Below are 115,343 nucleotides of genomic sequence, written 5' to 3'. Positions count from 1 at the left end.
TTAGCTACCGATACCACAAAGCGCAGGTTAGCGGTAGTAAGGCGCTCAAGCGCTGCCTGGTCGCCTTCGCGTATTTTTTGTGTTAGTGTTACTTCCTCCTGTGGTGTAACCATAGGTATTTTGGCGATATCCGCCAGGTATTGACTTAGTGACGCGTTCTCACGATTGGTGATAGACTCACTAATTTTAAGTTGCCTCATATATTAAATTTGTTTTTAAGTGATCGTTAAAATTCCGGAAGCCTCAATATGCGCGGTTAATAAAATGATTCCTGTTATAAGGAAATGTAGCGGATTGCTACGGCGTGCTGATGAATGTGATTTATGGAATTTTCAACACTGCAAAGATAAGCACTCATCAAAAAAATAGTGTTATCTGGATGTCAGGATATTAAATAAAAAAAAAGCTTACATAGTTCTATTGGTAACGCTCTTAAACTTTGTTTTAGCACATAACAATTATTACTACATCTTTGAAATTCATAATGAAAGCTGTGCTATTCATATAAAACAGCCTCTCCATTCTGGCCACATTTGCTTTATAAAACAACATCATTTAAAGCAAACCAAAATGGAAGCCACACAATTACAAGCACAACAAGCCATTGAAATGGCAACCAATAAGGCCCGGGCTATTGGCGTTAATGCCAACATTACCATACTCGATAAGGCCGGTTATCTCAAAGCATTCCAACGTATGGATGATGCCTTTTTAGGATCAATAGATGTAGCCATGGGCAAGGCAAAAACCGCTATGCTGTTCCGTATGAACTCTGAAGCGGTGGGCGAATTCCTTGATCCGGCAAACAAAGCCTATGGCTTACAAAACACCAGCGGAGGCCTGGTGGCCTTTAAAGGTGGAATGCCTGTTACTTCTAATAATGAGATCATTGCCTACATAGGCGTATCAGGCGGTAGCCCCGATCAGGATTTTGAGATAGCCGCCGCGGGCAGCAAATTATAATCCCACCTACTCAACTAATTAAATCATTCATACACATCAATAAAACTTAAACATCATGTCAACTACAAAAACAATTTTAATTACCGGAGCAGGCTCTGGTTTTGGTGAAGGCGCAGCATTTGGTTTGGGTCAGTTAGGCCATAAAATTATTGCCGGTGTACAAATATTGCCACAGGTAACCGAGATGCGCAAAAAGGTTGAAGCACTTGGTTTGCAAAACAACATTGAAGTGATTAAACTGGATATACTTGATAAGTACGACGTAAAGGTTGCCCTGAAGTACGATATCGATGTACTGTTCAGCAACGCCGGCATTGGTGAGAGCGGCCCGGTATTTGAAATTCCGCTTGATCTGGTTCGTAAAAATTACGAAACCAATGTTTTCGCTCCGCTTGAATTATCGCAACAATTCATCAGTAAATGGATAAAAGCAGGCAAAGCGGGTAAAATTGTTTTCACCTCATCAATGGGCGGTTTGTTCACCCCATCGGGCTATGGCATTTATGTATCAACTAAACACGCGCTTGAGGCCGTGGCCGAAGCCCTTGCCGATGAGTTAAAACCATACAACATCAAGATACAAACCGTTAACCCCGGCGCGTACCTTACCGGCTATAACGAAACCATGGCCGAAAATGCCTTCCGCTGGCTGGATGATGATGTGAACTTTACCAAACATGCCGACATGAAGGCCAATTTCGATTCGCTTTTAGGTACTCCCGAAGGCCGCCTTGATCCACAGGAAATGATAGATGCCATGATACAGATAGTACCATCAGACACCGGCAAGTTCCGCAACGTGGTGCCCAAATTTGTTGAGGATATGCTGAAAGATCATCAATTAAAAGCCTGGGAAAACACCATATAAGTATTACCACTTACCAACTAAAAAAGCCGGATAATTTCGGCTTTTTTTATATAAATTTATCGCTGCTAAACACTACATCTACATAAGCTAATGGATTGAAAATCTAATTTTTAGCGACTGATCATTACACTCTTTTTCAATATTGCTTAATATATTGCTTTTACTATAACGTGTATTGTTACCTATGAAAACCACATTAGACAGCAAAATAATTGACACGCTACGCGATCTGCCGGATATGATACCCGTGTTTCGCGAGTATTATGAGGATTGGACCATACGGGTTTTTAACCGGCAGCAGCACGAATGCCGAAACTACTTATCCCCTAACCGGCGGGAATTTTATAAGATATTGCTGATCACTAAAGGTACCGGCGTTTTTACCATGGGGCTCAATACTTATTATATTGAGGAGCCCACCCTATTGTACATTCATCCTAATGATATTATTTCATGGAAAAACCTGTCGACAGAATCGGGCGGGTATTATGTGATGTTCAAAAAATCGTTCGTTAATCATCACCTTCAGTTAAAAGCCGTGATAGATAAATTTTGTTTGTTTGCCGATAAACCTAAAAGTGTGATCAGGCTTACCGAAAGCGAGATACCCCGCATTGATCAATACTTTGAAAAAATGCATGATGAGGAAGTTGCCGGTAGCGATTACAAAGAGGACGCCATGCAGGCATTGCTTCAACTAATGATGGTTGAGAGCATGAAAGTGGCACGTTTCCCTAAACCGGATGAGGTAACGGACGATTACTCGCACATTCATCATTTTTTTGACTTGCTGGAAAAGGAAACATCGGGTATTAATTACAGCACGCCTATCCGCATAAAAACTGCTAAGGAGTTTGCCGATAGCTTGCATATGCACCCCAACTATTTAAATGCGCTGCTGAAAAAACATACCGGACAAAATGCCAGTACCCACATCCGCAACCGGATACTTGACGAAGCCAAGGCCCTGCTATTACAAACGGATTGGAGCCTAAATGACATTAGCTACAGTATTGGTTTTGCCGAACAGCCAAGCTTTAACCTGTTCTTTAAAAAAAATACCGGGGTAACCCCTGCCGTTTTCAGGAGGAATCCCTGATGGTTAAAGGGCAAAAATATTAATCCCCTCATTTATTAAAGCGAGGGGATTTTTGTTGTTTGATAACCATGTGCAATTATAACTGCATAATTAATTGCGATGCATCTTTGAAATTCATAATTAACCCTTTGTTATTACTATAAAGCCGCCCTGTTATTCTTCGGAAATTTGGTGTATCAAAAAACAAATAAGAAAATGAAAACTCCAAAAACATGGTTCATTACCGGAGCCTCAAGAGGTTTCGGATTAGATATCACCAAGGCCGTATTAGCATCAGGTGATCAGGTAGTGGCAACAGTACGCAGCAAGGCAAACGAGCTGGCTGCTCAATTTAACAACAACCCGGGTTTGTTTGTAGTAACTATGGATGTTACCAACCAGCAACAGGTTAACCAGGCCGTTCAGGCAAGCATTGCCCATTTCGGCAGCGTTGATGTATTGGTTAATAATGCAGGCTATGGTTTACTTGCAGGCATTGAAGAAGCTACCGACGAAGAAGTTAAACAGAACTACGAAGTTAACGTATTCGGAACACTTAACGTGATCAGGTCGGTGCTGCCGCAAATGCGTAAACAACGTTCAGGCCACGTTATCAATATTTCATCAGTTGGCGGCCTGGGTGCCTACATTGGCTGGGGATTATATGGTTCAACCAAATTCGCTATTGAAGGTATAACCGAAGGCCTGGCGATGGAGCTTGCCCCGCTGGGTATACATGCCACCGTGGTTGCTCCGGGCTTTTTCCGCACTAACTTTTTGGATGAAACCTCACTCATTAGCAGCAAACAAATTATTACCGATTATGCCGGTACTGTAGGCGCCATGCGCGATTTTGCCGCCAAAGCGAATAATCAGCAACCCGGCGACCCTAAAAAGCTGGCCGCTGCCTTTGTGAAACTGGCCGCGTCAGAAAACCCGCCAATACATTTACCTCTGGGTAATGATACCCTGAAACGCTTTCGCGATAAAACAGCCGCCTTTGAACAGGATATAACCAACTGGTACGATACCATAACCGGTACCGACCATGATGATGTAGCTGCCAAAGCTTTGGCGCTATAATATTTCTGAAAAAACAAGTAGCAGAATTATTGAGGCCGGTATCTTTTGTGATACCGGCTTTTCTCGGTTAGGTATATATTCTGTAAAGCCTGCAAAATATCGATGATCCATCTTTGAAATTAGTAAACGAACTTTTGCTTTTGATAAACCCGGAAAGCGTTACTTACAGAGATTTGTGAAATAAAAAAACAATAAAATATAACATCATGAAACTTATTATGCCTGTTGTTAACAGTATCGCTACAGCGGTTCTCATAAGTATTTATAGACGCAGGACATCATAGTATTTTTGTTTCACAAATATGGTTTTGTTAAACTTTAGATGCTGTTATATTGAAAACGCAGCCCATTAATGGGTTTGTGCCGACTGCAATGTAACCGACCCCAACAATCCGGACGGTAATATAGGGGTGTTTACGTTTAACATATCGAACCGGAAACTTTCGTGCGTTTTGGTTAGTCGCCTGGCCGGGGGCAAGCTCAGGTCGTGCACTACACGGTTAGCCCAAAGGTTGGTAACCGCTATTTCCAAAACATTGTTACCCGCTTTAATTGCATCGGTAGCATCAACACGCCAGGGCGCGCACCACAACACTCCAAGTTTTTTGCCGTTCAGCTTTACTTCTGCAACATTTTTCACATCGCCAAGGTCGATGAATAACCGTCCTCCTTTCCCCGGTCTTTTAATTGATGATATCATCTTCCCGCTTAATTTAAAGCTCTTGCTATACTTTGCCGTGCCCGAGTAATACTTTATGCCTTCTTCGCCGCTTTCTGTCCAGCTGATCAATGATGGGAACCGGGTATTCGCAGGCCCTCCCCATTGCGTATCAAACGCCACCTGCCATGAACCTGATAATGACATTACGTTATCCAATTGAGGGAATTATACTGTCCTCCATTCCTTTTACTAACCGGCACTGTCTTTCTAAAAACTATAAAGTACGATCCAAATACGTCGAACTCCAGCGGCAACCGTACTGAACTTTTATCGATATGATAAGCCTTGGCATCAAATGCTCTCCCTGTAACCGCATCCCATATTTCGGGCACACGGCCTGATGCACGAAAGGTAAATTCCCTTGCCTGTTTTTTGTTGGTACGATTGATCACAAAGTAGATTTCGGCATCAGTTGTTGAGCGGTGTATATAATCAAATTCATCCGCGTGGGCATCCTGACCGGTAAAAGCGAAATCAGCGCCTGTACCATCATTCATCAATACCTCGCGAGGTGTTTGCCCCCATATCAGCCTACCCTTTCCTATCTTACGCTCGGTGTGGGTTTTACCATCCAGATCGGCCCATAATTCCTGAACTATATTTTTAACTTCGGCATCCTGCTTAGGATAATTGTTTAACACACCCGCGTTTTCCGGCGGAGCACCTATTACCGTCGCGCCATTCAATAACAGCTCCTTCAGTTTCTTAATTACCGGTAATGACATAGCCTTTGATGCCTCATGCGATACCTTAAGCTGCTGATATGAACCCACTTCGCGTGCTATTTCAGGCACCGGCGATACGCAATTTTGCAAAACCAGCAATTTATAGCTCATCCCATCCGGCAAAGTAACGCGTCCGTTTTTAACGCTCAGCCTGTTCAGCAAAACATCGGGGTTAATGTAATCACAATCATACCCCGGGCCAAGTGTGGGGATATTGTATTTGGGCGGCGCGAGCAACGGCGGCCTTTCGCCAATATAAAAACATACATCGGCCACAAATTTACCCTGCTGCAACATAAACTGGCAGCGATTAAGGTAATTAAAGAATGCCGGCGACTGCTCCCACCAGGTTATGTTAGGCGAAAAATGTGTACCCGCGCAATACTCGTAACCCGGTTTACCATCGGCAGGTGGCTGGCTGGTGGCCGAATGCAGCATTAACCTGTTGATGCCTTCGCAAAAAGCATCATTGGCATAAGGTTTAAGATCTGACGGGCCGAGCGTCCAATGCGTAGCATCGCGCTCCTGCTCGGTAAATGCTTCCGCTTCGGCCTGTGGCTTGCCATATACGTGGGCTGCCGTAGCCGTTTGCTTAAGGTTGAGCCTCGACATACGGTTTTTGTTGTAGCCGCCAGGTGCATTACGATGGCCGTTCACCCAAAACTCCCCGGCCAAAATATCAGCCGAGCTAAAGTTCTTTAATACATCCTGCGGAGGTATATCATTCGGGCCGCCAGCCTCGGTGCCCATACGCATACCATTTTGGTGGCATAATTCGGCAAAATGGCCATAACAGTTCTCGGCAATACAATCCTGAATAGTACGGTCAAAATCCTCCTTAAAGCGTTTACTAAAGGCGGTATCCTGCATATTATAACCGGCCAATACAGGCAGATTCGGCATAGGATCGTACCCTCTGAATTTTTTGAACTGCTCCGCCATATCCTGCGTCCAGGTAAGTTTGCCGCACTCCCAACTGTCGCACCATAAATAATCAATATGTGCTCCGGCCTTTTTGGCTTCAGCAATAATTGTTTTACCCAGGTAGTTAAAATAATTATCGAGCGCCCGTTTACTCAGGTAATCGATCTCGTAACCTTCGCCCCCCTTAAATGTATCTCCTTCGGGATAAGCCTTCCATTTGCTCCATGGATGCCCTGTTAAGGTATAACCGCTACGTAATATCACCCATTTGCCTTTGGGTACATTCCACTCGAGTAGCCCGCCTGCCTGTAGTTTATCACCAATATTTATAAGAGATCCGGGTAATATCGAACTACTATCACCTGATAATTGAAAGGCCTGCACAGTAATATCATGATAATAGCCCTCCACCGTTTCGGGAACAGGCAACTTCGCAGAAAATTTCTGCCCACCCTGCACCTCTGTTTTAGCGAATACTATCTTTTTCATAGCGTCATCCTTAGTAACTGATGGCCCCATAAGTGTCCAGCCGCCGGCAAGATTAAAGCCAAATTCAATGTGCAACCGGTTAGCTTCCTTTACAGCAAAGCGGAATAGTGCGCGCCACTCATCACTCAAAAATTCTACTCCCAACAAAGCTTCCTTACCGGCATAGCCTCCATTACAAATAAGGTTAACACCACTAATGCCCTTGGCCTTAAACTCACGCAGGTCACGTGCTATACTTTCCTTGTCAACCCGGTTATATATCCAAAACCAGTATACTTTTGATTTTGCCTGATCGGGAGGAGAAATAAATGAACTCAATAATTTATCGGCACCGGCCTTAGTTACCGATTGCCCAAAAGCCGCATTACAAGCTATAATTAAAATGAAGCTATAAACTAATTTACAGGAGGTTTTTAACAGGCTCATCAGGTTAAATAATATGATCGGCTCAAAATAGCTAACTACCTATTTAAAACCATACCTAACTGTCCTTATCGCTCAATCTGATCAGCGAAATGGCATGTGCTATTTAACTAACATCACTTTAATAACAAACATTTAAGAGCAACGTCGCAAGCTGTTAACATATACTAAAGGGCACATTTTGGCCACCCCCCTTGCATCAATTTGCACCAAAATTCAGAATGCGCCTTAAAAACGATAAATTTGTCGCCTCTCCGGGGATTTTAAAATACATGATATGGCGTGGTTAGATAAATTGAAACTGAAAAAAGGTTTAGTACAATCTTTAAACGAAGCAGGTTTCGTAGCTCCTAAAGAAATTCAGCAAAAAACATTAACACGCATTAACGGCGGTCAGGATGTAATAGGAGTTGGCCCTGAAGGTTGCGGCAAAACCACTACCTACATATTAGCCACACTCAACAAGTTTAACTATACACCCGATGGCGTGCCGAAGGTTTTGATACTGGTACCTGATAAAGCGAAGGTAGATGAAGTGATCGCGAAAATTGATCAGCTCAATAAAAATAAGACACTCTCTATTGTGCCATTATTTGCTGCTCCGGGCACAGAAGCCCAAATGGATGCTTTGGCCGATGGTGCCGATATTGTGGTTGCAACACCCGACAGGGCACGTGCTATTTACCTTAAACTTGGCCTTGATGTAAACAAGATAGAATTGTTGGTTATTGATGATGCCGAACTGATTGTTAAGCAAGGTTTGCAATTACCCGTTGCCGAACTGGCTGGCAGCATCCCTAAATGCCAGCACCTTGTTTTTACCGAAGTATTGCACGAGCGTTTAAACAAAATGATAACGCCTTTTATGAAGCAACCGGCAATTATTGAGGTTGAAGAAATAGGAGAACCACAGTTTGATACGCATCCGCAGATATTGTATTTGTTGCCAAATTTTGGCACCAAGGTAAATCTGTTGAACCTGTTTATGCAGGATGAAGACCTGTTTACCAAAGTGGTAGTGTTTGTAAATACCCGCCCAACAGCCGAAAAACTTTATAAAACATTGCACGACAGGAAAAATACAGTTGCCTTGTTAAATTCATGGTTTTTCGAGATGGATGGGTTTACCTCGATAGATGATTTTAAAAGCTCCTCTACCCGTGTACTGATCGTAGTTAATGATGCCGAGCAAAAACCGGACTTGAATGATATACCATTCCTGATCCATTTTGAACTACCGGTTGAGAAAGAAACCTACATTGAGCGGATGATCAATGATGCGCCAGATGTTGAAAATGAAACTATGGCTATTACGTTCGCTACTGATCTTGAACTGAGCACCGTTAAAAAGATTGAGCAGGCTACCGGTCTAAAGATCCCGTTCGGCGAATTACCGGAAGACCTGATCATTGAAAAAGAACGCATATCTGCTGATGTTGCCGCGAAGAAAGCAGCCCAGGCAAAGGCTGATGATAATGCTCCCGGAGCCGCGTTTCATGAAAAGAAGACCAGCAATGCCAAAACCTATAATTACAAGGCTGGTTTAAAGGCTCAAATGAATAATAAGAAAAAACACTAATAACCGAAAGGCATCAATAGGCAATACTCTGTAGTGCAAAAATTGTTAGTTATTAAATGAGGTGGAAACATAAAGGTCTTCCACCTTTTTTCTTGCCCAATCAGTTTTGCGAAGAAACTTCAGGCTTGACTTAACACTTGGGTTATCATTAAAACAATTAATGCGAATGCGATAACCCAGCTCAGGCCATCCATAATAAGCTACCAACTCATTCAAAATGGTTTCTAAGGTTTTACCGTGAAGCGGATTGTTGGCTTGCTGCTGAATCATCTGCAAAAATAACATATTGAAGCTTACAGAAATTATAGAATCAAGATTAATATCTATCTTCTAAAGTTTCATACATTGAGCTCAGCTTGGTTATAAGCTACCCTTTTGCCTGCCCTTTCACATCATCATTCTGTATCTTCTTGCTTTCGGTTTGTTTAAATAGTTTGCCAAACTCCCAGCCCACGGTAAGCTTAATGGTTTGGTTATACTCCCGGTTGAGGCTGCTGCCGTAAAATGAGCTGCTGCGCACTACCTCGGTTTGCTGTACTGCTTTGGTGAACGGGTTTATGGTTGCCAATGTAAGCGTTATTTTTTGCGCGGTTATTTCCTTCTTGGCGGCAAAGGTGTAATAATAGTTACGTGTTTCGTAACCCTGTAAGGTAATGGTGCGAGTGTTGTATGTACCAAACGCCTGTAACGACAAATTTCGCGGCAACTTGTAGGTAGTGTTCACATTAAACTCCGAACCCCAGCCATTGCTGATGATCTGCAAGACAGTGCTCTTAAAATCGAGCTTGGTAACGTTGATATTGGTGTTAAAGCCCCATTTTTTGTTGATAGGTATTGATGCTGACATATTTAACCCGAACTGCCTGTTAGCCGCCAGGTTTTGCTTACTGGTTACTGATATGCCATCGGCACCCACCGTGGTTATATCCTCAATGGAATTATTGGTTTGCTTCCAAAAGATAGCCGGGTTGAATGATAACCCTGAATTGAGCGAAATACTGTATGATAGCTCTGCCTGGTGCGCCATCTCAGGGTCTAACTGCGGGTTGCCGGTAACTATATTTTTAGGATCGCTGGCATTGGCGTTAGGGTTCAGATCCCAGATGTAGGGACGTGTTAAACGCTTGGTATAACTCAAGCTCAGTGTTTGGGCGTCGCTCAGTTTTTTTGATACCGTGGCCGTAGGTACAATGTTGGTGAAGTTTTTAGAGAACGAATTGCCTCCGGATATAAAATCGCCCTTAAGAAAAGTACCCTCCACCCTTGCGCCGGTTTCGGCATACCAGTTGCCCGGGAAGTTGAATTTGAATATCATGTATCCGGCTACAACATCCTGCTTATAATCAAAAATATTGGTACGGTCGGCAATAGGTTCCAGCACATCCGGCTGCGATTCGCTGCTGCCCGCCACATTATAATTGTTGCTTACCTTACGGCTTATCACCTTGGCACCACCCTCAAAACTGTATTTATTACTGTTGCCAATGGGTTGCAGATAATCAGCCTGAAAGGTCCATTCACGGTTATTAGTGAGGCTGTTGTTCAGCTCGCGGTACAACAGGGCATTATCAGTTGATGTTTGGTTAGAGTTATAGCGCGAGTTATCTCTCGAGGGCGACATCTGTGCCAGCAAAGTAACCTCCTGCCCCGGCTTTTTAAACTTGTGGGTATAACCTATGTTGATATCGGCACCAAGATACTTGCCCTGACTATTGATAACCTGGTTATACATTTCGGCCACCTCACCATTGGGCAATGTAACCTTGCTGTTCAGCCTGCTGTTATCGGGCCAGTTACCAAACCACGATGTTACGCCGAAGCTTATCTGGTTCAGGCTATCTGCGGCATAATCAACCGTTACACTGGCCGAGCCATGTGGCGCAACGTTCTCCTCTACAATGTGCTGATCTAATACGGATGTAGTACTACCGCCATCCATATTCACACGCTGGTAATCATTTACCGATTTCATGCGCAAACGGTGCAGGTGAGCGTTGGCATTAATGTTCCATTTTTTATTGGCTACCGCTATACGTGGGTTTAAAACCTGCTCCCAGTTACTTACCGCCGCCTCAAGCGAACCGCTGAACTGTTTGTTACCTTTTTTAGTGATGATATTGATCACACCCGCCGCTCCCTCGGCATCGTACTTGGCCGATGGTGTGGTGATCACCTCTACCGACTGGATGACATCAGCAGGCATCATATTCAAGGCATCGGCAGGGCTGCGCGCCATTTGGCCGGAGTATTTGCCATCAACCAGTATTTTGATATTGCCACTGCCACGCATGCTTACATTACCGCGGGCATCAACACTTAAAACCGGGGCTTTGCGTAGCACATCGGCAGCGGTTCCTCCTTTGTTTGAGGGGTCGTTACCGGCATTATATATCAGCATACCGGGCCTTTGTACCAGCAGCTTTTTAGCAGCGAGTATTTGTACCTCGTCCAGATTTTTAACATCGGGCGATAGTTTAATATCCTTAATGTTCAGTATTTGTTGTTGCGTAAGCAGCACTGTAAGCTCCTGCTCGGCATAGCCTACAAATGAATATACTATACGTATTTTTCCTGCTTTTTTTACTGATAGCTTGTACGCACCACCCGCGTTGGTATAGCCCGATGCCAATGCGACACCGGCGTCATTAAATACACTTACGGTAATAAAATCGAGCGGTTTCCGCGTTACCGAATCAATAACCCGCCCCACAATGGCCGGCGCCTGCGCCGCTTGCTGGGCAAATGATGAATGAACTACAAAAAAAAACAGAACAGCAAAAAATACTTTGATAGATAGTTTGAACATAAGGTATATTATAGGATGGGATAAAATTGTTGATATTATCCGACAGATGCTAATTGCCTGCGATTTTTAACCTTTGGCGCAGATTTTTTTTTACGCCTTCCCCACCAGATCAGGAAACCGGTAATTGGTAAACTTGCCGATATTAAGCTGGCAATAAAATAAATTATCTTGGTGGTAATGCCACCTATTTCGCCTACATGCAGGCCATAGTTGGCCCGGTTTATCCAGTCGGCAAGCGCCAGATCGCGCATGCGGCCGTTGCCACCACCTGGTATAGGCTTAAGCGTAGCCTGATCGAGCGCTACATCGCGCCAGGTACCTTTGTACATATCGACGGTTAGGTATATTGGGTCTGATGCCTTTTCGGGAATGCCAACAATAATGCTTTTTTTATCATGCTCGCCAATTTGGGTGATGCCTATGCGCCAGGCCTTATCAACCTGCCTGTACTGGTTGGCCAACTCAACATTCACACTGTCTGATCGTACTTCAACCCTTTCATGCTCCACTCCACCGGTAAGTATGAATACCACATCGCCAAACCAACGAAAACTCATCATTAAACCGGTAAATGCCAACACTAAAGCTACTAACAAACTATAAAAGCCGAATACGTTGTGCAAATCGTAATTAACGCGTTTAAACTTAGCTTTCCACTTTACCTTAAAGCTTTGTTCAACAGCGCGTTTATTCCATTTTTTTGGCCACCATAAAACAAGCCCGCTTACCAGCAAGATGAAGAAAATAGCCGTTCCCCAGCCGGTTACCTGGTGCCCTATCTTTTCAGGCAACCACAGGTAATAGTGCCCCTCTTTAACAAAATCAAAAAATTCACTATCGCCTTTAATGGCAACTACTTTAGCTGTGTAAGGATTAACATAGATCTGCGAATCGGGCCTGACGGATATTGATACCGAATGATCTTCGCCATGGTACCATACCGTGCCCAGTTTTTTATCGGGTAAAGCCTTTTTAGCTGTCTGGTACAATACCGATGGCGGAAGCATTTCCCTCCCGGCTGCATCTACATGCAACCAGGGGGAAGTTAGGCTTCTCAGTTCAGGTTCAAATACCAATATACAGCCGGTTAAGCCTAATACGAACACCACTATGCCCGAAAACAGACCAAACCACAGGTGCACCCAGGCATTAATTTTTTTGAACATCATTTACTGATCGGGTGCTTTATTTCCATTTATCTAAACGCAGCAATATGTCATAACCGGCACCAAAGGTCGCGCCCTTGGTCAGCTTGTCCGTAGCCGGGTCATACTCCCAGATAGCGCCGTTTGAGTTTGCGCCGTTAACCAGTAAGTATGCTTTGCCATCCTCTACAATTACAGCTTGTACATATATCTGTCCCTTATCAGTAGGCAGATCAAATTTCTTAACCACAGCGCCGGTTTGCACATTGATCAGGGCGAAGTTGCTATCCCAGTTATAGTAAAAATCAGCATTCGAGCGATCAGCGGGAATACGACCGCGCACTATAGCCTGGCCATTGCCAATGTACCACATGGCCTGCACTGTGTTGCCGCCAGCTTTGGCCGAGTAATCAAAATTGTAAGTGTTATCTAACACCTCGGTACCGCTTTTTATACGGTAAATAAGCGAAGCGCCATCATAATCCCAGCCACCTTCGGGCACGGTAGCAAAGTACAGGTCGCCGTTCTCGTCAACAAACGAGTATGGGTTGTAGCGGGTTGGGCCGCCCGGCCATCTTGATTTACTATCTTCCAACAAGGTTGAAACGGTCATGGACGGATAGTTTACCGCGGCAACCAAAACTTTAGGGTACGATGGTGTTGGCCAGTTAGCATGCAGATAGCCGTAACCAATAAATATTTTACCTGAGCGATACTCAGCAAAGCCTACACCTATACGGGTATAAGCCGCATCGGTTGGGGCGGTGGTGTTGATCTCGCCACCGGTTGATGCTAATGTGGTAGCATTGATGATAGCGTAACGTATCTTGGTTTGATCGGTATTGGTACCAAAAACTACCAGCGTGTTATCATCAGCCCAAATGTGCGATGAAAAACCTGACATCTGTGTAAACGGCACCTCACGGTCGGTAACCAGCAAATCGTTAGCGATGTGGTATCGACCTAAACGACCGTTATCACCATTGTAATAGTAATAATACCCGTTGCGCTGTATAAAACCCTGATCCTGTGCTATGGCCGACATGTTTACGCCTTTGCCCTTCAAATCAATAGTACCCTCTTTAAGGCTCGATAAACCCGCTATGTAATAAGTGGTGTTAGGCCAGGCGCCAACCATCATCAGCGCGCCATACTTTATCTCGCCGGTATCGGTGTTGGTTGTTGGCGCATCATCACTTTTTTTGCAGGCAGTAAAGCTTATGGCCGTGGCTATAGCTAAAGCCAAACCAACGGTAAACGTTTTTTTGAATTTATTGAACATGATTATTTAATGTGTTTTATTAGTTGATTATTTAATGAAGTACCTAAGCTTTACCGCTACCGACCGGCCGGGCTTTTACAGTTTATAGTTATCGTAATTCAGGTTATCGGTAAGGTTGCGGCACTCTAACGATACATTGTAGCGGCCTTTATCGCGGGCGTAAGTTATAACCGCGTTATGTATGTATTGCGTAGGGATAATTAAATTGCCCTGAATATTACCCTGCGATTTCCAGTACAGGTAAAACTCATCTACGTATTGCGTATACCAGTTAAATTGCAGGGAGGCATCCTTATTTAAAAAGTTGTTTTTGCGGATGGTGACATCGGCATTAGCAAAAAACCGTGGCTGATTAGGGATCGGGTCCTGGTAAGTAACCTCGGGTGTGGTTGCACCGGCCGTAGTAAACCTGGTATTGTTGATGGAGTTTACATAGCTGCCGTTGAGTGTGAATGAAAGGAAATCTTTATAGTTGTACCTCATTTCGGCCTCAATACCATCAACCTTAACACTGCTTAAGTTGGCGTAGCGGTTATACCTCGCGTCAAAAAATATGTAATCGCTAACGTTTCTGTTAAAGTACGACCCTTCAACAAACACGCGGTGCTTATTTATGCCGATACCATAGTAGGCACCCACATTAATGTTGTTGGCATGCTCGGGTTTAAGATCAAGGTTAGGCGTGCTCCTGATGCCGCCATCGCCAAACATCTCCTCGGTTTCCTGTAATCGGTAAGTGTATTCATAGGATGCTTTTACACCTAAGTTCTCCAATATTTTGTAACGGGTTGTGGCACCATAGCCAAAGTAGCCCTTGTTATTATCAATATCCCTGTAAACCGGTCTGCCGTTAGCATCGTAGCTGGCCATTTGGCTTTGCTTGGTGTTAAGGCTATAGTACTTACCAAAAAAGGTATTCAGCCACCTACCATCCAACAGGTTTTGCTGATACGACAATCCTGCTATCTGCTTACCAAGCGTGCTTGGTATCGAATCGCGATCATATTTAAGTGTATTGTAGCTCTCATTCCTTACACGGTCAAAGGTATAGTTCAGGTTAAAGGAGTGGATCTCATTCAACTCGTAAGTTAAATTAGCACGTATGTATGTTCGCGGGCGCGAGATACTCAAGTTTGTTTTTTCGCCCCCCATTTCGGCCGCGCCACTTGGCGGAATGATATAGGTTCCATCCCACGAGTACTGGCGTACCAGGGTATCAATTGTGCGCGATTTATCTGACGAATGCGAACCGAATAAAGTTAAGTTAAGTCCTTTGGTTAAAAGGTTATCCTTACGATACCGTACCGAAGTATTAAAGGCATTCATTTCGCGTGTTACGCCGCCGTATACCTTGTCCTGAAATACGCCTGTTTGTATATCTTTATCGCCATCACTTAATGATGCGCTTACAAAAAACGCATCGGCCCAGCTTTTGTTAACCACACCTAATTCCAATTGACCCATGCGCGCGCTGTACTTATCGTGAAAACGCCTGCGGTCGCGTTTTACATAGCCACTATCGGCCCCGTTACCAATGGCATCATACACCTCCACCCCTTTCACCATGTAGTTATTGTTGGAGTAGTTGTAAAAACCGCTGGCCTTAAGTACCAGGCCCGATGAACCCAGCTTGTATTGCGCCGTTAACGCTGCGCGGTTAGTATTCCACGAACCGAGGCTGTAGCTGGCATCAAGGTAATTGGTAATATTTTGGTTGGTGGTAATGTTTACCGCGCCACCCAGGGCATCGGCACCAAGGCTAACCGGCACTACGCCTTTGTAAACTTCAATCTGCTCGGCAAGGTTAACCGGAATGTTATTAAGGGTCATGGCGCTGCCCATAACATCGGCAGGTATACCATCAATAAAATATTTGATTGACCGGCCCGATAAGCCCGTAACCGAAAAATTAAAGTTGGAGCCCATACCGCCATCCTCACGTATCCTGATACCGGCGGTGCGGTTAAGCACCTGGTTAATATCGGCCGTGGTATTGGCATACTGGCGGGCATCAATAGCGTTAACATTAAAGCCGCTCTCTTTAAGTTCGCGTACCTTAGTTTTTCCGCTTACCTGCACATCAGCCAGTTGGCGTTGGTTTGATTGTAGTTTAAAGTTAACGCTAAGCTTATCGCCGGCTTTAACGTTAACCTCACGCGTTTGGGTTACCATACCCATGTAGCTTACCTGTAACGAGTAGCTGCCCGGCTGCAAGGCCTTAATTTCATACCGGCCATTAACATCAGTAACAGCGCCTTTATTTAGCTGGATTATGGATACCGTAGCGCCTACAATAACATCAGTACTATCTTTAACCTGACCGCTTACTGAGCCGGTTTGCGCAAACGCCGAAAGGGAAATACAGGATAATGAAAAAAGGAGTAAAAGTTTACTTACAGACATCACTTTGATTAGGGTGTTTTTACTGTAAGTAGCGCAACAGGCGCGCAACCGAAGGTGCGAGAGCGAAAAAAATTAAAAAATTATTAGCAGTAGCTTATAACCTATCCATCCGCAATATATAATCGGTATGGCCGGTTAGTTGCAGGCCTTTTTTGGTTTCGCCGGTTTTTATATCATATATCCATATAAAATCGCCCTGTTTATCAGAGTTAATGGATATGTAGGCTTTATCACCTTCAACTATAACGCATTCGCGACGGGTGCCCTTATCAAGCGGCAGGTTGATTTTTGTGGCGGTTTGCTCAGCCAGATCGAGCACGTAGAATTCAAAATGCGCGGCGCTGTAATGGTCGTTAAGGTCATGGTAGAGATCCTTACGCTCACTACGTACGATAGCTTTGCCTTTACTCAGGTACCATAAGCCATAAGCATGGTTATTAATAACCGAGGCCGATAGGTTAAAAAAGTATTTTTTATCGGGAGCCAGCTCGCCCTTTTTTATCCTGAAAACACCGGTAGGCACATCGGGCCGGTTGCCGAGGGCTATGCCGGGGCAGGTCATGAAATAGAAATCGCCATGCTCATCATAAAACGTGTACGATTGTACGTTGTTCACCCCCGCCGGGTAGGTTGAGCGTGTATCTTTATCGGTATTTAATAAACCCGATGTTATGCTCACCAGGCTGGTGTACATGGTATCGCTGGTGGTATAGCTTGTAGTACCAACAGGCTTGTGATAGGTATAGCCTATAACCAAATTACTATCCAAAGGCTCGGCAAACCCTACAGACATATTGTTAAAGCCATTGCCCGGATGCGGAATATCCAGCTTTCCGGTGGAGATCACCTTCATACTATCGGTATTTATCAAAGAATAAACCACCTGTGTAAATGATGGAGCCTGCAAGCCTATAATCTGCAAAGTATCCTTACCCATCCACCTGAAGTTCTCTATCGAAAAATGGGGCATGGCAACCGAGTCTACTTTTTGGAATACTTTGCCGCTTACCTTGTATTTAATGAACTGATCGTTTTTAAAACCCATATGGTAATAAAAATTATCCTTTACGATTATATCGCGCGATACCTGGTGAATATCCAATGGTGTACCTTGCTTTTCAGGATCGATAGTGCCGCCGGTAAGGCTATCACACTGCACAATATATTCGGCATTGTTCTTCAGCCTTATGTAGAGGCTGTATTTATGCGGGGCGCTACCATCTGCCTTGTTGCTTTGCTGGCTACAAGCCTGTAAAAGCGTTAATATGGAGATAGTTATAATAAGGCAGACCTTACGGCTCAGAAACATACAGTGGTGAAATATCAGATATTAAATTCAGTGATTATTCGTTTTTGCAAAACAGGCGGCATATCCATCAGGTTACGTTCGTTTACAATGGTAACCTGGCCATCGCCATGCTGTTCATCTAACAGAATATAGGTTTCGCCCGATTTAAAGGTTTCCTTTTGCGGATACGTGCCGAATGAAAATTCAATATCGCGCTGTGGCTTAATGATCATACTGCCTGTAAAGTGGATCACCCCTTCGCGGTTATCAATACGTGCCGATGTACCCGGCCCAACCGAAAGCTGGTATTCATCATTATTAACATGCCTTACCTCAAGCGCTGTACTATTATCAACCTCAATTGAGGCCGCCATGCGATTATTTTTTTTATGCGATGATCTGCCTATCAGAAATACACACAGGGCAAGCACAATGCATGCCGCTCCCGCTTTAAGCCAGAGTGATATAACGGGCGTGTTGTTTTTTATATTCTCCGGAGGGAGTGTTTGTTCAATACCCACCCATATTGCCTGCTTATGCTGGTCGGCCTGCTCGTTGGCGGGCAGGTCGGGCACATCGTCGCTCTCATCATCAAGCAGCCACGCCTCTACAGCGGCAGCTTCCTCGGGAGTGCATTCATCACGATGATATTTTTCTATGAGTTGTTTATTAACTTTCATAAACCGACTGGCAACGCCTGTGCATTACAAACTTAATTAAAATATAAGTAGCATAATAAGGGCTTTACCGTAAGTGATGATGATTTTTTTATTACAAAAATGCCGAAAGGCTCATTTTTAGTACCCCAAGTGCCTTTGTAATATGATATTCAACCGCCCTTTCACTTATTAATAGCTGCTCGGCAATGTCGCGGTTGCTCAGGCCCTGCTCACGGCTTAGCTTGTAAACCCTTTTGCATTGGGGTGGCAGCGTATCAACCAAAGTATTTACCTGGCTTTTAAGTTCGTTGTAAAGCACTTGTTGTTCGGTACAGTTAACGGTGGTGTTAACTGTTTGCATTTTTATATCGAGATGTTTTTGCTGGTTTACCTTGTTACGTATGTACTCAAAGGTTTTTAGCTTGGCTGCGCGTACAAGGTATCTGCCGGCATCAGTTAACTGCAACTCATCACGTCGTTCCCATAACGATCTGAATATATCCTGAACCAACTCACGGGCGGCTTCGCTATCGCGCAAATTGTTATAACATATGGCGTAAACCTTGCTCCAATGCTCCTCATACAATTGCTCAAAAGTTTGCCTGTTTATGTTTAAGGCAATACTTTCAGCTTTAAGTATGTTGTTATGTGGCGGCAAAATATATGATTTGCCGGCAAATATAATTATTTAGATTAATTATAAATAAAGGAATTGCTTTATTAAAAGTTTATGCAAAAGGTAGCCCCACCACCCACTATACCTTTCAATGAAAAAGCCAAACCATGCCCGGTCAATATTTCACGTACAAGCGTTAGCCCAATACCCTGACCATCTTTTTTAGTGCTAAAAAACGGGGTAAACAATAAGGCACTTTCTTCATCGGTAATACCGTGCCCGTTATCGCTTATGGTTAATGATCTGTTTATTTGATCTAAGTTGATGTGAACTTGGCCGTTATTACCAATAGATTCAAAAGCGTTTTTAATGATATTGACGAATGCCTGCTCCAGCAATTGCTCATCAGCATGGATAAAAAACGGCATTCCGGGTTGATTGTACTCAATAATAATCTGTCTGTCTTTCGCGGGCAGTTCCATCAATGTAATTACATTATACAGCAGTTTACCAAGGTCTGTTTTATCCTTACGCGGTTCGGGCAGTTTCACCAGATCGGCAAAATTGCGCATAAAGGTGTTGAGGTTATAGTTGCGTGACATGGCCACATCAAGCGCTTCACGCAAGGTTGCGGTATCGGCATCTTGCCACAAGGTATCAGTACTTAATGCTGATTGCAGTATGGAATTTACAGGCCCGATGGTGTTGTTCACTTCATGCGCCATCATGCGGATCACCTTGCCATAGGCATTCTTCTCGGCGGCTATTATTTCGGCCGTCATTTCTTCCATCATCACAAAATGTCGGGGGAAGCCCCTGTCGATAAAATGCGAACGTTGCAGTTTAACGGTAACATGACCAATCAGTTTGAGGGTTTTGGTTTCGCCGGTTTTTAATGATGCTATCTGATTAAAAACATCGCCCTCCAGCTCGTTCACCTTGCGCTTAACAACCTGATTTTCATCCAACTGAAGCAGTTGTAACGCCTTGGGATTTACCTGTTGTATGTTATTATCAAAATCAAGAATAATGATACCTGTTGGCGAAGTATTGATGAGTTTCTCCAGAAAAAAATGTTGCTGCTCCTGAATGGTGCGTTCGGTGCGCAAACGGGCTATCATCTGGTTATACACACCTATCATTTGGTCAACCTCGTGCTTACCGGTGGATAAAAATTCCACGTTAAAATCCTGATCTTTAATAGCCTCTATGCCCGACATCAGGAACTTTAATGGCTGTATCAGCTGGCGGTATAAATTCCAGGCTATTAATACGGATACGATGACCAGTGCTTCGCACAAAATAAAATACAGCCTGTTATCCTTAAAAATATAAAAAGTAAGCAGCAGCGTAAGCACATGCAATATGCTTACAAACAGGATGTATTTAGTCCTCAGCCTCATCGTATGGTATATTGTATTTATCGAGCCGCCTGTATAGCGAGCTGCGTGTAAGCCCCAGCGACCGGGCTGCCTTACCCACCTTATTTTGGTGATACTCCATAGCCTTCCTGATCATTTGTACCTCCATCTGCTCCAAGGTAACATCGCCTACATCTGGCAAGCGGGTATTGCCTTTTTTAACAGGCGCGGCTTCAACCTGCGCCCTGATCACGTCAACATCCAGCTGATCACTTTTGCTTACTAAAACCGCCCGCTCAACAATATTTTTTAACTGGCGGATGTTGCCCGGCAATGGCAATTGTTGCAACCACTTTATAGCCGCGGGTGTAACTGTTAGCTGTGGCCGGTTATATATCTGTTTAAGATTGCTTACAAAAAAATCGACCAGCAGTGGTATATCTTCTGGCCGTTCGCGCAAGGCGGGTAAGTTTATTGTTATAAGATTGATTCGGTATAACAGATCCTCGCGAAAACTGCCGGAGCCTACCATATCGTGCAGGTTTTTATTGGTGGCACATACTACACGCACATCTACCGTTTTGGTACGGCTGCTGCCTAAAACCTCGTAAGTTCTATCCTGCAAAACACGCAACAGCTTTACCTGGCTACCTGCATCCAGATCGCCTATCTCATCTAAAAATATGGTACCCTTGTTGGCCAGCTCAAAACGACCGGTACGATCAAACCGGGCATCGGTAAATGCGCCCCTGATATGGCCAAACATTTCACTCTCAAACAGCGAAGTAGCTATGCCGCCCAGGTTCACTTTTATAAAGGGCTTATTACCGCGCGCGCTGTTTTGGTGTATTGCCTCGGCTATCAACTCCTTGCCTGTACCGCTTTCGCCCATAATAAGCACCGATGCATCAGTTGACGCGACGCGGCCTATGGTATCCAATATCTCGAGCATTTTTTCATCCTGCCCAATGATGTGCTTAAAATTGTAACGGTTATCCAGCTCCTTACGGGTATGGTTACGGCCGGGCTTACCGTTAAGCTCTAACAGGGTTTTAACTGATTGCAGTAGGTGGTCGTTATTCCAGGGTTTGTTTATAAAATCATTAGCACCTGTTTTCATTCCCCTTACGGCAAGCTCAATACTCCCCCACCCGGTTATTAATATTACAGGCAGCGATGGATCGATCTCCCTGATGCTCCGCAACAGTTCGATCCCTTCATCGCCGGAGGTATCAATAGAAAAATTAAGATCGAGTATAACCAGTTTGGGCCGCTCTTTTTTTACTATCAGCAAGCCTTCAGCCGGGGTAGCAGCCGCCTGCACATTGTACCGCTCGCTTTTTAAAAGCAGCAGTAACGATGTGCGCACGGCTATATCATCATCAATGATCAATATCATACGTATGGGCTAAGGTCGCAAATTATTCTTCGTGCAGGGCAACTGCCGGGTAAATATTGGCCGCCTGCCTGCCCGGATACAACGCGCAAACAAATACCAGTAAATAAATAAACACAACAGCCATAAGCAGGGCAATGACATATACCATGGCCGGCAGATCAAATACATTGAGCAACGGAAACTGCGCCGCGAAAAAGGAACCTATCAGCAAGGATAAGGTAGCCAATATAAGCGACTCGGCAACTAACTGGCCAGATACTGAATTGCCCGACGCGCCAATGGCACGGCGCAAACCTATCTCGCCACGGCGTTTGTTAATGTTATACCACAATACGCCAAACAAACCGAGGGCTACATTTATAATCAAAAACGCCGCTATTATTGATAGTATGATGAGCGGTACAAGGGTAAACTTATTAGTACTGCTAAGCTTATCGTCCAGATGTTCTATTTCAATATTTGAATTTTTGAGCGCGTTGGCCATGGTTTTGTACAATTTGCCCTCAAAGGCGGCATCGGCACCGGGTTTTACCTTTACCAGCATGTTGCCTACCCATTTACGGTACGATGTATCAATACGCTCGAACATACCGTATTTTGCAGGCTGGTAATCGCCAAAATTCTTCATATCATCAACAACACCTATCACCCGGCGACCATCCTTACTGTTGTTGCCATCAATATATTTACCTATAGCGCTGCCGCTGCCAAACACATCATCCTTTAGTTTTTTGTTGATGACGATAACTCGCTCCTTACCTGCTCCATCAGCTTTTCTGTACCAGCGCCCTTCAATTAAATTGCCGCCAAGGGTTTTCAAGTAATCATCATCAACCCGGTAATTATTCACCCCGAAGTATTGTTTACCCTTATAGGTGATGCCATTGTTCATCATCGATGTAGAGTACGGAAAATTAGCGCTTGTATAGCTGGCCTCAATCACACCGGGCAAAGCCTGTATATTTTGCTTAAGCGACGAGTAGAACATCTCAAGCGAATCGGCATTCTCAGTTTTCAGGGTATTGCTGTAATTGATCACCCACACATTTTCATACTTTATATTCATGGGGGCCATGTAGTTTTTATAAGCATACACCCCGAAGGAAAATACCCCAAAAATTACCATGAACGATATAAATATTTCGGAGAGCAATAAAAAGTTCTGTTTCTTTTTATTCCATATCAGTTTAAACAAATGCTTTATCATTTTATGTACAGATTAAGGTTGATCAATTATTACGATTTTAAAGCTGTTACCACATTGAGCCTCGACATACGCCATGCGGGATATACACCCGATAAGAAACCAAAGAACAGGCAGATCAGTAACGCGAAACCCAATACCGTAAAATTAATGGTGAGGTTAAGATTAGCTATCAGCTGCGCATTGTTAATGAGTTGTATGCTGATAAAAGAAAGTACAATACCTATAGTGCCACCAATAAATGTGAGGATGATGTTCTCGACAATAAACTGGTAAACCAGCGTTCGCGACGAAGCCCCGAATGCCTTGCGTACCCCGATCTCCGACGAGCGCTCCATGATACGGGTTATATTGATGTTAACCAGGTTAAGGGTTGGCAGCAACGTAACCAGTAAGGCAAAACAAGTTAGCGCGGTTAGCGCGTACACCATTCCCGATTTGTTTTCGTTACCCGAACGTACGTAGCTATCAATATACGGGTCGGCAAATACATTGAGGTGATCCCACTGCTTTATATCAGGTATGGGTATTTTTTTAGCCATCTGGTTAAACTCACGCTGCATTTTGGCAACATCATTAACTGTTGGGGCAAGCAGAATGGCGGTGTAAATACCCATGTAGCCGGTATCGTTAAAGTTGGCATTTGATACCGTGTAAGGCAAATAAATATCGCTGTAAAAATTATAGCTGGTTATGGGTACAGCTTTTATAACACCACTAATACGGTACTTTACATTATCGGCCTCAATATATTTACCAACCACAGGCGCATCATCATTACCAAAGTATTGCTTTTTAATATCCTCAGTTATAATGGTAACACGCTCGGCATTATCTATTTGCTGTTTGGTGAAAGGTTTGCCCTCTATAAAATCAAACTCCAATATATCCCAATAATCGGCATTGGTATATTTATAGTTGATGGCTATCTTTTTATCATTAATATAAGTATTGGTACCCTGCCAGTTAGATGATATAGCCAGCTTAACCGGCGTTTTAATACTGCCGATAAAGTGCTTTATAAAGTAATAGGATAAACCGCCACCATTCATGGCATCCTTGCCCCGCAGTTCAAGCTTGGTTACGTATAATGATCTGTCGCGCTTTTTATCCGGATAAGTATCATTAACTACCTTGTCAATAAAAGCGGTGGCGACCATTAAAATAGTAATGGTAAAGCTGATACCAAACAGACTTACAAAGGTGAAGAACTTGCGCCTCTTTAATACGGCTATGGCTATTTTAAAATAATTCTTTAGCATGATGTTCTTTTTTAAGGTGTGCGTTATTGAACCTGTGAACCATCAAATAACCTTACCAAACGGTGCGTTTTGCGGGCCATATTTTCATCGTGTGTAACCATTACAATGGTGGTACCATCATTTTGATTAAGGCCGGTAAGTATGTCCATTATCTCGTTACCCATCACACTATCCAGGTTACCGGTAGGCTCATCGGCCAAAATTATTTCGGGCCGCCCCACAATAGCACGGGCAATTGCCACACGCTGCCTTTGCCCACCCGATAGTTGAGTTGGAAAGTGTTTCATCCTGTTGCTTAGTCCTACCTTCTCAAGTGCCTCGGCAGCCAGCTCGCGGCGTTGCTTCGCTGTGGTATCGCGATATAACAGAGGCAGCTCCACGTTATCGATCACTTGCAGATCATTGATCAAATGATAGCTTTGAAATATAAAACCAAGCTTTTTATTGCGAAAACCTGCCAGCTGCTTATCATTCATGTTATGGGTTTGCTGGTTGCTTATGCTGATGTTGCCTTTTGACGGAACATCAAGCAAACCCATAATATTAAGCAGCGTACTTTTACCGCAGCCCGATGGCCCCATGATAGACAGGAACTCGCCTTTGGCCACATCAAGACTTATATTATTTAGCGCCAGTGTTTGGATGGTATCGGTACGATATACCTTTTCAATGTTTTGTAAAGAGATCATCATGATTGAATTTACTATTTAATAGGTTATTTTTTGTTTTTTCTCAAAGTCGTATAACGACAGGTAACGGAGCTGATAATATGCTCCCCAGAAATCGCGCAGGGCATTAACATAGTCGCGTTTGGCCTGGTCATTTTCCTGGAAAGCGATGCTCAGATCAGTAATACTCAAATTACCCAGTACGTATCGCTCACGCGCTATGTGATATTTTTCGCCTGCTATGCTATCGGCCTCGGCGGTAAGAGATATTTGCTCCTTAAGCATATTAAAAAGGGTTACCTGCGTAAGTATTTCCTGCCTGAATATCTGCTTATCCTGCTCAACGGCATACTCGGTGAATTGCTGGTTGGCCTGTGCCGTTTTCACCCGCGATTTTGACCTGCCCCAATCCAGTATAGGTATGGCAAATTGCAATTGCAGGAGTTGTTGGTTTTGCGGCGAACGGTATACCCCCGCAATACTGCGCGCGCTGTTTGAATAACCCAGATTAGCCGTTAACGTAGCAACCAAACCGCTTTGCCCTCTGGCTTTGGCAACATCCCGTTTAGCCTCGGCCAGCCGCCGTACAAAAGCAACAGCGTCTGACCGGTTTGCAAAAGCTTCGCTGAGTACACGCTCGGCATCAACCTCCATGCGGCTTATTACCTGCGGCATACTGAGCGCGAGCTGGGTATCGCCCTCTAAACCAATGTAGCTGCGCAGGGTAAGTGTAGCTATCTCAATATTACGCCTCGCCACCCCTACCGATTTACGGGCGTTCAGTAACTCCAGTTGTAACTGCAATAGTTCGTTCTTTGAGGTTTTGCCCAGTTCAAAACGGGTGTTGGCAATGCGCAATATCCGCTCGGTATTGGTCAGGTTGGTTTCGGCTACCCGGAGGCTCACCTGCGCTAATAGCAGATCGAAAAAATAACCTTCAACCGTAACTGCTATCTGCTCCTGCGCTTCAATAAAGGCCTGTGTACTTTCTTTATACTTCAGCGGCTCTATCCTTTTATCCCACTTCAGGCTGTTGTATTGAAACAAGGGCTGACTATAGCCGATGGCATACGGAACACCATTATACAACACGTTATTTCTGTCAAAATCCGAGAAACGTTGCAGCTCGGTAGTACCGTAAACCGTACCGCCGGTAGCGGTGATGCTCTGGCTAAAATCCATCGTTAGTGATGAATTATCGTTATGTATCTGCTGGAATAATATGGAGCCATCGGGCTGTAATACCTGCGTGGTAGTTTTACTGTAGCCGGGCAAATTACCGCTTAATGATAGCTGTGGCTGGTAGTTTGATTTATAACTGCGCCACTCCCAGTATTTGGTTTCCTTTTCGGATATGGCCTGCTTGGCGGCTATGGAATTCTTTTTAGCCAGATCAATAACTTCCGTCAGCGTAAGCCTGATGGTATCTGCCGGAGCATGGCAAAATGCCGGGGCAGTGATAAGCAGCAAAATAAAGGCAGGTAAGTATTTGATATTCATGGCGCTTAATCCTTTATCTGTATTTCCCTGGCATTTTTATACTCACTCATATCTGAGGTGATCACCACCTCGCCGGGTTTAAGGCCATCCACTATTTCTACATAATCAAAATTGCTCATGCCCAGGGTTACCGTGCGGCGTATGGCTTTGTCTTTGCTCAGCACAAAAACATCCTGTTTGCCAATACCTTTTAGGGCCGCGCCGTTGGGCAGACGCATAACATTACTGTGCGCGGCAGTAACCAGGTAGGTTTCAACCTTCATGTTGGGGCGCAATTGTTTGTTACGCTCATCAAGCTGTACATCAAAACTTACTATACCATTTTGTACCGATGGATAAACATTGGCCACATGCCCACGCATGGGTGCATCATTAACCCTGATGATGACCGGCATACCCGCACGCAACTGATCGAGGTAATTATCACTAATAGTGCCCGATACCTTAAAGCTACCCAGATCGGCAATGCGCACCAGCACATCGCCCTCGTGTACGGCAGCGCCAATATTTTTATTGATGTAGGTTATTACTCCTTCGCGGGTAGCTGACACATCGGCTAACTTGAGTTTGCGTTGCAGTTCGGTCAAATCATTTTGCTGAATAGCGGCTGCAATTTCAGCCTCTTTTACCTCAACCTGCATGGTTTGCTGCTTGCTCCTGATCTCGTTTTCCAGCTGCTTTTTTTCAAGCAGGGCTACTTTCAGGTCGAGCTCCGCCTGTTCTATATCCTCGCGGGTGCCGCCACCGGCCTTGAACAGGCGCTTAGCATTTTCAACAGCATCCTGCAAACTACTGATGCGCAGTTGCTTTATGGAATTGCTTGATTGTATATCGAAAAAGCTTTTATTAAGATCAAGCTTGAGTTTTTTGATCTCATTACGTTTTGTTTCGAGCTGAAACTGAAGTTTGATAAACTCATTTTCGGTAGCCGATTTATCGAGCACTAAAATAGCCTGCCCTGCTTTTACCTTTTTGCCCGCATCCATCAGGGCGGTTTTTATGGCCGCATTAACCGGGCTGGTTATCACTTCTTCAAACTCGGGCAATACCTCGCCATTGGCGCTGATGGTATTCTCGATGTTGCCTAAACCAACAACACCGGTTGTGAACTCGGCACGGTGCATGGTAGAGCTGAAAATACTGCGCACCCACCATACGCTTAAAACCAGCAGCGCAATGGCTGCTGATAGTATTATGATCCTGCTTTTCTTCTTTTTTTGAATGACGCTCGCGTCAATAACGGTATCCATATTATTGTGATATGATCTGACCGTTTGTTTGCAAGCAACATACCAAACTTAAAAATCTGATTTACATATAATTACATATTTAAGAAAAGCGAAAAATATCCGATATCGGACAAAATGTGCGGTTGGGGACAAAATTTACAAATGAAATATACCGGACATTCAATGCCGGGCATCAATCTTCATCAAAAAACAAACCGCTCAACACGGGGTTGGTTCCACGCACCATGTTGATCCGGAATTTTGCCGACCGGTTATAAGCAAATGTCAGGTAAGCACCTCCTGTGGCATCCTTAACCACCTTTACCGGGGCGATCAGATCAGACGTAGATGCATCAAACATTTCTACAGCGATCTGCCGTTGGTTATGATCCCAATCCAAAACATATAACGATACTTTGTAGGCATGCTCCTCTTTAAGCGCGATGGTTGTTGTAAAAGTATAACCTATCTGGTCACCATCCGCGGCGTACAAGCAGGCGGCGGTTCTTGGAAAAGTATTCCCCTTATCAGGCGCAAGCGCGCGCTTATCATCAGTACCGGCCTGCCAAACTACGTTGCGGGGCTGTTTATCGGCGCCGAATTTGTAATAAGAAATCGACGACACATAGGATGGCAATACCGCTCTGTCGCGTCCGTTACCTTCGTAGTTACACAGCACATAACCGTCCTTACCATACACCCCACCCCAATTACCACCGGTTTTGTTATCTATACCCAAAAACTTAGCTGCGTAGCGGGTTGGCTGCTCGGTATATTTAGGAGTGGTACCACTATATACCACACGTATTTTATAATGGCCGGGCTTAACACCGTTAAGTAGAATATGTTCAGCACTCTCGTTAGCGCCGTTTATACCTGCTAATAAGTGATACTTACCATCCCAAACCACTTTGCCATTTATTGTGATGTGTTTGATGTTCTTTTCCACCTTGGGTATGCCTATACGCCCTGTTGTACCGTTAGGCACCGTTACATTGCAAATACCTGTTTTGGTATTAAAATCAGCACTGATAACACCATGCAAGGTTGGTGTTTTGCCGGAAACAGCTGTAAGTGTACGACCTAAATGTGGCAGGATATCGAAAGTAGTAAATCCGGGCGAAGTAGGTTTGATGCCTAAAACTTCTTCACTCAACCATTTGGTTACTCCTGCACCCCAGGGATGGCATAGACTGGTAAAACCGCATTGATTGGCAGGCACAGTACCGTTTATGCCAACCACCTCGTTCCATGACGGGCGGTAATCCTCAAAAAAAGTAGTGCCGCCATAGGTTATCTGCCCTCCCCAAAGATCACGTATTGAACTCAACGCGTCATCATACTTTTGCATGCCGGCAAAGGCCTTGATCACAAAATACTGGTTAAATGGCGAGTATGATATTCGGTTAACCTTATCTGTAAAACTCTTTTTGTAAAGTGCATCCCGTTCATTCTGATTCAGTAAGCCTGTGTTCACAGCATCCGCACCGGCATGTAATCCAAAATCGCCGTACCATTTGTCACCCTGCCTTTCCGCTTGTATTTTCTCCCGGGCATAACCCTGATATTTTTGCTGCAAATGCTTTTCGCCCAAGGCAGCCATAACCTCTGAGAACTCCTGCCAGGCCCTGATCGATAACATTTTATAGGCATTTTGCGATTCATCAACATCCGGATGCTCAAAGCCCGCGCCCAGGCGTTCATCCCAGCCATAAAACAATAAATTGGGTTTTGTGCCGTAAACGCGGTACGCATCATCCAACTTGTCGGTAGTATTGGCAATATAGTCGCGTAATACAGAGGCATCACCCGTGTAGCGATAATAATCAACCAAACTTAGCACCCAATACAAGGCGTAACTACGTATACCATTGCTCTGGGTTGAGGTGTGAGCCAGATTCATTTTCACAAAATCATAATTACCAAAAGCCACCATTGATGCTGCCTGCGCCGGGTGTGCATCGCCAGTCCACGAAAAGCGGTCGCCACGGTTCATTAGTATAGCACCTAAGTAATCCTTAAGCAGATTAAGCTTTACTGTATAGGCACCGGTGTACCAGATACGCGTGAGCATGGTATCGCTACAGGCAAAACTGCCCTGGTAATTGGTTGGCCTTACCTGGCAAACCAGGCGCACTTTGGTAATGTGCCATGTTTTAGAGAATGACCGTATCTGTATCCAGCCATACCGTACGCCTTCATACAATTCAGGGTTAAGTTCCAGCCGGTAAGTGTTGCCGTATTTTTTAGGAACCATTGTTTTGGTAGGGTAACTGGCCGCGTAGGTTGGCGGCTGATCATATTCACTGATGGTCATTTCTACCGTGCCGCTCAAATCCGGACTATCAAATTCCAGCCAGCCAGCATTGGTTTGCCCAAAATCAAAACGGATATAGCCCTCGCCATTAATAACTATTGGTTTACCTTGCTTAAAGCCTTTGATATTAATAGCACGAGGATCAAACACTACAACATTGCGAGGCTGTAAAGTATAACACTCCAAACCATCACTAATTTTTGGATCGGCCCAGCTATAGCCAAATATCGGGTCGGGCGAGAATGGATTTTTTATGCCGGTTTTTACCGCCGTAATTGGTGGGTATGGGTCTATCTGCGCGGTAGCATGAACCGCCAAAAACATCAGCAATAGGAATATAGCTCTTGTGCTCATAAAATGGAGATAGTAGTAGGTGCTTTGATGGATGCCTTTAGCGACAAAATACCTTCGTTATTCGCTGTTAGCACCTGCTGACTTTTGTTGATGGTTACCTGATGTTTTGAATTTGCTTTCAGCCCCGGCAAGGTTAGCAGATAATTACCCGGAGTATTTATTGAGCATGATTTACGTTCGTCATCCCAATTGATAATGTTCAAAGCTATTTTCTTAGCGCGATCAGTACTAACCTCCAAAGAAACTGCATCCCGGTTATGGTGGTAATACTTCAAAACATCACCCGATCTGGCCGCGCCAAATGCCGCTGAACTTTTGATAGAAAAATCACGGGTATTTAATGCATAACTGCCAACACTTAAACTCACTTTATAATCCGTATCGCGCAGTTTGTAGGTAAACTCTGTACCGTTTAAACCTGTACTCATATTGGGTTCAAGCCCCATCCGGTTCCACTTAGGCCTGATGCCGTATATATCGCGGTACAAACCGGTAATGGTGGTGCATATACCAGCTAAAATATCATCCCCCTGCCCCAGCTGTGTTGTGCGGCTATAGCGTTGCGATGACAGGCCATCCTTTTTGTATTGCGCCAGCAGGTTATGGATATATTTGAGGGCTATACTTTTATCGTAAGTTACATAAGCCCGTACGCCCAAATATCCCCATGTCGGAAAAATATCGCCGTTCTCATATTTAGGGAAAGGCCAGTTACCCGGCGATACTTCGGCCTGTTTAAAGGAATCGAAACATAACGGCCAGTGAAACAATTTTTCAGCCACCGTGCGTTGTTCTATCTGCTCAAGTACCTGGGCAACGCGCGCCTTATCATCGCATAAGCCAAAGGCAATGGCAGCAAAATTAACAGGGGTAACTAAATTATCGCCATGTACCGAGCCATCATTATCGCGCCAGTAAACGTATTGCTTTTTTTCAGGCGACCAGAATCCACCCTCAGCAATAGGCTTATTAAAGGCCGACTTTAAGCGCGCGGCAACAGTAGTATAGTAATCAGCCTTATCGGTATTGCCCAATACCTTTTCGCAATTTGCCCATAAATTTAAGGCCTCATATAGCTGCGCGTTCACAAACGCGTTCTCATAACTTGCCCAAACAATATCCAGCCAGTCGCTGGCTTTTTTTTCGGCAATGTTGTTATTCATCATCTCGAAAATGCCGTTATTATTCGCGTCGCGTTTTATCAGCCAATCCAGCGCTTTTTCACAACTTTTTTGGTGCGAGCGTAACCAGGTAATATCTCCGTTCAGATCAAACTGTTCGGCGGCGTTGATCACGTAACCCGTTTGCGAATCAATAGTATAACCCCACATGGCCTCATAATAACCGGTTTGTGGGTTGTAGGTGCCCTTGATCTCGTCGCCCGGAGCATTGTGCCAGCGTGACAGAACCCTGCCATCCGGCAACATGGCCTGGTCACGTTCCTGATCTAATGTTGATGAAAAGTTACGGGTATAGTCAGGATCATTGAGTGCCATCCCTATCTGAGCAAAGAATGGCTCATGCAGGCATTTCCAGTTGGTTGTCCAACCGTTGGCACCAATGATATTATTATCAACCACACCATACCGGCCGGTGGTGTTCATCAATTCGCGCACGGCAATGGCATCTATCCCCGGTAATTTTCCTCTTGAGTATTGATCAGCATAATCTACGTATCGCAGTTCCAATTCCATCGTTGTAGCTCCTTTTTTTACATCGAAAGGCGCGAATACGTCGGCATGGCCATTAACAAATCGACTTAAGTTATAACGCTGCTTTAACACACTATCGGTTACTATTTGGGTAAAAGTAAACTCGTGGTTTTGACCGTGCGAGTATTTGGAGGCTAACTGCTGCTGCCCTTTTACTATCGGCCTGATGGCTAAACCATCGCCCGATGTTTCATTCCAAAAAGTTACACCACCGGTATGTACACCATAGGTATCGCCAACCGCGGCCAGATACTTGCACCACACCATGCCGCCGTTATCAAATATCCCAGCCTTCCAAACTGAGAGGTCAGCAAAATTCCAAACCGGCATCGCGGCTTCCTGTAATGTAGCTTCATGATCATATTGACAGGTGATTATCCAGGATATCTTATTGCCTTTGAGGGTGAATTGCCATTGCTCGCCAACTTTTAACACTTGATCGCCAAAGGTAATCCCGCTGATGGTAACGGTTTGATCGGTGGTTTTAACCTGTAATTTATTCTGCGGATCAGCTGAAGCAAAGCTATTTGCATCAGTGCGTACAGCGCTGAATACACCTGAATTGGCTAAGGTGTTTTTGCCCTTTACATTCAGTTGTGTGATGCGACAGCCGTGAGCATAATCAATCAATAAAGACAAGCTTTTATCAGGCGTGCTGATAATGATGGTTTTAGCTGCCGCGTTATGATGAATACCTCCACAGGCATAGCCAGCCTGCCAACCTGATAGCGATAAAACAAGAATCAGAAACTTAAAAACTTTTTTCATTCTCCCCCTTATACCTCTTTATATATCAATGGATTTTGTGCCTCGTTGTTCAACAGATCCCCTATCTGAAGCGTATCCAGATAGGATTGTGGCAGCACATTAGCTATACCGTTATAAACGTTGCCATCGGGCATGTAAGCGCAGGTCATGGCGCGGCGCAAACCGGCGGTCATGTTGGCGTGGGCACCATGTATGGTTAACCCATTATGGAATGAGCAACTGCCGGCCTTCATTGGCGCGGCCACTGTTCGAGATGTTTGAAACTGCGGATAAAAGGTAAATATGGCATCCATATTTTTACCGATACCCGGGTTTTCAAAACCCGTACCCAAGTGTGAACCAGGTATAAAGAATAAGCAGCCATTCTCCAACGTGGCATCATCAAGCGCTACCCAAATGGATAGCGCCCTCTTATCCGTGAACGACCAAAATGGTGTATCTAAATGCCAGGAGGTTGGATTGGCCCAGGGTTTCTTAAATAAAGCCTGATCGTGCCATATCCTAATGCCATCTACCCCGGCAAGCTTTGCTGCCATCTCCCCGATTCGCGCATCAAACATCAGTTCCTTTACCTTTTCATTAGTTTGCCATAGGTTGATTGATTGCTCAAATACCTTGTTGTGATACTCGGCATCTTTATTAATACCATCATCATCACCAAGTTTAACAGATTTTCCGGGCATTTTTTGTCCCTTACGCTCGGCTAAGGCTTCCTGCACCACTGCTTTCCAATGCGCTAATTCTTCGGCACTCAAAAAATCTTCGATAATGATATAGCCCTGCTCCTGATAAAAATCAACCTGGGCTTGTGTAATGTTGCTATTCATAAAAGTTCACAATTGGTATAGCAAACATAAATAACACCGTAAATTTTTGCTTTACCAAAACAGATTAATTTTTGTCCTTTTTGATAAAACAGAATAATAACACCGATCATTCTAAAAATATCAAACAATCTATTTTAAGTATGATTTATTAAAATCACTAAGCAATCTATACTTTTCAATAACTCGCCCGGTTTGTAATTTTCGATACTATCTGCCATATTTATAGCATGCATAAAAGCTTTTTTAAATACCTGACGGTTGGTGAATCTGAAAAAGACTGGGGATTGTATGTAACCTCAGTGGGCTACTCAAAAGTGGAGCCTAACGACCGCTACCCTAATCAGGAACATCCGCAAAGCCATAAACTAACCTGGGACCGTGGGCGGATATTGAATGATTATTATATTGTTTTTATATCGAAGGGGAAAGGTGTGTTTGGTTCGGCAAGTATGCAAGCGGTAAATATAGAGTTGGGCACCTGTTTTTTCCTACTCCCCGGTGCATGGCATCGTTATAAACCCGACCCTGCATCAGGCTGGGAAGAATACTGGATAGGCTTTAATGGTTATTATGCCGCCCAATTAATGCAAAAGAACTTTAGCAGCGATAACCTGTTGATAAAAACAGGCATGAATAATGATATGCTGGGCTTGTTTCACAATCTTATTGATGTTTCGGCCACAGCAACTATTGGTTACACCCAGCAAATGGCCGGCATAACGTTACAATTATTAGGGATGGTGCATACGCTATCTGTTTTTAAAGAGCCCGGTCATGACCCTGTAGGACAGCTGATATCCAAAGCCAAATTCATTTTGCAGGAATCATATGAAAACCAGGTAGACATGGAAGCTATTGCCCGGCAATTACCAATGGGTTATTCATCTTTCCGTAAGGCATTTAAAAATATCACCGGCGAATCGCCCAATCAATATCACCTCAACTTACGGATAAACCGGGCCAAGCAATTACTGATAAAAACCGCACTCAACATCAGCGAGATAGCAGATCAGACGGGTTTTGAATCTGTTTATTATTTCTCCAAGATATTTAAAAAGAAAACAGGCGTTGCCCCTAACGTATTCCGAAAACAACTATATGATAAAGCCTGAAAGTTACACGTTATCTATGCTGGATCTGATCAGATCTTTTATATAACAATTGAGTGTAAACTGATCAGCCACTGGTTGCCCCGTTGCGGGTAGCGTTGGCATATAAGGTGGTGGGCCAAATTCAGGGGTTATGGTAAGGTACTCATCGCCTGCCAGCTTTCTCGCCGCAATTATGCGCAGCCACCAATCCATAAATATATTTGTTGCATGCTTCCACTCCTCTGTGCGCGGATCGGGCACTTGCGGGCCTTGCGGATGCCCCACACGTGCATGAATATGGCTTGTACGGGCGATCAGTTCATTAACAATTGCCTCACAATTTTCCAGATAGCTTTCGGTTACACAAACCCAATGCGAAAGATCGGCTGTTACCCGCATCTCCGGTCGATGCACAAACAGTTCATGTGCATTATAAGGACTGTACCCCAACCTACCCCTATGCGTTTCATGTACAACCCTGATGTTATTTTTAATAGCGAATTCATGCGCTGTATCTATAACCTGCAACTGTTCATCAACAGTAAAGTAATCGCGCCCGGAGTGTGAGTTGATAAACAGCGGTTCACTCTCTAAACACAGGTTGAGGTAATATTCAAACGATCGGCAAAACGCATCAATATTATTGCCATTTGCCTGATGCTGATGCGCTACCAAAGGCATATCGTAAAGCCGCAGTAATCTATTGAACTCTTTTCTGGCGGTCTTATCTTCGGGCACCCAGGTATCTACCCCATCAAACCCTGCGGTTTTGATCTTTATTAAAAAATCCTCAAATGGTAAATGCTCATGCCCCCATTGCGGTGCTAATAGTAATATTCGCATAAAACAAATATAGCTTTCGGTTTTCGTGGCGATGCTTGAATTATGTACATAAATTAAAAAAGCCCTTCAAATAATAGCATTTGAAGGGCTTGGATATACATTATGACAGGCTCAAAGTTGAAGCCGACGTTATTTGATATTTGATCAATATCCCGGGTTTTGCTTTAGCTGCGGGTTCACGTTCAGGATGTCGCGCCCGATCGGGAATATGGCTGTATGGTCATCGGCATCGGGTTGCTTATCCCACCAGGTGCCGGTATTGAATACTCCCCAGCGAATCAGATCGGTACGGCGACGGTTCTCTCCTAAAAACTCCCTACCCCATTCGTCCAGCATTTCCTGATCGGTTAACTGGCCACCATCTGCCGTGTACAAACTTGTTGTTCCTGTCGGGAAGTTACGCTGCCTAACCTGGTTCAAGAATGAGGCCGCCCCTGCCTTATCACCTTTACGGTATAAACATTCGGCCAGAGAGTAATAAACTTCCGACAGACGCACTTCGGCATAAGCTGAGGTTATGCGGTTCGGGTCGGGTGTTGGATACATCGGGTACTTCACCATAAACACACCGGAGTTATGATCAGCATGGTTCATGTTTGATTCCTTATCAGCAATTCGCTGGCCGGGTTTAGCCGCCAGAAACATCCCTACCTGATCGCGGATATACAGCGCGTAAGGCCCCTTGTTACCCCGTACCGTATCAGCCACCGGCGATCCGTTAACCGTGCGTGTGAATGGCAGGTATCCATATAAGAACATACCTTCGCGCTTGCTATCCCCAAGATTTTTATACTTCTTTAATCGCACATCATCAGGGTATTTATGAAACTTAACAAAGGGTTTACCCAGTTGATGGGTGTACTCCACACTGTCAACATTACGGCCGGGTTGCAGCGCATAGCGTGGATTAGCCTGCCCAAAATCGCTAAAGCCGAAATATAAAGGTGCATCATAAGTTACACCCCACCAAAACATACCACCATCATACTGCCAGTGGGTACGTGCCAATGTACCAGGAAAGCCGTATATCACCTCTGAATTAAGTGAGGTGTTGGTATAATCAAAAGGCGCGTCCCAGCGGGTATCAAGTTGGTAATTGCCGTATTTGCCGCTGATAATATCGCGGCATACGGCTTCGCATTCGGTAAACTTATCAACCCCGGTATAAACTTTGGCGTTAAGATAAAGCCTCATCAGCAAAGCAGCCGCTCCGGCCTGCGTCCAGCGGCCAATGCCATTAGCGCCTAATTGTGCACGGGTTGGCAAGCCGGGGATGGATTCCAGTAACTCCTTTTCAATAAAGTCAAAAGTTTCCTGCGGAGTTGACTGCGGGTTGCCTTGTGTTGAACTCTTAACATCGGTAACTATTTGTATGTTGCGATAAAAGTCAAAAGCCCTGAGATTAAACCATGCCCGGAGCGTGCGTAACTCTGATTTAAAATCGGTTAGTTCCTCCGGTGTAACACTTAATTTAGCCGGATCGGTAATACTTTCCATATCCTGCAACGAGTTGGTAGACAGTACTACTCCCTGAAATAAATTAGTCCATACGCCACTGGTAAAACCATCCTGCGGTGTCCAGGTGTGGTAGTGCATGCGTTGATAATATCCGCCATCCTGCCAGTCGCCCTGGCGATTGTAGGTGCCTATCTCATCGGTACTGTTCTCCATCACGGCGTAGTAGTCATTCCCTTGAATGCTCCAGTACGCATGCTCAAACGGACGTAAAAAATCGCGGATAACATCATCCCTGCGGGTCAGAAAATTCTTCGCGTCCACACGGTCGTACACCGTTTCGTCCAATTTGGTACAACTCCCCGTAACAAGCGCTGTAAACAACGCCGTAGTTATATATATCTTATATCTTTTCATGTCGTTATTTTTCAAAATGTTGCCTGTAAACCCAGTATCAATTGTAAAGTAGCCGGATAGTAGTTCAATGAAGTATTCACCCCCGGTGTAAGTCCGTTGATCTGCACCAGGTCAGGGTCGCCACCTGTATAGCTTGTAAAGGTGTGCAGGTTACGCCCGGCGGCATATATCCTTACCGATTTGAGGTACTTGGTTTTCAGCGGTTGTGTATACCCCAGCGCCACGTTATCTATTTTTACGAATGAGCCCGACTCCAGAAAATAATCGGACGCTATGGATGTGGTTGAATTACTTGTTAGCTTGGAGTACTTGCTACCGCTATCAAATGCCGATTTAAGCAAATTAGCGTCAGACTGGCTTGAGGGCGTACCCAGGTAAAATGCCGGTGTATTGAATATTTTATATCCGAAAGCGCCGCGCAAAAACACATTCAGATCAAAGCGTTTATAACGCAGGCTATGGTTCATGGATGCAGTAACTTTTGGCAAACCGTTGCCTACGTATTGCTTATCATCATTATTAGCCTGGTTGGCGGGCACTATGCTGCCGTCTTTACGGTAAACTAACAAAGCGCCATCATCATTCACCCCTGCCGAGCGGAGGGTAAAGAACTCGCCAATGCTGTGCCCTTCTTCAATACGTTGAATATTTCCGGGAGAGCCGGGTGCGGGCAATCCGGCCACATCCTGAAAGGTTGCGCCCTGATAGAGGTTATTTGAGAATGAGATGAACTTATTGCGATTATAAGCGAATGCCAGACTCACGTTATAGTTCAGGCTTTGTCCTTTTACAACAGCGCCACTCAATGTAGCCTCGATACCGTAATTGCGCATGGTACCCACATTAGTAAACGTTTGCGATTGCGGGTTAGGCGGCAGCGGCACGTTGTAATAGCCCAACAGATCCTTATTAGTACGCACATAGTAATCGATTGATCCGCTCAACCTGCTGTTCAGTATCGAAAAATCAATACCGGCGTTAAAGTTGATGGCCTTTTCCCAACTCAGATCAGGGTTTATGTTTGATGCGGGGCCGTAAACCTGGTATTGCACTCCGTTGAAAGGAAAATATCCGGCACCGCCGTAAAGCAATAATGAAAGGTAATTACCAAAATCCTGGTTACCGGTTACGCCATAATCGGCACGTACTTTTAACTCATCCACCCATGGCAACGCATCCTTCAAAAAGCTTTCTTCAGATATTCTCCAGGCACCTGAAACGGATGGAAAATCGCCCCACTTGTTGTTTGATCCGAATTTGGATGAACCCTCATGGCGTAAGCTCGCGGTAAGGATGTAACGATTATTAAAATCATAATTAACCCGCCCGAAGAACGCTATCAATGTTGAACCGTTTTGTGTGGAGTTTACAGCCGACTGCCCCTGCCCCGATGCACCACCATTGAAAAGACCCGAACCAAGGTTATTCCAGAAATAGGTATCGAACGGAAAATCATAATTCTGGGCGTAAAACTGCTTATAATTATATAGCGAGTATGAGTAGCCACCCAATACCTTGATATGATGCTTTTGCAGATCGAGCGAATAATTACCCGTCCATTCCACATTCTTCTGATCATTTTCCTGCTGTTCCTGTGATGCGAAATTGGTTTGCGTTACCCTGTTGGCATGCACAATGGTTGACAGGTTTGATGGGCGGAAATTCATATTCCTGGCCGAGCGGCTGATCTGTGAAATAGTGATCATGGTGCTCAAATTTTTCAAAATATTAAACTTAAGCGAGCCGTTTATATCCATCTCCTTTATATCCGCGTCGGATTTGATGAGCTTGCCATTTTCAACCGGATTGTTGGAGAAGAAACCCGTATTAATGTAATTATATCTCCCCGCGGTATCAAATATCGGATAGGTAGGATTGAGCGTTAACGCGTTGTTAAAATTCCCCTGATCGGCATTGCTCACACTCATGTAGCGTGGAGCAATATTCAACGTTGCTACCAGTGTGTTATCTTCTGTGGCATGGTTCAGGCTTATCCTCGCGCCATATTCCTTTTTGCGGGCACGCAGGTCAATACCATCAGCATTACGGTAATCGGCAGATGCGAAGTAGTTGGTGCGGGCTGTACCTCCTGATAACTGCACCGTATGCTTTTGGCTAAAGGCCGGTGAATTGGTTACCTCATCCAGCCAATTGGTGCGGGCCCCGTAATCCTGCCCCTGGCCGTTACTTACCCGGTTTTGGATAAACTCCTCGGGCGAGAGATTTTCCAGGCGATTAGTTACGTAATCAAAGCTGGCATAGCCATCATAAAACATGCGCGATTGCGATGTACCCTTTTTAGTTGTGATGATGATAACACCATTACTACCCCGCGTACCATAGATAGCCGCGGCGGCACCTCCCTTCAATACATCAATACTCTCAATATCGTTTTGGTTGATGTTGTCGATATTACCACCCGGCACACCGTTGATCACGTACAGCGGACCAAGGCCAGCATTACGTGATGAGGCGCCCCGGAGCTGTATGTTAGGCGATGAATTGGGGTCGCCACCGGCAGTGTTGGTAATGGTTAAACCGGCCACCTTGCCTTGTAATGACATGAGCGGGTTATTGGCCGATACCGGCAACAGATCTTTACCCGAAACGTGTGTTATAGCGCTTGATACTTCTTTTTTATCCAGCGTGCCATAACCTACGCTTACCACTACAACCTCCTCCAGCGTACTGTTTGATTGTTGCAAACTGGCATTCACCGTTGTAGCACCGGCAATGTCAACCTTTTTAGCCTCATAGCCAATAAATGAAAAAGTAAGGCTCGTGGCCGTTTCGGCAACGCTGAGTTTGTAAACCCCGTTAACATCAGTGGTAGTGCCTGATGATGTACCCGTAACCGACACACTTACGCCCGGTAATGGAGCGCCTGTGGCCGCCTCGGTAACTTTGCCGCTGATCTGTCGGTTTTGCGCATAGGCAGACGATCCGGCGGCGAGAATCATAAAACAGACCCTCAGCAATCGTAAAAGTTTTTCTTGCATAATGGTTTAAAATTGGTTTTCAACTTGGTACAGCTATCGCGCCATTGAGGATGGCAGATGCTAACGGCACATTATGTAATTGATACCGCTAAGACAAAGTAACTGTGTGTGAACATCGCTTTTACGAACATTTTAACCCAACCGAAAAAATCCATCTTTTTAAACATACAACTTGCTTTAAATCAAAATATTGAGATTTTTATCAAGGTTAAAAATCCAGACTCAGACCGGCCTCAAAAGTTGTTATTCTCAACAAAATAGGATATTTTCAGCCTCGATAAACCTATGATTTACCAGTAAACCTCACGCCACAAACTTTAATAAAGAATGTGATCAGCCGGTGTTCTATTTCACCCGATGTTGTCGATGAACGGTTTGGGTATACTAACAAATTGATATGAAGAAGAATGTTTTATTAATGATCCTGTTTTGCGGGATGATTAACATGGCCTGCAAAGCAAACAGCATCAAGGCCGACAGTTTACTGACCTTGCTGAAAAAAGAACTGACCTTGAAACAACGTTATGATATGCAGGTTGAAAGCAAAATCATTTGTTTGAAAGAACGTTTAAGGCATCCCGATCATCAGAACCTGCCTGCCCAGTTTAAACTGAATTACCAAATATTTGAAATGTATAGGGCTTATAAGTTCGACTCGGCCTTTGTATATGTCAATAAAATGATCGGTATAGCTGAAAAAATGAACAACAGGCAGCAATTGATCAAAAGTAAGATATTGTTAGGCTGGACATTTTTAAATTGTGGTTTTTACAAAGAGGGGTTTAACGTGATGGATGAACTAAGACCCGATGAGCTCCCGATCGGCTTAAAATCAGATTATCTGATATTAAGATCACGGTTATATGAAGGCAATGCGGAATATAACAATGACAACCATTACTCCAGGCTTTACAGCCAACGGTCAAAAGAAGATCTTAATGATGCAGTAAAAATCGCTCCGGTTAGTGAGTTTGAAGGAACCATTAATAAAGCTTTCTTGCCGCCGGATATTCGCGACAAAAAACTGACTGTTGAATATTATTACAAATACATTATGGGGCATAAATTGGGGGCTCATGCCATAGCAATGGTGGCCACCCGGCTTAGTTTTGCCTTCACTGGTGAGGACAGGATATTCTTTTTGGCACTTGGCGCAATTCATGATATTCGTTCGGCTACGAAAGAAACCCTGGCGGTATTTTTGCTTGGCCAAGAACTATATAAAATTAACCGCACCGAGGAAGCTTATTTTTTTATGCAGGAGGCCGCTTCAAATGCGAAGTTTTACGGGGCACGTAGCCGTGAAGTACAGATCCAGTCACTTTTACCGATAGTTGCAACAAAGTTATTAGCCGAAAAACAACACGAAAAAGATAAGCTACTGATCGGCGTATTGATCGTGCTGATCATTGTGATCATACTGTTCTTTCTCTTGGTCATCTACCGTAAGCAACTGGCACAAATTAAAGCAAATGAGCATACTATATCATTCCAGAATACCGAGCTCAGAAATATGAATGAGAAATTATGGGAGTCGTCCCGAATAAAAGAGGAACTGATCGGGCTATTCCTGAAAACATGTTCCGCTTATATTGATACGCTCGACAGGGTTAAGCGAAAAACACTCCATAACATCAAAACAGGTAAATACAATGATATTAAACCTATACTTGATAGCTTACATATCGATAAAGAAAAGGAAAGTCTTTACGAAACGCTCGACAGTGGCTTTATAAAGATATTCCCCAACTTTATCAGCTCATTTAATAACCTACTTAGTAAAGAAGATCAGATATGGCCTAAACGCAGCGAAACGCTCAACCCAACCTTACGTATATTCGCACTGATGCGTTTGGGTATTAACGAATTACCAACCGTAGCCAAAATATTGGGCTATAGCGAAAGTACTGTTTACAGTTATAAAGTACGTGTAAAGGCTAAAGCATTAGTACAAGGCAATGATTTTGAGCAGAGCATTATGAATATTAGGATAACGGCTTAAGGCAAGTTAGCCAGGATTTAATGTTGCTGTTTTTTTATAACCTTAAAAACTCTTCCTTTCCTTTTGAAATAAACTTAAGTATATAGGTATCAATTTTTAATAGTAATAAAAAGCAAAAAAATACTGATTGGTTTTTATTTCCAACCACCTGATAACATGTCATTTAAGAAATAAAAAATAGCGATTTCTACTTCCCGATACAGAATTTACTAAATATATTATCCAACAGATCATCAGTAGTTACCGTTCCGGTTATTTCGCCTAAGTAGTGCAGGGCTTGTTTGATGTCCATGGCTAAAAAGTCGGAGGTGATATAGCCGTCGATGCCGTTGAGTACACGGTTTAGGGCTTCTTCGGTTTTTTGGAGGGCTTCGAGGTGGCGGATATTGGTTACCAGGGTTTCGCTGCCGGTTAGTTGTTCTTTAATGGCGGCATAGTATATTTTATCTTTCAGCTCGTCGATATGTTGTTTTTGTTGGGCTGATACTTGTATGGCTTCGGCTGGCAGGGCGTTGAATTGATCTTCCGTTAGCAGGTCTATTTTATTAGCTACCAACAACAGGTTCACCCCGGGGCGGTGCAGCTTTTCAATATCCGCGTCGAGTTCTTCGACCGTTATCTGCGCGGCATCGTACACGTAAATGATCAGGGCCGATTGGTTGATTTTTTCCATTGTCCGCTCCACTCCTATCTGCTCAATAGCGTCGGTAGCCTCGCGTATGCCGGCGGTATCTATCAGCCTGAAATTGATACCTTTTATATTAAGCACCTCCTCAATAGTATCGCGCGTGGTACCGGCAATATGGCTAACAATAGCACGTTCCTCATTCAACAAGGCATTCAACAGGGTTGATTTACCGGCATTGGGTCTACCTGCTATAACTGTGTTCACGCCCTGTTTAATGGCATTACCCAATTCAAAAGATTTGATCAATCCACCGATCACCCGCATGGTATCAACCACCAGTTGCTTTAGCTGATCGCGGTTGGCGAACTCTACATCTTCTTCCGAAAAATCGAGTTCCAACTCAACCAGCGAGGCAAACTGAACCAGTTGCTCACGCAGCGATGTTAACTGATTACTAAAGCCTCCCCGCAGTTGCTGTAAGGCCACTTGCTGCGATGCCTTTGAATTCGCGGCGATCAGGTCGGCCACGGCTTCGGCTTGTGACAGGTCGAGCTGACCGTTCAGGAAGGCTCTCAGAGTGAATTCTCCCGGCTTGGCGGCTCTGGCACCTTGTTTTATTAGTAAACGGATGATACTCTCCAAAATATAGGTTGAACCGTGACATGATATCTCCACCACGTTCTCCCGCGTATACGAACGTGGCGCCACGAATAACGACATCAGCACTTCATCCAGCAGCACCTCACCATCGGCAACATGGCCAAAATGTATGGTGTGCGATGCCTGTTTGGTCAGATCCTTACCCTTAAATACGCTGTTGGCAATAGTTATGGCTTGCGGACCTGAAAGGCGGATAACGCCGATGGCACCAACACCGTTTGGTGTGGCAAGTGCAACAATGGTATCTTCGTGTAGTATCATACTTTGCGGCAAAGGTCGGTATAAATCGTCAACTTTCAACAATGAAGCATCAGGCGCATGTCATCCCGAAAAAAACCTCATCTTTGCCCACAATATGGTTACCTCTTTCGAAGCTTTTTTAGATACCCTCTCCGTCCACCACGTAGGCAATCAGTCGCAGGATGAAATGTATTCCCTGTCTGATGAGCCGCTTGACCTGAAGGACGAGATGATACCGCGCCTGCTAATGCAGTACTTTTTAACCCCGTTTGAAAAAACTAACGAGGTGTACCACCTGATGCATCATAGCGACATCAACCTGAACGAGATATTCAGCTTCGCTACGCAGATTTTTGAGAATAACGAGCGCTTTCATGAGCTTTCGCAACTAATAGCTAAACATTTATACAGCGTATCAAATCACCCTAAAATAAAATCGGGCGAGGTATATGTGGGCTTTTTTAATAATGTACAGATAGAGGGCGAGTTGCTAGATGCCATCGGCATATTTAAATCAGAGAACAAGGAAACTTACCTGAAGGTTTATCCCGATAAGGGCGGCTACAAAATGGATTATGAGGAGAATGGCATTAACATTAACAAACTCGACAAAGGCTGCCTCATTTTTAATACCGCTAAAGAGGATGGATACAAAGTAGTTGTGATCGACAAAACTGGCAACAGCCAGGATGCTGCCGTGTACTGGAAGGACGATTTTCTGCAACTCAAAATACGTAACGACAACTTTAACCAAACCGCTAACACACTCAGCATCTACAAAAACTTTGTAACCCAAAAGCTTGACGATGAATTTGAGATGAGCAAGGCCGACAAAATAGACCTGCTGAACCGCAGCATGAAGTATTTTAAGGAAAAAGAAACCTTTGATATGGATGAGTTTACCGGCGAGGTGATCGGTAATGAGCAAGCCATCGAATCGTTCAAGAACTACAAGCAGCAATACGAGGAGGAGTTTGAAACCCCGATTGCCGATAGCTTTGAAATATCAACCAATGCCGTAAAAAAGCAAGCTCGTGTATACAAGAGCGTATTGAAACTCGATCGTAACTTTCACATTTATATTCATGGCGATAAAGAGTTGATTGAAAAGGGCTTTGATGATGATAAGGCGATGAATTACTATAAGGTTTATTTTAAGGAAGAACAGTAAAATATCATTATAAAGAATTTATAAACAAGCAAGGGTGACGTTATTGTCACCCTTGCTTGTTTATATAGGTAGATGCAGGTTATTCCTGTATAAACTTCAAAATATCGGCATTAATGGTAGCCGCCTCCGTAGTTGGCATACCATGCGGAAAGCCGGGGTACGATATCAGCTTACCATTTTTAAGCAGGGTTACCGCTACAACCGCTGTAGTTTCAAACGGCACAATCTGGTCATCTTCGCCGTGTAGTACCAATACAGGCACATCGGCGTTCTTTAAATCCTCGGTAAAATCAGTTTCTGAGAATGCCTTTACACAATCATAATGAGCTTTGATGCCGCCCATCATGCCCTGGCGCCACCAGTTATCGCGTACGCCTTGCGAAATTTTTGCACCCTCACGGTTATAACCAAAAAACGGCATGGTAAAATCCTGAAAATATTGCGGACGGTTTGTTGCCGTATTTTCACGTATCTCATCAAAAACCGACAATGGTATACCGTTGGGATTGTTATCATTCTTAACCATTATAGGTGTAACAGCGCTGATAAGTATAGCCTTAGCAACACGACCCTTACCGTGCTTAGCCACATACCTGATCACCTCGCCCCCACCTGTTGAGTGGCCGATATGAACAGCATCTTTAATATCAAGCGCCTCCATCAGTTGTTTTACATCCTCGGCATAGGTATCCATATTATTGCCCTCAGATGTTTGGGTTGAACGGCCGTGGCCACGGCGATCATGCGCGATGACACGGTAGCCTTTTTCTACAAAGAACATCATCTGCGCGTCCCAATCGTCGCCTGATAATGGCCAGCCATGGTGAAATACAAGTGGTTGCCCTGTACCCCAGTCTTTGTAATAAATTTCGGTTCCGTCTTTTACTGTGATTTTCATGATTGGTGTTTGGTAAGTTGTTAAGTTGAAAGATAATTTTACATATAAAGATAATGCTATTGCACAGATTTTAATTATACTTTAACACGTTGTTTTTCATAATCTATCTTGCCGTAATCGCCATTGTAATAATCGCGGTAGGCATTCGCTATATCCAGCTTTGAATTCATCACAAATGGACCTTCAGCTTCGATAGGCTCGTTATAATTCTCCCCGCCGAATAATAGAATATCACAGGCTTCGCCATTGGTGTTTGTCAGTTCAACGCTACCCTCTTTTCTGTCAAATTCGATAAACTCACCACCATTGAACTTTTCATCGTTTATTGAGGCTGGTAGCGTTGGTAAATAGGCCGCCACTTCCAGCTTATCGGCAAGTTCAATTTCAAATTGGGCGCCGGCTTCCAGGTGTATGTGATAAAGAAACTGCTCGGAATAATTCGGAATAACTGAGTTCAAATCTTCAAATCCACCCAGTATCACCTTGATCCATCCTTTGTTTTCAGATAATGTTTTAAATGGAACCGCGTTACCCTCTACCGATAAATATGCCGGGGCTTCGGCTTTAATATTTGAGGGCAGATTGATCCAGAATTGAAAGCCATGCACCAGTTCCGAATCGGTTTTTGAGTCACTGTTCAGTGTTTCATCATGAATAATACCATTACCGGCCTTCATCCATTGTACACCACCCGAATGTATCTTACCATAATTGCCCGCGCTATCAAAATGCTCGCCCTCGCCATTCAGTATATAGGTTAATGTGGCAATACCGCGGTGCGGGTGGGCGCCGGTTCCTTCTTTGTTGATCGTGGTTTGTTTGTTCGGCACTATGTGATCTAAAAAAACTATAGGCCCTACCGCGTCGGCATAGCGGTTAGGCAGTATGCGGTATATTACCATGTCGCCAATATCAGCCCTTTGTCCGCGGGTAGAAAAACTGCTTTTCTTTTTCATGTTATATTGTAATTGTGAATGGCTTAATGTCTTGTTGTTACGAAACCTGTTTAGGCGAGTTTTGCCTCACCAGTGGAATAACCCTACTGCCTATCAATTCAATAGACCGGGTAAGTTGTTCATGAGTAAGCCCTGCATTATCCATCTGGAATGTAAAACGGTCTACCCCGCCCAGGGCTTCGCTATGGCGAATAAGCTTTTCGGCAACAGTTTCAGGTCCGCCTACTACAAGCGCGCCCTTTGGTGCTATCTGCGCATCAAAGCCCCTGCGGGTTACCGGCGGCCAGCCGCGTTCTTTACCGGCTTTGGTCCATAGCTCGGCGTAACCCGAATAGTAAACTTCAACGGCAGAATGATCATCCTCCCACACAAAACCCGGCGAATGCAACCCAACCTTTAACTGATCAAGAGTAAAACCGGCTTCTAATCCTGATTTTCGGTACAGATCAACCAATGGAGCAAATTGTTCTGTTTCGCCGCCTATAACGGCCACCATTAAGGGTAAGCCCAGCATACCTGCCCGTACAAATGACTGCGGTGTACCGCCCACGCCTACCCATACTGGTAACTTTTGCTGTATAGGGCGAGGATAAACAGGCTGATCTTGCATAGCTGGCCTGAACTTACCCGACCAGGTAACAAATTCTTCATCCCGTATCTGGAGTAATAACTTCAATTTCTCCTTAAACAAGGCATCATAATCATTCAGGTTAAAACCAAACAACGGATAGGCCTCAATGGCCGAACCACGGCCAACCACTACTTCTGCACGCCCTTTTGAAATGATATCCAGCGTAGCGAAATTCTGAAAAACACGTACAGGATCTGAAGTGCTGAGTACCGTTACAGCACTCGTTAAACGAATATTTTTAGTACGTGCTGCCGCTGCCGCCAATATCACGGCCGGTACAGAATCCAGAAACTCCTTTTTATGATGTTCGCCTATGCCGAATATATCTAGTCCGGCCTTATCGGCGGTAACAATTCTGGCCAGTAGCTGCTCCATAGCGTTTTCGCTGCTCAGCTCCTTGCTTCCATACATTGCCGAGGCAAAACTATCTATACCTATTTCCATATTATGTCCCTTGTTTTTTAGTAGATAATTCAGTGGTGTTGTATCCGAAATAACTACATTGAATATTTAGTTTTTGTGTTGTTATTATGTGGTTTTTACAATGGGCTGATAGTCCCTTTCATCGGGTAAAAGCTACCATCAGGCAAGGTGGCATTGCTGTAGAGGATGCCGTTTTCATGATCTTCAACATGGGTAACTGTTGCTCCCGTGGCTTCTTTCCATGCAACCATGTATACTCGCGGGCGTACCTCGGCTATGGTGATCTGTACCTTTTCGGTATGCCCCGGTTCGCCCGGCCCACCGCCTTCTATAATCTTGAATATCAATGATTGCTCCGACTCAAAGTAAAGCTCAGCCTTGAACGCTCCCAAATCAGCCAGGAACTTGTTGCCAATTAAATTATTCATCATACCTCAGCGTTATAGTTAAATGATGTCATGGGGTTACCGCTGGCGGTTTTTGAGGTGGGTACTTCTTCCTGTACCACATCCCAGTGTTCCGCAATCTTTCCGTCCTCAAACCTGAAAATATCAACCACAATAAGCGGTGTTGGCCCCCAGCCTTGAACCCGGCTATGCGATATAACGAGGTTATTAATTTCTACAAAAATACCGGGAATCCATTGGAAGCCGGTATCAATACTGTTTTTCAGGATATCTCTCAAACCCTGATGCCCGTTGATCATTGATGGGTTATGCTGCACGTAATCTTTGTGCCAGTAACGTTCAATGGCGTTGTGGTCACGGTCAACAAAAAAGGCTTTCATTGCCTGTTCCACTATTTCTTTATTGGTCATTTGTTTATCTCGAATTAGGTTGAATGTTTATTTATTAATTGGTTTTATTGTGATTAATCAGCTTTCAAGAAAAACGTAAAGTGATTTGATCTTGCCATCTTCTAAGCGGGCAATATCCATCCCGGTAGATACCGGCGATTGCCCCTTTGGCCCTGCTCCCCAAATGGCCCGGCCTATATCGTGATTGATCAAAACCGGTTTAAGCAGGGTAAACTCAAAGCCCGGAGGCAGGCTTTGCTGCACAGCCGTAACGCTTTCGTTAATGGCATCATGCCCCGTTACCTGATCACCAAAATGATATAAGGTGGCATCCGTAGCATAAATTCTTTCAATAGTCTTTAACCTTGCTTCGGCATCCCTTTCGTTCCACACCTGGTGCAGGTTATCTTCAATTATCTGGATCAATTGCTGGTTCATGTTTTTAATAGTAGATGTGATTGTTGTGAACAGAAAAACATCAACACCCTAAATAAATCAGGATGTTGATGTGTAGAATTTATTATTGTGCAGGTACAGGTGTTGCCAGTAATTGTTGTTCCCAGGCATAAGCCACACCGGTAGCACCGGCATGCTCTATCATCAGGCTTGATAATTGGGTCGCGGTATCAAGACGTGCCCAATCGCGCTGCCACTCAGAGGTTACAGCTACCCAGTTAATTGGCGTAATGCCATGTTGTACCATACGGCGTACAGCCATATCATGCGCTTCGGCAGTTACCGATCCACTGGCATCAGTAATAACAAATACATCATAACCTTCGCCCGCTGCCTGAATTGCAGGCATGGCCACACATACCTCCGTCCACAAACCGGCTATTATCAGTTGTTTACGGCCGCTTGCGGCAACAATATCGGTAACGGCAGGATCTTGCCAGGTATTGATGAAGGTACGGTTTATCGGCTTCTGCTCCGGAAATACGTCCTGTATCTGTTTAATGATCAAGCCACCACGTTCTTCAACAACAGTGGTAAGTATGGTTGGTACATTAAATATCTTAGCCGCTTTTGAAATTCCGGTAACAGCATTAATGATCATGGTAGGTTCATGACTGTTCAGGTTAGAGAACTGGAAAGGCTGATGATCGATCAATACCAGGATACTGTCTTCGGGACGCAGCAGGGCTTCAAGACCTGTTTTTACATTGTTTTGCATAATGTTGAGTTTGTATGATGATTTAAAAAATTGAATGCGATTTTACCGGCCGGGTATTTGATAAAAGCAAAGTTGATGATCCGCCTAAAAGCGAAAGATGATATTTGTCGAAAAAAAAGGTAGATTTATATCTATATATTTGGTTTTGCCGACATTAGACGAAAGCCTTAAAACACCACAACAAAAAGGCTTTCAATTGATTAAACCATAACAGCTATAGTACTACTAAAGAAATGCGTGTATAGTTGTACATTTGTTTAAGCAAACAATTATTACTTAATACCATATTTTAATATTAAAACAGACAGGCGGTTTTTATATGCACGAGGCTTTTTTTGAGTATTTGAACAGATTTGATTGCCCCCCAATTACCGAGGAGGAAAAGGAACTTTTCAGGCAGGCCTTTGTCCCGGCTAAGCTTAGAAAGAGGCAATACCTGTTGCAGGCCGGTGATCAATCCAAATACTTCGCGTTAATTGTAAAAGGCGCCATGCGGCAATACTCGGTTGACGATAAGGGAAATGAACATATTGTAAGACTTGGTGTTGAAGGCTGGTGGATGGGCGATCGTGAAAGCTGGGTGATGGGCTCGCCGAGCCAATACCATATTGACGCCTGGGAAGATACCGATATGCTTTTGGTTACCCGTGCTAACATATTGGAACTGCTGAAAAAAACAAGAATTATAGGCGAAATGATGCGCCAGCTGGACGAGCGAAACTATATTGCCAATCAACGCAGGCTAACCTCAACCATAAGCGCTACAGCCGAGAAGAAATACCTGGATTTTGTGGAGTGCTATCCGGCATTGGTCGAAAGATTTCCGCAGCATATCATCGCTGCCTATCTTGGTATTACTAAGGATACTCTGAGCCGGGTAAAGCGCCAGCTGCTGCAAAAATAAAGAAGTATTCGGCGTACATACTTGATGGTGGTTGACTTATCTTTGCGCCAAATTCAATATTCCATACTGTGATCAATGTTAATAACATCTCCGTTTCGTTTGGCGGAACCACCTTGTTTAGTGATGTAACCTTCTCTATCAACGAGAATGATAAGATAGCCCTGATGGGCAAAAATGGCGCGGGTAAATCAACCATCCTCAAAATTATTGCCGGTGCTTCTAAGCCTACCACCGGTAATGTAACCGGCCCCAAGGATGTAGTGATAGCTTACCTCCCGCAGCATTTACTTACCAAGGATCATGTTACCGTTTTTGAAGAAACGATGAAAGCTTTTGACGAGGCCAGCTCAATGCAAAAAGAACTGGACGAGTTGAATGAACAGCTTACCATCCGTACCGATTACGAGAGCGATGATTACATGAAGCTGATTGAGCGGGTATCTGAATTGAGCGAAAAATTCTACTCGCAGGAGGAAGTTAATTACGATGCCGAGGTTGAAAAGGTATTGAAAGGACTTGGTTTTGAGCGCAAGGACTTTACCCGCCAAACTTCGGAGTTTTCGGGTGGCTGGCGTATGCGTATCGAACTGGCTAAAATACTCTTGAAAAAGCCTGACCTGATACTACTTGATGAGCCTACCAACCACATGGATATTGAGAGTATTCAATGGCTGGAAGATTTCCTGATCAATTCGGCTAAGGCGGTAATGGTTATCTCGCACGACCGTACCTTTGTTGATAACATCACCAATCGCACCATCGAAGTTACCATGGGGCGGATATATGATTATAAGGCCAAATACACCCACTACCTGCAACTACGTGCCGACCGCCGCATACACCAGCTAAAGGCTTACGAGGAGCAGCAACGTTTTATAGCCGATAACCAGGAGTTTATTGACCGTTTTAGGGGTACGTACTCTAAAACTTTACAGGTACAATCGCGTGTAAAGATGTTGGAGAAACTGGAGATCATCCAAATAGATGAGGTTGATACCTCGGCACTTCGTTTAAAATTCCCGCCATCGCCACGTTCCGGCCAGTACCCGGTAATGGTAGAAGATCTAACTAAAAAATATGGCGACCATGTAGTATTTGAAAAAGCGGCCATGGTGATAGAGCGTGGTGAAAAAGTAGCTTTTGTGGGTAAAAATGGTGAAGGTAAATCAACCATGATCAAAGCCATAATGGGCGAGATAGATTTTGAGGGATCATTAAAAGTGGGCCACAATGCCAAGATCGGCTACTTTGCACAAAATCAGGCATCGTTATTAGATGAAAACTTGACCGTGTTTGATACCATCGACCAGATACCTTTAAGCGATAACACCATCAAGATCAAAGATCTGTTGGGCGCATTCATGTTCAGCGGTGACGATACTACCAAAAAGGTAAAAGTATTATCAGGAGGCGAGAAAACACGTTTGGCCATGATAAAACTATTGCTTGAACCGGTAAACGTACTGATACTTGATGAGCCGACCAACCACCTCGACATGAGAACCAAGGACATTATTAAAGATGCCTTGAAAGACTTTGACGGAACGCTGATATTGGTATCGCACGACCGTGACTTTTTGGACGGACTGGTTAAAAAGGTATTCGAGTTTGGTAACAAACGCGTACGCGAACATTTTGAGGACATCAAAGGCTTTTTGGCCTATAAAAAGATGGATAGCTTAAAACAAATAGAGCAAAGCTAATCACCGGTTTCTCTGTAAAGAATTGATTGCCGTAAGTTAAACTTGTGTTTGGCTTACGGCTTTTTTATTAAAAGGGTTTTATTTACCAAATCACCTAATAGATGATCCCAAAAATCACAAAAGTGAGAAGTATGGGCAAATCGAGGTAACAATATGCGCTATGTTATTAATTAAAAAACAATTAATAATTAGCAAGAAAGTTTCTAGAAAAATCTAAAAGCCCAATTAATTTTATCAAAATCTACGTCGCTTTTACACTCTTTTTAAAGAAACATTTAAATTTCTGCCTGAACCGTCAGATAATACTGAACTTCACACTGTTATTTTGATAAAATCAACTCACCAAAACTCAATATTTTTTTCAAAAAATATCTACAATCCTCAATCCACAATCTAAAATTTCTTCACCTCAGCATCCCAAGAAAATCTAATCAATTTTTAATAGCTGTAGATAATTAATTTATGCAATCCGGCTCAAATTTATATTGAATTTGGGGCTGTGCTAATTTGCTATCTATTTAATGTTTTTGGAACAAATAATTACCAATAGAGCATTCTACTATTGTTTTAATTATAAATATGCAAAATTTGAGGAATTAAATTTAACCAATAAATTAAAACCTACCTCATGCTAAACTACCTAAAAGCCTATCTCGATTACAATGGTGCATATCCGGCTCGTATAAGGGCACGTCACAATCATTTTTGGAATACCCCTACTGCCGAAATTGTTAGAAATACTGTTTTGCAGGCTGATGATTCATTCTCAAACTGGATGGACGCCGCCGACTGGCAACGTAAACTGAGCAACAAGAGTAACGCTAAGGAATTTGCAGCGAAACTTGGTTGCAAAACAGCTAAAACTTACTGGAAAGGACGGAATATCGATTGTGTTGACTTTAGCATTTTGCCCGAAAACTATGTGATCAGGCCAACAGTGGGTCACTCCTCAAATATGGTTTTTATCATGAAAAAGGATTTCAATCTATTTGATAAAAAGCATTATACAGAACAGCAGATCAGGGAGTGTCTTAAAAAGGAAGTCGCACAAAACCCGCACCTGGAGTTTTTGTTCGAGGAATTCTTAAAGAACGAGAATGGTAAAAATGAAATACTTACTGATTATAAATTCTTTTGCTTTAATGGCGAGGTAGCATGTATTTGGGTGATTGACCGTTTAAGCCCGTCAGAAGGTTACAGCGCCTTTTACGATGAAAACTGGGTGCCCATGAAACGCGTGATCGAAAAATACCCACCGGCTCAATATCAAAATCAACCTCAGTGTTTTGCGGAGATGTTGCGCCAGGCAAAAGCCATGAGCCGCGTGTACCAAATATTTGTACGGATAGATTTTTACGCTACAAACGACGGCGCAGTATTTGGTGAATTCACCCCGACTCCATCTATGGGAGGCGGCACTACGCCATTTGGTCAAAAACTACTGATCTCTTATTGGGATAAATATTGTAAAGGAATGGTTTAGCAGTCATTCCTTTACTGCTATAGCGCAAATTGATTGGTGAACGGGCTAAGCCATGTAACATTTATTTTACACATTTATACAATTGTGATGCAATTGCCGTTTATGGTACAAAGTATTTGTTACACATGTTCAACCATAAAACCTGGAGTTTATTCCTAATTCTAATATTCGCCACTGCCTGTAAAAAAGGCTCCGCAGAAAACGATACAACTAACACCGTAGACCCCACCGAATTACCCGGCGACAAAACAACCTGGTGGCAACCAACAGCAGGTGTAAGCTTTGATTGGGAACTGGACGACATCAGCTCATCAAATACCTTTAGCGGCAACGTGGTTGATGTTGATGCCTTTACCACATCTGCCGAAACTGTTGCGGCGCTGCACGCACAGGGTAAAAAGGTGATCGCCTATCTTTCTGTTGGTACTTTTGAGGATGACAGGCCTGATGGTTCCTTGTTACCTAAAGAGGTGGTAGGCAAAAAATATGATGATTGGCCGCACGAAAAATGGCTGGATATACGCCAGATCGAGAAATTAAAACCCTGGCTTAATTCACGTTTTAACATGATCCTCAAAAAAGGCTTTGATGCTATTGAACCTGATAACCTGGATAGTTACTCCAACACAACCGGATTTAACATCAGCATTGAGGACACCAAAAGGTATATCGACTTTTTGATAACCCTGGCGCACAGCAACGGCTTGGGTATCGGCCAAAAGAACGTACCGGATATCACCGCGCAATATGCCTCAAAATTTGATTGGGCACTTACCGAGGATGCCTTTAAACAAGGCTGGCAAAACGATTTGAAATTATACATCGATCTCAAGAAGCCCGTGTTTTCGACTGAGTATAACGACGAAACATCCGAAAAAACATTTGATTCGCAGTACTGCCCTGCTGCCGCTGGTTTGGGCTATACCATCATCCTGAAAAAGCGTGATCTGGATGCATGGGTGCATAAATGCCAGTAAAAGAACTATCAACTAAATAGAAAAGGGTATCCAATAATTTGGATACCCTTTTCTATTTTTAGAGCTTGTTATTATTTCTTAGAACACGCCAATGTAGTGGTTACCGGTTTTGTTAACCAGTTTAGCGCCTTTGGTTAAGGCACCGGTACGGCTGTTCATGATGTAGATGTTACCATCTTTACCAACAGGAGTTACAGCTACAAAAACCTCGTCGCCATTAACTACAAAGCCCTGGTATTGGCCAAAGCTCAGGTCTGCATCCTCTGGTATGGCTACTTTGGTAGCTGTGCGCGCGTTAAGGTCAACACGGGCAATATAACCACCAGCGTCGGCAATACTGTAAGCTACGTAAGCTATGCCGTTACCTGCATATCTCCAGGCATCAACATAAGTACCGGTTACACCTAAAGCAGCGTCAAGGCTAAATACGTAGCTGTTATCGTACTCATTGTTTTGACCAATTTTCAGGATGTGTGAACCGTTTAGGCCATTTTGCGTAGCCTGGTAAATGTTGCCATCCTCAGCCAAAAACGCGTTAAAGCTGCGGTAACCGTTAGTATTACCCTGGCTAACAGTTGATGAAATGATCTTTGGATTTTTCAGTGAAGGGTAATCAACCACTAATGATTTTGAGCTGATCTTTACTGTACCTGAATTGTCTGACTGGCCGGTTGCAGGGTCGTATTTGCTGCGCGATACACCGATGATCAGCTTATCACCTGCACGGTTCAATACCGGGCCATCTAAACGACCGATGTAAAAGCCCTGAGCTTCTTCCTCTGCCGAAAGCGGAATTTGATATTGCTCGTAAGTTTTGATACCGGCTTGCTGTAAATTCAATGATAATATTGTTGAGGTACCTCTGGCATAAGCGTAGGCTCCGTTCGCGCCGGTAGTGATCTGTACGCCTGATACATTAACAGCGATACCGGTTTGGTCGTTATCAAACAACTTTAACCAACGTGGTGATGCTGTTGCATAGCTTGATATATTCACCTTATCGCCCAGCTCATTAAATTGACCGCCACCTGCTACCTGGTATTTTGAAAACTCGCCACCATTAGGGCCTGTGTAAGCAATGTTAAAAAGGGTGCTACCATCTATTGATGATTGCAGGCGGGCAGTACGTTGCGACCTAACCTGAAAACCATCATCATATACACTGATTGATTTATTAGGATCTTTAGCATCGTTAACGTTCACCGAGTATACCATGGTACCGCCGTTACCGTCGCCCGGGTTTGTACCCATTAACGCGCCCGAAACAGTGATCCATCTATCAGCATCGCCAAGGTCTTCGCCCGGGGTAACTTCATCATTATTTGATGAGCAACCTGCCATGCCCATGGTAGTTGCAACGGCTCCTGCCATCAGGAGTTTTAATAATTGTTTTTTCATATTCTTATTCACTTTTATTTTACAGATTATTTATGGAGTAATTCAATTTGAGGTAGAAGGCCCTTCCCGGTTTTTGGGCGGCAAAATTATCGTAAGCCTCTTTGTTAAATATGTTTTTGGCATCAAAGCTTACCACTATCCTTTGGCTTGGGAAACGGTAGCTCATACCCACATCCTGAATAAATTGCCTTGGGGTAACATTGAACTCATCGCGCCTTAGCTGCCAGATGGTTTCAAATGGATGCACGTAGCCAAAGTTGTAGTACACATTCATGATAGATTTTTTGCTGATCACATCATCAAACCTGTACTGTACATTACCATTGCCGGTAAAGAACGGCTCATTAGGTATCTGCCTGCCATCGTAGTTCGAGGCCGGATCTTGCAACAAGGCATTGAATTTTGACACGTTCAACACCACATTAAGCTTTTGAAAAACATAATTCACTTCGGCCTCAAAACCTATTGAACGCACGCCAGAAAGGTTTACGTTGTTAGAGGTTTCCATATTGGTAATGGCCCTGTCGCTTGACAGCATCACGATCTTATCCTTGGTATCCCTCAAAAAACCACCTGCCGATACGGATACTTTGTGTCCGTTTAAGTTATATGAACCCGCACGTACGCCCAGGTTAAAGTTGTTGCTGATCTCGGGGCGAATGGATGGGTTAGGCAACAGGTTATCGGCCTGGTTACCGAATATCTCCGACTCGCCGGGCATTCTCACCGCTTTCTCGGCTGAAGCTATCACTACAAAGTTGGGCTTAAGCGCGTAAGATGCTGCAAAACCATAGCCCGTAGTATTCCTGTTGTCGGTAGTTACCCGTTCAACACGTGTAGGCTGACCGTTAACTGTTTGCTGTATCGGGTCCATCCTGTCAATTTTTTGCTGATATAGTTTACCAAACAGGTTGGTTATTAAACGGCCGTCAAATAGCTGCGCTTCGTATGATAAGGCCGAAACATTTTTGGTCAGATCGCTGGTTGAAAAATAATTACGCTCAAGCACCGTGCGCAGCGCGTCAAAATCCTGCCTGTCAACCACGTAAAACATGTGGTTAAATACCACTTTATGATTTTCGGCTACATTATAGCTCAGGCTTGATCGCAGGGTGGCTATCTGCCTGTCAATAGTATTCATGGTTGGCGCACCTTGTTGTGCTCCACCAAGGGTGCGTAATGGCTCCCCACGTATACCTATAACCGGCTTGCCATCCCAGTTATAGCGATAGCTTACCGTATCCTCTATATATTGCTTCCTATCGCTGTAAACACCGTTAAATGTAAAGTTGAGGCCTGGTAAAAACAGGTCGTTCTTTTTATAATCCAGCCCGATAACATTAGCGTTCGATCTGGAAAACCTGCCCATGTACGGCCTGCTCATGTACTGGCCATGCTGCACCTCATCATAAGTGTGCGAGTAGTTATAGTTGATGATGAAATTATCAGCCCATTTAACATCGGTAAAACCAGCCTCTAAACGACCACCATATGAGCGATAGGCATCATTAAAACGTTTGCCGCGGGTTTCAACCATGGTGCCGTTAGGTTGTTCGTTACGTACAAACTGGCCCCATACCTCGTAATCATTATCGGTGTAGCTGTAAAAGCCTGATCCACGCACGGTGAAGCCCGTTGCAGGGTCGCGGTACATACCGGTAAGGTCAGCTTGCTGGGTGTTGAATGAGCCGTATGATGCCGAAGCGATCAGGTTACTGCGCATGCCGCCTTTCTTCAAGATGACGTTGATACCGCCGCCTAAAAAGTCGCCTGATAGGTGCGCCGGTAATACGCCTTTGTATATCTCGATACGCTCAATAAGCGCGGGCGGAATATTATTAAGGTTGAATGATGAGCCATAGGTTGATATTTCGATACCATCAATAAATATCCCGATGGCACGGCCCGACATACCGTTCAGGTTATAATTAGCATCAGAACCCAGACCACCACTTTGGCGCACCCTTACCCCTACCGTTCTGTTCAGCAGTTCGTTTACCTGTAAATTACGCAGCGAAGCCTCCTTGGTATCAACCACATTTACGGCAAAGCCCGATGTTTCTATCTTGCGCTTTTCGGTTTTGGCCTGAACTACTACCTGCGTAAGCTCTTTATCTTTCGGGGCTTTTACGTGGGCGTTGGCAACTGTCTTATCGCCGGTAACTTTAACCTTGATAACCTCGGGTAGTATGGTTATTGATGTAATGCTGATGGTATACTCGCCATGCTTAACTTGGTTAAACTGGTATTTGCCATCTTCATCAGTAACGGCCATTTTGTTGAGCTCTTTGATCACCACGGTAGCACCATCAACGGGCTTGTTGTTATGATCGGTAACCCGGCCGGATAATGTTGCGGTTTGCGCCAGCGCGAGGGTTGATATGCACGAAAAAATAATCAGGAGTAAATAGTGCTTCATTTATTGCGTTTCTTTTCTGAAACTTATTTGTAATAAGTCTAAATAATAATGGATTGCCGCAAAGATAGAAGCAGACAATGACGGCATCGGGAGAATAAGTAACGCTAAAGGGAGAAATTACAAGCCGTATTTCGTAAATACCGAATAGGCTATAAGGGGATAAAAAACAACGGCCGGCATGTTCATAAACACAGCCGACCGCTATAGCTATATATTGATTATCAATAAATTAATAACAATCCATCAATATCTGGCCGCGGCCCTGGTAATAGCTTACCTCATGGCCGTTGTAGTTATGGCAAATGGTTTCGAGCAGGGCGATCACATCTTTTTGCATAGATAGTGAGCCGCAAAGCATTAGTGTACCGCCTTGATGCAAGGTATCGAACACCAACCCGGCATCACGCTCAAGCAAATGTTTAACATATTGTTTTTCACCCTCGCGCGAGTAGGCTACATTCAGCTTACTCAGCTTTTTATCTGTTTTATTTTGGAGCAATTGCTGCTGATACAGATCGAAAGAAGTTGTGCGCGGGAAACCGCAATATAAATGGCAATCTATCTTTTTGCTATTGCTATCAATCATACCCAAAAATGGCGCTATACCCGTTCCGTTTGAGATGAGTATAACCCTTGATGCCTTATCGGGAAAGTAAAAGTGCGCGTTGCTTACAATTTTGGCCTTGATAACATCGCCCGAATTAAGCCCGTTCAAAAACCCCGAACCCAATCCATGCTCGTGCATGCGCACGCTCAGCTGCACATCCTTACCTATTTTACCGATGGAGTACAGGCGTTCGCGGTGATCATTTGCCGGGTAAATGGCCAGCAAATCGCCGGAACGGAACTTTACAGATCGCCGGGTTTTCATGCGCACCATAAAGGTTTCTTCGGGATGCACGATGTCGGTTTTTTCAAGTACCGAAAGTGTTTGCAATCGCCTGATATCCTGTTTAAATACATCAGGCGATATCTCAACCGGCACCTCAACCATTTGCGACCATAGCGCAGCCCACTGGCTAAACTCCGCAGGCGAACGATCATTCACCGTATGGATCTCCAATAAAGGTGTAGCCCAGGGCTGTGCCGACAAGGCATTATTGGCCTCGAACGCAAACCGGCAAAAATCAGGATAAGCCTTTGAGCCGAATCCCAGCACTGAGAACTTTATCGTATTTGGCTGCGGATGCTTGTCGAGAAGTTTGATAAATTTAGCTGCATTGGTAGGCGCATCACCTAAACCGTACGTAGCGGTCAATACAACAATATGCTCCGCCCTGGCGAAAACGTTATAATTGTTCAACTCGGTAATAAAACTCTTTTCGCCGCTTTTAATAAGCTGTTGGTGTATGGCCCTGGCAAAGGTAAATGTACTGCCCCCCTCCGAGCCTACTAGGATGATGAACTTACTCTCGCTGGCTTTGTATTTATTTTTTATGCGGCCGGTTCTGCGTTTCAGCGTGATCACAAAGCCCGAATAGATAAAGAACAAAATATTTGCCGAGGCAACAGCCAGCACCAATGCCCATATAAAGCTATCGCGACCGGTATGCAAACTCAAACTCAGGTTGGCTAACAACACCTTTTTAGGATATAGCACCTCGCTGATCACCTCGCCTGTTATCTGGTTAACTACTATCTCCCTGTCCTTAAGTTTCAGGGTAAAATAGTCCTCCACATCCTCAGAGAACGGGAATTCTATAGTTTGAACATCGGCAAGTTTGGTGGTTTTAAATACCGCGAAGTCTGTTAGTTTCTTAACCGGTTCTGATTTTAGCGCATCAAAATCGATGTTATGCTTGATCTTTACTTCGGCATCTTCATTATACTTATCAAGCGTTAGCCAGGTACCTGTTGCCGATATGATTATGATGGGTATGAGCAGCAATCGCCCTAATAACACGTGGTAATATTTGGCAAAGTCCTCTTTAACTATTTTATTAAAAAATCGCTTTAAACCCTTTTGCCGCTGTATAACCAGCACCATGCCCGATGTGGCTATCAGGAACAACAAAAAAGCCACCACGCCCATAACTATACGCCCGGTTTCGTGCAAAAATAGGGAGCGGTGCAGGGTGGTCACCCACTGGAAAAACTCGCTTGGCTTTTCAGGTTCGCCCAGTATTTGGCCGGTGCGGGCATTAACATATACGCCAGCATCGTTACCGGCGGTATCAATCCCCTTTACAATTACAAACTGGTTGGCATCTACAGTAACATCAATTATTTCCGTAAAATTCTTTTTTATTGCAGGCAGCGTTTGCGCTACGGTTATTTGGCTAAAATTATCGGTACGGTAAGGCTGTGTTTTTTGCGATAGAGGCTCAAAAGCAAGTATACAACCGGTAATGGCGGCCAGGGCTATAAATAAAAAAGAAGATACAGCCAATGCTAAGTGGCTGTATCTCCATACGGAAATAGTCATATTTTAATATTTCGAATAACGATATTAGTTAGCGCTCAGTCGCACGTATCTGATAAAGCCTGTGCCCTCGGTTTTGGCGGCAAGGCCTGCCGTGGTCAGGTCAACTTCCAGATCCTTCACATAGTACTCCTTGTCCTCAACAGCGGTTTCAAAACGCAGTTTATAACCGGCGTTTATCTTTGAGTCCTCAATTTCCAAAACCTTCACACTCCTGTCGCCTCCGGTTACTGATGCACCTGTGATTGCGCTGATGTTGGTTGGCTTACTTTTGTAGAACTTATGCCATTCCTTTAAATCGCGGTACCATTTTTTGTCGGAACCCATTACGTACAACGTTTTCTCGTAAGCGCCCTTGCTGTTCACTAATGATACTACGATGTAAGCGCCCTCGCCCATGTAATTGGTCATCTGTATAAGGCATTTATACTTTGTGCTTTTTTGAGCGAATGATGCTCGCGGCCCGGCAATGATCAACAACAGCACAAGGCATAATTTATATAAGTTATTCATGTTATTACTTCAAAAAATCAATTGATATTTTATTCTTTGATAAGGTTTCGTTCTCTGCCGCAAGGTCGTAGGCGGTTTCTTTCATATCGGTAGCTATATCCTTTTTGGCGCCACTGGCTACCAGCTGCTTAAGCAGTTCATCATCCTGCGCTGCCATGGCGGCTTTGTGCAGGGCGGTTAAACCATCCTTATTTTTGGCGTTGATATCTACCTTGAATGGCTCTATCCATTGCAGCAGCTTGGCGTTGTTTTTAGCCACAGCCAGGTGATACAGTGTGCTGCCATTTTTTTGCGGAGCAGCAAAGTTGAAGCCCTTGTCCTGCAATATTTTCACTTTAGGTTCAAAGGTTGATGGGCCACGCATTGAGCCGTAGGCTTGCAGCAGATAGTAAGCCAGGTTATCGCCATTGGCATCGGTAACGTTTATATCGGCACCTTTGCTTAGCAGCAAACTAACAGCCTCGGGCGAGTTACCGCGCACGGCCATAGCCAATGCCGATACCCCCTTTTTATTTACCTGGTTGATGTTTTTAACCAAACCGGTCAGCATGGTCAATACCTCAATATCGTTATTGGTGGCGGCAGCAAACATGAATGGTGTGTTACCCTCGTTATCGGCCTTGTTTACATCAACTCCTTTTGATATAAAATAGTTGATCAGCTCGGCTTGCTTTGGCCTGCGCACAACAGCATGCAGCGCGTTCTCGCCATTTTTACCGATGGCGTTAGGCTTTATCTTTAAGCTTTCCAGATACTTGAACACCTCGATACCGTTCGAGCCGCCCCTTGAACCTTGTGCCGCTATCAGCATGGCATTGTCGGTATACTTTACACCTTTCTTGATCAGGGCGTTCATCAGCTCAATGTTACCCCCACGGGCAGCATAGTTAAAAGCGGTGTTTCCCTGTGCATCGGTACTGTTGAGTGACAGGCCTTTGGCGGTAAAGTAATCGGTCAGTTTGAAATCCTTATCGTTAGCTATGGCTAATAAAAGCACGTTTGCACCATCGTCATTTAAACTTTTCTTTAAGTCGACTCCTTTGGCGATCAGGATATCATACACCTTGGTGTTTTGCTGACCGGCAGATGCCGCGAAGTTCAGGGCGGTGTAACCGTGGCTATCTTCCAGATCAACCTTTGCGCCTTTATCAACCAAATATTGTACTATTTCATCATTCCCTTTTGAAGCCGCCCAAAACAAGTAGGTACGGGCATCGTGCGTTAGCTTAGTAACCTCGTTACCAGGTTGAGATAAAAGGAATTTAATAGCCTCGTTTGATGCACCGGCATTAATAGCATAAACCAACGGGTCGAAATGGTTGGCGGTGAATTGCGCCGGGTCATTACCTTTTTCTATTTCGGCTTTTATTTTGGCTACATCGGGTTCGCCTTTCCAGAATGCGGGCTCGAGCAGGGTGTTTTTTTGCGCGCTGGCATTTAAGGCAGCAGCTACAAAAAGCATGGTAAACAGTTTTTTCATTTTATTTAACAGGGCATTAAATGTTGTGCAATGTGTAATGTAATGGTGGTATAAATGCCGGTATTTTGGCGTCTACTCCTTTTACGCTGCAATAATAGTTGTTTTTATTTAGACAGATTATAAATAATCTGTTATTTTTGTTCCAAAGATATAAGTCATCACCACCAACAACATGACGCAAAAGGGAGTATCAATAACGGCAGAGGGAGAAACTGCGCGCAAGCTACAGCATGCGCACCAGCAACACGTGCAGATATTATTCTGGCGAAAGGTGGGCAGTATAACCAGTCAGCTAATTGATATTTCGGGCAATGAGGAATGGGGCGGCGCCGTGGTGGAGAAGCCTGTAGCCAACCTGTTATTTTTTACCGCGCGCAACAGCAATGGCGTAAAATACCCCGACCTGAAAGGCTATCAGCATAACCTGATATTGTTTACCGATAACAGCATGTTTCGCCAATGGCAGGCCGAGGGACATAACGAAGTACTGTGTATACGCATCAGCATTAATTTTTTAAAGAGATACATACCGCCCAATACAGCTTTTGATGATCTGAACCAACAGATAGCGGATAACCTGCCCGGTATATTAAGCGCTACCCATTTGGCCCTTACGCCTAATATATCGGCAGTGATAAATGAGATACTGGCCTGCCGTAAGAAAGGCGTTTATCGTAACTTTTACTTGCAGGCTAAGGTGATCGAGCTGCTTGTACTACAGTTTGAGCAGTTTGAGCATCATGCAACTACAGCACACAAAGAGCTTGACGTACCCCTGTATGTTAAAAAGATGAACCTGGTGCGCGATATATTGCTGGACGACCTGAACACCGACCTATCCTTAAAAGAGCTGGCCAATAAAGTTGGCACCAACGAATTTGACCTGAAGAAGAACTTTAAAAAGGTTTTTGGCAACACCGTTTTTGGTTACCTGCACCAGTACAAAATGGAACGCTCAAAGCAACTACTGCTAAACGCCAACAACAAAATAGCCACCGTAGCCGAACTTATGGGCTACAAACACGCCACCCACTTTACCAACGCCTTCAAAAAATACTTTGGCTATTTGCCTAATAAACTGAAACTACTTTTGCTGCTACCGTGGTCGGAGTTGGAAGGTTTGTTTGGGTTGGTGTGATTAGGGTTGGATATCACAAGTGGCATGCTTGCAACAAGTTGAATAATAACGACTTTTTTTGGGAGAATTTAATAACGTGAATATTAACAGTAGTAGTATTATGCTTTTTATCTAACTAATTGGATGTTATTGTGCAACCACAGACAATACCCCATAAATTTGCCTTCCAACGACAACTTATCGATATTAGCCCCAAACAATCATCCATGACATTAACCGAATTCGAAACCTCCCTGAAAGCCGAGCAGCCCAACAATAGTATATCAATACAATTACAAAGCCTTTGGTACGATGGCAAAGGCGATTGGCATAAGGCGCATTCGCTGATAGATCATCTTACTGATCGTGAATCGGCATGGGTACACGCCTACCTGCACCGTAAGGAGGGTGATATTTGGAATGCTGATTATTGGTATAGCAAGGCCGGGAAAAACCACCCTGCTCTATCGCTGCAACAGGAATGGGAGCAGTTGGTGGCGTATTTTATTTGATAAAAAACACACAACCTTTTAATTCACAACAACATGCAAATCGGGTTCAAAAGCATGTAAAATCATCTCTCAAAAATTTTTAAATTTTTCTCACTATTAATTTATAAAATTCTATATTTGCCACCCCAAACCGATAGACGTTTCGGTTTAAAAAATGCGAAAGTAGCTCAGTTGGTAGAGCACGACCTTGCCAAGGTCGGGGTCGCGAGTTCGAATCTCGTCTTTCGCTCCAAAAACATAAAAATCCTTTCCCTCCATAGGCGAAAGGATTTTTTATTTTACACCTCTCTCCCACTTCAACTGCACAATCTTTTTATGGCGGATAGCAAAAATCTGCTTTCTATCCGTTAACATTGTATAAAATGCAAGAGTACTTTAGCGATTTTACTGATTGGCTTACCTCCTTTGGCGATGAATATGATGTTGACCCGTTAACGCTCGGCATCCTGTACCTCATCAGCAAGCCATCATTCATCGGCTGCCTGATATGGACGGCTAACCGGGCAAGGTTAAAGGCACCTGTGCTGGTACCTATCCTGTTTTCGGCTATGGCGTTCAGCATTCCATACGTATACATCATTATTGCCGGGCGTAACATACCCGTGTGGGTTTACATATTTATTGCCTGCATGTTTGTGTACGGGGCGTACACTATCCGTAAAAAACTCAGCGAAAGGGCATCTGCGGACAATACATCTACCACAAAAGAATAACACCTAAGCATCTGCAATTATGAAAAGATCGTTCATCGTATCAGTCTTATTAATATGTATCGGCTTTTCTGCAATGGCTGCCGATATTGTTATTCCGCTTGGAGGCAATGCCTGGGTACATGGCGGCAAGGCGAAGATAACCGATGAGGGTTTGGTAAACTGGACCAGCACAAGCACGATAACCACAATCTATTTCCGATCGAAAAAAGCCACCTCACTAAACCTGCTGCTCGAACTTAGCGTACCAAATGGTAACAGCGAAATATCATTAACCGTTAACAAACACAAAATTACTCGCAAAATACAGAGTGCTACTTTGCATGCTGTAGACATGGGGCAATTCACTGTAGACAGCAGCGGATATACCAAAACCGAGATACGTGGCATTAACAAAACGGGCAGCGTTTTCGCCAACATAAAAAGCCTGATCATTAAAGGCATCGCACTATCGGATGTAAACTATGTGGTTAACAACGAGGGTAACTTTTTCCATTGGGGACGCCGCGGGCCATCGGTTCACCTAAACTATTCTTTGCCTGATGAAATGAAAACGGGTGCCTCCTGGTTTTACAACGAGGTAAGTTCGCCAATAGGAATGGATAAAATTGGCAGCTACTTTATGGCCAATGGCTTTTCTGTTGGGTATTTTGGCATGCAGGTAAACTCGGCTACCGAGCGGCGCATACTGTTTTCGGTATGGAGCCCGGAGGAAACCGACGACCCGGCGAGCATTCCGGAGGAGAAACGCATCAAGCTAATCAAAAAAGGCACCGGTGTACATACCGGCGAGTTTGGCAATGAAGGCTCGGGCGGGCAAAGCTACCTGGTTTACCCCTGGAAGGCTGGTGCTACCTACTGTTTTTTACTACATGCCGAGCCTGATAGCTCAAGCAACTCCACCATTTTCACGGCATGGTTCAAGGCCAAAACCGATAAACTATGGCATTTGATAGCCGGCTTTAAGCGCCCGCAAACCAATACCCTGCTAAAAAGCCTGCACTCCTTTGCCGAAAACTTTGAACCCGATCACGGCGATGAAACCCGAAAAGCCGAATACGGCAACCAATGGATAGCAGATATCAACGGCCGCTGGACGGAGATAACCCAAGCCAGTTTTAGTGCCGATAATACCGCGCGCAAAGCATACCGGGTTGATTACTCGGGCGGTGTTGGGAACAATAAATTCTACCTGCGTAATTGTGGCTTTTTTAGTGATGTTACTCCCATAGGTCAGCTTTTTAAACGGACAGCGACTAAGGCCGCGCCTGATATTGGTCTGAAAAAACTGCCGTAAAAAAATATCGATTATTTGAATTTCACAAATAACGGATTGATTGTTATAAACGCCTGATGTGGTTTGAGCACCATCTTTGTGGTATAAAATATCATGACGATGGAAAGCACCAATAAAATAGCCCTGGTAACCGGCGGCAGCCGCGGGTTGGGCAAAGACATGGCTTTACGCCTGGCCGAAAACGGCATTAACGTTATACTTACCTACCATAGCAAAGAGAAAGAAGCGCAGGACGTTGTTCAGCAAATTGAACAAAGCGGATTGAAAGCGGCAGCGCTACAATTAAACACAGGCGATATTAAAAGCTTCGACGGTTTTATTAGTCAGCTTAAACAAACACTAAATACCGCGTTTAATGCTGATAACATTGATTTCCTGGTAAACAATGCAGGTATAGGCGGCTACTCGGCAATTACCGATGTTACAGAGGAGTTTTTTGATGAGCTGCTGAACATCCACTTTAAAGGTGTTTACTTTTTGACACAGAAGCTGTTAAGCACCCTGAACAATGGCGGCAGCATCATCAATATATCCAGCGGATTAACCCGGGTAACCGTACCTAACTCATCGGCATACGCATCTATGAAAGGTGCCATTGAGGTATTTACCCGCTATTTGGCTAAAGAGTTAGGCCCACGCGGTATCAGAGCCAATATTGTTGCCCCCGGTGCAATACTTACTGATTTTGGCGGGGCTCATTTACGTAATGATGAAAACCTGCAAAAATTCATCAGCAGTGTAACGGCTTTAGGTCGCCCGGGTGTGGCTGAGGACATTGGTGGTGTGGTGGCATTTTTATGTACCGAGGCATCGCGCTGGGTTAACGGTCAGCGTATTGAGGTGTCGGGCGGTATGGCATTGTAAAAGCAGCAAATGCCCCTGTACAATTATACAGGGGCGTTTTACGTATATTTGATATTAACAAACCACTATGGAGCTCTTTACCAGCCTCGAAGAATTTTACCGGCGCAACCTGGCGCAATTGCCAACGGACATTGCCAAGGACGTAGGGCACTTTAATGTTTTTGAAACCGAAAAGCTGTTTGATAAAAACAACGGTAACCGCATAATGCCTTACAGCCGCCGGGCTTATTATAAAATTAGCTGGCTCAACGGTAGAAGTCGCGCCGAGTTTGCAGACAAGGTGATCAATATTGAACGCAATGCCCTATTATTTGCCACACCGAAAATACCCTACCATTGGTTACCGCTGGATAGCGATCAGGCAGGTATGTTCTGCATATTTACGCTGGACTTTTTAGCGCCGGGTAAATCGGGTGTGATACTGGATGATCTGCCCCTGTTTCAGCCCGGGCAATTGCCTGTTTTTCAGCTTGGCGAGCAGGAGAACGAGGAGATACAATACATTTTCAGGAAGATGCTACGTGAGATAAACAGCGATTACAAGTTTAAGTACGATCTGCTGCGAAATATGGTGCTTGAGCTGATCCATTACGGGCAAAAGCTGCAACCCATGTCGGCATTGGGTACATCGCAAAATGCCGCGCAGCGCATTACCTCCATTTTTATTGAATTACTTGAAAGGCAGTTCCCCATTGAATCGCCTGATCAGCGACTGGCCTTACGTTCGGCTACAGATTATGCCGACCGCCTGGCACTTCATGTAAACCACCTCAACAAAGTATTAAAGGAAAGCACCGGCGATACTACTACCCAGCTCATCACCAAACGCATTATGCAGGAGGCCAAGATACTACTCAAACAAACCGACTGGACCATTGCTGACATTGCCTACTCTTTAGGCTTTGATGATTTGGGCAATTTCTCCAACTACTTTAAAAAACAATCGGGATATACGCCACTGGAGTTCAGGGTCTAAATTCTCGCCGCTTCATTCTTTGTCAACTGGCTCTCCATTCCTTTTCTATCTGTTTGCAACCAGTATTCCACTATTTTACCATCAGCAACACGGTAAACAGCACTGGTATATTCAATAAGTGGCAACCCTGTTGCTTTATATCCGTCAATATCATTGGTATGAATACCGTTTTGTATCCAACGGGCATACACTTTATCGCCATCAGCAAGCAGTTCGGTAACCTCCAGCTCAAACCTGCCAAATAAGTCTAAAAACTCCCTAATGTGTGCCGTATAATTATCGGGCGTGCGCTCAACCGTAACCGGATTTTCGGCCTGTATTTGATGGGCGAGTATTTTATCGGCCATGTATAATCCGGCATTTTCAGGATGTAAACCGGAACGTACCTCAGCAAGGAATTGTTGTACTATTTGTTTTGGGGATAATGTAGTCAGTGACATTTTGAAAAATAGAATCAGTTTTTTTAAGACGGATCAAAATACAGAAGAATTACTTCTGCCAAGTATTTTTCCTGTAAAAAAACCTATAAAAAACAAAACACTTATCACTCCATTCAAAACTCCGTCCATGTTAATATTATCAAAATTATCGCTTGAACAAAGCTTTACATAGTTAAAGTATTCAATAACCAGCACAGCAAAAAATGCCGGTATAAAAAACTTCACATTCCTTATCTCAAACAATAAACCCATCAATATCAACAGAATAAATGCAGGTCCGATAATGCCAAAAAGAACATACAATACATATCCAATAAAATAATAGAAAACTCCGTGATCGCTTTCGGCAGCGGCATCTATTACTAATGTTTTAAATCGATCATTAATAAAAGCAAGAATAAAAAAGAAGAACAGGTATTTGGTTACACAGTAATAGATAAGGGATTTTAATCCCGGTTTTTGTTTAATGACTGCCATGCCGCTGATCGATGCCTAAAAATATCATTTCACCCTGTTAAACACAAACAGATCAACAAAAACCCATTTACCATCCTGCTCGCTGCCGCGGGCTATTACAAATTGGTTGGCCGAGCGTTTTTCGTATAATATACGCAGGGTTTCCTCGCCCTCTTTTTGGAATATGGCGCGGCCTTTGGTGGCTTCTACAAATACATAACGATCTTGCTTGTCTTTCTCCTCACTACCTATTAATCCGGGTTGAAAGTGCTTAACCATTGAGGTTAGCCCCTTATCGGTTTGCTCGTAGGCCAGTATCTCATACAGGTCGGGCTTATCGCCTTTCATCATCCGCATAAAGCCTAAAATATTTTCGCCATGCGGTGGCAACCACGAGCCTTCAATAGTACGGCCATCCGGTGTGATGGCTTTCCAGTTACCTTGTATAAAAGCAACATCAGCTACCGAGCCTTTTCCGGTTTGCGCATACGCGGTTGAAATGCTGAACAGTAAAGTAAGCAGCAGGTAAATGTACTTGTGTTTCATAGTTATATTATAATTGGTTGATGGCTGTAAATTAAACAATTACCCAAACATGCTCAAAATTTATTCGCCATCGGCACAAAACAAAAAAGCACCGGGTTCAGTACCCGATGCTTCGCATTATTGATTATGTTGGAGATTATTTGAGTGCTTTTTTAATTTCGGCAGCGGCTTGTAACATGGCTGATTGTGTGCCCGGTACGGTTGCCAGCGGGTTAAGCAAACCCCAGTCGTGTATCATGCCATTATAACGGGTAGCGGTAACTTTTACACCAGCTTCGTCAAGCTTGCGGGCGTAGGCTTCACCTTCATCGCGCAACACATCATTCTCTGCGGTTTGTACTACGGCAGTTGGCAGACCTTTTAATTGTTCGGTAGTGGCTTGCAATGGTGAAGCGTATATTTCTTTACGGGCGTTTTGGTCGGTAGTGTAGTTATCCCAAAACCATTTCATCATGTTTTTGGTCAGAAAACGGCCTGTAGCGAATTGGTTGTATGAGCCTGTTTCAAAATTAGCATCAGTAACCGGCCATAACAGTACTTGCAGCTTAATTTCGGGGCCTTGTTTGTGTTTAGCCATTAGCGCAACAACGGCGGCCATGTTACCACCAACGCTGTTACCTACAACGGCAAGGCATTTACCATCAACACCTATCTCGTTACCATGTGCGGCTACCCATTTGGTGGCGGCATAAGCCTGGTTAATGGCCGTAGGATATTGTGCTTCGGGCGATGGGGTATAATCAACAAATACAGCGGCAGCACCTGAATTAACTACCAGGTCGCGCACCAGGCGTTGATGGGTGGGGAAATCGCCCAGTACCCAGCCGCCGCCATGAAAAAACATGAATACCGGCAATGTACCTTTACTATTCTCGGGTTTTACAATATGCAGTTTGATCGACTGGCCATCGGCTTCTATTGTTTTATCAGTTACGGCGATGCCAGACAGATCAACCTTTACTGATGATTGCGCGCCGGTAAGCACCGCGCGGGCATCAACCGGGCTAAGCTGCTCCAACGGTTTGCCGTTACCTGAATTTAATACATTTAAAAATGCTTTGGTATTGCTTTCAATATGCGGATCGGTTGCAGGGTCGGCTACCTGTGCCACGGCTGAGCCGGTTAATGCGATGGTTAAAATTACTGCTGAAACGCCTTGTGAGATAGTTTGAGTTTTCATGACTTTGTTTATGTTTTAATTATTACGTTTAATTGAACACAACAAAGGTATGGCGCCAAACAAAGCCACTCAATGCACGGTTTTATACATGTATTGCACTTTTTTCCCCTTTGGACAAAAAATACGCTAAACCGCTTCTGTTTGCTGGTAATGTTGTCTGAAATTTTGCGGTGATGATGAAGTTTGGTTAGTAAACAAGCGTATAAAGTACGATGGATCATCGTACCCAAGCTTATAGCCAATTTCTTTTACGCTAAGATCGGTATGTACCAGCAGGCGTTTTGCTTCGAGGATGATGCGGTTCTTTATAATATCATTTGGAGTACTGTCGGTGTATCGGGTAATGCGTTTGTTGAGCGCCTTGGGTGTCATGTTCAGCAGCTCGGCGTATTCGGCCACGGTATGATGCTTAGTATAATGCCATTCCACCAACTGACTGAACTTGCGTGAGAACTCCACCTCCTGTTTAGCCTCATCGGTTGAGGTATTGTGCTGTACCTTATATATACGTGTTGCTTTGATGATGATGCTTTTAAGGAGGATGCGCAGCATTTCTTCCATGCTGGAGTCATCGTGCGCTATTTCTTCCTTTATCTCGGCTATGATAGATCGCATAATGGCAGACTGTTCATCGCTCAGCATAATTACCGGTATCTCGTACACGTTATGAAACAACAACCCATCGCACGATACCTCTTTATCGTGAATAGCTACGCAATAAAAATCGCGATTGTAGTAGATCATGGTACCCCGGCTATTATCAGCTATTTGATAATACTGGCCTGAACTGATAAAGAATAAGGCATCCTGCTCCAACCGGTATTCCTTAAAATCGACCGTAACACTGCCGCCTGCCGCTATAAATGCAACCTTAACGCTGCCCGCGAATTCAGGGTGCAAAGCATGCGCATCAGCCGTGGCATCAATATCAAAATAACCAAATTGCTTAAAGGCGAATTGCTTGTAACGGGCCATAGTTTAAAACAGGAATAAATACCCTGCAAAAATACGCAAAAACAACAACGCCGGGTATTGTTTATACCCGGCGTTGAACTTATGAACGAATACTATTTGCTTAACAGCGTAAAGCTACTTGCGACCTTGCTGTTTAGCTTAATTACGTAAGCACCCCGCACTTTGGTTTGCGGTAAGCGGTATTTATTATCACCACCCTCAATATGCAGGTAGGCTGATGGTGTGTAAGCATCCGCCTTATCGAGCGTAAAACTTACCGCGCCTGTTTTTTTATTGTACGATATGGTTTTGAACTTACCGGCATCCAACGTTAACCATAGCTTTAATGGCGCAATAAACACCTTTGATCTGGCTGCTGTGGTTACAGCTACATTCACCACATTGCCTTTTGTGATTAAGTTACCACCAAAGGCCAGCCAGCCAAAGATAGCATCGTTAACTATGTAGGTCGCGGTATTTACGGCGTAGCCAAAAAAATTAGGCCCGTAATCGCCGGAGAGGTAATCTATCCTCAAGGTTGACGGGAACGAGTGGAATGCCGCCGGGCCAAAGCCATCCTCGGTAATATTTGATATGGCACCCAGCGTACCGCCGTACCCTACCCGCAGCAAATACAGATCATCAGGCTGACTGCGGTAACCGGTAAGCACAGGTATGGCATTGAGCCCCGAGCCGTAGTGGTGCAACTGGCGTTCCACGCGAGATAGTTTGCCGCCATACAAAAAGTCCCAATAACGGCGTGCCGAACCGTTGTATCCCCAATGCGGCACGGTTGGCATGTAGCCTAAAATAGCATTAAGGGTTACCAGCGCCTTGTCATCATACCCAAAGTATTTTGACCATACGTAAACTTCTTCCTGCCCGGTTGAATCCCAGGGCATTTCGCTACCGAACGGATATTGCAGCGTACGCCAGTGATCAGCACGCTTGCGCATGGCGACTTCCAACCGGCCTGCCATTTCACCCCAGCCTTCGGCTTTCAGATCCTGCACTATCAGGTAAAACACCGTGCCCTCCATTTGCCCAAACTGCGCATAATATGGCGCCAGGCTGATCATGGCCATACTGGTGCCATAGGCATTGGTTAAATACCATTGCCAGTTATACTCGCTCACCAATCCTTTATGGTTACGCGCCAGGCGGTACAAGGCCCAATGCGCCGCGGCCACGTGCGGGTAGTTGTATGACCGACCTATATCATCAGCGCCTTTTTTATCCCACGCTGCCCACGTTTTGTAGTTAATACTGTCGCTGTAAGTACCGGCAGGCATATTCTTAGGATCGTAATAATATAGGCTTTTTTTAACGCCGTATTTCTCTTTACCCTCGCTGTGCTGCAAGCCGCCCCAAATGGTGTGGTTAACAAATTGCTGTAGCTTTTGTACTTCAGTTTTATCGGGTTGAATTACCTCCTTCATCATGGCACCTAACCAGCTGCCTGCGCCGCCCTCATCGCTCAGGCCAACTATCCAGGCACGACTATCCTGCAATACCTTGGCTTTCTTCTCGTAATCGTAGGTAATTACGGAGTTGTTACGACCAAACAGATCCTTGTCATTATGATACCATTGTTTGGTGGTCAAAAAGTTGCCAAAATCTTTCACCACTTGTTCTTCGGGTTTTATTACTTTGTAGCTGATGGTTTGCTTTAAGCCATCGGCATAAGTAACAGTAACCCTTGCCCTGCCCCGCAAATTGCCCTTAACCTGATAGGCCGACCATCCGGCGGGAGCATCATTCAATTTGGTAAAAGTTAAGGCACCTTCGGGTAGCACTTGTATAGATTGCACCTGCTTATTATAATTCAGGAACAGCTTACCATCCACATCCTGTGGAATAATGTAGCCCGGTACACCCATAGCTACGGGGCGGTTATTGGCTATCAATGTTTTCTCGATATCCCTTATCGCGTCCGCCAAAATAAATTTTACGGCGTAATGGCGCGTTTCGCCGGGCTTGAGGGTAAACGAGGTCGGTTCATTCCAGGGTTCGGCTTTTTTCCATTCCTTGTCAGCATAGGCTTTGCTGTGTACCATCCACTCGTAAAAGCCTTCAAAATCAATACCTCGTGGGGTTGAGTCATCCAATAGCGGATTGTATGCTTCAAAAGGCGTATTACCATCGGGCACAACCAGCAAGGCGGGGCCTTCGCCGCTTAGGCGGGTAACCTGTAAATAGCCTGCGCCGTTGCCTATGTAGGGGTCGTAAAACACACATTCGGCATGGGCTTTTTCCAATGACTTATCCTGAAGTATATTATTGAATATCATCGGCATACCTAACGCCCCAATCTCTACTGCCTTGGTTGATGTATTGGTTAACGCGAATTCCAATATCAATTGCCCGTTTCGCTGTTTCCAAAAGCGCTCAACCTTTAGCGGGATATCGGCAGGCAAGGTGGCGGCCAGATCAGCAGCGGCTAATACGGTATCGTTTATAGCCAGCGCCTTAACCGGGGCACGTTTAGTGGCTGAGGAAAAACTTTTCCAGGCTGTATCGCCCTCCGTTTTAAGCCTGATGTTGATATCGCCTAACTGGTACAAACCATCGCCGCTGCGCTGCTTTAACTTGTCGGCAGGGATGTAATCAAAACCTGTGGCAGCTTTGGGCTCAAGCCCGGCCACAGTCTGCGATGCCTTTACCAGTTTCAGGTTAAAAGCTGATGTATTATAAGCATCAATACCGGCTTCAATACCTAACGTTGATGGCTTTTTTGACAGTGCATCCCAGGGCGATTGGGCATTGGCCAGCGTACAGTTTAGCATTAACACGCCCGCGATAATTGCCAAACGTCGGTTTATGTATTTTTTAGGGGATATGTAGAATAGTACCATATTTAAATGAACCTGCTTTTATCAGGCTATAAAAATACGGCTGTAGCTAAAGCGTATTCGGCTGTAATTTGCCAAATAGTAGTCTGTTTTTAACCTTATGCGGTTTGCGAAAGATTGTTGATATTGTTGAGGTAATTATCCAGGTACTCGCGTGGCGAATTACCCGTTACCGATTTAAATACTCGGTTAAAGTTGGTGATACTTTTAAAGCCGCATTTAAAGGCAATTTCTGATACGTTCTCGAACTTATGCGAGGTCAATCGTTTACAGGCCTCATTTACCCGTACCTCATTTAAAAAAGATACAAAGGTGTGCCCGGTGTGCTTTTTAAAGTAGCGGCAAAATGATTCGGAGGTCATGCAGGCGGCACGGGCAACATCATCAAGGGTGATGGCTCCGTTGTAGTTCTGCATAATATAGTTGTATATATTACCTATGCGGATGCCTTCGTTTTCGGCCATTGATGGCAGATTACCATGAGTGGATAACGCTTCGGGTTTGCCCTCAACGGCTACCATGCCCTGCATCAGTTCCAGAAAATGCAGCAGCTTTTTACTGCCCGAGGCTTCACGAACCTGCATCATTATGGCGGCAATGGCATCGCAATTAGCAACCGGTATTTTAAAGCCTTGTGTATGCTGATTTAAAAACTGCTTTACCGGGCGCAGCTCCGGCAACTCGAACATGGATGAAAGTATACCATCCGGGTTAAAGAAAACCGTTAATGCCTTTACCGGCCTGTGATCTTCGGACTTAAAATAATCGGGATTACTTTTAAACAGATGCGGCAGGTTAGGGCCTATGTAATAGATCTCGCCCGCAGTGTAGGCGTGCATGTTATTTCCGGCTATCAGCGTACCCTCTCCCTTTTGCACCCAGGTAAGCTGCGCCTCTTTATGGCGATGCAGATGCGGGTAATGGTAAGGCAATTCCACCTGATCGGTTATCACACTTTTATCGTGCGCTACAGGTATGGTGAATTGCAATACTTTCATGTTGTTAATATCAGTTAACCGAAAGTACCAATTTACTATTTTATCCCTAAAAAACAAAAAAGGCTCGCACCTATGTTAAAATATTGCTAACATAGGGTGCAAGCCTGATAAAATACTGTTAAAACCTGTTTGGCGAGAACGCGTCGATATTGATCTCTGTTTTGCTGCCATCAACCACCTGCTTAACCAGCAAACCGGTTGCCGGGCCAAGGCTCAGCCCCATCATACCATGGCCGGTTGCTACCACCAGGTTGCTGTATTTATTGCTGCGACCAATGTAGGGCAAGCCATCCGGCGATGACGGGCGGAAACCGAACCATATATCCTGCTCGGCAGGAACTTCGGGGTGCAGGTCGGGGAAGTATTTGGGTATCGATTCAACTATACCCCTCACCCTGTTCATGTTAATGTTATTGTTGATCTTGCCCAGCTCCATCGTTCCACCGTAACGGATGCTGCCATTCATGGGTGTAATGGCTACGCGGGCCTCGCAAAGCAGGGCCGGTATCTGCATACGCTGCTGCGGCTCAGGCACCATAAATGAGTAGCCTTTACCCGGCATCAGCGGTACGCTAATATCAACCATTTTAGCTATGGCCGGCGACCATGAGCCACCCGCAATAATATACTGATCGGCATCCCAAACCTTGCTGCCGGTAAATACCTTTGATATTTTACCCGCGGCGGTTTCAATACGGGTAACCTCGGCATTACGTTCAATTTTTACGCCGTTGTTTTGCAGATAATTTACCATCAGGGCTATCAACCTGTTAGGGTATAAATGCGCATCGCAACGGTAGTGCACCGCGCCAAGCACATCAAGAGCCAGGTTTGGTTGCAGGGTCCGGCATTCACCGGCACTTAAAACGGCCATATCCAAACCTAACTCACGGGCTTTTTCGGCCAGATGCGCTTCTTCCTCGCCTGCCTTTTCGGTTTTGTAGAACATCAGGATGCCCTTTTCAACCAAACCGAAATCAAAACCGGGCTGAGCGTTAAGTTCTTCGTATAGTTTTTTGCTCAATAATGATATATCCAGCAATGGTTTTGCCGAGCGCTCCACATGCGCATTGTTGGCATGTTTCAGGAATTTCATCCCCCATGATATCAGCTCACCACTTAATGATGGTTTTACATAAAAAGGGCTCTTGCTGTTAAACATCCAGCGGATGCCTTGCTGCACCATGCCCGGCGCTGCTAAAGGTATAAAGTGGCTGGGCACTATCATGCCCGCGTTACCGAACGAGCAGTTATCGCTCAGGTCGCCTTTTTCGAGGATGGTAACCTGATGGCCTGCCTGCTGCAAATAATAGGCAGAGCTAAGCCCCATGATACCCCCTCCGATAATAACTATTTTTGACATATTGATAAAAGGCCACCTCGCGGCAACCTTATTTTAAGCTTGATTTAAATAACCTGGAAACCGTGCGCGTATGGGTCTTCATCATCAATTTTGATGGTGTTGTAGCCGTATACCTTTGCCCAACCCTCAATACCGGGTACAATGGCATCAATATCGCCTATCTTCACTTCATCCTCAACCGTGCCGGTGAATTTACTGCCGATAATGCTTTCGTGGATAAACTGATCGCCCTTTTTCAGCTTGCCTTTAGCATGCCATTGCGCCATACGTGCCGAGGTACCGGTACCACAAGGCGAACGGTCAATGGCCTTATCGCCATAAAAAACGGCGTTGCGGGCAGTAGCATAGTCAGATAAGGTCGCCCCCGCCCACAGCACATGCGTACAGGTGTTTATGGTTGGGTTTTGCGGATGCACAAAATTATACTTCTCGTTAATGCGGGTACGGATGGTACGGCTCCAGCTGATGAGCTGCCCGGCGGTATAATTCTCCAAACCGCTAAAATTCTCCTGCGGATCAATGATAGCGTAGTAATTACCTCCGTAAGCTACATCAAAAGTCAGCTTACCCAGATCAGGACACTCTACTTCCAGGTTTTCAGCAGCTAAGTAAGACGGTACGTTTACCAACTTTACCGAGGTTACCTTTTGGCCCACTTGTTTATAAGAGATAATGACCAATCCGGCAGGTGCTTCCATGCGGACCACGCCCGGAGTTTTGGGTTGTATCAATCCCTCCTCAATAGCTATGGTGATGGTACCAATAGTACCGTGCCCGCACATGGGCAGGCAACCGCTTGTTTCAATGAACAATACGGCCACATCATTCTCCGGATCATGTGGTGGATAAAGTATACTGCCCGACATCATATCGTGCCCGCGGGGCTCGAACATCAGGCCGGTGCGTATCCAATCGTACTCTTTTAAAAAGTGCTGACGCTTTTCGCTCATGTTATCGCCCTTGAGCTGAGGGCCGCCACCTGCAACCAACCGCACAGGGTTACCGCAGGTATGCGCATCTATACAGAAAAAAGTTTTGCTGCTCATGTTATTGCTTCGTCCATTCGTTATTCACCTGCCTCCAAATGCCCAACGGGTTGCTGCTTTGCAACTCGTCCGGTAAAAGGCTATCCTCCCAATCCTGCCATGCTATGGGGCGCACAAAACGATAGATAGCGCCCGTACCTACCGAGGTAAAACGGCTATCACTCGCCGCAGGGAAAGGCCCGCCATGCTGCATTGCCGCGCAAACCTCAACACCGGTTGGTACGCCGTTCAAAATAACCCGGCCTGATATATCTGCCAGTTTATCAAGCAAAGTAGCATAAGCCGCAAGCTCCTCTCGCTCGGCCATAACGGTAGTGGTGAGCTGTCCATCGAGAGTATTTACCACAGCTTCAAGCTCCTGCACATCATCAGCCACAACGAGTAATGACCAAGGGCCGAATATTTCTTCCTTAAGTTTATGGTTGCTGATAAAATCGCTCGCCTTAACGCTGGCTACTGTGGCTACCGATTGGTTACTAAGTTCCTTATTAATATTGCCCGATCGCGCTATCACCTCAATACCAGCCTCACCAACCACACCTTGCGACAGGTTTTGATAATTTTGCCAGATCCCCGGCGTAAGCATAGTAGCTGATGGCACAACTTCAATGGCTTTTTTCAGGTTATCAATAAATACATTCAAGGCATCCGACTTAACAGCCAGTATCAACCCGGGATTGGTGCAAAACTGACCCGCGCCCAGGGTGATAGACGCGGCGTACTTGGAGGCCAGTGTTTCGGGTTGTTTATTCAATGTTTCAGGCAATAATATTACCGGGTTGATGCTGCCCATTTCGGCAAATACAGGGATCGGTTCCTTACGATCGCGGGCCATATCAACCAGCGCCATACCACCTTTGTACGATCCGGTAAACGCTACCGCTTTAGTAAGCGGATGTTTCAACAATGCGGTGCCTACGGCATAGCCTGAATCATGCAACAATGAGAATACGCCCTCGGGCATACCGGCCTTTACAGCCGCTTTGCTGATGGCTTCGCCAACCAGGGCGCTGGTACCGGGATGTGCAGGGTGCGCCTTTACAACCACCGGGCATCCCGAAGCTAAGGCCGAAGCCGTATCGCCACCGGCAACAGAAAACGCCAGCGGGAAATTACTCGCCCCAAAAACCACTACCGGGCCAATGGCCTTGTACATGCGGCGTAAATCGGGCTTGGGTAAGGGTGCACGCTCGGGCAAGGCGGTATCAATAACCGCTTCAACCCACGAGCCTTCTTCCACCAGATCAGCAAACATGCGTAACTGGCCGGTTGTGCGGCCCATTTCGCCTGTCAACCTGGCTATTGGCAAACCACTTTCGGCCGAAGCACGGTTAATTAATATTTCGCCTAAAGCGTTTATTTCTTCGGCTATCGTGCGTAAAAACGTAGCCTTTTTTGTGTTCGATATATTTTTGTAGCTGCTGTAAGCCTGTTGTGCGGCCTGCATAGCCTGCTCAACCAATTGCTCATCGGCCACCTCAAAATCGCCCTCAAGGTGCTGGCCTGTTGATGGATCAACAGCCTTAAAGCGCTCGCCCGATAATGATATGTGTTTACAGCCTACAATATTTTGTGCTTTGATCATTCGTCAAATTTATAAACTTACCGCGTCTAATCTGCCCCAACTTCCTTCAGGTAATTGCGGGCGGTTGGCCAAAGCCTCGTTAATAACCGCTAATACCCTTTCGCGCTCGGCACCTTTTAATGGCAGGCGTGGCGCGCGGGTTTGCTCAGTACCAATACCTGTGGCAACCTCGGCAAGCTTAATGTATTGTACCAGTTTGGCATGAATATCCAACTCCAATACCGGCAAAAACCAACGGTGTATAGCGATAGCCTCATCAACACGACCGGCCTTTATCAAACGGAAAATAGCAACGGTTTCTTTCGGGAAGGCGTCAACTAAACCGGCAACCCAGCCATCGGCACCCATAATAATGCTTTCGGTAGCTATCGGGTCAACACCTGTCATTATCTTGAAACGGTCGCCGAAGCGGTTGATCATGCGGGTAACGTTCATTACATTACGGGTTGATTCCTTAACGGCCTGAATAGTTGGGTAAACCGAAAGGCGCTCAAACATATCCAGCGTAACCTCTATCTTGTAATCAACCGGGTTATTGTAGATCATTATCGGTAGCGGGGTACTCTCGGCAATGGCTGAGAAGTAGGCAATGGTTTCGTCCTCATCGGCATTATAACGCATTGGGGGCAATACCATCAAACCATCAGCACCAAGCTCATAGGCTTTTTGCGCAACGCGAATGGCCGCACGGGTTGATTGCTCTGCAATGTTCAGAATAACCGGCACGGTACCGTTAACTAAACTTAATGTATGGGTAAGCAGACTGAATTTTTCGTCCTCGGTCAACACACTTGCCTCACCTAACGAACCACCTAATATTATACCCTCAGCACCGGCTTCAAGCTGTGCCTTTATGTTTATGTCAAAAGCATCAAAATCCAGTTGATCGTCCGCAGTAAACTTGGTTGTTACTGCCGGGAAAACACCTTTCCAGCTAAAATTTATCATCTCGTAATTAATATTTTTTATACAAAAGTAGTTTTAAAACACATGGCTGCTTCATAACAAATTAGCCTATACTTATTACATTTTACCCAAAAACCTGACCTGTATCATCTCCCGAAAAAAAGAGGTCAAAATATGCACAGTATAGGCCAATAACCACGCATAAAGCAATATATCCACTACCTAACTTAGTGCCTTGTTCACTTAACGCGCAGCGTTGTTAATTATACCTTTATATATGTACCTCAAAAAAAGGAGTAAATTATTTGCCGCCCTTGTTACGGGCTTGTTGTTCAGTCAGGCATCTATGGCACAATCATACCTGCCCGAGCTTAATGATAAGCAAATGGCCGTAAAACCCAAGGCTCCGCTTAAGGCTTATGCCTTTAACCTTAAACAGGTAAAGCTTTTGCAAAGTCCGTTTAAAACGGCTATGGATAAGGATGTAGCTTATTTACTGTCAATAGAACCGGAAAGGTTACTGTCTGATTTTCGCGTGCACTCCGGCCTTAAAGCCAAGGGCGCTAAGTACGAGGGCTGGGAATCATCAGGCCTTGCGGGGCATAGCCTGGGGCATTACCTATCGGCCGTGGCGCTGCATTATGCCTCAACCGGCGATGCTGAATTTTTAAAACGAGCCAACTATATAGTTACCGAACTGGGCGAATGCCAGGTTGCCCGCAAAACCGGCTACATAGGCGCCATACCTAAAGAAGATACCATTTGGGCCGAGGTAGCCAAGGGCGATATCCGCTCGCATGGGTTTGATTTGAATGGTGGCTGGTCGCCGTGGTATACGGTGCACAAGGTGTTTGCCGGTTTGCTGGATGCCTATTTATACACCGGCAACAAACAGGCGCTTAAGGTTGCCGAAGGCCTTGCCGACTGGACGGGCAACACCGTTAACGGCCTGAACGACGAGCAGCTGCAAAAAATGCTTTTCTGCGAGTATGGCGGTATGGCCGAAACGCTGGTGAACCTGTACGCCATAACGGGCAAGAAAAAGTATCTCGACCTATCGTACAAGTTTTATGATAAGGTGATACTTGATCCATTAGCTGAGCAAAAGGACATTTTGCCCGGCAAGCACTCTAACACGCAGATACCTAAAATTATTGCCAGCGCCCGCCGTTACCAGGTTAATATGGATGAAAAGGATGACCGTATTGCCAAATTCTTTTGGAAAACGGTAGTTACCGATCACTCCTATGCCACAGGCGGCAACAGTAATTACGAATACCTGGGCCCTGCCCGCAAGCTGAACAATACCCTTACCGAAAGCACTACCGAAACCTGTAACACCTATAATATGCTTAAGCTAACGCGACATCTGTTCGCGCAGGCACCATCAGCGTATTTGATGGATTATTACGAGAAGGCGTTGTACAACCATATCCTCGCATCGCAAAACCATGATGATGGCATGATGTGCTATTTTGTGCCTCTGCGAATGGGTGGTCGCAAGGAGTTCAGTTCGCCGTTTACTACGTTTACCTGCTGTGTGGGTTCGGGTATGGAGAACCATGTTAAGTATAACGAGAGCATTTATTTTCAGGGTGCTGATGGCAGTTTGTATGTAAACCTGTTCATTCCATCGGTATTAACCTGGAAAGAGAAAGGCGTTACCATTACCCAGCAAACCAACCTGCCAGCTAATGATGAAACTACGCTGAACATTGGCACAACAAAAACCACCAAATTCACACTGCGCCTGCGCAAGCCAAGCTGGACAAATGGCTACACATTAAAAGTTAATGGCTCACCAATAGAGGCTACGCCGTATGCTGACGGTTACCTGGTAATCAACCGCAGTTGGAAGAATAACGACAAGGTTAGCTTTACTATGCCCGAGCATATTTATACCGAGGCCATGCCTGATAATACTAATCGCCAGGCGGTATTTTATGGCCCGGTATTATTGGCTGGCGTGTTAGGTAACACCGAGCCCGACCCAATGAAAGGCACCCCGGTATTTGTTACCAGCGAAACCGACCCGAACAAATGGCTGCAAATGGTGGATAAGGATCAACTAAGTTTCCGTACGGCGAGCATTGCGCAGCCTGCTGATGTTACTTTGGTGCCGTTTAACCAGGTTAACAATCAATATTATTCTGTTTACTGGGATGTATTTACGCCTGCCACCTGGGCCGTGCAGCAAAAGGCCTATGAGGAGCAGCGCAAAAAGCAACAGGAGCTTGAAGCCCGTACTACCGACCTGATCCGCCTGGGTGAGATGCAGCCTGAACGCGACCATAACTTTACCGATGAGCATGGCGAAACCGGCGAGGATCACCAAAAGAAATTCCGTGCGGCACATCGTGGCGGCTTTTTGGAGTATACCATGAAAACCGACCCCAACAAGCAAAATACGCTGATAAATACCTACTGGGGCATGGATAACCGCGGCCGTGTGTTTGATGTTTTGGTTGATGGCGTAAAGATTACTACCGAGGATCTGAATAAGTATAAGGAAAGCCGTTTTTACGATATTGAATACAATATACCTACCGAGCTTACCAAAGGCAAAAGCAAGGTTACCATTAAGCTACAGGCCAAACCGCAAAACAGCGCAGGGCCGGTTTACGGCAGCCGCATGGTAAAACAATAGCGCCGCTTTTGCATTATAATTATAACGCCTTGCTTGTTGCAGGGCGTTTTTTGTTTGCAGATAATAGCCTGTTACTATTGACTTTGTGAACAAACGGAACTAATTTTAGGTAAACCAAAAACACTGAATCATGATCTTTAAAAACGCCATTAGCTGGTTTGAAATACCGGCTGCCGACATTGCCCGTGCGCAAAGCTTTTACGAACGGATATTTGATATTAAGATGGACAGGCTTGAGTTTGAGGGTGCCGTTATGTGCATGTTCCCGATTGAAGACCCGATGACCGGTGTGGGCGGCGCGCTTTGCCAGGTATCTGATTTTCATCAGCCATCGGCCAATAGCGGTGCCATGATCTACCTGAATGCCAACCCCGATGTGCAAACCGTTGTCGACCGTATTGAGGCGGCCGGTGGTACCATCATCGTACCTAAAACAGAAATATCGCCCGAGTATGGCTACATGGCCGTGTTTTTAGATACCGAGGGTAACCGTATAGCACTGCATTCGGTGCCTGAGAAATATCTGTAACAAAAACAAAGGGTATCTCCATTAAAACGATACCCTTTGTTTTTATATCACCTCACCCTGATTATGATGTGGTGATATAATACATCTTCACAATATTCTCCGGCTTAAGCAATTCGTGGTTATTGCCAACGGTTATGGTTTTCCACTCGGTTGTCGGGCTGAGTTTTATTTGGTTTGTTTTATCCTTTAGTACCAATGGCAGGTTAAAGCCAGGGATGCAATTGGTATAACGATACCTTAATATCTTACTATCAACATTGTACTGCAATTCCAAATTAGGTATTTGCGTGGTGGTAAGGTATTGCTGAAACACCTTTTTATAATCAAACTTAGCCCTACCCGATATATAGTTCTGTATCTGCGCGGCAGTTACCGTTTTGTGGTAAAACTGCTTGTTCAGGCCGCGCATAATATCGCGAAACAACACATCATTATTAATGCTATGCCTTATGGTTTGCAGCATGTTACCGCCTTTGGGGTACATATCGCCGCTGCCTTGCGCGTTCACATTATACGGCGGAATGATGGGCGTTTTGTTTTGGATGCCATTGCGAATGCCGAAGTTATAATCGTTACCGGCATCAACACCAAAGCGGTAATCAACATACAGGGTTTCTGAGTAATTGGTAAAGCTCTCGTGTATCCACATATCAGCCAGATCGTTACTGGTAATGTTGTTGCCGAACCATTCGTGCCCGCTTTCGTGCACAATAATAAAATCCCATTTCATACCCAGGCCTGTGCCCGAAGCATCTCGCTGGCGGTAGCCCGGTTTGTACCAGTTGCCGTAAGCTACAGCGCTTTGGTGCTCCATACCGGTGTGCGGCGCATCAATCAGTTTATAGCCATCCTCATAAAACGGGTACGGGCCAAACCAATGCTCAAAGGCCTTTAGCATATGCTTTACCTCAAAAGGCATATAGGTTTTAGCTTTGGGCAGATTATAATCAAGCACCCAATAATTCAGATCGAGCTTGCCCTTTTCGCCTTTGTAAACCTCGCTAAAGTTTACATACTTGCCTATGTAGGGTATAATATCATAATTGTTGATGGGGTTAACCACCGCCCATTTGTACGTGGCCGTACCGTCATTATTTTTGGTGTGCGATTGCAGGCGACCATTGGCAACGGCCACCAATGTATCAGGCACTATCATGGTAAGTGATGCGCCTTTATCCGGCTCGTCAGACTGGTGATCTTTACACGGATACCACACCGAAGCGCCAAGGCCTTGACAAGTAACAGTCATCCAGGGGCGGTTAAGCGAATCCTTGGCGAATGTCCAGCCGCCTACCCATGGTGGCCTTACCCCTTCTTTGGGCGTTCCCGAAAAATATACGGCCAGCTTATGTTCGGTTTTCGCGGCTTGTTTGCCAACCGTAACATGCCAGGCATTACCATCGCGGGTGTATTTTAGTTTCTTCTTACCATCAAGCAAAATACTGTCAATATTCAGCGGCTCCTGCAAATCAACCTGCATTAAGGGCGAATGCCTGGCCGAAAGCACTTTGTAGGTAATAATATTTGAGCCCGATGTTGTTTTGGTATTATAATCGGGCTTTACGGTGATGTCATATTTCAGCACGTTCCACCAAACACGCTCGCGGTTAATGGCGCCACGCAACGTATCGGCACGGGTATAAGTTTTGGGTTGGGCCTGCGCAAGGGTGCAGCCCGTTAATAGTATACCCAGCAGGGTAATTCGTGATCGTAAAAACATAGCGACTAAATATAAGCTTATACCCGGCAAAACACAGCAGGGCCACCGGCAAAAATAGTTTACAAAGGCATGGCTTGCCAACCGCTTATTAGCCCGTTTTTTACATATATTAGCCCGCATCGTATCTCAAAAACCCATAATGAGTAACTGGCTTAAAAACTACAGCGGAATTTTATGGCTACTTAGCGGCGTAACCGCCGGTGCCATTGCCGGTTTGGTAATGGGCAAACAGGTGGTTATACTAAAGCCACTGGGCGATATTTTTTTGAACCTGCTGTTCATAGCCGTGGTGCCGCTGGTTTTCTTCGCCATATCATCGGCCATTGCCAACCTGAATGGTACCAACCGTATAGGCAGGTTGCTGAGTACAACGTCGCTGGTATTTTTGGGCACCATATTGGTATCGGCCACGGTGACCATAATCGCGGTGCGCCTGTTCCCGATACATGAACAATTGGTGGCACCTGCCATTAACGAGCAGATCAGCAAAAAGCCCTTTGGCGAGCAATTGGTACAGCTTTTTACCACGGCGGATTTTTATCAGTTGTTCACCCGTTCGAGCATGCTGGCCATGATACTTTTTTCGGTACTGTTAGGCTTTGCCGTGTTACGTTCAGGTGAGGATGGCGTGCGCTTCGCCCGCTTTTTAAACGCCGGGAATGAAGTTTTCAAGCAACTTTTTATCATCTTAATGAAGATAGCCCCTATCGGTTTGGGCGCTTACTTTGCTTACCAGGTAGGGTATTTCGGGCCGAAGCTGTTTGGGGCTTACGCAAAATCATTAGGCTTATATTACAGTGTGGGCGCGGTATATTTTGTAGTCGGCTTTAGCGCTTATGCTTTTATAGCCGGAGGCGTTAAGGGCGTTAAACGCTACTGGCAAAACAGCATCATTCCATCGGCAACGGCGGTAAGCACTTGCAGTAGTATTGCCACCATACCCGCCAATTTGGATGCCGCCAAAAAAATGGGCGTGCCCGATTATATCACCAACATAACGGTGCCGCTTGGCGCCACGCTGCATAAGGATGGTTCGAGTATATCATCTATCGTAAAAATGGCGGTGGTGTTCGCCCTGTTCGGCAAAGGGTTTGATACTCCCGAGATCATCATCAGCGCTCTGGCTATAACTGTATTGGTAAGTATTGTTGAAGGCGGCATACCCAACGGCGGTTACGTTGGCGAATTGCTATTTATATCAGCTTACGGCTTCCCCCCCGAAGCGCTCCCTCCTGCTATCATCATCGGTACACTGGTTGACCCGCTGGCTACCCTGCTCAATGCCACCGGAGATACTGTTGCCGCCATGCTTGTTGCCCGCTTTACCAATGGCAAAAACTGGATGGATCAGCAAGCCGCATAGCCCTGCCGGTCGCTTTGTATCTTAAATGTTATAACACGCTTTCACAATTGTTTTAAATTAATCTAAATAAGATTATATTTTTGCGATAGCAAGTGCTATTAACGTAGTTTATGATCTGGAAGCGAATTAAAGATGTAGCAGCCTGGCTGCATTTATGGGTTGGCCTGGTTACGGGTATTATAGTGGTTATAGTAGCGGTAACAGGGTGCATACTTGTATTTGAGGATGAGCTTTATGATGCCGTACACCATGATCTGGTCGAGGTAAAACAAACCGGCCTGGCCAAACCAGTTTCTGAACTACTGGCCATCGCGCAAAAAAAGCTGGGCAAAAAAAAGCCGATCAGCGATATTGAGGTGACCGAACCCGGCCGCAGCTATGTATTCTCGGCATCAAAAAGTAAAAAAAAAGACAAGGTAGGTCTGAGCTATTTTAGCCAGTACAAATATCGCGATGTGGTATACGTTAACCCCTACAATGGTAAGGTACTTGGCGTTATTGACCGCCGCTATGAGTTTTTTAACGTTGTGGAGCAATTGCACCGCCAGCTATTGCTTAATAAACAGGTAGGAAGCGTTATCATCGGTTCATGTATACTGATGTTCCTGCTGATCATGATCACCGGGTTTATTATCTGGCTGCCAAAAAACCTGAAACAGCTTAAGCAAAACCTCAGCATTAAGTGGAAAGCGAAGTGGAAGCGTGTTAATTACGATCTGCATAACAGCCTGGGCTTTTATGCGCTGCCTGTGGCTATGCTCATTGCCATAACCGGGTTGGTATGGTCGTTCAAGTGGTGGGAGGATGGTATTTACCGCATATTGGGCTCGCCGGGTAAAGAGGTATTGACCCGTACCGCCCCTAACATTGGTAATGCCCCGGTTAGTAAGGGTAGTACTTTGGAAGTTATATTAGCCGATGTGCAAAAACAAATGGCAGGCAATTACACATCCATCGGCCTTAACTTACCCGAAAAAGATGAGCAAACCCTGATGGCTATCGCCACCCTGAAAAACCGTATTGATGGCTGGCGCGATGTAAATTATTACTACTACGATATACGAAACGGCAAGCAGTTTGACAAGCTTGAGCAAAGCCAAAAATCATTGGCATCTAAATGGCGTAACTCCAATAAGGAAATACATACCGGACGCATTTTTGGCCCTGTAACGCAGATACTGGCCTTTTTAGCGAGCCTGATATGCGCATCATTACCCATAACCGGCTTTTTAATATGGTGGGGTAAACGCAACAAAAAAGGCAAAAAGAAGAAGCCCGTAATCAAAAGCGACACTGCTGTAAAGCGCCCCAAACCGGTACTGAGATATACCAAAGCGCAATCTATTAATCAATAGTTAAATTTTAGAAACAAAAACGGGGTGCCGGCTATTTATTGTTTTAACAGTTCATCGCTAAACAATAACTTTAAAGCCAATGCTTACTCTTAAATTCCCCACTAAGCTAACCGGCCTTGTTGGCTGCTTATGCCTGCTCAGCTTTGCATCAAAAGCTCAAACTGTTGATTCCGATGGCGACAATTTTGTAAAACTCAACGTGTCGTCGCTATTCCTGAAAACCTTTTCGGTACAATATGAACGGCCTGTTGGTCAAAAAATATCTGTCGCCATGAATATGAGCTTCAGGCCAACATCAGCCATTCCCTTTAAAGGGACGATAAAAAACATTGGTGACAACAATAACTTTTCGCGCCAGATAGATGGACTGGATATCGGGCATTTTGTGATAGCGCCGGAGTTCAGGTTCTACACCGGGTCGCAGGCCGGGCGTGGCTTTTACATTGCGCCATACGCCCAATACACACATCAAACCGCCAAATTACCTTTTAAGTATGATTATGATGGCGCCGAAAAGGTATTGCCCTTGTCAGGAAGTATAAACAGCATAACCGGCGGCCTGATGTTTGGCGCGCAATTTAAATTAAGCAAACTTGTATACCTCGACTGGTGGATATTAGGCGCTACTTATGGCACTGCTTCGGGCAAGGTTGATGCCCGTGCACAGCTCGACGAAAATGAGCAACAAGCCGTACGTAATGAACTGGATGCCTTTAATCAGAACGATTTTATAAAGACCGAATACACTGTCGATCAAAACGGCGCCAAAATGGATGTTGATGGTCGCTGGGCAACCGTACGTTTGGGCCTGGCTTTAGGTATACGTTTTTAAAGTTGACCGTATTTCATAGCCGCTATGTCGCTAAGCATGGCGGCTATTACATCCATATCCATTTTTTGTGGCTTGCTGAACCTGATGCAGCTTTTACCGATAGAGGCATTCAACCTGTCGTGATATTTTGCGATCAGCTCGGTACCTGTAACGTATAGCGATATGTAATTCTTTTGGCTATTAAAGGCTACGTCGGCCACCTCGTTTAGTGTATAAGTGGGCATACCGTAAAGCATGCTCTCGGTATGATTGCTCAGCTTTTCGCGGCACAGATCGCGCAGGGTGGTTATCGCCTCCAGACGGTCGGCAGGCACTTCCTTTAAATATTCATCAACGGTTGCGGCTTTGCTTTGCATAAAGTCAATAATTTATAACATCACGATGTAATTGAAAACCTGACAGTGCCTTCACCGGAATTTACTGTCCTTGTACTTTCACGATAAACAAATCTTACCGATCCCGGGCCAACTTTTTGATCAGATGTTTGAAAAGAATAGTCGGCTGTTAAGTTATCACCTTCGTCAACTGTAATGATATATGTCTTGTTTTCGGTTCCGCCAACTATTTCAAATACCTGTTCGCCCTTTTTATCACTTACAATACTTATAGTATAAGTTCCACCATCCGGAACTTCAGTGATGATGATTTCCATTGGACTTGAAGCCGGTCTTTTTTGGTCTTTTTTACAGCCAACAAGTAAAACTAATGTTAGTAAGAAGAATAGGTTTTTCATAATGATTAAGAATTATTTAATAATCAAATCTAAAAACCACTTCAACTATAAACAATAGTTAAACAGTTAATAATTGTTAATTAATTTAAGCAACAATAAATTAAAACATCTTTAACACATTACAATTTACTATTTAATACTGCATTGTATTTAAGCGCCTTGTTAGCCCAAATCAATACATCATTCTCGGTGTTCAGTACCCCTTCGTCAACGTGTATGTAACCTTTCATAACACGGCTTCCGCTCATCATTTGGCTTACGCCGGGCATTTCCAGTTCGGTATCATAATTATCCGGATCGAGGCGGCAAAGCAGGTAATCTTTCCCCACGCAAACGCACAGTTTATCATCAACCATAAAACATACGCCGCCAAACATCTTCTTTTCAAACACGTCAGGCAAATGGAACAATACGTTGCGTACCATATCTAACAAAAGCGGGTTGGCTGCCATATTTAATATACTAAATATCAATATTAACTATTACATTTAATAGTACGTATAAGTTAATTATACATCTATAGCTATATTTGCTAACCGATCTTCCTATGAACGCTACCCTCTTTGATATTGAACAGGATATGTTGCGTGTCATTATTAATGAAACGCCTACACCTACCGCCCTCTACACCGGTAACGATCTGCTTGTAAAAATAGCCAATAAAGCCATGCTAAAAGCATGGATGAAGGATGAAACCGCAATTGGCCAATCGTTTTGTAATGCCGTGCCCGAGCTGGCCTGCCATCGTTTAAGCGACCTGTTGCGTGAGGCCTATCAAAACAACAAGCTTATTGAACTTAAGGAAGAACGTGTTGACATAACGGTAAACAACCATACCCATACCAACTATTATAATATATGTTTTAAGCCGATATGTAATGCCGATGGTATTGTTTGGGGCGTGCTGCATACATCAATTGATGTTACCGAAGAATTTGAGGCCCGCTTTAAACTGACCGAAGCTCAGGAGCGTTTACAACTCACTATTGATGCCGCCTGGCTGGGCACCTGGGGTATTGATGCCACCACCATGACCATATTTCCATCTGCAAAAACAAAGGCGTTTTTTGGCATTGGGCCTGATGAGGAGCTTTTGTTTGAATACGCGATGGAGTGCATCGGCGACCCGTATCGCCAAATGGTTGTTGATACGGTTACAGATGCTCTTGAACATGGTGTAACCGCCGACCTGGAATACCCTATAACCAACCCCAAAACCGGCAAACAACACTGGGTGCGTACCAGCGGTAAAGTATATTATAATGCTGATGGTAAAATAACCAACTACTCGGGCATCATGATAGATATTACCCAGCACAAGCTGGAGGAGATGCGCAAAAATGATTTTATAGCGATGGTTAGTCATGAGCTTAAAACGCCGTTGACGTCCATTAAATCGTACATACAAATATCAATGAGCAAGGCGCAAAAAATTGGCGAACCGTTTATTGCCGGTGCTCTTGCCAAAGCCGATTTGCAGATAGTGAAGATGACCAAGATGATACGCGGTTTTCTCGACCTGTCAAAACTCGACTCGGGTAAGATCACCCTGTCACCCGAGGCATTTGATATTAGCGAACTGGTGACGGAGGTGGTTGCCGATGCGCGGTTCATCAACAGTAGTCATTTTTTTGAGATAGACCGCAACGATAGCGCCACCGTAAATGCCGACCGCAACAAGATAAGCCAGGTGCTGGATAACTTTTTGAGCAATGCCGCCAAATATTCGCCCCGCGAAACGCAGATATTCATTAACTGTGTGGTGCGCGAAAATGAAGTTACCGTATCAGTAACCGACAAAGGTATCGGTGTAAAAAAACAGGATCAGGCCCGGTTGTTTGATCGTTTTTACCGTGCCGATAACGAGATCATGAAATCAGTTGCCGGTTTCGGCATCGGCCTGTATATAGCCGGCGAGATCATTAACCTGCACAACGGTAAGATATGGGTAGAGAGCGAGGAGTTTGAGGGAGCCACCTTCTATTTCAGCCTGCCCTTATCGACTTAAGTCTACTAATAATATCAAGCTTTTATACGTACTTTGGTAGTTGCGAATAATCCATTATTTGCCGTGTTTTGTATAATGCATATATTAAAAATGTGCACTACTTTTACTCATGAAAACAACTACCTCTATGCATACTGTTACTGTTGATCAGCTTAAAAAAATTGAAAACCTGCAAAGTGTTCCTGCTGAGCAATTGCAATGGCTTATTGACGAAAGCCATGTAGAGGAGTTTGAGCCCGGCGAACGTTTGTTTGAGGCCGGATCGCCTTTGGATGTTACCATGGTGGTATTGGAGGGCAGTTTCAGGATATGTATGCCGCAGGGCAACAGCATCCGCGAAATAGCGGTATTGAACGAGGGTTCAATAACAGGCTATCTGCCCTACTCGCGCGGCAAAAAACTGACCGGTTACGGCGAATGCGTCCGCAAAATGACCTCGCTGATATGCCCTGCCGAAAAGATACAGCATGGCATCAAAATAAACTACGAGCTTACCGAGGCGCTGGTACACATCATGACCAACCGCGTGCGCGACTTTACAGCCCTGCAACAACAAAACGAAAAAATGATGGCGCTGGGCAAGCTATCGGCTGGCTTGGCGCACGAGTTGAACAACCCGGCGGCGGCAATTGTACGTAACACAGCAGCACTAAAGGATCAGCTGCATAAATACCCGCATATTTTTAAGCAGTTGGCAGCCATAAAACTTAAAATGAGCGAGGTTGACCCGATCAACACTTTTATACAGGAGATCATCAACAGGCCGGATAAACCGGTGCTGGGCATGCTCGAAAAATCATCAAAAGAAGATGAGATGATGGATTGGCTGGAAGACCACGAGGTAAACAGCTACGAGATGGCCGAAACGCTGGTTGATGTTGGCTTCGCGGTGAACGATCTGGACAAACTGAAGCTTAAGGTAGCTGATGATTGCGTATCGCCGGTGTTGGTGTGGATAAGCAATACGTTGATGACCGACAAGCTGGTATCAGACATTGAGGAAGCCTCGCGCCGGATAAGTGAGCTGGTTACCTCCGTGAAGAATTTCACCCACATGGATATGGCCGCCGACAAGCAGTTGGTTGACATTAAGGAGGGTATCATCAGCACGTTAAAAATGATGATCTACAAGATCAAGAAGAACAACATTAACATGGTGAAAAGCTTTGCCGAGGATCTGCCTAAAATAATGGCCCGCCCCGGCGATCTGAACCAGGTATGGACAAACCTGATAGATAATGCCCTTGATGCAATGGAAAGCAATGGCGGCGACACGCTGAAGATAAGCACCCAACGCGACGGCTCATTTGTGCAGATAAAGATAACTGACAATGGCCCCGGCATACCCGAGGATATACGCAGCCGCATATTCGACCCGTTTTTTACTACCAAGGCTATGGGCAAAGGTACAGGCATGGGGCTTGATGTGGTTAGCCGCATAATACAGCAGCATAATGGCACCGTTAAGGTAAAATCGAAACCGGGCGAAACAGAGTTTGAGGTATGTTTGCCTTTAAACCAGGAATAACATTTTTTTACATAGAATCACCAATCTACCATCACTATAACAATCAATGGATCAGCCAATAATATTTTTGATTGACGACGACCCGCAGGTTTTGCGGGCCATAAACCGCGACCTGCGCGCTAAATACCGTCAGGATTACCGTATACTAAGTACATCATCAGCCAATGAGGCATTGAACAGCTTGCTCGAACTGAAAAACAAGGGCGAGGTTGTGGCCGCCTTTATATCAGACCAACGCATGCCCGAAATGCAGGGCGTTGATTTTTTGACCAAGGCTATGGTATTCTTCCCCGAGGCAAAGCGTGTTTTACTCACCGCCTACTCGGATACAGATGCCGCCATTAAGGCCATTAATGATGTTAAACTGGATTATTACCTAACCAAACCCTGGGACCCACCAGAGGAAAAACTATACCCGATAATTGACGATCTGCTTGATGATTGGCAGGGCGGCTATCGCCCCGATTTTAAGGGCATTAAGGTATTAGGCTACCAGTTTTCGCCGCAAAGCCACGAGGTTAAGGAGTTTTTAGCCGGTAACCTGGTGCCTTACCAATGGATTGACATGGCCGATGAGGAAGGTACACGCCTATGCAACGTAAACAATCTGCAACCCAAAGATTTCCCGGTGCTGATATTTGAGGATGGCGAGGTGGTAAAAAAACCAAGTATTATTGATGTAGCCTCAAAAATTGGACTTAACCCAAGGGTAAGCAATAATGTTTACGATGTGGCCATTGTTGGCGCAGGCCCCGCGGGATTGGCTGCTTCTGTTTACGGTGCATCCGAAGGTTTAAAAACTTTGCTGATAGAACGCCACGCACCGGGCGGACAGGCGGGTACAAGCTCTCGTATCGAAAACTACCTGGGTTTCCCGAGTGGCTTAAGCGGATCTGATCTGACCCGCCGTGCCGTTACGCAGGCCACACGTTTTGGTACCGAATTTTTGTCGCCGCAAACGGTTAAGGAGATACGTATTAAGGATGGCTACAAGGCTATCATCCTGAATGATGATACTGAGATAAACGCCAAGGCCATCATCATAACCACCGGTGTTGACTACCGTAAGCTGGAAACCAAGGGCGTAAACAGCTTTACCGGCGCGGGCATATACTACGGCGCGGCCAATACCGAGGCCCTCTCCTGCCGCGATAAGCAGGTGTATATTGTGGGCGGCGGTAACTCTGCCGGGCAAGCGGCTATGTATCTATCAAAGTTTGCCAAGCAGGTTTGTATCATCATCCGCAGGGAAGATCTGACTTCTACCATGTCGGCTTACTTAATTGAGCAGATAAGCGGTGTATCAAACATCTGCCTGAAACCTTGCAGCGAGATAACCGAGGCCGAAGGTGATGATAAACTTCGCGGACTAACTATAACCCATTTAAAAACCGGCGATGTTGAAAACGTTGAGGCCGATGCTTTGTATATATTTATAGGTGCAAAACCTTATACCGAATGGTTGGGTACCAACATTATTAAGGATACCAAAGGCTTTGTTGAAACCGGCCGGGAGCTTAACCGTTACGATGGCTTTGGCAAAATATGGAAAATGGACCGCGACCCGTACATGCTGGAAACCAGCACACCAGGTATTTTTGCCGCGGGCGATGTACGTGCCGGTGCTATGAACCGTGTGGCATCAGCCGTGGGCGAGGGCTCAATGGCCATCAGCTTTGTACACAAGTATTTGGCCGAAGTTTAATTTAACCATATTAGTATATGGAACAACCAACAACATGCAGCCACATCAGCACCATAACCGAGGTTACTATAGGCGATGAATATGTTTGCGATGAATGTATAAAAAATGGCGGTACGTGGGTTCACCTGCGTACCTGCCAAACTTGTGGCATAACGCTTTGCTGCGATGCATCGCCACGTAAACACATGACCAAGCATTACCACCGCTCGCAACACCCGGTAATAGCCTCGGCCGAGCCGGGCGAACGCTGGCTGTGGTGTTACCCTGACGAAGTATTCAGCGAATATTAAACCCAAGCGGCATGAAACCTTTAGTTGTATTACTGATAAGCTTTGTATTTGCCGCCGCATTAATAATTTTTACTGATTATCCCGAAGGTTATGCCCTTGCCGCGCGTATAGCTATGGCCATTATGCTCATATTTACAGCGATGGGACATTTTGTGTATACCAAAGGCATGGCGTTAATGATACCGCCATTTATCCCCTTTAAAAAAGGATTAGTATACATAACCGGCGTTATTGAACTTTTAGGAGCCATTGGTTTGTTGCTGCCTACACTGGCACGTGTTACCGGCATAGCGCTCATTATATTTTTTGTGCTGATATTACCCGCCAATATTTATGCCGCGCTAAACAAGGTAAACTACCAAAAAGGCACTAATGATGGCAGCGGAGCCACGTATCTGTGGTTCAGGGTGCCGTTGCAGCTGCTGTTTATTTTATGGGTTTACTATAGCGCTGTGGCGTAGAATGTATCTTATTTTTTAAAACAAGCGTATAACAACCTATATTACACAAAAATTGTTACGCATTTGTTAATGAAATCTGTTTTTATCCCCTCGTACATCAAGCAATATCTTATTAAGGATCATTCGGCTGCCAACTTTGAGCATATACGCGCCGCCTACAAACAGCTTTCAAAAGATGCTGAACCGCTGATATCGGTAGTGATGCCTGCTTACAACGAGGAGGAAAACATTGTGCAAACCCTTGCATCGTTATGCAACAACGTAACACAATGGCCGGTAGAAATTGTGGTGGTGAACAACAACTCTAAGGATGCTACCGAGCAGTTAATAAAGGATTGTGGTGTAAACTACGTACTCGAAACCACGCAAGGCATAACCCCCGCCCGTAATTGCGGTTTGGCGCAGGCACGCGGCAAGTATATATTGAATGCCGATGCCGATACCATTTACCCTAAAGACTGGATACAGGAAATGATAAAACCGCTGGTAAACAGCGATAAGGTGGCCATTACCTACGGCATATTCTCATTTATCCCCATTGGCAGTACCGGCCGTGTTACCTATTATTTTTACGAATGGTTTGCTGAGTTAAGTCGCTTTTACAATACCAAATTCAAGAGCGAGGCTGTTAACGTTTATGGCTTTAACTCAGGCTTTCGTAAAGAGCAGGGCTTGCAGGTTGATGGCTTTAACCACCCGGCAGGCACTAACGAGGATGGTTTCCTGGCCCTGAAACTTACAGGCAAGGGCTTCGGTAAAATGCACCGAGTATCAAGCACCAATGCCGTGGTGTGGACAACAGACCGCCGCATACAAATTGACGGCGGCCTATGGAAAGGTACCTGGAAACGCCTGAAACGTTTACTGAATATCAAATAACTTTATCGGCATTAAAAAGCATCCGGGTAATCGGCTTTTAGCTGTACCCTCACCTGCTCAAGTTTAGTTACCACTTCGCCTATTGTAGCGTTAGGATCGGCGGCGGTTTGCTTTTCAAGTTCGCGGATAGGATCTTTCAATACATCAACCCCCATATTACCCACGGTTGATTTTAGTTTGTGCGCCAATGCCGAAACAGCCTGCCAATCATTGGTTGAAGCGGCATCCTGCATTTTATTTACATCCTGCGCGGTTATGTCGCAGAACATCTTGATCATTTTATTATTGAAAGATTGATTGCCTTTGCTGATGCTGTCAATAATCGACAGATCGTATAACTTAACATTAGTATCCATTAATTGGGGGGTATTTTCTATTGGGGTATCTGTATTCGCTGCCGGTTCAATGGCAACTTCTTGTTCTGTAATAACTTCTTTTTCAATAACAACTTCAGCCGGAACTTCAACTTGTTCAACTGGTATCTGTTGTTTTTGAGGTTCGATATGGTTACGGCTCCGGCCTTTGTCCTTAGCTAAAACCTCTGTGATCCTTTCGTACAAATGCTCCTCTGAGTAAGGCTTGGTCACACAATCGTTCATGCCTGCATCCTTGTAGTATTTGCTATCGCCTTTTAAGGCATTGGCAGTAAGCGCAATGATGGGCACACTATTATGCAACGGATCGCTCAATTGCCGTATTTGCCGTGTTGAGGTAATTCCGTCCATTTCGGGCATTTGTATGTCCATCAATATCAGGTCGTAATAATTGGTTGATGCCTTTTGCAGTGCCACGGCGCCATCCTCGGCAACATCAACAATACAATTCCATGATTCGAGCAGCGTTTTAACCAAAAACAGGTTTAACTCCACATCCTCAGCAACCAGTATCTTTTTGCCTAACAGTTTTTCCGGATCTATCTGGTTATCATTACCCGCAAAACGTTGGGCGTAGGCCATTCCTTTTTTAAGGGTGATGCTGAAAACAAATTCGGTACCTGCGTTAAGTTTACTGTTAACTTTAATATGGCCGCCCTGCATTTCAACCAGGCTTTTTACAATGGCCAAGCCCATACCGGTACCGCCCTGCTGGCGGGTAAGGCTGCTTGCCGAACGCATAAACGGATCGAAAATAAATGGTAACCTATCCTCACTAATACCAATGCCGGTATCGGCCACGCCAAACTCTAACAGCACCTTATCATTAGCATTGTACAATAACGCTGTTGATACTGTTATGCTGCCTGTTTTGGTAAATTTAAGGGCATTGCTAAGCAGGTTTGACAGTATCTGCGCAAAGCGAGATTCATCACCTATTACCACAAATTCATCCGGAAAGCGATTTTTCAAAACCAGCTCAATGCCCTTTTGCTTCGCCTTTAACTGAAACAGCTGCAAGGTACGCGACAGCTTATTGCTGATGTTGAACGGACGGCTTTCGAGCTCCAGGTTGTTTGATGTGATCTTTTCCAGATCGAGCAGATCGTTCACAATGGTCAGCAAACTATCAGCCGACTCGGCAATGAGTTTGTTGTAGCCCTGCTGCTGATCGTTTAACTGTGTTCGCGATAATAACTTATTCACACCCAAAATACCATTCATGGGTGTACGTATCTCGTGGCTCACGTTAGCTAAAAATACTTCCTTGGCCTTGGCGGCATGTTCGGTTGTGATTTTTGCTTCGCGGAGTTCCTTTTCAATATTTATACGGTCGGTAATATCGTGTGAGAAACCGATAATGTACGGATCATCGCCATCGGCACCGGCCAAATAGCTTTGGTAAAACAGGTATACTATATCCTTACCGTTACGATGCACGGCCCTGAATATACCACGGGCTTTACCATCGGTTTTTAACTTATCCAGGTATAAACGTTGCAGTTTACCCTGATCAAAAACCGGTAATAACGATGCTATATTTTTTGCCGTTACCTCACGCTCGGTGTAACCCAAAGTATTGGTAATAGCCGGGTTAACACTCAAAATATTGCCTTGTATGTTATGCGTATATATCAACGCCGGACTAAGATCATACTGCTCGCGGTATTTCTTTTCGCTCACCTGTAGCAAATCTTCGGCGCGCTTGCGGTCGGTAATATCAAAGCTGTAGCCTACCACAAATTTCACTTGCTCATTATGGTCAAGCACGGGGTACATGTGCCTCAGCTTATATAAAACCTCGCCTTGTTTGTTAACCACCTTTTCTTCCCAGCGCTTTATCTTGCGCGAATCCATTACCTCGTTAAAGTGCTTGCGGCGTTCAACGGCCAGACTTTCGGGGCGGTTGGTAAGCCAGCAAAAATCCTCGTCGCGCAGGCCTATCATACGTTCGCGCAGGGCGGTATCGCGTATGGCGGCGGGGTTAATGAACATGTACCGGTGCGCGGTATCAAAAACCACTACTTCGGCCGGTATCTCATTCAATACATCAAAATAAAAATCGAGGCGGCCACGCATAGCCGAATCAGACAGGTTGATGCCATTGCCATCAATACTGCTGCCGGTTACGGCATTACCCGCAAAAAGATACTGATCTGTCGATTTAAGGTATTCCAGCTGCCCGTGTATGTATATACCCTGATCGCTCTCGGGCACAAGGGTTACAGCACGACCGATAAGGGCACTCATGTAATTGGTGCTTAAACGCTCCTCTTTATCAGCTATCTTAAAAGAATTAATGAAACTATCGCCCGGATGCAGGGTAATGATATTATTGAGCGCAGTACCGCAGGCATCCACTTTTAATTCGTGATTACTTATCAGGATGTAATAAGGAAACAATCGTCCTAGTTGCTCGGCATTAAAAAAAAAGTGCGATACGTTCATCAACCAATAATATACGTTAAGCCGAATTAATATTTAACCCTTGAATAATATTTGTAAGCTATAATTATGCGCACAAATTAGTTAAATATTTATTACGATGGCATACCAACCTATATACTGTTTTTGATGAAATAATGTTACATCTGATTTTTTTTAAATGATTTTTCAATACGTCCTTATATACCTGTATTCTTTCATTTCCATTAAAATATCACCCAATTTACTAAGCGGATTGTGAGCAGTTATTTGTGTAGCATGCTATCGCCTTTTTCACACATAAATAAAATAGTTACAATAAGTTACCAACATTGTTAATATTCTTTAAATGATTAATAAACCTTATTATAAAATTCTTAAAACGATTATTTAGCTTCAAATGTTAGCTGCACATTTATAATCATCAATTGTTTACAAAACTTTTAAACCCTCTGATTGGGCTAAATGTGGACAATTATTTAAAACGATAATTTTTTTATTAATATTAAAAACGTTCCTTTGTGTACATTATATGTGTATCTGAGATACATCTACCTGCAAATAAAATTTAATATCACTCATTACGTGGATAGAACTACTCATCACGGACAGCTAATTGAATATGCTGTGCGCAATAAAGGCATAAACTTAACCGACCTGGCCGTTGAATTAAATGTGAACAGACGAACTATATACAATTGGTTTGAATCATCTTTTTTAAAGAAAAATATAATTCACCGTATCGGTTTAACCATCAATCACGATTTTTCAAATGAATTTCCTCACCTATTTACTGCCGATACATTTAGCAGCGATAACGTAAGGCATTCAAATATCGCTTCATCTAACAATGATTCATCTGAATGGAAGGATAAATACATTGATCTGTTAGAGAAATACAACCAGGTATTAACTGTAATGAACAACAGAATCTAAACTCCATATTTACAGAAAAGCCCTTTAACATTACTGTTAAGGGGCTTAACTAAAAATTACACTTTACGCTTCTCTCCTGCTTACTCGGGATCTACCGTCTGAAATCAATCTTTAAATTTTCTGGTCTGCTTATTACAACGTTTGTTTAAAATCAAAACAGGGTAACAAACCCGTTACAGTTTTCGTATACAAGGCCATAACATTTAAACTATTGATTTACTACTGATGACAAAAAAATCTTCAACTCCACTTTACCAGCGTAAACTACACACGCTGTTGCAGGTTAACAACACATCCGACGATCTGATCGACTGGCTGTTCAGGGATGCCCGCAGCTTCAGAAACCTGCAAGTTAACTGCATTTATTTCACCATTACCAACAAGATTATAACCAAAGCGCAAACTAATTACATTAATTAGTAGGATTATTTGGCATATCATTACTACACGAGAGGTGGTGGGAAGCGTTCATATATGAAACATATTGATTGAAAAATACGTTTACATGCATATAATTTTACTCACTTCTTCACTACCCAAATCTGTCCCTTTTTGCGATATTTATAGCTGATTAAGCCTGTTAATAAATATATCACATTAAAATAAATGAAATTTTAATTGGCAGATACACAAACGTTGGATATTTTTATACAAAAAATGCACACTAAATAATCTATGGCATTTACTGATACTGATAAAGTAAAAATACTTGTTGTTGAGGATGACCCGTATATGCAGATCATTCTGAACGAGTTTTTAAGCAGCACATACGAGGTGGAGATATGTGATAACGGGATGGATGCGCTTGCTTTTTTACAAAACGGCAATATACCGAACCTGATATTATCTGATTATAACACTCCGGAGATCACCGGCCTCGCACTTATTGAACAGGTAAAGGCGAGTGATTTTTTTATGTCGATACCCATCATCATCCTATCGGGCGAAGAAAGCTCAGAAAAACGCATTAAGTGCCTCGACAGCGGCGCTGATGATTTTGTTGTAAAACCTTTCAATCCGGCCGAGCTTGCAGCTCGTATCAGAGTAGTGTTGAGGCGCGTTGAAAGGCCATTGTAAAAGATAGAATAGAACAAGGTATAGATCATTATATGTCAGAAATTAACACACCGGATAGCCAGAATATTATTGCGCTTGTTAATTGTACAAATAACATTGTAGATGTTTTTAAGGAGCTGAACCTGCCCGTTAAGGATGTTGTTTGTTATAATGATGGCGATGAATTGATCAGCGCGTTTGAAAAGGGTGAAAAAATTGCTGCCGTAGTATCGCAAAGTGAGATATTGGCACCCGGTGGTGTGCAACTAATTGAGGCCATCAAGAAGGCTAAAAGAGATATACCACCTTTCTTTTTAGTGGTTAATCACCTGAGTGGCAACCTGCGCAAGCTGGCGCTTGAGTCGGGTGTGGTTGATGTGTTCTGGCAGCCCCTTGTTAACCAAAATATTGAATCGCGCATAAACTTTACCCTTGCGCAATGGAGCAAGCTAAAAACCAATTTAGCTAAGGAAGTTCCAACTCCTAAGAAAACGCCTATCGGCAAACGTATTTTTGATATAATCTTCGCCGGTGGCGTGCTGCTGGCGCTTTCGCCGTTATTCCTGATCATTTACCTGGCCATTAAGCTTGAATCACGCGGACCAGCATTTTACTATTCGCTACGTGTGGGTACAGGTTATAATGTGTTCAAGTTCTATAAATTCAGGTCGATGTATGTTAATGCCGATCAGCGTGTTAAGGACTTAAAGCACCTGAATCAGTATACCATTGATTCGCAAAACAAACAGGAAAAATCAGCAAGCGATAATACTAACTTTTTGTGCGCCGAATGTACTGTTTATGGCAAATGCCAGTTCCCGGTACATGCCGACAAGGTAACCTGGTGCGAAAAGCAATACATCAGCTCAAAACGTGAAGCCGGTGATTCTGCATTCTTCAAGATCAAGAATGATCCGCGTATAACCAAGGTTGGTAATTTTATACGCAATACCAGTATTGATGAATTGCCTCAGCTATGGAACGTTATTAAAGGCGACATGAGCATTGTGGGCAACCGCCCGCTGCCATTATACGAGGCTGAAAAACTCACCACAGATAAGTATGCCCTGCGCTTTGCCGCCCCGGCAGGTATTACCGGCCTATGGCAGGTTGAAAAGCGAGGCAAAGGCGAAATGAGCGAAGAAGAACGCCTGATGCTCGACAATTACTACGCCGAGCACCACAGTATTTGGAACGATGCCCGTGTGATACTAAAAACTATACCGGCGCTGTTGCAAAAGGAGCAGGTGTAAGCCTCACATCTCTTACTTTTATGTCATTTCGAGGAGGTACGACGAGAAATCTGTCTGCTTTGTTTGAACGCGTGCAAATATCTTTTAATCAACTTCTTATAAATAACTTTACTTAATAAGTTGCAGGAATAGTTTGCGAACCCCTCCCTGCCCCCCCCAAGGAGGGAATTTATCTTAGCACCACAAAAACACAAGCCGTAATAACCTAATCCTCCGGCCTCTTAATTTTCGGATAGCAGGTTGATGCACTACCTTAAATAGAAAATTAAAAAGCCGGCGATTTTTGTTTCTTTTGATCGCTCAAAAGAAATTGAGGACAGGTAATGAAGATACTGTGCTATTATGAAAGGATTAAAGTTTATTCCGCAGATTGTGCTTTAATGAAAGTTAGTCTGCTCTTGGCCGCAGAGGCCAGTTACTTTACCTTAGATGCAAAGTAACCAAACATCAAGCCGGAAAAAACCTTCATCCGCACAGGCCATACTCCCTGGCCCGGTTTTCCGGCAGGCCGACACGCTTTTTTTGAAGAACATAATTATATTGAATTCCTCCCCCTCGGGGAGGATTTAGGAGGGGTTTTATGACGAGAAACTTCTCGCTAACGCATCGAAACGACAGTAAAAACACCTACACCCTTACCCAATCATTCACCTCAAAATCAAATCGCTTAATTACCTTAGCCGGGTTACCTACAGCTACTGAATAGGGCGGAATATTCTTCGTTACTACGGCACCGGCGGCTATTACGCTGTGTTTGCCGATGGTTACACCCGATGTGATCACGGAATTGGCGGCTATCCAGCAATCGTCCTCCACAACTATGGGGGCTACCAGTATTTTTTGGGCGTGGATAGGCTGATTAACATCACGATACTCATGGTTTAATCCGCTGGCTACTATGTTTTGGGCGAAGATAACGTTGTTACCTATACTCACCGGACCAATTATTACATTGCCCATCCCGATCAGCGAGTTATCGCCTATAAATACATCACCGACACCATTATTGATGGTACAAAAATCCTCAATGGTTGCGTTAGCTCCTAACTGAAACTGATTAAAGGGCAACACATCCATACGGGTACGGCGACGCACTTTTGAGCCCTTCCCCTTTTTATGGATGAACGGATTTACAAACCACTTTACCCAAAGCCGTGGCCGCGCTTCGCCGGTTGGTATCAGCATCCAATGTACCAGCTTTTTGAGCTTGGGGTTATTCTTTATGTTATCTTTTAAAGACATGTTTTTTTGAGTGATTAGTGATTGGAGGTTAGAGATTAGTTAGTTGGTAAATGGTGAATAGTGAGTAGTGAATATTTCTCCGTTGATCTATTTTTTTACTAATCACTAATCACCAACCACTAATCTCCGATCACTGTCTTTTTGCTTTCTCCCATACGGCGCTTTGCTTGCCTGCTGAGTACCTGAATATGCCGCGTACTACGGCGTAGTTCATCATGCAAAAATAATATGGGATGAAAAATATCTTAACCTTTATCTCTCGCGCTTCCAGTATCCATCCTAATAGCGACATGCCGTAGAAACCTACCTGCGCTATCAGCATCAGCAGGTAAATTCCGTATATGCCATTAGCCACAATAGCTATGTTAAGCAACAGCGCCAGTATCATTAAAAATGGCACCACGGTCCACCGCAGCACACGGTGACTTACATATTGAAAGCTCAATACAAAATTACGGAACGGGTTTAACAGCGGCTTCAACCTCAATATAGATTGTATACCACCTGCCGCTATCCTTATCTTGCGTTTTAGCTCCTCGCCTACGTTTTGCGATGCTGTTTCGGTAGCGTAAGCATCAGGCTCGTATATAACACGGTAACCATCAATAGTAACCAACAGCGATATCATAAAATCATCCAGAATGGTATCGGGCTGTACAGGCACATACAACTCACGGCGTATGCTGAACAATTCGCCCGCCGCGCCTACTACCGAATACAGTTCAGAATCCCAGGTTTTAAGTTTCGATTCGTATTTCCAATAGAAGCCCTCTCCTGCTGTGGCATCGGCTGTTTCGTCGATATGTACACGCTTTTCGCCGGCTACGGCACCCACCTTTTTATCGGCATAATGGCGACAAATATTTAAAATGGCATCCTTATTTAAGAAGGTGTTGGCATCGGTAAATACAACAACGTCGGTATGTACCTCGGTCATGGCACGGTGTACGGCGGCTATTTTACCGCTGCGGCCATCCTTGTGCATCAACTTAACCTGCGGAAAGGTTGAAACAATGGCGGCCGTATCATCAGTTGATCCATCGGTAACAAAAATAAACTCAAGCTTACCTTCAGGATAATTCAGCTCAAGGCTGTTCTGTATCTTCTCGGCAATAAAGCGCTCCTCGTTGTAAGCAGCAACCACCAAAGTACAGGTAGGCAGGTTAACCGCATCGGGCAGCACCGGTTTACCCTTGATTGCCCTTTTGATCTTGATCAATCCGAAAAGTACAATGCCGTAGCCCACAAAGGCGTAAAAAACTATAAACAGGCTCAGCCAAAAAGCAATTATCATATATTATTTTAAAGGATATCCTAAATAGGTACTGTTTTTACTTTGGGTAACGTTCCACCAAATAGCCTTGAACAGCCATTTTATAAAATCGGCATGGCCGGTTTTTATATACCGAATGATGTTACGGGGTGTTACCACCAATAAAAAGAAAACATAAAACACCAATCGTGCCCCCAAAGGCGCGTTACGGCGAATAAAAAGTATACGGTTACGATTCATGAAATACTCCTTAAGCGCACTTACCCGCCCCACCGATACCGACTCCTTATGATAAATAAGCGCGGCGGTATTCAACCATATTTCATAACCGGCATGTTTTATACGGTCGCACCAGTCGAGTTCTTCGTAGTATAAAAAAAAGTGATCGGCCATTAATCCGGCTTTATCAATACACTCCCGGCGCAGCATCATGGCGGCACCGTGGGCATAGCCGGTTGGGCCGGTAAGGTTATCATACTGCCCCTTATCAACCTCAAACTGGCCAATGGAGTTATTGCGGGCGGTATAATAATTCATGGCGGTAAAGCCCATGTACTGCAAAGTATCAGGCTGATCAAAGTAGCGTATCTTGGGCGATACCATGCCTACCTTAGCATTATCATCCAGCGTTTTAACCAGGGTTTCAACCAGGCGGGGGGTAAATTCGGTATCGTTATTTACCAAAAAAAGATAATCGCCGGTGGCGGCGGCAATACCAATATTATTACCTCCTGCAAAACCTAAATTTTCGTCAGAACGTATAAACTGTACTTCGGGATATTTTATCGTCCAGTTGGGTACACTGTTAACCGCGCTGCCATTATCAACAACTATTACCTCAATAGCCGGGTAGGTATTTGTTGAATTAATGGAGGAAAGGAGGTCTTCGGTAACCAAACTTTGATTATAATTGACCGTTATTATAGATACGCGCTTCATTCAATCTTAACCTTTGTACGGTTTTACGAGTAATGTGTTGTTGAAATTATCAATTTAAATTGAGCGACAAAATTAATAATATAAATGAAGGCCCCGGCAACACGGGCGACGAGCAGGCCATCAACCAAAAACTGGATGAATTGATAGCCCTGCTTGCTGAAACCAATATTGACAGCGACAAGGCGCGCACCCTGCAACAAAAGCTTAACAACGCTATTGAAGACTCGGCACAGGGCAGTGACGGTATTGATGCATTAAGAAAAATTGACACCGATAATACCTCGCGCGATGACCTGCTGGATGAGTTCAGTATACTGCTATCATCGCACCAGTTTGATAGCGAAGAATCAAAAAAATACATCCGTGCCGAAAAGGGGGCTAACATAGTATTGATGGTGATCAGCATTGTACTGATAACCCTTGGCCTGGCCATGATAGTGATGCCTGCCCCGCCCGACTTTGAGATATACACCATATTTTACTTTAACCCTAACGATGGTATCACCATAATGGATCTCATATCATCGTTAATTGTGCTTTCGGGCATATATTTGTTCATTAAATCGCTGTTTAAATCCCCCGTCAACCCGAAGCAATGATTCCGGCTAAAGAAAATAAGATATTACTGGTTGACGATAACCTGCTTTTTTTGAATATAATGGTTCAGGCCTTCAAAAAAACAGGATGGGAATGCCATACCGCAAGTTCTGCCGCGCTGGCTTTGGATAAGCTAAAGGTTGGTGTACCCGACATTATCCTGTCCGACTATGATATGCCGGGCATGAACGGCATCGAATTCAGGCAGAGCCTAATGAAGCTGGATGAATGGAAAGATATTCCCTTTGTTTTTTTGACCTCACTAAGCGATAAGGAAACTATTGAACAGGGCCTCGACCTGCAAGCTATCGACTTTATTATTAAGGATACGCCGATAAACGTTATCATCTCCAAGCTTAATAATATTTTGCTTACGGTAAATAAGCAGCGCGAGCTATCTACCATTGAGGTGCAAAACGCGGCAAAGGCGTTAAACATAAAATCGATACCGCAAAAAACACCGCAGATAAACGGCTATAAGGTTGATTTTTGTCATCACTCCTACCATGATATTCCGGGTGGAGATTTTATTGACCTGATACAAGTGAACGAGCGCTTTACCTATATTGTACTGGGCGATATTATGGGCAAAAAATGGATGGCCTGGTATTTTACCTTTGGTTATTTAAGCTACATACGTTCGGCGGTGCGTTTCGCGGCGCTGAGTAATGATTTTTCGCCGGCCAGCATACTCAACAAGGTGAACAATATTATTTGCCTTGATGATATTTTGCAGGATATATTATCAAGTCTTTCATTGCTGATGATAGATACACAGGAGGGCATCATCATCTACTCGGGCGCGGGCGATCTGCCTTTGCTGCATTACACTGCCGAGGATGATAAGTTAACTGAGGTTAAGGCCGATGGCTTGCTGTTAGGCATGTTTGCAGATACTTTTTACAACGAAGAAAAAATCACCTTAAACAAAAACGACCAGCTTTTTATTTTCACTGATGGGATGATAGACGCGGCAGATAACGGTAATATAAAAACCGATTACCAGGGCTTTAAACAAAAACTGGCCCCGTTGCTTGCGAATGGAACAAAGTTTGGTGATATTAAAGAGCGGTTATTTGATATGAATCCTGACATTGTAGTTGATGATCAGAGCATTATAAACATTACAAAAACATCATGATGATCAGCATTGAAACTGATACCGAAGGATATGTATCCTTAAAAACAACCATAAACGAAGCTAACCTGAATAACTCAGAAAAATTCAAGGCCGAGCTTACCACCCTGCTTGATCAGTACCACAAAAAGGCGGTGCTTGATATGAGCAGTATTGGTTATATGGACAGCTCGTTTTTAGGCGCGCTTGTATCGTCGCTTAAGCATGCCATCGCCATAAAAACAGATATACTGCTGGTAGGCCTGCGGCCAGACATTCACAACCTGTTTACGCTGATAAGGCTTGATAAAGTATTTAAGATATACAAAACCCTTAACGAGGCCGTGGCCGGTTAACACATGCGCATACGAACCACACATAAAGAGTTTGTTTTTTTGAACGATAAGTCGGTACTAACTGCATCGTTAAAGGAGGTGCTGGCTTATGTTGAGGAATGCACGGGTGCATCGTTAACCGAAAATTACGATCTGTTTTTCAAGGTAAAATCAATAATTACCGAATTGCTTACCAATGGCTTTAAGCACTCGCGCACCAGCACGGTTAATTTGGTTATTGATATTGATAAGCATAGCCTCAGCATTCAAAAGTATGATAGCGAGCTGCCGGTCACTTTTGGCAGCAGCGATATAAACGATGGCAAAAAATTATTAAGCTACGATATTATGTGCCGCTTGTTTGCCAACTACCGCAGCGTGTATGATGTGAGTTTTATTATTGAGGACTGCCACGATGATGAGCTGCCTGAAATTGATAACCTGACCGAGCATTTTGGCTTACTGATAATAACCAAATGCGCGGATGAATTTAATTACTATTACGATCAGCAGAATAAAGTAAACCTGTTTACGGCTAAAATAAACCTGGCTAACGACTAAGAATGCACGTGCAGTAGTTCATCGTCAATATAATTCAGGATGGCGCTGTCATGTGCCATATCAAACTTGCGGGCAAAAAACATTCCTGATTTTTTGAGCATGTCCGCGTCATCAATAGTAAACAACCGGGGGTTTATCCCACCTCTCGACCAATCAATAAACCGCAGATCGTTACTTATCATACGCTCGTTCATGGGCGAGTTATAGAGGATGGTTTGAAAAACAAATTCATCGGGCGCCCAGGTTAGTTTAATAAACCGGCGAAAAGCGGAGTGGCTATCCCAATATTCCAAAATATAACGTACGCATTCATCGCACATGGTAAACCATTGCGACCGGCCTACCAGCACCATGCTATCGGGTAATTCGCGTTCGGGTAATATTTTATTGATCACGTATTGCAGCCTGTAGCGCAGCGGGAACCTATAGTTATCCAGATGGTACTTTTGCACCCGGGGCAGCGCCTCAAGCCAGTTGGGTTTGGCCATACGGAAATTCATGAACGCCTTGCCGAGGTTGGCTTTCAAAAAATCGACTAAAGCATCAGCGGATTGCAGAGGGTAATCGTGGCCGCTTAACAGATTAATGTAACTGTATTCTACATCGCTATCTAATATCTGTTTTAAGCCATTAATGGTGGCATGCACGATACTGAATGCGCCCCAGTAAACCCTTACCCTATCCGTAATAAAAATAACGTTATCGGCATTTAATGCCTGCTCAAATGGTTCAATAGATACCTTGGCATCAATATGTACAAAGATATCAGCATCCGGATGGCTAATTCGGGATACTAAACGGGACAATTGCTCCGGACTTTGATGGGCAAGTATTAAGTGAGCCAATTTCATAAACACCTTTTACGAAAACCGATCAGATTATGATACGCAAACTAATGCTTTTACTATTAGTTAACTCATTTTAAAGCTAATAGTTTACCGTTTAAGTTTTTCTCGCATCTGTCCCCAGTACATTTTCACTTCCGAAAAACCGAGAGAGTATATACTGACGAATGAAAATTTGTGATATTGGTTCAGCGCAACATAGCCCACAACCACAGCAACAATGGTTGGCACTACAGATGCCAGCACGATACCGTAAATGCTTTTTAATACCACCACGCCCAGCACATCAAACACTACGTTGGCTACCAGCATTACCAGTACCTTGTAAAAGTTGATCTTCGGTTTATGTATCACATCAAGTGTTAGCGCGAAGAAACGGTCGGCAGGGAACAGCAATGCGAAGGTCATGAACAGGCGGAACACATTAGCGGCCTCGGTACCTACGTACTTACCGCCACCCATCATGTAAATAGGCACATCGGCAAGTAAAACGCCTACAATAGCGGCAGGTATTAGCACAACGGTTATTAAGCCGATATACTTTTTCATGATATAGATAACCTCGCTACGGCTGTTTTGGTTATAAGCGGCAGAGAGTGATGGCATCCCCGTGGCGGCAAAACTGCGCAGGGGTATCTCTACCAACTGCATTAATGTTTGGCCTAAATTATAGATGGCCACCGGAGCAGCGCCCAAAAAATGGTTGATTATGGCCACGTCGGACAGGCGGAACATATTTGAACTTAACGTTGTACCTACGCTAAACTTACCAAAGTTGAATATAGTAGCTGTAGTTTCCTTATTTCGTTTACCGAGGGTATTGATCCTCGTCCAGCGCATTACCAGCGTATATAAGCTTGTTATACCGTGCGATGCCAGATATGCATACAACACCGTGTACAAATTAGCCTTGTGGAATATAAGCAACGATATCACTATCAAGATAAAACTGCCCTGGTTTACAAAGCGGACATATAAAAGCCTATCAAACCGTTGCTCGCCCTGTAATACGCAGCTCGCTATAAACCAAGGCAATGACAGAATGTAGGTTAGCCCAAAATATTTTAGGAACATGATATACCCGTCGTCATGAATATACTGCATAAAAAACAGCACCGGCAGGTTGAACAATATTAGCGTACCTGTTATGCCCAAAGCTATGTACCAGGTTGAGCCCACCACCTCGGCGGCACGTTCGGGAGTAGCGCCGGCATAGAATTTAATGAACGCGGTGGTCAAAAAACCTGATCTGAATGTATCAACAAAAAGAATAGTTGCCTGGAATATAACCCACACCCCCATTTCAGACAAAGTTAGCGAGTGATAGAGGATGGCAGTGGTAAGCATACCCAGGCCGGACATGATAATGTTGCCCGCCAGCGACAGGAAATGCTTATTTTTAATAAGAGCCAATAATTTTGTTAGCATGAAGGGGTTGATATACAGCGTTTATAAAACTTGTGTTGATAAAACATCTTTTTGTTGCATATTAGCTTAAAAAAATAAACAAAGCAATATTAAACCTTATACGGTATATATTGCGTAAAAGATTGTATGACCGATCCTGATTTATACTTTAAGGATGTTACGCTGTTGGTTACACACTATAACCGCAGCCGCTCGCTCGAACGCCTGCTTAACACTTTCAGACATTTAGGTATGACCTTTGGCGACATTGTGGTGTCTGACGATGGCAGCCGCCCTGAGCACCTTGAAAAGCTACAGGATATGCAATCCAACTACAATTACCGGTTGGTAACTACGCCCAAAAACCGTGGCCTGGGCAACAACATCAACAAAGGTCAGGATGCTGTGCAAACGCCTTATACGTTGTACGTTCAGGAAGATTTTGAACCAAAGGAGATATTCGCCGCGCATTTTAAGGATGCCCTGCATTTTTTTGAAACCGACGCCGAGCTGGATATAGCCCGCTTTTACGCCTACTTTAAATATCCGTATACCAAGCCCTACAACAAAGGTTTTTCGGAGATGAGGTTTTCGGCATCGCCATTTAAAAATAATCACCTTAAGTTTTATGTGTACAGCGATCATCCGCATTTGCGCCGCAGCACGTTTTTGCAAAAGTTTGGCAGGTATCCCGAAGGTATAAAGGGAGATTTGACAGAGTATCGCATGGCATTATCATTCATTCAGCATAAGGGTAAAGGCATATTTTTTGATAAGTTTACTGATCTGTTCTATCAAAAAAATTCATCAGATGAGCCAAGCACCATGGGCAGGGCCTCATGGCGCGAGAGCAAAAATCCGCTCGCCCTTACGGCGCGGGCAATATACCTGCAATTTAAATTGCTGAAGTGGACTTATGATGTGCTGTTTAAGAAAGTATAACCCCTATGTTTGATACCATTACCCTGCTTGTAACCCATTATAACCGCAGCCAATCGTTACAACGCCTGCTACAAGCCTTCGCGAACCAGAACATCAACTTTGCCGACATTGTGGTGTCTGATGATGGCAGTCGCCCGGAGCACCAGGATAAGTTGCGTGAGCTGGCCGTTACATACAATTTCCGTTTGATAACTACGCCGCAAAACCGTGGTTTGGGTAATAATATTAACAAGGGGCAGGATGCTGTGCAAACGCCATATACTTTGTACGTTCAGGAAGATTTTGATCCATTCCCGGGATATGGCGAACATTTGCAGGATGCCCTTGACATTTTGAACGAGCGCCCCGAACTGGATATGGCCCGTTTTTACGCTTACTTTAAATACCCGTACCTTAAGCCATTAAGAAAAGGTTTTTCGGAAATGATGTTCAGTATCTGGAAGCCGGGTTACCGTAAATTCCATGTTTACAGCGATCACCCGCATTTGCGCCGTACATCATTCTTCAGCAAATTTGGGCGTTATGCCGAGGGCTTGAAGGGCGACCGCACCGAATTTCTGATGGCTATATCATTTATCAAAAACAAAGGCAAGGCTATATTTTACGAGGACTTTAAAGGATTGTTCGATCAGATAAACCCTGCCGACGAACCATCGACCATGAAACGCAGCGATTTCAGGCAGAGCACCAATCCATTCGTGGCTTTCGCGAGGATGATATACCGCAACGTAAAACACAACTACGATCTGGCTACCTTTAAATCAAAACAGAATTAACGGGTAGCTTTAACGGTGTTGATGGCTTTGTAAATTTCCTTTACGTTATTCTCCCATGTATGGGTTGACGCGAAGGCTACACGCTCCTCTTGCTTTTCGGGCGAGTTCTCAGTAAGCGCTTTTTGGATGGCGTTAACATAATCCTCTTTAGTATCGCACAGGTAGGTATGCTGTGCAAAAACACTCATAGCCTCGGTGCGTGTGGCAACGGTTGGTTTGCCCATAGCCAGGTACTCATCAATTTTACGCGGATAATTGCCGATAGTAACCTGGTTAACCTTTTGCGGGTTAAGGCATACATCAAAGGCATTAATATAAGCGGGCAACATGCTGCCCGACTTAGGCCCTAAAAAATGAATGTTAGGTATGGTATGCAGATTACTTGCCTTAAACTCGTTATCCTCCGGCCCTACTAAAACAATGCTCCAGTCGGGTTTGGTGATGGCGATATGGGCCAACAATTCAATATCCAGCCTGATGCTTTGCAGGGCGCCAACATAGCCTATAATGGGTTTGCCGATGGCTGCCACATCATCAGGCACCGGCAGATCGGTTTGATTGGTGAACATTTCCAGATCACAACCCTGCCCTACGTAAAACGAGTTTTTATTGTATTTACCGCAATAGCTGGCCAGGTAAGTGGAGTTGGCTACGCAAAGGTCGCTTTTGGCTATAATAAGGGGTTCTATACGTTCGCCGTGGCGTTTCCAGTAATCAACATACAGCATATAATCGCGCGAGTAATATATGCTTATATCAGGTTGCAAAAGCTCTTTCAGGTAAAAGCTCCTGAACATATCGTTATCATTGAACAGGATGCTATCCTTAAAACCCAATTGCTTTACAGCCGCGCTGATGGATGACGCGAAACGCTTGTTATTGATCTTATTCAGCGTATCATAAATAAAATTACCCCGCACCCAGTTGATGGATTCCAGCATCTTATCAGGATACAGGTTCCACAGGTTATCCTGTAAGGTTATTAGTCCGTTGGTTTTGCCGTTAATAACATCAATGCGCTTTTGTACTTTGGGGTCTTCGCGCTGTTTATACAGCGTGATACGGTCGAGCGGCGAGTTTACGTACAGCACACGGTTATGCTTGCTAAATTCAAGCGCGAGGTTTTTGCAATTGCTTCCTATCTCAACATCCCAGGGTTGTTGGCCTACAATTACAATATTACGGTTTTGTATGCTGTCGGTAGCGCTCATAGTATCAGTATTTAACGGTTTCCTGCTCAACAGGTTCATGGTTATAACGCTTTTCCTGGTCAAGCCTGTAACTCACCGTTATTAGCGCTGCTGCCAACGGGAACAACAGATTTGATGGGTATTGCACCAATGCCTCCTGCGGAAAATTGGCGATGTTGTAAGCAAATATAACCAGCGTCATGGCCAAACAATAGGTTTTCAGTTCGGGGTCTTTTATCCTGTAAAAATAGTTTATACCCGTTTTAAGGATAACGAACACCATGGTACAGAATATGGTGAGCCCTACCCAACCCAGCTCAACCGCGGTACGCATATAACCACTATCGGGCGGAAAGTTAGCCAAGTATGATCCCGGCGCGAAACGCTTACCCCATGTACCCGTTGCACCCAAACCACCACCAAACGGATGCGTTTGTATGTAAGGCTGAATGCGTTTCTGATTCATTTTACGCAGGTTATACGAATCATCATTATTTGGTCTGAAAGCCGTTTGGAAACGCATAATGTTTGGGTTGCTGGTAGGTATGTTGATCAGCACCACCAAAAACACCGCGCCCATTATAGCGAACATCAGCACCCTTTTGTTAAAATTAAGGATAGCGAACAGCACCATAGCTGCCGGTAACAACACGTTAGCTCCACGCGTACCAGAATACAGCATGGATTGCAGGAACATGCAGGTAAACACCCCGGCCAACACTTTTTGCCATACCTTGAATTTACCGGCCATTATACAAATGCAGATAATGCTCGGCATCACCATGTTATAGGCAAATGCCACCGGGTCAGAAAATATGGAGAATTTACGCCAATGCCCGCCAATGTATAACAGCGAAGCTATCTCCGGGTCAGAGTGCAGGTAAGCAT

The 115,343-nt window shown here is 44.4% G+C and carries 99 protein-coding genes and 1 tRNA gene (2 of these 100 cut by a window edge); 40 read left to right on the top strand and 60 right to left on the bottom strand.

Going from position 1 to position 115,343, the window contains the following annotated elements; translation table 11 throughout:
* A protein-coding gene (locus IM792_RS18480; RefSeq protein WP_194103384.1) for an RNA polymerase sigma factor RpoD/SigA crosses the window boundary here: on the bottom strand, positions 1-200 show its 5' portion. Its footprint begins 661 nt before the window's first position; 200 of the gene's 861 nt are visible here — the first part of the coding sequence; the start codon lies at positions 198-200; its stop codon lies off the left edge, out of view.
* Positions 201-570: 370 nt separating this feature from the next.
* Here IM792_RS18480 and IM792_RS18475 point away from each other — a divergent pair, with 370 nt between their 5' ends.
* From IM792_RS18475 to IM792_RS18460, 4 genes are all read left to right on the top strand, one after another.
* On the top strand, positions 571-963 hold the full coding sequence (locus IM792_RS18475; protein ID WP_194103383.1) for a heme-binding protein: 393 nt from the start codon (positions 571-573) through the stop codon (positions 961-963).
* Between the two features lie 55 nt (positions 964-1,018).
* Positions 1,019-1,831, top strand: coding sequence for an SDR family oxidoreductase (locus tag IM792_RS18470; RefSeq protein WP_194103382.1), 813 nt, complete (start codon positions 1,019-1,021; stop codon positions 1,829-1,831).
* Between the two features lie 184 nt (positions 1,832-2,015).
* A complete protein-coding gene (locus tag IM792_RS18465) occupies positions 2,016-2,930 on the top strand; it encodes a helix-turn-helix domain-containing protein (RefSeq protein WP_194103381.1) in 915 nt (304 codons plus the stop codon).
* 195 nt (positions 2,931-3,125) lie between these two features.
* On the top strand, positions 3,126-3,992 hold the full coding sequence (locus IM792_RS18460) for an oxidoreductase (RefSeq protein WP_194103380.1): 867 nt from the start codon (positions 3,126-3,128) through the stop codon (positions 3,990-3,992).
* A 349-nt stretch (positions 3,993-4,341) separates the two neighbouring features.
* Here IM792_RS18460 and IM792_RS18455 read toward each other — a convergent pair whose 3' ends face one another.
* Complete coding sequence (locus tag IM792_RS18455; RefSeq protein WP_194103379.1) at positions 4,342-4,857, bottom strand: glycosylhydrolase-like jelly roll fold domain-containing protein; 516 nt, start codon at positions 4,855-4,857, stop codon at positions 4,342-4,344.
* Positions 4,857-7,277 (bottom strand): glycosyl hydrolase, encoded by a 2,421-nt coding sequence (locus IM792_RS18450; RefSeq protein WP_194103378.1) that lies wholly within the window; start codon positions 7,275-7,277, stop codon positions 4,857-4,859. The genes IM792_RS18455 and IM792_RS18450 overlap by 1 nt, the downstream gene beginning before the upstream one ends.
* A 274-nt stretch (positions 7,278-7,551) precedes the next feature.
* On the opposite strand from IM792_RS18450, the gene IM792_RS18445 reads away from it, so the two are divergent.
* The gene (locus IM792_RS18445; protein ID WP_194103377.1) at positions 7,552-8,853 is read left to right on the top strand and encodes a DEAD/DEAH box helicase; all 1,302 of its coding nucleotides are present in this window, start codon (positions 7,552-7,554) and stop codon (positions 8,851-8,853) included.
* A gap of 45 nt (positions 8,854-8,898) precedes the next feature.
* Here the strand turns inward: IM792_RS18445 and IM792_RS18440 are convergent, their stop codons facing one another.
* From IM792_RS18440 to IM792_RS18355, 18 genes are all read right to left on the bottom strand, one after another.
* On the bottom strand, positions 8,899-9,120 hold the full coding sequence (locus tag IM792_RS18440) for a VF530 family protein (RefSeq protein ID WP_347343828.1): 222 nt from the start codon (positions 9,118-9,120) through the stop codon (positions 8,899-8,901).
* Between the two features lie 100 nt (positions 9,121-9,220).
* Positions 9,221-11,659, bottom strand: coding sequence for an outer membrane beta-barrel family protein (locus tag IM792_RS18435; RefSeq protein WP_194103376.1), 2,439 nt, complete (start codon positions 11,657-11,659; stop codon positions 9,221-9,223).
* Positions 11,660-11,694: 35 nt separating this feature from the next.
* Positions 11,695-12,828, bottom strand: a complete 1,134-nt coding sequence (locus tag IM792_RS18430; RefSeq protein WP_194103375.1) for a PepSY-associated TM helix domain-containing protein — start codon at positions 12,826-12,828, stop codon at positions 11,695-11,697.
* A gap of 16 nt (positions 12,829-12,844) precedes the next feature.
* On the bottom strand, positions 12,845-14,086 hold the full coding sequence (locus tag IM792_RS18425) for a hypothetical protein (RefSeq protein ID WP_194103374.1): 1,242 nt from the start codon (positions 14,084-14,086) through the stop codon (positions 12,845-12,847).
* 75 nt (positions 14,087-14,161) lie between these two features.
* Positions 14,162-16,489 (bottom strand): TonB-dependent receptor, encoded by a 2,328-nt coding sequence (locus IM792_RS18420; protein ID WP_194103373.1) that lies wholly within the window; start codon positions 16,487-16,489, stop codon positions 14,162-14,164.
* A 94-nt stretch (positions 16,490-16,583) separates the two neighbouring features.
* The gene (locus IM792_RS18415) at positions 16,584-17,798 is read right to left on the bottom strand and encodes a hypothetical protein (RefSeq protein WP_194103372.1); all 1,215 of its coding nucleotides are present in this window, start codon (positions 17,796-17,798) and stop codon (positions 16,584-16,586) included.
* A 14-nt stretch (positions 17,799-17,812) separates the two neighbouring features.
* Entirely contained in the window at positions 17,813-18,457 is a 645-nt protein-coding gene (locus tag IM792_RS18410) for a hypothetical protein (RefSeq protein ID WP_194103371.1), read from the bottom strand.
* A gap of 91 nt (positions 18,458-18,548) precedes the next feature.
* On the bottom strand, positions 18,549-19,094 hold the full coding sequence (locus IM792_RS18405) for an RNA polymerase sigma-70 factor (RefSeq protein WP_228085256.1): 546 nt from the start codon (positions 19,092-19,094) through the stop codon (positions 18,549-18,551).
* Positions 19,095-19,156: 62 nt separating this feature from the next.
* Complete coding sequence (locus IM792_RS18400) at positions 19,157-20,455, bottom strand: ATP-binding protein (protein WP_194103370.1); 1,299 nt, start codon at positions 20,453-20,455, stop codon at positions 19,157-19,159.
* Positions 20,439-21,812 carry a sigma-54 dependent transcriptional regulator gene (locus IM792_RS18395; protein WP_194103369.1) on the bottom strand — a complete coding sequence of 458 codons (1,374 nt, stop codon included), beginning with the start codon at positions 21,810-21,812 and terminating at the stop codon, positions 20,439-20,441. The genes IM792_RS18400 and IM792_RS18395 overlap by 17 nt, the downstream gene beginning before the upstream one ends.
* Before the next feature lie 22 nt (positions 21,813-21,834).
* On the bottom strand, positions 21,835-23,019 hold the full coding sequence (locus IM792_RS18390) for an ABC transporter permease (RefSeq protein WP_194103368.1): 1,185 nt from the start codon (positions 23,017-23,019) through the stop codon (positions 21,835-21,837).
* Positions 23,020-23,048: 29 nt separating this feature from the next.
* Positions 23,049-24,278, bottom strand: coding sequence for an ABC transporter permease (locus IM792_RS18385; RefSeq protein WP_194103367.1), 1,230 nt, complete (start codon positions 24,276-24,278; stop codon positions 23,049-23,051).
* A 23-nt stretch (positions 24,279-24,301) separates the two neighbouring features.
* The gene (locus IM792_RS18380) at positions 24,302-24,970 is read right to left on the bottom strand and encodes an ABC transporter ATP-binding protein (RefSeq protein WP_347343827.1); all 669 of its coding nucleotides are present in this window, start codon (positions 24,968-24,970) and stop codon (positions 24,302-24,304) included.
* A gap of 15 nt (positions 24,971-24,985) precedes the next feature.
* Positions 24,986-26,446, bottom strand: a complete 1,461-nt coding sequence (locus tag IM792_RS18375) for a TolC family protein (protein ID WP_194103366.1) — start codon at positions 26,444-26,446, stop codon at positions 24,986-24,988.
* A gap of 5 nt (positions 26,447-26,451) precedes the next feature.
* The gene (locus tag IM792_RS18370; protein WP_194103365.1) at positions 26,452-27,696 is read right to left on the bottom strand and encodes an HlyD family efflux transporter periplasmic adaptor subunit; all 1,245 of its coding nucleotides are present in this window, start codon (positions 27,694-27,696) and stop codon (positions 26,452-26,454) included.
* Positions 27,697-27,868: 172 nt separating this feature from the next.
* Positions 27,869-30,346 carry an alpha-L-rhamnosidase C-terminal domain-containing protein gene (locus IM792_RS18365; protein ID WP_194103364.1) on the bottom strand — a complete coding sequence of 826 codons (2,478 nt, stop codon included), beginning with the start codon at positions 30,344-30,346 and terminating at the stop codon, positions 27,869-27,871.
* Positions 30,343-32,826 carry a hypothetical protein gene (locus tag IM792_RS18360; RefSeq protein WP_194103363.1) on the bottom strand — a complete coding sequence of 828 codons (2,484 nt, stop codon included), beginning with the start codon at positions 32,824-32,826 and terminating at the stop codon, positions 30,343-30,345. Before IM792_RS18360 ends, IM792_RS18365 begins: the two co-directional genes overlap by 4 nt.
* An 8-nt stretch (positions 32,827-32,834) precedes the next feature.
* Positions 32,835-33,653: a phytanoyl-CoA dioxygenase family protein gene (locus IM792_RS18355; RefSeq protein WP_194103362.1), complete on the bottom strand. Its 819-nt coding sequence runs from the start codon at positions 33,651-33,653 to the stop codon at positions 32,835-32,837.
* A gap of 227 nt (positions 33,654-33,880) precedes the next feature.
* On the opposite strand from IM792_RS18355, the gene IM792_RS18350 reads away from it, so the two are divergent.
* Positions 33,881-34,765 carry an AraC family transcriptional regulator gene (locus IM792_RS18350; RefSeq protein ID WP_194103361.1) on the top strand — a complete coding sequence of 295 codons (885 nt, stop codon included), beginning with the start codon at positions 33,881-33,883 and terminating at the stop codon, positions 34,763-34,765.
* A gap of 3 nt (positions 34,766-34,768) precedes the next feature.
* On the opposite strand, the gene IM792_RS18345 is transcribed toward IM792_RS18350, so the two are convergent.
* From IM792_RS18345 to IM792_RS18335, 3 genes are all read right to left on the bottom strand, one after another.
* The gene (locus tag IM792_RS18345; RefSeq protein WP_194103360.1) at positions 34,769-35,587 is read right to left on the bottom strand and encodes a TIM barrel protein; all 819 of its coding nucleotides are present in this window, start codon (positions 35,585-35,587) and stop codon (positions 34,769-34,771) included.
* A 144-nt stretch (positions 35,588-35,731) separates the two neighbouring features.
* Positions 35,732-37,459 carry a RagB/SusD family nutrient uptake outer membrane protein gene (locus IM792_RS18340; protein ID WP_194103359.1) on the bottom strand — a complete coding sequence of 576 codons (1,728 nt, stop codon included), beginning with the start codon at positions 37,457-37,459 and terminating at the stop codon, positions 35,732-35,734.
* Between the two features lie 11 nt (positions 37,460-37,470).
* Positions 37,471-40,419: a SusC/RagA family TonB-linked outer membrane protein gene (locus tag IM792_RS18335; RefSeq protein WP_228085255.1), complete on the bottom strand. Its 2,949-nt coding sequence runs from the start codon at positions 40,417-40,419 to the stop codon at positions 37,471-37,473.
* A 436-nt stretch (positions 40,420-40,855) separates the two neighbouring features.
* On the opposite strand from IM792_RS18335, the gene IM792_RS18330 reads away from it, so the two are divergent.
* The gene (locus tag IM792_RS18330) at positions 40,856-42,460 is read left to right on the top strand and encodes a DUF6377 domain-containing protein (RefSeq protein ID WP_228085253.1); all 1,605 of its coding nucleotides are present in this window, start codon (positions 40,856-40,858) and stop codon (positions 42,458-42,460) included.
* Between the two features lie 187 nt (positions 42,461-42,647).
* On the opposite strand, the gene mnmE is transcribed toward IM792_RS18330, so the two are convergent.
* Entirely contained in the window at positions 42,648-44,009 is a 1,362-nt protein-coding gene (gene mnmE, locus IM792_RS18325) for a tRNA uridine-5-carboxymethylaminomethyl(34) synthesis GTPase MnmE (protein ID WP_194103357.1), read from the bottom strand.
* A 94-nt stretch (positions 44,010-44,103) separates the two neighbouring features.
* Here mnmE and IM792_RS18320 point away from each other — a divergent pair, with 94 nt between their 5' ends.
* Positions 44,104-45,159, top strand: coding sequence for a nucleoid-associated protein (locus IM792_RS18320; protein ID WP_194103356.1), 1,056 nt, complete (start codon positions 44,104-44,106; stop codon positions 45,157-45,159).
* 79 nt (positions 45,160-45,238) lie between these two features.
* Here IM792_RS18320 and IM792_RS18315 read toward each other — a convergent pair whose 3' ends face one another.
* The 7 genes from IM792_RS18315 to IM792_RS18285 all read right to left on the bottom strand — a co-directional run bounded on the left by IM792_RS18315 (position 45,239) and on the right by IM792_RS18285 (position 50,037).
* On the bottom strand, positions 45,239-46,060 hold the full coding sequence (locus tag IM792_RS18315; RefSeq protein ID WP_194103404.1) for an alpha/beta hydrolase: 822 nt from the start codon (positions 46,058-46,060) through the stop codon (positions 45,239-45,241).
* Between the two features lie 71 nt (positions 46,061-46,131).
* Positions 46,132-47,013 (bottom strand): pirin family protein, encoded by an 882-nt coding sequence (locus IM792_RS18310; protein ID WP_194103355.1) that lies wholly within the window; start codon positions 47,011-47,013, stop codon positions 46,132-46,134.
* A 37-nt stretch (positions 47,014-47,050) separates the two neighbouring features.
* Positions 47,051-48,088, bottom strand: a complete 1,038-nt coding sequence (locus IM792_RS18305; protein WP_194103354.1) for an Atu2307/SP_0267 family LLM class monooxygenase — start codon at positions 48,086-48,088, stop codon at positions 47,051-47,053.
* A 95-nt stretch (positions 48,089-48,183) separates the two neighbouring features.
* Positions 48,184-48,498 (bottom strand): phenolic acid decarboxylase, encoded by a 315-nt coding sequence (locus tag IM792_RS18300; RefSeq protein WP_194103353.1) that lies wholly within the window; start codon positions 48,496-48,498, stop codon positions 48,184-48,186.
* Positions 48,495-48,884 carry a nuclear transport factor 2 family protein gene (locus tag IM792_RS18295; protein WP_194103352.1) on the bottom strand — a complete coding sequence of 130 codons (390 nt, stop codon included), beginning with the start codon at positions 48,882-48,884 and terminating at the stop codon, positions 48,495-48,497. Before IM792_RS18295 ends, IM792_RS18300 begins: the two co-directional genes overlap by 4 nt.
* A 57-nt stretch (positions 48,885-48,941) precedes the next feature.
* On the bottom strand, positions 48,942-49,301 hold the full coding sequence (locus IM792_RS18290; protein WP_194103351.1) for a nuclear transport factor 2 family protein: 360 nt from the start codon (positions 49,299-49,301) through the stop codon (positions 48,942-48,944).
* 82 nt (positions 49,302-49,383) lie between these two features.
* Positions 49,384-50,037, bottom strand: a complete 654-nt coding sequence (locus IM792_RS18285; protein WP_194103350.1) for a hydrolase — start codon at positions 50,035-50,037, stop codon at positions 49,384-49,386.
* Positions 50,038-50,380: 343 nt separating this feature from the next.
* Here IM792_RS18285 and IM792_RS18280 point away from each other — a divergent pair, with 343 nt between their 5' ends.
* The 4 genes from IM792_RS18280 to IM792_RS18265 all read left to right on the top strand — a co-directional run bounded on the left by IM792_RS18280 (position 50,381) and on the right by IM792_RS18265 (position 55,104).
* The gene (locus tag IM792_RS18280) at positions 50,381-50,941 is read left to right on the top strand and encodes a Crp/Fnr family transcriptional regulator (RefSeq protein WP_228085249.1); all 561 of its coding nucleotides are present in this window, start codon (positions 50,381-50,383) and stop codon (positions 50,939-50,941) included.
* A 68-nt stretch (positions 50,942-51,009) separates the two neighbouring features.
* Complete coding sequence (locus tag IM792_RS18275; protein WP_194103348.1) at positions 51,010-52,644, top strand: ABC-F family ATP-binding cassette domain-containing protein; 1,635 nt, start codon at positions 51,010-51,012, stop codon at positions 52,642-52,644.
* Positions 52,645-53,272: 628 nt separating this feature from the next.
* The gene (locus IM792_RS18270; RefSeq protein ID WP_194103347.1) at positions 53,273-54,127 is read left to right on the top strand and encodes an ATP-grasp fold amidoligase family protein; all 855 of its coding nucleotides are present in this window, start codon (positions 53,273-53,275) and stop codon (positions 54,125-54,127) included.
* A gap of 125 nt (positions 54,128-54,252) precedes the next feature.
* The gene (locus IM792_RS18265) at positions 54,253-55,104 is read left to right on the top strand and encodes an endo alpha-1,4 polygalactosaminidase (protein WP_194103346.1); all 852 of its coding nucleotides are present in this window, start codon (positions 54,253-54,255) and stop codon (positions 55,102-55,104) included.
* Between the two features lie 78 nt (positions 55,105-55,182).
* Here IM792_RS18265 and IM792_RS18260 read toward each other — a convergent pair whose 3' ends face one another.
* From IM792_RS18260 to IM792_RS18240, 5 genes are all read right to left on the bottom strand, one after another.
* On the bottom strand, positions 55,183-56,502 hold the full coding sequence (locus IM792_RS18260) for a hypothetical protein (protein WP_194103345.1): 1,320 nt from the start codon (positions 56,500-56,502) through the stop codon (positions 55,183-55,185).
* Positions 56,503-56,521: 19 nt separating this feature from the next.
* Positions 56,522-58,921, bottom strand: coding sequence for a TonB-dependent receptor (locus IM792_RS18255; protein ID WP_194103344.1), 2,400 nt, complete (start codon positions 58,919-58,921; stop codon positions 56,522-56,524).
* Between the two features lie 229 nt (positions 58,922-59,150).
* Positions 59,151-61,346: a PepSY domain-containing protein gene (locus IM792_RS18250; RefSeq protein WP_194103343.1), complete on the bottom strand. Its 2,196-nt coding sequence runs from the start codon at positions 61,344-61,346 to the stop codon at positions 59,151-59,153.
* A 24-nt stretch (positions 61,347-61,370) separates the two neighbouring features.
* Positions 61,371-61,856: a DUF2271 domain-containing protein gene (locus IM792_RS18245; protein ID WP_194103342.1), complete on the bottom strand. Its 486-nt coding sequence runs from the start codon at positions 61,854-61,856 to the stop codon at positions 61,371-61,373.
* Positions 61,857-61,860: 4 nt separating this feature from the next.
* Positions 61,861-63,336 carry an ankyrin repeat domain-containing protein gene (locus tag IM792_RS18240; RefSeq protein ID WP_194103341.1) on the bottom strand — a complete coding sequence of 492 codons (1,476 nt, stop codon included), beginning with the start codon at positions 63,334-63,336 and terminating at the stop codon, positions 61,861-61,863.
* A 172-nt stretch (positions 63,337-63,508) separates the two neighbouring features.
* Between IM792_RS18240 and IM792_RS18235 the strand changes: the two genes are divergently transcribed.
* The 7 genes from IM792_RS18235 to IM792_RS18205 all read left to right on the top strand — a co-directional run bounded on the left by IM792_RS18235 (position 63,509) and on the right by IM792_RS18205 (position 68,812).
* The gene (locus IM792_RS18235) at positions 63,509-64,474 is read left to right on the top strand and encodes an AraC family transcriptional regulator (RefSeq protein ID WP_194103340.1); all 966 of its coding nucleotides are present in this window, start codon (positions 63,509-63,511) and stop codon (positions 64,472-64,474) included.
* 206 nt (positions 64,475-64,680) lie between these two features.
* Positions 64,681-64,965, top strand: coding sequence for a hypothetical protein (locus tag IM792_RS18230; RefSeq protein ID WP_194103339.1), 285 nt, complete (start codon positions 64,681-64,683; stop codon positions 64,963-64,965).
* 156 nt (positions 64,966-65,121) lie between these two features.
* Positions 65,122-65,197, top strand: a tRNA-Gly gene (locus IM792_RS18225).
* A gap of 130 nt (positions 65,198-65,327) precedes the next feature.
* The gene (locus tag IM792_RS18220) at positions 65,328-65,678 is read left to right on the top strand and encodes a hypothetical protein (protein WP_194103338.1); all 351 of its coding nucleotides are present in this window, start codon (positions 65,328-65,330) and stop codon (positions 65,676-65,678) included.
* Positions 65,679-65,697: 19 nt separating this feature from the next.
* Positions 65,698-66,972 carry a DUF3472 domain-containing protein gene (locus IM792_RS18215; protein ID WP_194103337.1) on the top strand — a complete coding sequence of 425 codons (1,275 nt, stop codon included), beginning with the start codon at positions 65,698-65,700 and terminating at the stop codon, positions 66,970-66,972.
* Between the two features lie 99 nt (positions 66,973-67,071).
* Positions 67,072-67,836 (top strand): SDR family oxidoreductase, encoded by a 765-nt coding sequence (locus IM792_RS18210; RefSeq protein ID WP_194103336.1) that lies wholly within the window; start codon positions 67,072-67,074, stop codon positions 67,834-67,836.
* Positions 67,837-67,903: 67 nt separating this feature from the next.
* Positions 67,904-68,812 (top strand): response regulator transcription factor, encoded by a 909-nt coding sequence (locus IM792_RS18205; RefSeq protein ID WP_194103335.1) that lies wholly within the window; start codon positions 67,904-67,906, stop codon positions 68,810-68,812.
* Here IM792_RS18205 and IM792_RS18200 read toward each other — a convergent pair.
* The 11 genes from IM792_RS18200 to IM792_RS18150 form a co-directional block, all read right to left on the bottom strand.
* Positions 68,809-69,252 (bottom strand): ester cyclase, encoded by a 444-nt coding sequence (locus tag IM792_RS18200; protein WP_194103334.1) that lies wholly within the window; start codon positions 69,250-69,252, stop codon positions 68,809-68,811. The genes IM792_RS18205 and IM792_RS18200 overlap by 4 nt on opposite strands.
* Positions 69,253-69,285: 33 nt before the next feature.
* Complete coding sequence (locus IM792_RS18195) at positions 69,286-69,729, bottom strand: hypothetical protein (protein ID WP_194103333.1); 444 nt, start codon at positions 69,727-69,729, stop codon at positions 69,286-69,288.
* Between the two features lie 24 nt (positions 69,730-69,753).
* On the bottom strand, positions 69,754-70,254 hold the full coding sequence (locus IM792_RS18190; RefSeq protein ID WP_194103332.1) for a DUF6265 family protein: 501 nt from the start codon (positions 70,252-70,254) through the stop codon (positions 69,754-69,756).
* A 136-nt stretch (positions 70,255-70,390) separates the two neighbouring features.
* On the bottom strand, positions 70,391-71,434 hold the full coding sequence (locus IM792_RS18185) for an alpha/beta hydrolase (RefSeq protein WP_194103331.1): 1,044 nt from the start codon (positions 71,432-71,434) through the stop codon (positions 70,391-70,393).
* Between the two features lie 126 nt (positions 71,435-71,560).
* Positions 71,561-72,409 carry a helix-turn-helix domain-containing protein gene (locus tag IM792_RS18180; protein WP_194103330.1) on the bottom strand — a complete coding sequence of 283 codons (849 nt, stop codon included), beginning with the start codon at positions 72,407-72,409 and terminating at the stop codon, positions 71,561-71,563.
* A gap of 92 nt (positions 72,410-72,501) precedes the next feature.
* Entirely contained in the window at positions 72,502-75,243 is a 2,742-nt protein-coding gene (locus IM792_RS18175; RefSeq protein WP_194103329.1) for a DUF5695 domain-containing protein, read from the bottom strand.
* 95 nt (positions 75,244-75,338) lie between these two features.
* Positions 75,339-76,238, bottom strand: a complete 900-nt coding sequence (locus tag IM792_RS18170) for an AraC family transcriptional regulator (protein WP_194103328.1) — start codon at positions 76,236-76,238, stop codon at positions 75,339-75,341.
* Between the two features lie 118 nt (positions 76,239-76,356).
* Entirely contained in the window at positions 76,357-77,601 is a 1,245-nt protein-coding gene (locus IM792_RS18165) for an FAD-dependent oxidoreductase (protein WP_194103327.1), read from the bottom strand.
* A 44-nt stretch (positions 77,602-77,645) separates the two neighbouring features.
* Positions 77,646-78,647, bottom strand: a complete 1,002-nt coding sequence (locus IM792_RS18160; RefSeq protein WP_194103326.1) for a 4-hydroxyproline epimerase — start codon at positions 78,645-78,647, stop codon at positions 77,646-77,648.
* A 1-nt stretch (position 78,648) separates the two neighbouring features.
* Positions 78,649-80,232 (bottom strand): aldehyde dehydrogenase (NADP(+)), encoded by a 1,584-nt coding sequence (locus IM792_RS18155; protein ID WP_194103325.1) that lies wholly within the window; start codon positions 80,230-80,232, stop codon positions 78,649-78,651.
* Between the two features lie 9 nt (positions 80,233-80,241).
* Positions 80,242-81,180: a dihydrodipicolinate synthase family protein gene (locus IM792_RS18150; protein WP_194103324.1), complete on the bottom strand. Its 939-nt coding sequence runs from the start codon at positions 81,178-81,180 to the stop codon at positions 80,242-80,244.
* Between the two features lie 235 nt (positions 81,181-81,415).
* Between IM792_RS18150 and IM792_RS18145 the strand changes: the two genes are divergently transcribed.
* Together IM792_RS18145 and IM792_RS18140 are read left to right on the top strand one after the other, a co-directional pair.
* A complete protein-coding gene (locus IM792_RS18145) occupies positions 81,416-83,785 on the top strand; it encodes a glycoside hydrolase family 127 protein (protein WP_194103323.1) in 2,370 nt (789 codons plus the stop codon).
* 130 nt (positions 83,786-83,915) lie between these two features.
* Positions 83,916-84,314, top strand: coding sequence for a VOC family protein (locus tag IM792_RS18140; RefSeq protein WP_194103322.1), 399 nt, complete (start codon positions 83,916-83,918; stop codon positions 84,312-84,314).
* A gap of 61 nt (positions 84,315-84,375) precedes the next feature.
* Here the strand turns inward: IM792_RS18140 and IM792_RS18135 are convergent, their stop codons facing one another.
* Positions 84,376-86,034, bottom strand: coding sequence for a M1 family metallopeptidase (locus IM792_RS18135; RefSeq protein WP_194103321.1), 1,659 nt, complete (start codon positions 86,032-86,034; stop codon positions 84,376-84,378).
* A 139-nt stretch (positions 86,035-86,173) separates the two neighbouring features.
* Between IM792_RS18135 and IM792_RS18130 the strand changes: the two genes are divergently transcribed.
* From IM792_RS18130 to IM792_RS18120, 3 genes are all read left to right on the top strand, one after another.
* Positions 86,174-87,397 (top strand): dicarboxylate/amino acid:cation symporter, encoded by a 1,224-nt coding sequence (locus tag IM792_RS18130; RefSeq protein ID WP_194103320.1) that lies wholly within the window; start codon positions 86,174-86,176, stop codon positions 87,395-87,397.
* A 110-nt stretch (positions 87,398-87,507) separates the two neighbouring features.
* Positions 87,508-88,752 carry a PepSY-associated TM helix domain-containing protein gene (locus IM792_RS18125; RefSeq protein WP_194103319.1) on the top strand — a complete coding sequence of 415 codons (1,245 nt, stop codon included), beginning with the start codon at positions 87,508-87,510 and terminating at the stop codon, positions 88,750-88,752.
* 79 nt (positions 88,753-88,831) lie between these two features.
* Positions 88,832-89,584, top strand: coding sequence for a DUF3575 domain-containing protein (locus IM792_RS18120; protein ID WP_194103318.1), 753 nt, complete (start codon positions 88,832-88,834; stop codon positions 89,582-89,584).
* Here IM792_RS18120 and IM792_RS18115 read toward each other — a convergent pair.
* From IM792_RS18115 to IM792_RS18105, 3 genes are all read right to left on the bottom strand, one after another.
* The gene (locus IM792_RS18115; RefSeq protein WP_194103317.1) at positions 89,581-89,940 is read right to left on the bottom strand and encodes a DUF1801 domain-containing protein; all 360 of its coding nucleotides are present in this window, start codon (positions 89,938-89,940) and stop codon (positions 89,581-89,583) included. The two genes, IM792_RS18120 and IM792_RS18115, sit on opposite strands and share 4 nt — an antisense overlap.
* 20 nt (positions 89,941-89,960) lie before the next feature.
* Positions 89,961-90,317, bottom strand: a complete 357-nt coding sequence (locus tag IM792_RS18110) for a hypothetical protein (protein ID WP_194103316.1) — start codon at positions 90,315-90,317, stop codon at positions 89,961-89,963.
* A 119-nt stretch (positions 90,318-90,436) separates the two neighbouring features.
* A complete protein-coding gene (locus IM792_RS18105) occupies positions 90,437-90,769 on the bottom strand; it encodes a TfoX/Sxy family protein (RefSeq protein WP_194103315.1) in 333 nt (110 codons plus the stop codon).
* Positions 90,770-90,864: 95 nt separating this feature from the next.
* Between IM792_RS18105 and IM792_RS18100 the strand changes: the two genes are divergently transcribed.
* The 6 genes from IM792_RS18100 to IM792_RS18075 all read left to right on the top strand — a co-directional run bounded on the left by IM792_RS18100 (position 90,865) and on the right by IM792_RS18075 (position 97,188).
* Positions 90,865-92,325 (top strand): ATP-binding protein, encoded by a 1,461-nt coding sequence (locus tag IM792_RS18100; RefSeq protein ID WP_194103314.1) that lies wholly within the window; start codon positions 90,865-90,867, stop codon positions 92,323-92,325.
* 109 nt (positions 92,326-92,434) lie between these two features.
* The gene (locus IM792_RS18095) at positions 92,435-93,853 is read left to right on the top strand and encodes an ATP-binding protein (protein WP_228085248.1); all 1,419 of its coding nucleotides are present in this window, start codon (positions 92,435-92,437) and stop codon (positions 93,851-93,853) included.
* Between the two features lie 46 nt (positions 93,854-93,899).
* Positions 93,900-95,558: a response regulator gene (locus IM792_RS18090; protein ID WP_194103313.1), complete on the top strand. Its 1,659-nt coding sequence runs from the start codon at positions 93,900-93,902 to the stop codon at positions 95,556-95,558.
* 17 nt (positions 95,559-95,575) lie between these two features.
* A complete protein-coding gene (locus IM792_RS18085; RefSeq protein WP_194103312.1) occupies positions 95,576-95,848 on the top strand; it encodes a UBP-type zinc finger domain-containing protein in 273 nt (90 codons plus the stop codon).
* Positions 95,849-95,859: 11 nt separating this feature from the next.
* Positions 95,860-96,309, top strand: a complete 450-nt coding sequence (locus IM792_RS18080) for a DoxX family protein (protein ID WP_194103311.1) — start codon at positions 95,860-95,862, stop codon at positions 96,307-96,309.
* A gap of 69 nt (positions 96,310-96,378) precedes the next feature.
* Positions 96,379-97,188, top strand: a complete 810-nt coding sequence (locus IM792_RS18075) for a glycosyltransferase family 2 protein (protein ID WP_194103310.1) — start codon at positions 96,379-96,381, stop codon at positions 97,186-97,188.
* An 11-nt stretch (positions 97,189-97,199) separates the two neighbouring features.
* Here the strand turns inward: IM792_RS18075 and IM792_RS18070 are convergent, their stop codons facing one another.
* Positions 97,200-100,010 (bottom strand): PAS domain-containing hybrid sensor histidine kinase/response regulator, encoded by a 2,811-nt coding sequence (locus IM792_RS18070; protein ID WP_194103309.1) that lies wholly within the window; start codon positions 100,008-100,010, stop codon positions 97,200-97,202.
* Positions 100,011-100,571: 561 nt separating this feature from the next.
* On the opposite strand from IM792_RS18070, the gene IM792_RS18065 reads away from it, so the two are divergent.
* The 4 genes from IM792_RS18065 (at position 100,572) to IM792_RS18050 (ending at position 103,231) form a co-directional block, all read left to right on the top strand.
* Positions 100,572-100,922 (top strand): hypothetical protein, encoded by a 351-nt coding sequence (locus IM792_RS18065; protein ID WP_194103308.1) that lies wholly within the window; start codon positions 100,572-100,574, stop codon positions 100,920-100,922.
* Between the two features lie 225 nt (positions 100,923-101,147).
* Positions 101,148-101,342, top strand: a complete 195-nt coding sequence (locus IM792_RS18060) for a hypothetical protein (protein WP_194103307.1) — start codon at positions 101,148-101,150, stop codon at positions 101,340-101,342.
* 255 nt (positions 101,343-101,597) lie between these two features.
* Positions 101,598-101,999: a response regulator transcription factor gene (locus IM792_RS18055; protein WP_194103306.1), complete on the top strand. Its 402-nt coding sequence runs from the start codon at positions 101,598-101,600 to the stop codon at positions 101,997-101,999.
* A gap of 32 nt (positions 102,000-102,031) precedes the next feature.
* Positions 102,032-103,231 (top strand): sugar transferase, encoded by a 1,200-nt coding sequence (locus IM792_RS18050; RefSeq protein ID WP_194103305.1) that lies wholly within the window; start codon positions 102,032-102,034, stop codon positions 103,229-103,231.
* A 627-nt stretch (positions 103,232-103,858) separates the two neighbouring features.
* Here IM792_RS18050 and IM792_RS18045 read toward each other — a convergent pair.
* The 3 genes from IM792_RS18045 to IM792_RS18035 form a co-directional block, all read right to left on the bottom strand.
* Positions 103,859-104,473: an acyltransferase gene (locus tag IM792_RS18045; RefSeq protein ID WP_194103304.1), complete on the bottom strand. Its 615-nt coding sequence runs from the start codon at positions 104,471-104,473 to the stop codon at positions 103,859-103,861.
* Between the two features lie 130 nt (positions 104,474-104,603).
* Positions 104,604-105,767, bottom strand: coding sequence for a glycosyltransferase family 2 protein (locus IM792_RS18040; RefSeq protein WP_194103303.1), 1,164 nt, complete (start codon positions 105,765-105,767; stop codon positions 104,604-104,606).
* Between the two features lie 3 nt (positions 105,768-105,770).
* A complete protein-coding gene (locus IM792_RS18035) occupies positions 105,771-106,685 on the bottom strand; it encodes a glycosyltransferase family 2 protein (protein ID WP_194103302.1) in 915 nt (304 codons plus the stop codon).
* A gap of 59 nt (positions 106,686-106,744) precedes the next feature.
* On the opposite strand from IM792_RS18035, the gene IM792_RS18030 reads away from it, so the two are divergent.
* From IM792_RS18030 to IM792_RS18015, 4 genes are read left to right on the top strand one after another with little or no spacing between them, the layout of a single operon-like run.
* Positions 106,745-107,284, top strand: a complete 540-nt coding sequence (locus tag IM792_RS18030) for a hypothetical protein (protein WP_194103301.1) — start codon at positions 106,745-106,747, stop codon at positions 107,282-107,284.
* Positions 107,281-108,423: a fused response regulator/phosphatase gene (locus tag IM792_RS18025; protein WP_194103300.1), complete on the top strand. Its 1,143-nt coding sequence runs from the start codon at positions 107,281-107,283 to the stop codon at positions 108,421-108,423. Before IM792_RS18030 ends, IM792_RS18025 begins: the two co-directional genes overlap by 4 nt.
* Positions 108,420-108,755, top strand: a complete 336-nt coding sequence (locus tag IM792_RS18020; protein ID WP_194103299.1) for an STAS domain-containing protein — start codon at positions 108,420-108,422, stop codon at positions 108,753-108,755. The genes IM792_RS18025 and IM792_RS18020 overlap by 4 nt, the downstream gene beginning before the upstream one ends.
* A 3-nt stretch (positions 108,756-108,758) precedes the next feature.
* Positions 108,759-109,295 (top strand): hypothetical protein, encoded by a 537-nt coding sequence (locus IM792_RS18015; RefSeq protein ID WP_194103298.1) that lies wholly within the window; start codon positions 108,759-108,761, stop codon positions 109,293-109,295.
* Here IM792_RS18015 and IM792_RS18010 read toward each other — a convergent pair.
* Together IM792_RS18010 and IM792_RS18005 are read right to left on the bottom strand one after the other, a co-directional pair.
* Complete coding sequence (locus tag IM792_RS18010) at positions 109,292-110,146, bottom strand: beta-1,6-N-acetylglucosaminyltransferase (RefSeq protein ID WP_194103297.1); 855 nt, start codon at positions 110,144-110,146, stop codon at positions 109,292-109,294. The genes IM792_RS18015 and IM792_RS18010 overlap by 4 nt on opposite strands.
* An 84-nt stretch (positions 110,147-110,230) precedes the next feature.
* Positions 110,231-111,568, bottom strand: a complete 1,338-nt coding sequence (locus IM792_RS18005) for a lipopolysaccharide biosynthesis protein (RefSeq protein ID WP_194103296.1) — start codon at positions 111,566-111,568, stop codon at positions 110,231-110,233.
* 126 nt (positions 111,569-111,694) lie between these two features.
* Between IM792_RS18005 and IM792_RS18000 the strand changes: the two genes are divergently transcribed.
* Both IM792_RS18000 and IM792_RS17995 read left to right on the top strand, forming a co-directional pair.
* Positions 111,695-112,489, top strand: a complete 795-nt coding sequence (locus tag IM792_RS18000) for a glycosyltransferase (protein ID WP_194103295.1) — start codon at positions 111,695-111,697, stop codon at positions 112,487-112,489.
* 5 nt (positions 112,490-112,494) lie between these two features.
* Positions 112,495-113,265, top strand: a complete 771-nt coding sequence (locus IM792_RS17995) for a glycosyltransferase family 2 protein (protein ID WP_194103294.1) — start codon at positions 112,495-112,497, stop codon at positions 113,263-113,265.
* On the opposite strand, the gene IM792_RS17990 is transcribed toward IM792_RS17995, so the two are convergent.
* Both IM792_RS17990 and IM792_RS21480 read right to left on the bottom strand, forming a co-directional pair.
* The gene (locus IM792_RS17990; protein WP_194103293.1) at positions 113,262-114,476 is read right to left on the bottom strand and encodes a glycosyltransferase; all 1,215 of its coding nucleotides are present in this window, start codon (positions 114,474-114,476) and stop codon (positions 113,262-113,264) included. The genes IM792_RS17995 and IM792_RS17990 overlap by 4 nt on opposite strands.
* A 4-nt stretch (positions 114,477-114,480) precedes the next feature.
* A protein-coding gene (locus tag IM792_RS21480) for an O-antigen ligase family protein (protein ID WP_347343826.1) crosses the window boundary here: on the bottom strand, positions 114,481-115,343 show its 3' portion. 670 nt of this gene lie beyond the right edge of the window; only the last 863 of its 1,533 coding nucleotides appear in the window; the start codon falls outside the window, past its right edge; the stop codon is at positions 114,481-114,483.

Source organism: Mucilaginibacter sp. JRF, from assembly GCF_015223065.1.
Lineage (GTDB): Bacteria > Bacteroidota > Bacteroidia > Sphingobacteriales > Sphingobacteriaceae > Mucilaginibacter.
Note: the sequence above shows the minus strand (reverse complement) of the source record. Positions and strands in the feature narration are given on the sequence as shown.

Excerpts from the sequence above, each read along its gene's own strand:
- IM792_RS18305 (WP_194103354.1), bottom strand. The coding sequence starts at position 48,088 with ATGGAAATAGGTATAGATAGTTTTGCCTCGGCAATGTATGGAAGCAAG.
- IM792_RS18260 (WP_194103345.1), bottom strand. The coding sequence starts at position 56,502 with ATGAAAAAACAATTATTAAAACTCCTGATGGCAGGAGCCGTTGCAACT.
- IM792_RS18460 (WP_194103380.1), top strand. The coding sequence starts at position 3,126 with ATGAAAACTCCAAAAACATGGTTCATTACCGGAGCCTCAAGAGGTTTC.
- IM792_RS18050 (WP_194103305.1), top strand. The coding sequence starts at position 102,032 with ATGTCAGAAATTAACACACCGGATAGCCAGAATATTATTGCGCTTGTT.
- IM792_RS18080 (WP_194103311.1), top strand. The coding sequence starts at position 95,860 with ATGAAACCTTTAGTTGTATTACTGATAAGCTTTGTATTTGCCGCCGCA.
- IM792_RS18395 (WP_194103369.1), bottom strand. The coding sequence starts at position 21,812 with ATGATATTGATCATTGATGATGATATAGCCGTGCGCACATCGTTACTG.
- IM792_RS18070 (WP_194103309.1), bottom strand. The coding sequence starts at position 100,010 with ATGAACGTATCGCACTTTTTTTTTAATGCCGAGCAACTAGGACGATTG.
- IM792_RS18075 (WP_194103310.1), top strand. The coding sequence starts at position 96,379 with ATGAAATCTGTTTTTATCCCCTCGTACATCAAGCAATATCTTATTAAG.
- IM792_RS18320 (WP_194103356.1), top strand. The coding sequence starts at position 44,104 with ATGGTTACCTCTTTCGAAGCTTTTTTAGATACCCTCTCCGTCCACCAC.
- IM792_RS18025 (WP_194103300.1), top strand. The coding sequence starts at position 107,281 with ATGATTCCGGCTAAAGAAAATAAGATATTACTGGTTGACGATAACCTG.
- IM792_RS18170 (WP_194103328.1), bottom strand. The coding sequence starts at position 76,238 with ATGAAAGTATTGCAATTCACCATACCTGTAGCGCACGATAAAAGTGTG.
- IM792_RS18135 (WP_194103321.1), bottom strand. The coding sequence starts at position 86,034 with ATGTTTTTACGATCACGAATTACCCTGCTGGGTATACTATTAACGGGC.
- IM792_RS18195 (WP_194103333.1), bottom strand. The coding sequence starts at position 69,729 with ATGGCAGTCATTAAACAAAAACCGGGATTAAAATCCCTTATCTATTAC.
- IM792_RS18205 (WP_194103335.1), top strand. The coding sequence starts at position 67,904 with ATGGAGCTCTTTACCAGCCTCGAAGAATTTTACCGGCGCAACCTGGCG.
- IM792_RS18110 (WP_194103316.1), bottom strand. The coding sequence starts at position 90,317 with ATGAAAAACCTATTCTTCTTACTAACATTAGTTTTACTTGTTGGCTGT.
- IM792_RS18090 (WP_194103313.1), top strand. The coding sequence starts at position 93,900 with ATGGATCAGCCAATAATATTTTTGATTGACGACGACCCGCAGGTTTTG.
- IM792_RS18430 (WP_194103375.1), bottom strand. The coding sequence starts at position 12,828 with ATGATGTTCAAAAAAATTAATGCCTGGGTGCACCTGTGGTTTGGTCTG.
- IM792_RS17990 (WP_194103293.1), bottom strand. The coding sequence starts at position 114,476 with ATGAGCGCTACCGACAGCATACAAAACCGTAATATTGTAATTGTAGGC.
- IM792_RS18340 (WP_194103359.1), bottom strand. The coding sequence starts at position 37,459 with ATGAAAAGATATAAGATATATATAACTACGGCGTTGTTTACAGCGCTT.
- IM792_RS18435 (WP_194103376.1), bottom strand. The coding sequence starts at position 11,659 with ATGTTCAAACTATCTATCAAAGTATTTTTTGCTGTTCTGTTTTTTTTT.
- IM792_RS18215 (WP_194103337.1), top strand. The coding sequence starts at position 65,698 with ATGAAAAGATCGTTCATCGTATCAGTCTTATTAATATGTATCGGCTTT.
- IM792_RS18055 (WP_194103306.1), top strand. The coding sequence starts at position 101,598 with ATGGCATTTACTGATACTGATAAAGTAAAAATACTTGTTGTTGAGGAT.
- IM792_RS18270 (WP_194103347.1), top strand. The coding sequence starts at position 53,273 with ATGCTAAACTACCTAAAAGCCTATCTCGATTACAATGGTGCATATCCG.
- IM792_RS18155 (WP_194103325.1), bottom strand. The coding sequence starts at position 80,232 with ATGATCAAAGCACAAAATATTGTAGGCTGTAAACACATATCATTATCG.
- IM792_RS18125 (WP_194103319.1), top strand. The coding sequence starts at position 87,508 with ATGATCTGGAAGCGAATTAAAGATGTAGCAGCCTGGCTGCATTTATGG.
- mnmE (WP_194103357.1), bottom strand. The coding sequence starts at position 44,009 with ATGATACTACACGAAGATACCATTGTTGCACTTGCCACACCAAACGGT.
- IM792_RS18240 (WP_194103341.1), bottom strand. The coding sequence starts at position 63,336 with ATGAAAAAACTGTTTACCATGCTTTTTGTAGCTGCTGCCTTAAATGCC.
- IM792_RS18235 (WP_194103340.1), top strand. The coding sequence starts at position 63,509 with ATGACGCAAAAGGGAGTATCAATAACGGCAGAGGGAGAAACTGCGCGC.
- IM792_RS18040 (WP_194103303.1), bottom strand. The coding sequence starts at position 105,767 with ATGATAATTGCTTTTTGGCTGAGCCTGTTTATAGTTTTTTACGCCTTT.
- IM792_RS18045 (WP_194103304.1), bottom strand. The coding sequence starts at position 104,473 with ATGTCTTTAAAAGATAACATAAAGAATAACCCCAAGCTCAAAAAGCTG.
- IM792_RS18415 (WP_194103372.1), bottom strand. The coding sequence starts at position 17,798 with ATGTTTCTGAGCCGTAAGGTCTGCCTTATTATAACTATCTCCATATTA.
- IM792_RS18400 (WP_194103370.1), bottom strand. The coding sequence starts at position 20,455 with ATGAGGCTGAGGACTAAATACATCCTGTTTGTAAGCATATTGCATGTG.
- IM792_RS18245 (WP_194103342.1), bottom strand. The coding sequence starts at position 61,856 with ATGAATAACTTATATAAATTATGCCTTGTGCTGTTGTTGATCATTGCC.
- IM792_RS18465 (WP_194103381.1), top strand. The coding sequence starts at position 2,016 with ATGAAAACCACATTAGACAGCAAAATAATTGACACGCTACGCGATCTG.
- IM792_RS18210 (WP_194103336.1), top strand. The coding sequence starts at position 67,072 with ATGGAAAGCACCAATAAAATAGCCCTGGTAACCGGCGGCAGCCGCGGG.
- IM792_RS18190 (WP_194103332.1), bottom strand. The coding sequence starts at position 70,254 with ATGAAACACAAGTACATTTACCTGCTGCTTACTTTACTGTTCAGCATT.
- IM792_RS18015 (WP_194103298.1), top strand. The coding sequence starts at position 108,759 with ATGCGCATACGAACCACACATAAAGAGTTTGTTTTTTTGAACGATAAG.
- IM792_RS18455 (WP_194103379.1), bottom strand. The coding sequence starts at position 4,857 with ATGTCATTATCAGGTTCATGGCAGGTGGCGTTTGATACGCAATGGGGA.
- IM792_RS18180 (WP_194103330.1), bottom strand. The coding sequence starts at position 72,409 with ATGGCCCGTTACAAGCAATTCGCCTTTAAGCAATTTGGTTATTTTGAT.
- IM792_RS18355 (WP_194103362.1), bottom strand. The coding sequence starts at position 33,653 with ATGAATAGCAACATTACACAAGCCCAGGTTGATTTTTATCAGGAGCAG.
- IM792_RS18100 (WP_194103314.1), top strand. The coding sequence starts at position 90,865 with ATGAACGCTACCCTCTTTGATATTGAACAGGATATGTTGCGTGTCATT.
- IM792_RS18145 (WP_194103323.1), top strand. The coding sequence starts at position 81,416 with ATGTACCTCAAAAAAAGGAGTAAATTATTTGCCGCCCTTGTTACGGGC.
- IM792_RS18330 (WP_228085253.1), top strand. The coding sequence starts at position 40,856 with ATGAAGAAGAATGTTTTATTAATGATCCTGTTTTGCGGGATGATTAAC.
- IM792_RS18285 (WP_194103350.1), bottom strand. The coding sequence starts at position 50,037 with ATGCAAAACAATGTAAAAACAGGTCTTGAAGCCCTGCTGCGTCCCGAA.
- IM792_RS18360 (WP_194103363.1), bottom strand. The coding sequence starts at position 32,826 with ATGAAAAAAGTTTTTAAGTTTCTGATTCTTGTTTTATCGCTATCAGGT.
- IM792_RS18130 (WP_194103320.1), top strand. The coding sequence starts at position 86,174 with ATGAGTAACTGGCTTAAAAACTACAGCGGAATTTTATGGCTACTTAGC.
- IM792_RS18150 (WP_194103324.1), bottom strand. The coding sequence starts at position 81,180 with ATGATAAATTTTAGCTGGAAAGGTGTTTTCCCGGCAGTAACAACCAAG.
- IM792_RS18200 (WP_194103334.1), bottom strand. The coding sequence starts at position 69,252 with ATGTCACTGACTACATTATCCCCAAAACAAATAGTACAACAATTCCTT.
- IM792_RS18300 (WP_194103353.1), bottom strand. The coding sequence starts at position 48,498 with ATGATGAATAATTTAATTGGCAACAAGTTCCTGGCTGATTTGGGAGCG.
- IM792_RS18370 (WP_194103365.1), bottom strand. The coding sequence starts at position 27,696 with ATGGATACCGTTATTGACGCGAGCGTCATTCAAAAAAAGAAGAAAAGC.
- IM792_RS18160 (WP_194103326.1), bottom strand. The coding sequence starts at position 78,647 with ATGAGCAGCAAAACTTTTTTCTGTATAGATGCGCATACCTGCGGTAAC.
- IM792_RS18295 (WP_194103352.1), bottom strand. The coding sequence starts at position 48,884 with ATGACCAATAAAGAAATAGTGGAACAGGCAATGAAAGCCTTTTTTGTT.
- IM792_RS18255 (WP_194103344.1), bottom strand. The coding sequence starts at position 58,921 with ATGAAGCACTATTTACTCCTGATTATTTTTTCGTGCATATCAACCCTC.
- IM792_RS18185 (WP_194103331.1), bottom strand. The coding sequence starts at position 71,434 with ATGAAAACTCAAACTATCTCACAAGGCGTTTCAGCAGTAATTTTAACC.
- IM792_RS18105 (WP_194103315.1), bottom strand. The coding sequence starts at position 90,769 with ATGGCAGCCAACCCGCTTTTGTTAGATATGGTACGCAACGTATTGTTC.
- IM792_RS18265 (WP_194103346.1), top strand. The coding sequence starts at position 54,253 with ATGTTCAACCATAAAACCTGGAGTTTATTCCTAATTCTAATATTCGCC.
- IM792_RS18000 (WP_194103295.1), top strand. The coding sequence starts at position 111,695 with ATGACCGATCCTGATTTATACTTTAAGGATGTTACGCTGTTGGTTACA.
- IM792_RS18310 (WP_194103355.1), bottom strand. The coding sequence starts at position 47,013 with ATGAAAAAGAAAAGCAGTTTTTCTACCCGCGGACAAAGGGCTGATATT.
- IM792_RS18475 (WP_194103383.1), top strand. The coding sequence starts at position 571 with ATGGAAGCCACACAATTACAAGCACAACAAGCCATTGAAATGGCAACC.
- IM792_RS18230 (WP_194103339.1), top strand. The coding sequence starts at position 64,681 with ATGACATTAACCGAATTCGAAACCTCCCTGAAAGCCGAGCAGCCCAAC.
- IM792_RS18470 (WP_194103382.1), top strand. The coding sequence starts at position 1,019 with ATGTCAACTACAAAAACAATTTTAATTACCGGAGCAGGCTCTGGTTTT.
- IM792_RS18250 (WP_194103343.1), bottom strand. The coding sequence starts at position 61,346 with ATGACTATTTCCGTATGGAGATACAGCCACTTAGCATTGGCTGTATCT.
- IM792_RS18220 (WP_194103338.1), top strand. The coding sequence starts at position 65,328 with ATGCAAGAGTACTTTAGCGATTTTACTGATTGGCTTACCTCCTTTGGC.
- IM792_RS17995 (WP_194103294.1), top strand. The coding sequence starts at position 112,495 with ATGTTTGATACCATTACCCTGCTTGTAACCCATTATAACCGCAGCCAA.
- IM792_RS18445 (WP_194103377.1), top strand. The coding sequence starts at position 7,552 with ATGGCGTGGTTAGATAAATTGAAACTGAAAAAAGGTTTAGTACAATCT.
- IM792_RS18375 (WP_194103366.1), bottom strand. The coding sequence starts at position 26,446 with ATGAATATCAAATACTTACCTGCCTTTATTTTGCTGCTTATCACTGCC.
- IM792_RS18165 (WP_194103327.1), bottom strand. The coding sequence starts at position 77,601 with ATGTCAAAAATAGTTATTATCGGAGGGGGTATCATGGGGCTTAGCTCT.
- IM792_RS18035 (WP_194103302.1), bottom strand. The coding sequence starts at position 106,685 with ATGAAGCGCGTATCTATAATAACGGTCAATTATAATCAAAGTTTGGTT.
- IM792_RS18410 (WP_194103371.1), bottom strand. The coding sequence starts at position 18,457 with ATGAAAGTTAATAAACAACTCATAGAAAAATATCATCGTGATGAATGC.
- IM792_RS18120 (WP_194103318.1), top strand. The coding sequence starts at position 88,832 with ATGCTTACTCTTAAATTCCCCACTAAGCTAACCGGCCTTGTTGGCTGC.
- IM792_RS18365 (WP_194103364.1), bottom strand. The coding sequence starts at position 30,346 with ATGAGCACAAGAGCTATATTCCTATTGCTGATGTTTTTGGCGGTTCAT.
- IM792_RS18350 (WP_194103361.1), top strand. The coding sequence starts at position 33,881 with ATGCATAAAAGCTTTTTTAAATACCTGACGGTTGGTGAATCTGAAAAA.
- IM792_RS18115 (WP_194103317.1), bottom strand. The coding sequence starts at position 89,940 with ATGCAAAGCAAAGCCGCAACCGTTGATGAATATTTAAAGGAAGTGCCT.
- IM792_RS18290 (WP_194103351.1), bottom strand. The coding sequence starts at position 49,301 with ATGAACCAGCAATTGATCCAGATAATTGAAGATAACCTGCACCAGGTG.
- IM792_RS18060 (WP_194103307.1), top strand. The coding sequence starts at position 101,148 with ATGACAAAAAAATCTTCAACTCCACTTTACCAGCGTAAACTACACACG.
- IM792_RS18345 (WP_194103360.1), bottom strand. The coding sequence starts at position 35,587 with ATGCGAATATTACTATTAGCACCGCAATGGGGGCATGAGCATTTACCA.
- IM792_RS18020 (WP_194103299.1), top strand. The coding sequence starts at position 108,420 with ATGATGATCAGCATTGAAACTGATACCGAAGGATATGTATCCTTAAAA.
- IM792_RS18095 (WP_228085248.1), top strand. The coding sequence starts at position 92,435 with ATGAAAACAACTACCTCTATGCATACTGTTACTGTTGATCAGCTTAAA.
- IM792_RS18005 (WP_194103296.1), bottom strand. The coding sequence starts at position 111,568 with ATGCTAACAAAATTATTGGCTCTTATTAAAAATAAGCATTTCCTGTCG.
- IM792_RS18425 (WP_194103374.1), bottom strand. The coding sequence starts at position 14,086 with ATGTTCAATAAATTCAAAAAAACGTTTACCGTTGGTTTGGCTTTAGCT.
- IM792_RS18385 (WP_194103367.1), bottom strand. The coding sequence starts at position 24,278 with ATGCTAAAGAATTATTTTAAAATAGCCATAGCCGTATTAAAGAGGCGC.
- IM792_RS18175 (WP_194103329.1), bottom strand. The coding sequence starts at position 75,243 with ATGGTACTATTCTACATATCCCCTAAAAAATACATAAACCGACGTTTG.
- IM792_RS18450 (WP_194103378.1), bottom strand. The coding sequence starts at position 7,277 with ATGAGCCTGTTAAAAACCTCCTGTAAATTAGTTTATAGCTTCATTTTA.
- IM792_RS18140 (WP_194103322.1), top strand. The coding sequence starts at position 83,916 with ATGATCTTTAAAAACGCCATTAGCTGGTTTGAAATACCGGCTGCCGAC.
- IM792_RS18010 (WP_194103297.1), bottom strand. The coding sequence starts at position 110,146 with ATGAAATTGGCTCACTTAATACTTGCCCATCAAAGTCCGGAGCAATTG.
- IM792_RS18335 (WP_228085255.1), bottom strand. The coding sequence starts at position 40,419 with ATGATTCTCGCCGCCGGATCGTCTGCCTATGCGCAAAACCGACAGATC.
- IM792_RS18380 (WP_347343827.1), bottom strand. The coding sequence starts at position 24,970 with ATGATGATCTCTTTACAAAACATTGAAAAGGTATATCGTACCGATACC.
- IM792_RS18085 (WP_194103312.1), top strand. The coding sequence starts at position 95,576 with ATGGAACAACCAACAACATGCAGCCACATCAGCACCATAACCGAGGTT.
- IM792_RS18390 (WP_194103368.1), bottom strand. The coding sequence starts at position 23,019 with ATGATAAAGCATTTGTTTAAACTGATATGGAATAAAAAGAAACAGAAC.
- IM792_RS18420 (WP_194103373.1), bottom strand. The coding sequence starts at position 16,489 with ATGTCTGTAAGTAAACTTTTACTCCTTTTTTCATTATCCTGTATTTCC.